Origin of the sequence: Bombilactobacillus bombi (assembly GCF_003522965.1) — a bacterium.
Classification (GTDB): Bacteria; Bacillota; Bacilli; order Lactobacillales; family Lactobacillaceae; genus Bombilactobacillus; species Bombilactobacillus bombi.
The window spans coordinates 57,672-173,014 of sequence record NZ_CP031513.1; the positions used below are offsets into that span (position 1 = coordinate 57,672).

Sequence of the window (115,343 nt, forward strand, 5' to 3'; positions counted from 1 at the left end):
ACAGGCATGTTTTTCTTAACGGCGGGCACTGTGCCATTTTTATTTATTACTAATGAAACTTCAACTCTGTATATTGTTGTTTTGTATGCCTTTCGAATGTTTGGAATTTCGATGGTTAATATGCCAGTTACGACTTCAGGCATGAATTCATTGCCTTTTAATTTGATTAGTCATGGAACAGCAGTTAATAATACGATACGTCAAGTTTTCACTTCGATGGGAACGGCAGTCTTGATTAGTGTTTTAACTAATGTTACTAACACCTTAAAGCCAGCTCATAGTCTATTAGCAGCTACACCTATTGCTTATAAAAATCAAATGTCCAATGCAACAATTATGGGTTATCGCGCAGCTTTTGGTGTCTCAGTGGCCTTATGTTTAATTACATTTACTTTATCCTTTTTCTTAAAGGATAAAAAGCGTTCTGTTGATTTACAACCGGAGGTGAAATAAATGATTATTGTTTTGTTAGTTGTAATTACTTTAATCACTTACTTCGGTGGTGTTTATGTAAGAAATCGCCATACTGCTAATTGGATTAGAGTTATTGGTGATGTTTTGATAGTAGGCGTGTTAGCGTTAATGGTTGCCAATGATACTTATCACTTTGGTATGCAGCCAAAAACGCAAACGTCAACTATGGCAATGACAAGTGTTAATCGCAGTTCTCAAATGCCGATGTTATTGTATCAATCACTGGGTACCAGTGGTAAAAATAAAGTTTATCTTTATAAAACAAGCTCTACTGCTAAAGTTCAGCATACTAACCCTGAACAAACTAGCGATCAAATAATTAGGACGAATGCTCAAGCACGTTTAGTTTCTCAAAAAAAAGTATGGTCTTATAAAAATGGGTTTTATCGAACTTTATTTGGTATTTCTGGAAATGAAGGAGAACATATTCAGACCACAAATAAATTTTTTGTACCCCAAAATTGGGCTATCCTATCTACCAAACAGGCCAAAAAATTAGCTCGCAATTTGCGTAATCCGCAAATGCAAAAGCAACTAACCCAGCAAGTGCAACATAAGTTACTAGTAACTTTACAAAAACAGCCCACAATGACTAAAGCTCAACAACGGGTTTTAGCAGCCAAGTATCAACGCCAGGCTGTTGAAAAATTAGCTCAATAAGAGCATCATTATAAATGATTAAGATATTTTTAATACAAAGGGACTGAGACGGTTATTGTCTTAGTCCCTTATTTTCCAAATAAATTAGGCAAAAGTTAGTAAAGTTACATTTTCAGGGGTCGCATTTTAGAATAATCTTGTGTATTCTTGTTTAAAAAGGGGAGATTAAGCGGATGTCCAAGTTAGCCTTAATTGATATTGGTTCCAATTCTATTCGAATGGTACTGTATCAAATCAATGTTAAACAACAAGTAAAAGAGCTTAAGCGCTACCGTCATTTTGTACAATTGGCTAAAGATATGACCGCAACAGGGGCAATTAATCAGGCCAATTTTACTGCAGGAATTCAAGTTTTAAAAAACTTTCAGCAAATTATTACGGAACAAAAAGTTGATCAAGTTATTGCTACGGCTACAGAAGCTATTCGCCAAGCCAGCAATCAAAAAGATTTTATTCAAGCTGCAAAACAGCAAGCCCAAATTGCCATTATAGTTTTAACTGGACAACAAGAAGCCGAATATGATGCCATTGCCATTAAAACTGATTTACATTTAACTGATTTTTTATTTTTAGATACTGGTGGTGGCAGCTTTGAAATGGGAGTGGTCCAACAGCAAAAGCTGATACAAGCAGATAGCTGGCCTTACGGAGCAGTTAAACTATATGATTATTTGAATAACCCTCAACAACTAACAATAGCGCAAATTAAAAATGTCCAACAATTATTGCAACAGAAGTTGCAAAAAATCAATTCACAAAATATTAAACGGTTGGTTGTGATTGGCGGAGTACATCGAGCGTTATTTACGATTATGGACCAACCAGATTCGCACTGGCTGGCCCATGATAAAGTTGAATCTTGGGTGCAATTGCTCCAACAAAATTCTTTGCAGCAAAATTTGACTTTGGAACGGATAGAAGCCCAACGAGCACCGTTTATACCAGCAGGCTTATTACCATTAAAAACCGTAATGGAATATTTTAATGTCAAGCAAGTTTGCTTTAGTAAAGCAGGTTTGCGTAATGGGATTTTGCAAGAATATTTAGAAAAAATGAATGAGAAAAATTAATTCTCATTCATCCATATAGTTTGCTGAGGCAAAAATTTTTATCCGCGATAAGGTAAAATTAGCTTTTGATGTTCTAAAATATGTCCTTCCATTGCATGCTGCAGTTCATTCATCCAAAAACCAGCCTTAAGATCAAGTTTTTTATCTAAGGCATAAAGACGCAATTCATAATTATGAATTCCACTTGGGGGAGTTGGTCCTACGTAGCGCTGATTAATACTTGCATCAGCTTCATTAATATAAGGACTAGCAGTGGAATTCTTACCTTGAATAAAGGAAAACGGTTGTTGTTGGCTGGCGTTTTCGGGTATTCCTTGGATATTGATAGGTAAATTAGCTGCAGTCCAGTGAATCCACTGAAAACCGGCTACCGGAATAGAGTCAGGATCAACGAAAGTTAAGGCTAAACTAACTGCTTGTTCTGGAAGATTACTGATTTTAATGGGGAAAGAGCGTAAAGGATGTTGATTTTTAAAATCGGCAGCTGCCCCAAATTTACCATATTTGGCAGGTAAGCGACCTTGATCTAATGCCACTTCAATTTTCATTTATAAAAACTCCCTTCAAGATAAATGCTATAATCATACTATAATTGTACAATCAGTGAGGAAAGTTATGCAAATAACACAATTTAGCTCTAAAGTTCAAGAATTATATCATCAGATACAACAACAAGTACAAGCCAAAATAATTTTACAGGATAATGGCCGCCAAGAAGATTGGCTGGCCTTTGATCAATCTGGTCACAAAAGAGATCATACCGGTAATATTTACCTGGAAATGGCCCAATCATCGAATCCTGATTTTACCTTAGCACATGAATTACGTCACATTCAAATGGAAATGAGTAATTTTGCAGAGATTAGTTTTCCCATTACAACTACTAAACCTGAGTTTGATCAACAATTACAAGCTACTGCCGTTTCTTTATTAGGTAGTGTGGAGCATGTCTTAATTATGCAACAACAACGTGCTGCTGGTGAAATCACCAATCAAGTTAAGTCCGATTTTATCGCAGGATTAGCACAAAAAGTTGAACCTGAAACACCAGCTACAGCACAATATTTTGTTTTTCGTATTTTGATGCTGTTGGATGCTTTGACTTTTAGTGAAGGCCAAGACTGGAATCATTGGGAAAAGCTTTATCCTCAATCCTGGTCCGCGGCTAGTTTTTTGTACCAAAGTATGACCAAACGCTTAACTGCCAATGCTTTTGCAGTGCGCCGTCAAGAAGTCAATTTATTAAGTGAGTTTAATCAACTTTTACACAAACAAAATTATCAAGATTTACCATATACTGATTTTGTTGCCATTGCTCCTATTCTCAGTGAACGCCAATTACGTTTGACCTTAGAACAAGTATTCAAAATCAAGCATGCCGAATTTTTAGATCGACAAACTAATCAACGAGCTTTTATCTTAATTGGTAATAATGATCAACAAAGCGTGGGCACTTTAAACTTACAACAATTAGATCCTACACAATATCAACGGCTTTATCAGATTAATGTTCAAGACTTTTTAAAGGCCCAACAAATTCACTATTTAATGCGCACGTAAGGGGGTAGTTATAGTGAAAGATTTGAATCAAGCATTACAGCAAGCACAGTATGTGGTGTTCATGACAGGAGCAGGAGTGTCAACAGCCTCAGGAATTCCTGATTATCGTTCTGAAACGGGCGTTTATGCTGGTAAACATAATGCGGAATATATGTTAAGCCATGATAATTTTATTCAACATCCAGCAGATTACTGGCATTTTGTTCAAGAAAATCTTTATTTTCCAGAAGCTCAACCCAACATTATTCATCAAAAAATGGCCCAAATTGCCAATCAAAAGGGTTGTGTCATCACCCAAAATGTTGATGGCTTAGATCGCAAGGCTGGTTGTCAAAACTTAATTGAATTTCATGGAACTTTATATGATACTTATTGTACTAAATGTGGACAAGCAGTAGATTGGCATGAATATCGTCAAGATTATCGCCATCAAAATTGTGGAGGCATCATTCGCAGTTCTATTGTACTTTACGGTGAGAATATCAATGAAAATCATGTTTCACAATCATTACAGGCAGTAGCGCAGGCCGATTTAATAGTAGTTGTAGGAACTAGCTTTCAAGTTTATCCCTTTGCTGGTTTGATTCAATATCGCCAGCCCCAAGCACAGTTAATTGCTGTTAACAAAACACCATTATCAATGCCTAATAATGGGGAAATGATATTGGGTGATGCGGTTAAAGTTTTTGAGGAGGTACAAGTGTAAATGGCTGAATTAATTGATTATGATGCTCAAATGATGAATTTGGACCAACAAATTCTCCAATTGTTTGTTAAAAAATTAGATTTGGCTCAAAAGTCAGTTCGACAAAAACAAATTCAAGGTGAATTATTATCTACTAGAGGACAAGATATTGAAGCTGATGCCACCCAATTAGACTTAATACAACGTCCAGAATATCGAGAATATTTAAAAGATTTACTACGAGATTTACGAATTGTCACTCGACAATATCAAGCTAATCTTTATCGCCAACAGTCTACATCATCTAAGTAAGGTATACTAGGTAGATAAAGTCTTTTTTGTCTATATCGGTAATGCTATAATTTATAGCAATAATTAAGGAAGTGAGCAGTGAATTATGTCTGAAAAACCAACTTTTTATATTACAACACCAATTTATTATCCTTCAGGTAAATTAACCATCGGCAATTCTTATACAACTGTGGCTGCTGATACATTAGCCCGCTATAAGCGCTCGCGCGGTTTTGATGTTTTCTTTTTGACAGGAACAGATGAACATGGTTTAAAAATTGAACAAAAGGCGGAGTCTCAAAATCTCTCCCCCCAGGCCTATGTGGATAAAATGGCCACTCAAATCAAGGATTTATGGAAATTTTTAGAAATTTCCAACGACAAATTTATTCGAACTACAGATCCTGAACATGTAGCTGCAGTTCAGAAAATTGTTCAAAAATTGATTGATCAAGGTGACGTTTATCTTGGAGAATATACAGGCTGGTATTCTTTAGATGATGAAGAATATTTTACCGAATCACAATTAGCCCAAGTATATCGTGATGAGCAAGGGAAAGTTATTGGAGGTTTAGCTCCTTCTGGTCATGAAGTTAAATTAGTCAAAGAACCATCTTATTTCTTTAAAATGAGCAAATATGCTGATCGATTATTAAAATATTATGAAGATCATCCTGATTTCATTCAACCGCAAACACGGAAAAATGAAATGATTAATAACTTTATTAAACCTGGTTTAGAAGATTTGGCAATGTCACGGACAACCTTTAATTGGGGAGTTCCGATTCCCAGTGACCCTAAACATGTAGTTTATGTTTGGGTGGATGCCTTATTGAACTATATTACAGCTTTGGGATATGGCAGTTCTGATCAAAGTTTATTTGAACGTTTTTGGCCTGCAGATGTGCATTTTGTGGGCAAAGAAATCATGCGCTTTCATACAATTTATTGGCCGATTATCTTAATGGCTTTAGGATTGCCATTGCCCAAACATATTTTTGGTCACGGCTGGCTATTAATGAAAGATGGCAAAATGAGCAAGTCCAAAGGTAATGTTGTCTATCCAGAAATGTTGGTAGAACGTTATGGCTTAGATGCTTTACGCTACTATTTAATGCGTGCAATTCCTTTTGGCAGTGATGGGGTCTTTACACCTGAAGATTTTGTAGAGCGGATTAATTATGATTTGGCTAATGATTTGGGTAATTTGTTAAATCGGACAGTAGCAATGATTAACAAATATTTTGACGGGACAATGCCTACATTACAATTAGGTCAAACTGACGTTGACCAAGACCTAGAAGCTGTAGTTCAACAAACTATAAGTGACTACGATGCTGCTATGAATAAATTTGAATTCTCGACGGCTTTAGATGCCACGTGGAAGTTAATTGCCCGGACCAATAAATATATTGATCAAACCGAGCCTTGGGCATTAGCAAAAGATTCAACGCAGACAACACGCTTGGGTAATGTATTAGCACATTTAGCGGAATCTTTGCGGATAATTGCAATTTTAATTAGTCCTGTTATGACTCATGCACCGGCCAAAATTTTAGAACAATTGGGAATGACAATGGCTGATTTAAAGACGGTGGAATTTGGTCATTTACCAAAGACTCAAGTTGTAGCTAAGCCAACACCGATTTTCCCTCGCTTGGATATGGAAGTGGAAGTAGCTTACATTAAACAAAAGATGGTTGAACAACAGCAAAAGGCGCAGGCTTCTGGCAGTCTCAAAACGTCAAAATCGGCTGCTGCTAAAGCTGCTGTAGCAAAATCCGAAATTACGATTGATGATTTTAATAAAATCAAAGTTCAAGTAGTTGAGATTTTAGATGTACAAAAAGTTGCTGGAGCTGATCGTTTATTGCAGTTTAAATTAGATGATGGTAGTTCGCAGCCACGGCAAATTATTTCTGGCATTGCCGAGTTTTATCCAGAACCGGAAAAGCTAATTAAGCAAAAGGTACTCGCAATTACTAATTTGAAACCACGGAAAATGCGGGGTGTGGTGAGCCAAGGCATGTTATTATCAGCTGAGCATGACGGGCAAGTACAATTAGTAACAGTACCACAAAGTTTAGTAAACGGCTCTAGCGTAGAATAATAAAATTAAGCGAGGTTAACTGTGAAAATATTTGATGCGCATACGCATTTAAATGATGAACCATTTGCGGGTAAAACTGATTATTACTTACAACGGGCTCAAGAATTAGATGTTTTAGAAATGGCAATCATTGGCTCGAATAAGTTGTTTAACCAAACCGCAATTGAATTAGCTCAAAAATATCCCCAATTGCATGCGGTCATTGGCTGGCATCCTGAATTTGCCAATGAATATGATCTTACAACAGAACAAGAACTTATCGCACAATTGCAGTTAGATGAAGTTATAGCGATTGGTGAAATTGGATTAGATTATCATTGGCCGCAAAATCCGCAACCAGCACAGCAAAAAGAGTTATTTGCTCGACAATTAGATTTAGCTGAACAATACCAGCTTCCAGTCAATATTCATACGCGGGATGCTTTTGCTGATACGTATGCAGTCTTAAAAGCTCATCAGCCACACTATGGTGTGATTATGCACAGTTTTAATGGTCCATTAACGTGGTTGTCTAAATTCTTAGATTTGGATTGTTATATATCTTATAGTGGGGTAGTTTCTTTTAAAAATGCTCCAGATGTGCGAGCAGCCGCCCAAAATACTCCAGCCAATCGACTATTAGTAGAAACAGATGCTCCTTATTTAACTCCAGAACCACATCGTGGTGAACAAAATGAGCCCGGATTTACACATTATGTAGCGGCTGCGGTTGCGCAATGTCGACAAGAAACTTTGGAACAAGTAGCTGCTAATACCTGGAAAAATGCACATGAGGTTTATCGTTTGAATGAAAAAAATTAAAGAAGTTATTGTGGTAGAAGGCCGTTCTGATACTGCTCGCTTACGTCAGGTTTTAGGCGATGTGGATACAATTGAAACTAACGGTTCGGCCATTAATGAAGATACTTTAAGGCTAATTAAGCAGGCTCAACAAACGCGGGGGGTTATTGTCATTACTGATCCTGATTTCAATGGTCAAAAAATTCGTCAAAAAATTGTTGCAGCTATCCCCACAGTTAAACAAGCTTTTTTACGGCGTCAAGATAGTGTACCAACTAATCAACATGGCAGCTTAGGTCTAGAACACGCTAGTGCAGCTGTTATTAAACAAGCACTGCAAACAGTCTATACTCCCACTAGTCATATTAAGGCTTTGATTAGTAAAGAAGAATTAGTTGAACTAGGACTTTTAGGAGGAGCTGATGCGCAAAAATTGCGTTCTTTGGTAGGCGATTTGCTGCACATTGGCTATGCGAATGCTAAACAGCTGCCTCGAAAATTGGCCATGTTTGCTATTTCAAAACCGCAGTTAAGCGCTGCTGTAAAACAAGCAAAAGAGGAATTATATGGTAGTTGAAAAGTTTGATATAGCAGATCCTGTGCGGACACAGGCAATTTTAGATCGTTATCAAATACAAGCTCATAAATCTTTGGGCCAAAATTTTCTCCGTGATCCCCACGTGATTGATCAAATTGTTGCTAGTGCTCAGATTCACCCTCAAGATATTATTTTAGAAATCGGTCCTGGCATTGGGGGACTAACACAGCAATTGGCTAAAGAAGCTAAGCATGTTTATGCTTGGGAAATTGATCAGCATTTAATTCCTATTTTGCAAGAGAATTTGGCAGCAATGACCAATATCACTATTATGCAGGCAGATATTTTAAAAGTTGACCTACCAAAATTCTTTGTAGAACATAATTTACAACAAAGTTCAGTTAAAGTCGTTGCCAATTTGCCGTATTATATTACGACGCCAATTTTATTACGCATATTGCAAGCTGATGTCCCTTTAAAACAATTAGTCTTAATGATGCAAAAAGAAGTAGCCGAGCGAATTTGTGCGCGTCCCAGACATAAAGAATACGGTGCTTTAAGCGTGGCAGTACAAACTAAGAGTGCAGTCGAAATCACTCAAATTGTGTCACATGAAGCTTTTGTTCCCCAACCTAAAGTTGATTCTGCAGTGGTTAGTTTTGATTTGTTAGCCGATTTACCGGTTAAAGTAACGGATTATGCTGCTTTGATGAAATTTGTTCAAGCAATTTTTCGCCAAAAACGCAAAACGCTCTGGAATAACTTATTGGTATACGTTGGTAAAACAACTACGCACAAAGAACAATTACAATTAATTTATGATCAATTAGAATATCCAACGAATATCCGAGCGGAAGAACTGAGCTTAGAACAAATTGTACAGTTGCAACAGTTAGTTGCAGAGCAAATTACCCTTTAATAAAAGTTATTTAAATGAGATTTTCTCATTAGATTGAAGTTTATTAATTATTGTGTTATAATATCCCCGCGAAGGGGTTGAGTTTATGCCAGCATCATTTGCTTCAATTAAGCGCGACTTAGATGGCCACATCGGTGATGGTATCACTGTTGTGGCCCAAGCTGGTCGCAAACGTGTTACCCGCCGTCATGGGAAATTAGCCGAAACATTTCATTCTGTTTTTGTCGTGGACTTAGATCCGACGGAAAATTCTTTTGAACGGGTTTCATATAGTTATGTTGATTTATTAACAAAGTCAATTGAGTTGACTTTTGATTAAGATTGCTACGGCAATCTTTTTTTGTGCAAAAATTCCTTCATAATTGATAAAATGTTCGGATTATCGGTTATAATAAAACTAAATCGAAAATTAAGCAGGGACATTTTATGAAAATACGAAGAAGTGAACGGTTAGTCGGAATGACACATTATCTAGAAAACCAACCGTATCGTTTAATTCCATTACCAATTTTTGCCAAAAAATATCATGCAGCCAAGTCTTCTATCAGTGAAGATATTACAATTTTAAAGCATGCTTTTTTGGTTAATAATATTGGTTATATTGAAACTTTGCCAGGTGCTGGGGGCGGAGTCATATTTACACCAGGAATAAATCAAGAAACTGCGACCCATTATTTGACAGAATTACAGCAAAAGCTCTCTGATCCACAACGAATATTACCCGGAGGATATTTATATTCTTCTGATATCATTGGTGATGCCACATTACTTCGCAAAATTGGTTTACTAATTGCTACGCGCTATGCTGGTCAAAAAGCAGATGCAATTATGACGGTAGCAACCAAAGGAATCCCTATTGCTCAAAGTGTGGCTTATTACTTGAATATTCCTTATGTGATTGTGCGTCGAGAATCTAAAGTCACTGAAGGTCCTACATTAAGTGTTAATTATGAATCGGGATCTTCTTCTAGAGTAGAAAAAATGGAACTTTCCAAGCGGAGCTTGCCACAAGGAGCTAAAGTTATTGCAGTGGATGACTTTATGAAGGGTGGCGGAACTGTTAGTGGAATGCGGAATTTGGTGCAAGAATTTGCAGGCGAATTAGTCGGAATTAGTGTTTTAGTAGACTCTAGCACGCAACAATCTAATAAGGATACCAACGTAACTACCTTACTAAATGTTCAACATTTAGATGCCAAAGTACCAGCATTAACTGTGGGCTTAGGTAATTATTTACAAGTGACTGATTTTAGTCATTTTAATGGGTAAGTAAGACACAGTTTTTTCATTTTTAACAAAATATTGAGCCAACTTCCAGATTAAGGTATGATATCTATGGAAAATTATCACGATTGAAGGGAATTTATGATGGCAAATCGTTTTACCGTAATTTTAGCTGCAGGAAAAGGAACACGGATGAAATCCCATCTCTATAAAGTTTTGCATCCAGTCTGTGGCAAAGCAATGGTAGATCATGTTTTAACGCAAGTAGAACAACTGCATCCAGCTCAAATAATCACGGTAATTGCTACTCATGCTCAAGCTGTTCAAGACCTATTAGGCTCGCGGACGCAATACGTTGAGCAGACAGAACAGTTAGGCACAGCGCATGCTGTTTTGCAAACCGAAAAACTCTTAAGTCAACACTCAGGTACGACATTGATTATGAGTGGGGATACGCCGCTTTTTACAGCTGCAACTTTGGAGCAGTTATTTGCCTACCATGAACAGCAGCAAGCGCAGGCAACTATTTTAACCGCCAAAACGCAAAATCCTTTTGGCTATGGCCGGATCATTCGCGATGATCAAGGTCAAGTTAAGAAAATTGTGGAACAAAAAGACGCCAGTGCTCAAGAACAATTAGTTCAGGAGATAAATACTGGAGTTTATTGTTTTGATAATCAAAAGCTGTTCCATTACTTACATCAAGTAAATAATGATAATGCACAAGGAGAATATTATTTACCTGATGTGATTGAATTAATGCAAAAAGATCATGATCGCGTTAGTGCTTACTTAATGGATGATTTTGAAGAATCATTAGGCGTTAATGATCGAGTAGCTTTGGCACAGGCTACTAAAATAATGCAAGCACGTATTAATCGTCAACATATGCAAAATGGAGTCAGCTTAATTGATCCTGAGCATACCTTTATTGATGAAGGTGTGCAAATTGGTTCTGATACAGTAATTGAGTCGGGGGTAGTAATTAAGGCTGGTACTCAAATTGGGCATAACTGCTATATTGGTGCTGGGTCTCGTTTAGATGCTGCCGTCTTAGAAGATAATGTGCACGTAATGAGTTCGACAATTGAGAAGTCTGTGATGCGGCATGATAGTAATATTGGACCGAATTCACATTTACGTCCGCAATCTGACATTGGTCCAGAAGTTCATATCGGCAATTTCTGTGAAGTCAAAAATGCAACTCTTGGTGCACGTACTAAAATGGGACATTTGAGTTATGTAGGTGATGCAACTTTAGGCAGTGATATTAATATTGGTTGTGGTGTAGTCTTTGTTAATTATGATGGTCAAAGAAAATGGCACACTGATATTGGCGACCATGCATTTATAGGAAGTAATGCTAATATCGTGGGACCTGTGAAGATTAGTGACCATTCCTTTGTGGCTGCTGGTTCCACAGTGACGGGTGATGTGCCGCAGCATGCAATGGCAATTGCTCGTGCACGACAAACAAACAAAGATAATTATTGGTCTAAATTACCTTTGTCTGATGATCCTGATTGGCAATAATTCTGTTGTAGTTGAATAATTAAATAAGGAAAGTTGAGAGAGTAATGTCGATAAATAAATCTGAATGTGAAATGAAGCTTTTTGCGTTAAATTCTAACAAACCTTTGGCTCAAAAAATTTCTGAAGCAGTGGGGGTTCCTCTAGGTAAGTCGTCTGTTAAACGTTTTAGCGATGGTGAAATTCAAATTAATATTGAAGAAAGTATTCGTGGCGCTGAAGTTTTTATTATTCAATCTACTTCAGCTCCAGTGAACGACAACTTAATGGAATTGTTAATTATGATTGATGCCTTAAAACGGGCATCAGCTCAAATTGTTAATGTAGTTATGCCTTATTATGGTTATGCTCGTCAAGATCGCAAAGCACGTTCCAGAGAGCCAATTACAGCTAAACTAGTTGCCAATATGTTAGAAAAAGCTGGTGCCGATCGAATTTTAGCTTTAGACTTGCATGCGGCTCAAATTCAAGGTTTCTTCGATATTCCAGTAGACCATCTTTTAGGGGCTCCTTTATTAGCTGATTATTTCCTAGAAAATCATTTAGATGAAGATGCTGTGGTAGTTTCACCAGATCATGGTGGAGTAGTTCGGGCTCGGAGGCTAGCAGAATTTTTAAAGGCTCCAATCGCAATTATCGACAAGCGCCGGCCTAAGCCAAATGTTTCTGAAGTAATGAATATCATTGGTGATGTTAAGAACAAACGTGCTATTATTATTGATGATATGATTGATACAGCTGGAACTATTACTTTAGCAGCACAGGCGTTAATGGATGCTGGAGCCAAAGAAGTTTATGCTAGTTGTACACATGGAGTTCTATCAGGTCCAGCAATGGAACGACTTGAACAATCTCCTATTAAAAAAGTGATTGTAACAGACTCTATTCAATTACCAGCTGCTAAAAAAATTGAAAAAATGGTAGAAATTTCAGTTGGACCTTTAATTGGCGACGCCATTAAGCGAATTTATAAGAATGAACCAGTCAGTCCGTTATTCAATAACAGATATAAAAGACATTAATAAAACAACTTTTACCAACTAAAAATCCAGAGTTACTAGTTATTCTAGCTAGCAACTCTGGATTTTTTAAGATAGAGATTAATTATTGCAGAAAATTTAAAACGGTTGCGATATCGGTTTTAACGCCATTAATTAATGCCTTTTCATCAATTATAAATTGAGGACTATGATTAGCGTATTTGTAACCTTCTGCTGCCAAACCGCCTCCCAAAATAAAGTAACAAAGAGGCGCTAATTTACCATAAGCCGAAAAATCTTCACTAGCTGATGTTTTGCCAGCGGTGGTAACTAGTTGTGGTCCGAGAACTTGTTGGGCACTTTGATAAACTAACTTACTTAAGGAAGAATCGTTAATAACGGCATCATAGTAGAATTGATAGTCTAACTCTGGAGTGGCACCATATGTTTGACAGGTATTTTGGACAATCGCCTTAATTTTTTGAGCTATAATCTGACGAGTGGTTTGATTAACAGAGCGAATCGAGGCACTCAAATAAGCTGTATCAGCTATTACATTCGGAGCACTTCCAGCCTTAAATTCTCCAATGTTAACAACGTTTAATTCATCTGGCGCCGTCAAACGCGAAACTACAGTTTGAATTTGGTTAATAATTTCGTTGCCAACAATAATTGGATCAATGCTATTTTGAGGCATCGATCCATGACCACCTTTGCCTTGAATTGTTAATTTCATAACGTCTGATGCTGTGGAAACTGGTCCACCTAAAACGACATTAATACTGCCGGTTGGTAAAAATGGAATAATGTGCAGTCCAATAATAGCATCGATATTTTTTAAATAACCACTTTGAACAATTTCTTGGGCACCACCTGGCGGTGTTTCTTCGGCGTGCTGAAATAAAACCTGTACCGAACCGGAAAATTGATTTCGTAATTGGACTAAGACTTTTGCAGTTGCTAGTAAGATTGCCATATGAGTATCATGGCCACAAGCATGCATTACTGAAGGTGTTTGGGAAGCAAATTCTAATTTTGTTTCTTCTTGGACTGGAAGTGCATCGATATCAGCCCGGAGTAAAATTCTTTTGCCAGCACTTTTACCAGTAATAGTACCTAAGACACTTGTAGGCGTGGGTTGCTCAATTTTAATATCGCCAAAAGATTTTAATTGGTGAATTAAATAATGGCTAGTTTTTTCTTCGTGAAATGAAAGCTCAGGATTTTGATGTAAATAACGCCGCCACTTAATCATTTCAGATGTGGGTATTAAATCAAACCATGATTTTGTCATAATGTTTCCTTTCTAAAATAATACATAGATTATTTTGTACTTCAGAACTATCTCTTAACTAAGGTTAATTCTATTATACTTATTATTTTATTTTTGTGAGCTATTTTGGTTTTGCTTGAGCAAATCACGGATTTCTTCTAAGTATTGTTCAGACATTTGTTCAGGACTGGGTTGTGCAGGTGCTTCATTTTGGGGATGGTGTAGTTTATTAATAGCTTTAACAATCAGAAAAACGACAAAGGAAATAATTAAAAACTCAATTACTGCATTTAAGAAATCACCAATCTTAAACATACCAATTGTTAAAGATGATAAATTAATATGGCCTAAGAATAAGCCAATAAAAGGATTTAAAATATATTTAGTAAGGGCGCTGACAATTTTATTAAAAGCACCCCCAATAATAACACCAACAGCCAAGTCGATGACATTGCCTCGAGAAATAAATTCTTTGAATTCTTTTAACATGATAAAACTCCTTTTGTAATTATTATTTTAAAGCACCATTAATAATTTGTGCTTGAAATTCTTGTAAATACGGTGCAAAAGTACTGCTTTCGGGATTGGCTAACATTTCTTTTGGAAAATAAAAGCGGTGATCACCACTTTCTCGTCCACTCAAAGCTTTTACTAGTGGACTAATAGTTGATAACTCTTGCAAAGTGCCATCCGGTTGTTGTAATTCAATCTGGGTTTTGGGTTCTTTAGATGATGGTCGATATAAGTCATAGGGCAAATCAAAACTATTATTAATTGCAGTATAAAAGTTTTGATCAAAACCGGAATTTTGTATTAATGCTTGTAGTTGCTTAATTTCAACTTGTTGTGCGGGTGCAAAGGTAATAGATTTGAAGGGCCGGCGATCCAAAAAACGATGAACTAAATCACGTAAGATCGTATCCGGATGATCACGCCAAATATTAAAGTAAGTATTTAAGACATCATCATCTAAGCGTACATAATCACTAACTGTAATTTGGTTCTCAAAAAAAGGAATCAGCAGACTCGGCATTTCAAAGCTATCCATATCTCCGCGTTCGTATAAAAATTTGGCCCGATGCAATAATTGCATTAAAACCACTTCCATTCCGCGTGATACGGGATGAAAATAAACCTGCTGATACATTTGAAATCTAGACACAATATAATCCTCAACCGCATGCATACCATCAATATTAAAGGCAATACCACCGGCGTAGGGGCGAATAACGCGCATGATACGCGTTAAGTCAAACATACCATATTGAGTGCCAGTATAATAAGCATCCCGCAACAGATAATCCATTCGGTCAGCATCAATTTGGCTGGAAATCATTTGCACAACTTGCATATTAGGATAGGTTTTAGCAATAACACTGGCCACTTTATCCGGAAAATCAAGACTAACTTGACGTAAAATTTGATTAACTTGGGTACTAGAATCCGTAATAATTTTACGAGTCCAAGCTTCATGATCTGTCTTAAAAATATGTTCAAAAGTATGTGAATAAGGACCATGACCAATATCATGTAATAAGGCTGCACATAATGCTACCAGACGTTCTTCGTCGTTCCAAAGACCATCTCCTGCATGTTTTGTCGGATAATTATGCTCAAAAGTATCACAAATCCGGCGAGTTACTTCATATACTCCTAAACAATGGCTAAAGCGTGAATGTTCTGCACCATGAAAGGTAAAAGAAGTGGTTCCTAGCTGCTTAATTCTGCGTAAGCGCTGAAACTCTGGTGTATTAATTAAATCTAAAATAACTTGGTGTTGAACGTGAATATAGTTGTGAACCGGGTCGCGAAAAACTTTTTCACGTGCTAAAAGGTCATTTTCCATTAATTATTTTCCTCCAAAATAACCTTATTTAGACGTTGTTGTTTGGCGTGTTCTTTATTTATGATAGCTTGAAAGTCAGGCTGTTGTTTAAGTAGTTGTGGTGTTAATACTTGTAAATCTACTGGTGTAGCTTTATAAGCCGCCAGTAGTCGTTTTTTACAATCATTAACGGTAATTGGTGTTGATAAAAAATCTTGAATATTGGCCATAGTTTCGGGCCAAATTAGAGGGTAGGTATCATTATGAGTTGTATTAGCCGCTTGATAAAATTGTTGTAATAATTGACCACGGGCTGGTTGATTGCCGTTAACGGATAAATAAATCATTACAACGACAGCTTCATGTTGGCGTCTTTGCGCAATCCCGCCAATTTTTTGTCCCTGAACAACAATATCATAATCTCCTGGACAATAAGAATGTTCTACTTGATAATGTTCTAAATTAAGTTCACCAAAAGCTGCTTGTAAATAATCAAACGCTTGTTGGTAAGCTTGATCAATGGTGAGAGATGTTTTTTGGGGAATAAAAAAACTGATATTTAAAATTCCTGGTTCGCTAATAACGGCCAATCCACCTGAATTACGAATAAAGGCATGATAGTGAAAATCATGCAATAAACTAATACCTGCTGGTAAATCAGCTAAGTGTTTGTCTTGCAGTCCTAAAATAACTGTTGGCAATGTCTGCCAAAAATGTAAAATGGGTTGCTGCTTGTTACTGCATAACTGTAATAAATAATTAGTTTCCGGGAAGATGTTTGCTAATTCTATTTGATTTTGATAATTATAATCATAAATCCAAGCTTTTTTTGTCATATCTTATCCTCATTTCACTAATCTATTTTTAGTTTAATTAAAATTGGGCATAATTACAATTAGATACTGGCAGATATCCAAAAAATTCAGTGTTTATTTGGCATTGTTAATTTTTAATAGTTATAATAAAAGAGAATATTTATAATTAATGTAGAAGGTGAAACCATGACGCAGCGGCAAACTCAAAATGTCCAAATACAGTTAGCCATTCAAACAACTCAAGATGGTCATACAGATAATTATGCGATTACAGAGGTTGGGCAAGCAGTTAAGATTGGTTCGCAATTATATTTACGTTATCAAGAATCTAATTCTCATCAAAAAATTAAAGTACTTTTTAAAGTTTCAGAGGATAATTTATTGACAATCAAGCGTTCAGTTGATGCGCAAGTGCCTACCAAATTAGTTTTTAATCGTCAAAAAGATCAGCTTATTGATTATCCTACAGCTTATGGCAATTTATCTTTAGTTACACATACTCATAAAATGCGGCTTTTAATTTCTCAAGCCCCAATTTCTGGTAAAATTGAATTAGATTATTCTTTAAGCAGCCAAAATAATTTAGTGGCAGATTATAAGTTAAGATTGATTTTTAAGTGATAAATCGTTAATATTAAAGACAGACTGTTGAAAGGACGTGGACGTAGTTGGCTTTAGAACTCAAGCAATTCGACGGTGAAAATAAAAGTGATTTATCAATGATTGAGGTAGCACGGGCTATTTTGGAACAAAAAGGCGAAGCAATGACTTTTGCTGATATTGTAAATGATATTCAACAATACCTAGATAAGAGTGATCATGAGATTCGTGAACGCTTGCCGCAATTTTATACAGATCTAAATGGCGATGGTGGTTTTATTTCCTTAGGTGAGAATGTTTGGGGACTACGGACTTGGTATCCTTATGATTCTGTGGATGAAGAGGTTAATCATCCAGAAGATGCAGAAGATGTTAAAACCCCACAAATTAAACGTGTCAATGCCTTTTTAGATGACGATGATGATGACGATGATGTCATCGACTATGATGATGATAGTACAGATGTTTTAGATGATGACAGTGATGACGATGATCAAATACCTGATTTATCCAAGTTTTCTAATGCAGAATTAGATTTTGACGATGAAGAAAATACTTTACCCGATGATGATGATTTAGATGACGGCATTGAAGGAGATTTGAGTGAATTTTCTGATGATGACGACGATGATGATGAAGATATTGATGATAAATAAACTGTTCTTTGATAAAAATGTTTGACGATTTTGCTAAATCTTTATACAATGTTATTTGGGCGCTTTATAGTGCGTTTGTAGGCTCTCTATTCTATGCTTGGTTGAATGGAGGCCTTTTTTAATTTATTCAAACTGACCTACGAGTCCACCCAGTAATCTAATAAAAGGAGATATGCGCATGACCAAATATATTTTTGTTACCGGTGGGGTTGTTTCTTCTTTAGGTAAAGGTATTGTAGCCGCTTGTTTGGGACGTTTATTGAAAAACCGCGGTTTAAAAGTTACTTTACAGAAATTTGATCCTTATATTAATGTTGATCCGGGAACAATGAGCCCATACCAACATGGTGAAGTTTTTGTAACCAATGATGGTACAGAGACCGATTTAGATTTAGGGCATTACGAAAGATTTATTGATATTGACCTTAATAAATATTCTAATGTGACAACTGGAAAAATTTATTCGGAAGTTATTCAAAAAGAACGTAAAGGTGAATACAATGGAGCAACGGTCCAGGTAATTCCGCATATCACTAATATGATTAAAGAAAAAATTATGCGTGCTGCAACAACAACTGACTCTGATGTCATTATTACTGAAGTTGGTGGAACTGTTGGCGATATTGAATCTTTGCCATATTTAGAGGCTTTGCGGCAGATGAAAGCTGAAGTGGGAACGGAAAATGTTATCTATATCCATACAACTTTGATTCCGTATCTTAAAGCTGCAGGCGAAATGAAGACTAAGCCAACCCAACATAGTGTGAAAGAATTACGGGGAGTGGGAATTCAGCCTAATATCTTAGTTGTCCGGACGGAAAAGCCAATCTCTCAAAGTATGCGTAATAAAATTGCTTCATTTTGTGACGTAGATCCTGAAGCAGTAATTGAATCTTTAGATGTACCAACGTTATATTCAATTCCACTAAATCTACAAAAGCAGGGTATGGACCAAATTGTTTGTGACTACCTGCATTTACAGACACCACCAGCTGATATGAAAGAATGGAAGCGGCTGGAACAACGGGTCTTAAATTTGAAACATCAAACGACAATTGCTTTGGTAGGTAAATACATTGAATTAAAAGATGCGTATATATCTGTCAATGAAGCTTTGAAGCATGCCGGTTACGCTTATGATACTGATGTGCAAGTTAAACGCATTAGTGCTGAAGATATTACTGCTGATAATGTATCCGCCAAAATGCAAGGAATTGACGGAATTATCGTTCCTGGTGGCTTTGGCACTCGTGGCTTAGAAGGCATGATTCAAACTATCAAGTATGCTCGTGAAAACGACGTGCCATTTTTAGGTGTTTGCCTAGGAATGCAAATGACTTGCGTGGAATTTGCTCGTGATGTGGCTGGTATTAGTGATGCAATTAGTGGAGAAGTTAATCCAAACGCTGAACATAAGATTATTGATTTGATGGCAGATCAAAAGAATATTGAAAATCGTGGCGGTACATTACGTTTAGGTGCTTATCCATGTAAATTAAAAGCTGGTAGTGTTGCTGGTAATGCTTATGATAATCAAAGTGTAATTCAAGAGCGTCATCGCCATCGTTACGAATTCAATAATGAATTTCGCGATACTTTAGGACAGCATGGATTAGTATTTTCGGGAGTTTCTCCAGATAATCGGTTAGTCGAAGTAGTAGAATTACCTCAGAATAAGTTTTTTGTGGGTGTACAGTATCATCCTGAATTCTTATCACGTCCAGATCGTCCAGAGCCGATTTATAAAAAGTTTGTTGGTGCTGCTTGTGGATTAAGTGCTAGTGATATCTGATTTTAGTGTACTTTTACTAGTTTTTATATTATTATTTTAAGAGTAATAGCAATTAAGAAGGGCTGAGAGAAAATATGGCAAAGATGGTTATTCACGGGGGAAAAAGACTTTCTGGATCCGTTACGATCGGCGGTGCGAAAAACAGTACTGTTGCGATTATCCCCGCGGCCATTTTGTCGGATACTCCCGTCGTGCTTGATTCTGTGCCGCAGATTAAAGATGTATACAATTTAATGGATATGCTGGCAGATATGAATGTGAAGTCCAGCTTTCAAGATCATGTTTTAACAATTGATCCTACTAATATTAAGTTGGTGCCACTTCCACATGGTAAAGTAACCAGTTTACGGGCCTCTTATTATTTTATGGGCTCGTTATTAGGACGTTTTGGCAAGGCAGTAGTCGGTTTTCCTGGTGGGGATGACATTGGACCGCGCCCCATTGATCAACATATTAAAGGGTTTAAAGCTTTAGGTGCACAAGTAAAACAGCATGATAATTCAATCGTTATTGAAGCACCAAATGGTTTGCATGGTGCACGCATCTTTTTAGATATGGTATCCGTAGGAGCAACAATAAATATTATTTTGGCAGCTGTTCGAGCCAAAGGGACTACAATTATTGAAAATGCAGCCAAAGAACCCGAAATCATTGATTTGGCAACCTTTTTGAATAATATGGGGGCCAAAATTCGGGGTGTGGGAACTCAGACTATTAGAATTGTTGGTGTACCACATTTAAAATCAACTAACTCACATATTATTATCCCAGATCGCATCGAAGCAGGAACTTATTTATCTTTAGCGGCTGCAGTAGGTGATGGGATTTTAGTTAAAAATATTATTGCAGAACATTTGGATGCTTTTTTAGCTAAATTACAAGAAATGGGTGTTAATCTAGATATTCGTGAAGATAGTATTTTTGTATATCCCAATAGTCAATTAACTGGCGTTAAAGTGAAAACAAGCCCTTATCCAGGGTTTGCTACGGACTTACAGCAACCCTTAACACCTTTGATGTTGTTGGCAGATCGGCAAAGTTTGATTATTGATACAATTTATCCCAAACGTACTCGTCATATCCCGGAACTAATTAAAATGGGAGCGAAGATTCGAGTAATTGACGGACAGATTGTAATTGATCCGACGGAACAGTTGATGGGCACTCAAGTTACTGCGGAAGAAATTCGCGGCGGTGCATCGTTAATGATTGCTGCTTTAATGGCACAAGGAACAACAGTGATTAATCAAGCAGAAAATATTATGCGTGGTTATGATTGCATTATTGATAAATTACATGATTTGCAAGCAGAAGTCAGTTATTCAGGCACAGAATTATTTTAAAGTTAATTGCAACTCATAGTATTTCGTGGTATCATTTTGTAATGTCAGTAAATTTAATCTCTAGATCAGCAGATGATTTAGGGCAAGGAGTGTATATTAAATGAAAAAAGGAATTCATCCAGATTATCACCAAGTTGTATTTATGGATTCTGCAACTGGTAAAAAGTTTTTGGCTGGATCTACTGCTAATTCAAGTGAAACTACCGATTATGAAGGTCAAGAATATCCTTTAATTCGGGTGGAAATCACTTCTGATTCACATCCATTCTATACAGGTAAGCAAAAGTTTACTCAAGCAGATGGTCGAATCGATCGTTTCAACAAGAAGTATGGTTTAACCAACAAATAACTTTTAAAAAAGAACTCTTTGTTATCGACAAAGAGTTCTTTTTGTTTTGGCGAAATATTTGTTATAATATAGCCTGTTTTAAGCTAATAAGCAAAATTAGTTTTTTAGATTAAGGAAGGTAACTTAATGAAGCCATTAGCTAAGTTATTGCATCAAAAGACCTTATTGATTTGTGGTTTAATCTTTATTATACTACTAACCATTCCGGTCATTTTAGGACGTAATCTTGATTATTTGGAAAGTGCTAAAACTAGCATTGTTAAGAAAAAAGCGCCTAAAACTTTGGCATACCACAATCATCCTAAGCAACCAAATCAGCATACTTCATCTTTGCGTGTTCCCATGAATTATTTAAAATCATCAGAAACTAAACCCTATCCGAATTTACAGCAGCACCCCCAGCTTTGGATAAGAGTCTCTCTTAAAAAGCAACGTGTCTACTTAATAGATCAGAATAAAATCTTATATACCATGTATGCTTCAACAGGGATTGAAGATGGCGAACGCAACACTCCTAAAGGGACATATCAAATTGAGTCCGAAAGAGCACCTTATTTTTATAGCCCTGCGATGCATGAGGGCGCTTTTTATGCTGTTTCGTTTTTAAATCACGGCATTTACTTGTTTCATTCGACACCAACGAATCAACAGCAACAATTTTTGCCTGATGTTGCAGCAGATCTTGGCAAAAGACCTTCGTCACATGGCTGTGTTCATCTAACAGTGGCTGATTCCAAATGGGTCTATGATAATATTCCCTATAATACTAAAGTTGTTATTAAGTAATTATCCTTGTTCTTGTTTGGTAACATGGTGCACCCAAATCAAATTAATAAATTCAAGACAAGCAGTAGATAAAAAGACTGCTCCATAGCCCAAGCTACTTGAAATTGTTGAACCTAATAGGGGTCCAGCACAATTGCCTATATATTGAAAACTTTGGTTATAACCAAAAATACGTCCAGAAACCTCATGAGGACTATCCTTAGCTAACAAGGTTTGGACTTGTGGCAGTAAAGCGGCGTCTGATATGCCTACAAAAAAGCGCAAAATAATTAATTGCCAAACGTGGGTAACAGCAGCCTGAGGAATATAAATTAAAGTAGCCAAAATTAATCCAGCTATTAAAACTTTTTTGGTACCGTAACGATCGCCTAAGTCACCAAATTTGGATGATAATAAGGCGGATGGAATCCCTGGCATTGCGGTAACAATTCCACTGATTAAAGCCACTTGACCTGAGTTATGCATCAGTTGTTTAACATAGAGACTAATAATTGGATTAATAGAATTGTTGGCCGTTTGAATAATTAAGGTAGTAACAAACATACCGATTACGACTTGGGGCTGGGAAAGCTTTTGCATTACTTCCCGCAAGGAAGGCTGTTTTTCTTTTGCTACAGGAGTGAAATTTTCTTTAACAAAAAATAAACAAAGGAAAAAGGCTGATAATAATAAACAACCTGTAATTAAAAACGGAATCCGATATCCCCAAATTTGAGCAATAACGCCACCAACTAAAGGACCTAACAACGATCCAGAAACAGTTCCGGTAGTCAATGTTCCTAATGCTTTACCCACGTGTTTATGAGGTGCAGAAGTGGCAATTAAAGTGTTAGAATTACCGATATATCCTGAAAAAATTCCTTGTAAGGCGCGCAAAAATACTAACTGATAAATATTAGTGACTAATGACATTGTGCCAATAACTAATGCCATTCCTAAAGAAGCACGTAAAATCATCAATTTGCGACCTTTGCGATCAGCCAGCTTACCCCAAAAAGGAGAAATAATGGCTGAAACAATAAAAGTAACTGAAAAAGTAATTCCTGACCAAAGTGATATTTGCTGATTATTAAATTGACCGAGAGTATTAATATAAAGCGATAAGAAGGGGGTTACCATACTGAATCCAATTCCTGCGATAAAGTTACCGAATGTTAAAATGTACATATTGCGACGCCAATAATTATCCGTTTGCATGGAACTATCACCTGCTATTCAAAAGTCTTGAAAATAATTATAGCACTATCCATACTTGAAAAAATTTAGTATGCTGAAATAAAAGTAATTTTAGGAGTAATAATTATGCAGATGAATTTAACAGAAATTGCGCAAGCATTAGGGATAGATACTAAACTAATTGTTACTGATTCAATTATCACTAATGTTGTTTTTGATAGTCGTAAAGCAACAGCAGGTTCTTTATTTGTTCCCTTAATTGCTGCGCGTGATGGTCATGATTTTGTCCAGGCTGCTTTTGATAATGGAGCTAGTGCAACTTTATGGCAACAAGATCATCCTGTCCCTGAAACTGTGACTAACAATTACTTAGTAGTTAAAGATACATTAGCTGCCTTACAAAAATTAAGTTATTACTATTTGCATAAAATTAACCCGCAAGTAGTAGCTATTACTGGCAGCAATGGCAAAACAACAACTAAAGATATGACGGCAGCAGTTTTAGCACAAAAATATCAAGTCGTCAAAACTCAAGCTAATCACAATAATGAAATTGGTGTACCCATCACGATATTATCTATGACTGCTGATACCCAAATTTTGGTAGTGGAAATGGGAATGGACCGCGCGGGGCAACTTGCAGCGTTGTCAGCATTGGTGCAACCAGATGTCGCGGTAATTACTATGATTGGGGAAGCTCATATCGAATTTTTTGGTACTCGTGATAAAATTGCTGACGCGAAAATGGAAATCACCCAATCATTAAAAACAACGGGAACTTTCATTTATAACGGCGATGAGCCACTTTTAAGACAGCGAGCTCGTAATATTACACAAAAGCAATTAACCTTTGGTCAATCAGCTCAAAATGATTTGACTATTGCTTCTATCATGCCAGCTAAAAAGCAAACAACATTTAGTACTAATATTGATCCACAACAACAAATAGTGATACCAATGTTAGGAGATTATAATGTTGACAATGCACTAGCGGCTATCTTGGTGGGGCGTTGCTATCAAGTCGAATTTGCTCAAATTAAGACGGCTTTGGAACATTTTCAACCAACTAAAAATCGGACACAGTGGCTTCAAGCTACCAATGGAGCACAAATTTTAAGTGATGTTTACAATGCTAATCCAACAGCAATGATTGACGTAATTAATAACTTTAGCCAAGTACCGACTACTGGACGACGAATTTTAGTTTTAGGAGATATGTTGGAATTAGGACAACAAGCAGCATATTTACATGCCCAAATTGGACAGGCTATTAGTGAAGAAAAAATTGCGGCCGTCTATTTGTATGGTGAATTAATGCAATCTTTAAAAAAGGCTTTAGCTGAACGCTTGCCAGTGTATTACTTTAAAAGTGGTCAAATGGAAGATTTAATAGAAAAATTACAAGAAGATCTGCAACCAACAGATTTAGTTTTACTCAAAGCCAGCAATGGTCTGCATTTGGATCGTGTTTTACAAGCGTTAGTTAAATAATGCATGTTTTAGGATTTTAAAATCTCTAAAATTTGATGTAAAAATCATATTTGTTTAAAAAAACGTGTTTATTGCTTTATCTTAGGTGCAAAAAATGTTAAAGTTAATAACTAGTGAAAGTTTCTGAAAAATAAAAATTGAATTACAAGACGGTTATATTTGAAAGTATTTACACCGGTTTTGTGACAAACTTTCACAAAATCTAGGAGGATATTTTTGAAATTTAACGAACTTAATTTAGATGATAGTCTGCTTTCAGCAGTAACTGACGCAGGCTTTAGTGAAGCAACACCAATTCAAGCCCAGACAATTCCGTTAGTATTGTCGGGTGTAGATGTGATTGGACAAGCCCAAACAGGTACAGGGAAAACTGCCTCATTTGGTTTACCGATATTACAAGAAATTGATGTCCAAAATCCCAATATTCAAGCCTTAATTATTTCACCCACACGTGAATTAGCTGTACAAACACAAGAAGAATTACAGCGATTAGGTAAATATCGGCATTCAAAAGTTATTGCAGTTTATGGTGGTTCTGATATTCGCCGGCAGATTAAACAGTTGCATGCGCATCCGCAAGTGGTTGTGGGAACTCCCGGACGTTTATTAGATCATATTAAGCGCCATACTTTAAAATTGGAACATGTTCAAAAGGTAGTTTTGGATGAAGCTGATGAAATGTTGGATATGGGATTTGTAGAAGACATTGAAAGCATTCTAGAAAATGTGCCTTCAGAACATCAGACTTTACTTTATTCAGCAACAATGCCTAAGCCAATCATGCGGATTGCAGAGAAATTTATGCATGAACCCAAGATTGTTAAAATAAAATCTAAAGAATTAACAGCTGATAAGATTGAACAGTATATGGTTCGTTCCAAAGAATATGAAAAGTTTAATACCATGACACGGTTATTTGATGTTCAAAAGCCTGAATTAGCCTTGATTTTTGGCCGTACTAAGCGACGAGTTGATGAATTAACACGTGGTTTAAAGGCACGCGGATATAACGCTGAAGGCATTCATGGAGATTTGTCTCAGCAAAAACGGATGAGTGTTTTACATCAATTCAAAACAGGAAAATTAACCTATTTGGTTGCTACTGATGTAGCTGCACGTGGTTTAGACATATCTGGGGTTAGTCATGTTTATAATTATGATATTCCTCAAGATCCTGATAGTTATGTTCATCGGATTGGGAGAACAGGACGTGCAGGCCATTCAGGTGTTTCTGTAACGTTTGTTTCACCTAATGAAATGAGTTATTTGCGGGGAATTGAACAACTAACTAATGTGCGGATGTTGCCACTAAAACCTCCAACTGATGCTGAGGCTTTAACTGGACAATTAGAAGCTGCTAAACAAGAAATTGCACAACAAGCTACTAATAACAAGCTAGATAAATTTGCCCCAGCAGCACAAGAATTATTGGAAGAATATGATCCTTTAGTGTTAGCACAATTGTTGTTAAAGAATTTAAGTAAGGATCCTGAGGCGATTCCAGTAAAAATTACTCCAGAACGTCCGTTGCCAAGTAGACATTCTCGGGGCGATAATCGTTCTAATCGCGGTCATGGTCGCGGTGGACATCACAATTATCGTTCAGATCGTCGTGGTGGCAACAATCGCAATAGCAATCATGGTGCTAGTCGAGATAATTCACATGGACGTGCAAATCATTCTACTCAACGTCGGCGTCGAAATTATACTGTTCGAACCAAAGATTAAGAATTTGTGATATTATAAAACGTAGTTGGAGTTTCTAAACTTCAACGACGTTTTTGTTTGGAGCAAAAATCATGATTCAAGGATTAGGTATAGATATTACAGAAATTGAGCGGGTGTGGCAGGCTTCTTTGCGGACCAAAGGCTTTATTCAGCGAGTTTTAACGCCAGCTGAGATAACAGTTTATAACCAATATACTGGTCAACGTCAAAAAGAATTTTTAGCAGGACGTTTTTCTGCCAAGGAAGCTTTTAGTAAAGCGATAGGAACCGGAATTGGCAAAGTGAAATTCCAGGATTTGACTGTTTTAAATGATGAACAAGGTCAGCCATACATTGAACAACAGCTGTATTCGGGAAAAGTCTTAATTTCGATTTCACATACTGCTGATTACGTGTTGACAGAAGTTATTCTCGAGAAAAGAGCAGATTAGTTATGAAACCAGCAATTCATCGGCCAACGCAGATTATTGTTGACCGGCAAGCCATTAAAAATAATTTTTTGCATGAACGTCAATTGCTCAATGATGAGACAGCTATTTTTGCAGTTGTAAAGGCTAATGCTTATGGTCATGGTGCAGTTGCAGTTGCTCAAACAGTTAGTGAAGTAGGCGTTGATGGGTTTTGTGTTGCCACTTTAGATGAAGCGCTCGAATTAAGACAGGCTGGTTTGCAAGAGACCATTTTGGTTTTGGGAGTTACTCCAGTGCAACAAGCTGAACTAGCTGCACAAATGAATATTTCATTGACAGTTGCGACTTTAGAGTGGTTACAACAAGCAATAGAATTGTTAACCCAGCCCTTAAAAATTCATTTAGCTTTGGATACGGGGATGGGACGGATTGGTTTTACTCAGCATGATGCGGTTGTTAGTGCTTGTGAATTTATCCAACAACAAGAGTTAATAATTCCAGAAGGGATTTTTACACATTTTGCAACTGCTGATGAAGCAGATACAAAGTATTTCCATCAGCAAGTACAAAAATTTAAGCAATTAACTACGAATTTGCCATTAAAATTTAAATATGTGCACTGTGCTAATTCTGCTACTTCCTTATGGCATTTAGATTGCCAGAGCAATATGATTCGTTTCGGTATTGCGCTTTATGGTTTAAATCCGTCAGGGACAGCTTTAACTGCTCCGTATGAACTACAACCAGCCTTAACTTTACAAACCGAAATTGTGCATATTAAAAAAGTTCCAGCTGGTCAAAGTATCAGTTATGGTGCAACTTATACTTCTTCTGAACCGGAAACTATCGCCACTTTACCAATTGGATATGCAGACGGATGGCTGAGGAGAATGAGTGGCAGTTCTGTGATTGTGGCGGGTCAATTATGCCCTATCGTTGGACGTGTTTGTATGGATCAGATGATGATAAAAGTTCCCAAAATGTATCCGCTGGGAACTAAAGTGACTTTGATTGGTACAGACCAACAAACAAATTTAAGTGTGGAAACAGCTGCTGAGTTTTGTGATACTATCAACTATGAAATCATTTGCAATTTATCCGATCGAATTGTGCGAAAGTACGTGAATTAATCCCTCATTGATGTTATATTAATGGTGAAACTACCTGGAGGGGGAATTAACCATGGCCGAAGCACAAAAAATGTTTTCAGTACGTTTAGATGCTGATGTTGTTGATCGGTTGCAAAAGTATAGTGATGAAAATGCTTGTGATGTTAATTGGGTAATTGATGAAGCATTGTTGAACTTTTTTCAACGTGAAGGTAACTTTGCTGCTCAATTAATCCATGGTTATTTGGATATGGCAGATATCAACGAAGAGTTGAGTGATGCTTTTTCAATTTGTGAACAGGAGGCTGACAGACGAAGTAGTGGTTACATTAATTAAACGCGGCGATGTATTTTATGCTGATTTATCACCAGTAGTTGGATCAGAGCAAGGTGGTATGCGTCCCGTGTTAGTCATACAAAATAATATTGGTAACAAATACAGTCCAACAACTATTGTTGCAGCTATTACTGGCCGCATTCAAAAACCTAAAATGCCAACGCATGTGGGAATTACTACTGCTGATGGATTTAGCAAGGATTCTGTTATTTTAACAGAACAAATTCGAACAATTGATAAGCAGCGTTTAAAGGAAAAAGTCACCACTTTGTCGGCAGCTAAAATGCATGATGTTGATAAAGCTTTAAAAGTAAGTATCCATCTTTAATATATAATAAAAGTGACCTAAAACAGTCTTTGTTTAGGTCACTTTTTGGTTTAGAGATATTATTCTGGAATTTGATCTAAGATAGTTTGTTTTTGTAAATCATCAATTTCTGATACGCGATAATTATTTTGTTCTAATTCTTTCACAATTAGCTGTAATTGCTCAGTAGTTACATTGGGCTGTAAAGTAAACAAATTACGACGTACCAAAGCATTTTTACGGGCATCCAGCGTTAGGCAACCAGCAATGCTCACTTCTTTGCTAATAATATTGGACATTTCAGCTAGTTCGCCTTTTTGTCCCGAAGAAATAACCGTTAAAACATAGCTGCCAGTATGCACATTCCAAGCTTCTGAAAGCATATTTAACAATTTTGTATGAGTTAAAATACCATAAAAATGACTATTTTCATCGAGCACAGCAATATAAGGAAGATCTTTAATATTAAAGAACACTTTAAAGAAGGGGGCGTTGATAGGAATAGTTTTAGTAGCATTTTTCAAAAGATAAGTTACCGGTAAATTTAAATCACCACCACGGGATTTATGGCGGTAAATATGCATTTTGTAAATATTTCCCCGAAAAATAGTTCCAGTTTCATCAAGTATTGGTACACAGCGAAAACCAGTTTCTTCAAGAATATCTAGCGCTTGTTGGAGGGTAACTGATTCTTTAACAGTAGTTAAAAAACGTTTTTTCATTACTAAAGATTTAATTAGCATTGGCTTTACCTCATTGTATATTCTTAGAAAATCATATCATAAATACTCTAGCTATGTGAAGTTTTAGTTTAAAATAATTAATTATTTTTAATTATTAGCTGTTTATTTAAAATGAAAAACTCAATTACTGGTAAAATTGCATAAATCTATTTAAAAAAGCTGAGACAAAATCTTGTCCCAGCTTTTTAGATTAAACACAAGTAAAATTATTCAATACCAGTTGCTTTGAAACCATCGCGAGCAACTTTTTCTAATTGAGCAGCTGAATTAGCCATTTTAGCTTTTTCATCATCATTTAATGGAACTTCCAAAATTTGACGAACACCGTTGCGATTGACAATTGTTGGAGAACTAATGTATAAATCGTTAACACCGTATTGGCCATCCATATAAACAGATAATGGCAAGATCGCATTTTCATCTTTTAAGATAGCTTTGCAAATCCGAGCGGCAGCAGTAGCAACACCATAATAAGTAGCACCTTTAGTGTTGATAATTTCATAAGCAGCATTAACTACTGTATCGTTAATTTCTTGTAATTTTTCATCAGTTAGTTCTGGATGGATTTTTTGTAATTCAGCCATTGTTAAACCGCCAACTGTTAAATGTGACCAAGCAGCAAACTCACTGTCACCATGTTCACCTAACATATATCCATGTACAGAACGAGGATCAAGGTCTAATTCTTGACCAACAAATTTTTGTAAACGTGAAGTATCTAGAGAAGTTCCGGAACCGATAACTCTTTCTTTTGGAAAACCAGATAACTTCCAAGTACCATAAGTCAAGATATCAACAGGGTTAGCAACAACTAAGAAAATACCATTAAATCCAGATTCAACAATCGGATTAACAATGGATTTTAAAATGTTAAGATTTTTGTTAACTAAGTCTAAACGTGTTTCACCAGGTTTTTGTGGAGCACCAGCGGTAATAACAACAATATCAGCATCTTTAGCGTCACTGTATTCAGCGGAATAAATATGTGTTGGATAAGTAACAGGGGTAGCATCTGCTAAATCTAGCGCGTCACCACGTGTTTTATCCTTAACAACATCGACAATACCAATTTCATTTGCTACGCCTTGTAAAGTCATTGCATAAGCAAATGATGAGCCAACAGCGCCATCACCAACTAAAATAACTTTAGTATGATTCTTATCAGTAATACTTGACATAAATATTACTCCCTTCAAATTATAAAAATCCTTTGTACAAGTTTATTTTATCATAAATTTCACTAATATAATAATGAAAACGCTGTTATTTTTTGCAAATTTAAATGCTGTTTGCAAAAGTCTTCACATTAAAAACCAGAGTTAGAAAATTTTATAACAATCAATATGTGTTATAATCGGTAAGCATCAATTGGTGTTTTTAATTTGCTAGTTAGCTTTTATATCATAATGTAATGATATAAAAGTTGCTTTTTTGTGTTTTTAGATAGTTTTTTTAAAGTAAGAACAAGTATAATTACTGTATTTGATAAATTAGGATGATGAAAATGAAAGCAATTTTTGGATTAGGTAATCCCGGTCAAAGTTATGATCAAACCAAGCATAATATGGGCTTTATGACAATTGATAAGTTGGCTGAATATTATCAAGTTAGTTTAACTAAAAATGAATTTTCAGCGATTGATGTACGCTTTAAATACCAAGGAGAAACGATTTATTTAGTTAAACCGCTTACTTTTATGAATAATTCAGGTTATGCAGTAAAATTATTAATGGGCTATTATCAAATTTTGCCCGCGGAAATTTTGATTATTCAAGATGATTTGGATTTACCAATTGGCAAAGTACGTTTACGTCAAAAGGGCTCAGCTGGTGGACACAATGGAATTAAAAGTATTATTGCTTCAACTGGTACTAATGAATTTAAACGAGTAAAAATTGGCATTGGTCATCCAGCACGCAAGCAGGTTGTTAACTGGGTGTTGACACCTTTTACTAAAGAAGAGCAGCCCTTGGCTTTAGCAGGCATTGATCAAGCAGCAGCAGCAATTGAAAATTGGGTTGAAAACAATAATTTTGAACAAACTATGAATCAATTCAATTAATGAGGAGGACAAATTGCAATTAATTGATTGTTTAAACCAAAATAAGCAAATACAAGATTTTATTAAGCAGTTAGCTCCCCAAACGCAGCAAATGCTCACTGGATTAACTGGCTCTGCTAAAACTTTATTTTTAGTAAATTTAATAAATGAAAGGCAACAACCGCTTTTAGTTGTCGAACCTGATTCATATCATGCCAGTCAATTAGCAGATGATTTAGGGCAATTATTACCTAGTAATCAAGTGCAGTTATTTTTGTTAGAGGCTTCTATTGCTACACAAATTGCCATTAGTTCACCCGAATCACTAAGTCAAAGATTGAGTGCGCTGGATTTTTTGCGTGAACAAAAGCCAGGAGTTGTCATTACTTCTATTGCAGGTTTGGAGTATGTTTTGCCCCCTATGGAGACTTTCACCAATAGTCACTTACACTTCAAGGTTGGTCAAGAAATGCAATTAGAGCAATTACCTGATCAGTTGATTTCGATGGGTTATCGGCGGGATTCATTAGTTTCTAGTCCAGGAGAATTTGCAATTCGAGGAGATATCTTTGATATTTATCCTTTAACACGGGATCAACCATTGCGGATAGAATTTTTTGGCGATGAAATAGATGCCATTCATGAATTTGATTCAGAAACTCAACGAAGTCAAGCAACTATTGACGAAATAACTTTGAGTCCTGCTAGTGATCAAATTGTTAGCTCCGAGCGATTGCATCTAGTAGGACAACAAGTTCAGCAAGCACTAGCAGAGCACATAAAAAAAGTTAAAGATCAACAAATTATTAAGAATTTGCAAGAAAATTATCAAGCTGATCTTGATAGTTTATTAGCCGGTCAACGAGTAGATAATTTAGGTGCCTATACGGATTTTTTGTATGAAAAACCCGCCAAATTAACTGATTATTTGAGTAAGACAGGGTTTGTAATTTTTGATGACTACGATCGAATTCAAGAACAAGATCGAACTAATGATGAAGAAAATGCGGCCTGGTTTAGTGGCCAATTTGAAGCAGGAAAGCTTTTGCCTAATTTGAGTTTTCGTTGGACATTTACGCAATCACTAGCAGCGATTGTTCAAGGTAAGGTATTCTTATCTTTATTCCAACGTAGTCGCGGACATTTACGTTTGGAACAGTTAGTTAATATCACCAGCCGTTCGGTACAGCAATTTTTTAGTAATTTACCGCTTTTAAAAACTGAAATTGAACGTTGGCAAAAACAACAAACAACAGTCATTCTTTTAATTAGTGCTGCAGCACGCCTACAAAAAATGCAACAAACTTTAGCTGATTTTGGAATTGAAGCCCTGACTACTACACTAGATGATATTAAAATGGGACAGACACAATTAGTTGCGGGTGGCTTGCATACTGGCTTTGAATTAGCTGATGAGCGCGTAGTAGTAATTACGGAAAAAGAGCTATTTAATAAGCAACCTAAACGGCATCATCATCGAGCAAATATGAGTAATGCTGAGCGTCTCAAAAGTTATACCGATTTAAAACCGGGCGATTATGTGGTTCATGTCAATCATGGGATTGGTAAGTTTTTAGGTATTCAAACGTTAGAAGTTGATGGCAAACATCAGGATTATATTACGATTGAATATCGCGACCAAGGGCAGCTTTTTATTCCAGTGACTCAGCTAAATATGGTGCAAAAATATGTCTCAGCGCAAGGCAAAGCTCCCAAATTAAATAAACTAGGTGGTACTGAATGGCATAAAACCAAGCAACGTGTTCAAAAAAATATTGAAGATATTGCTGATGAATTAATTCAATTGTATGCAAAACGTGAATCTGAGGAAGGTTATGCTTTTTCAGCAGATGATGACTTACAAAATCAATTTGATGCTCAATTTCCTTATGTGGAAACACCGGATCAATTACGAAGTATTGCTGAAGTGAAGCGCGATATGGAAAGTCCCCACCCTATGGATAGATTGTTAGTAGGCGATGTTGGCTTTGGCAAGACGGAAGTAGCTTTAAGAGCAGCCTTTAAGGCCATTAATGATGGCAAACAAGTAGCTTTTTTAGTACCTACAACAATTTTGGCACAACAACATTTTCAAACGATGCAAGAACGTTTTGCTGATTTTCCAGTAGAAACAGCTATTTTAACTCGCTTTCAAACGCCAGCTCAGCAGCGAGAAATCAAAAAGAATTTAGCTGAAGGCAAAATCGATATAGTTGTTGGTACCCATCGCTTGTTATCTAAAGATGTTAAATTTTTGGATTTAGGATTGTTAATTGTCGACGAAGAGCAGCGTTTTGGAGTAAAACACAAGGAGCGTTTAAAACAATTAAAATCACAAATTGATGTACTGACACTGACAGCAACACCAATCCCAAGAACTTTAAATATGTCCATGATGGGTGTGCGTGATTTGTCAGTTATTGAAACAGCTCCACCCAATCGTTATCCGATTCAAACATTTGTTATGGAGCAAAATTATGATGTAGTTCGCAGTGCGATTGAACGGGAATTAAATCGCGGTGGCCAAGTATTTTACTTGCATAATCGTGTTGAAGATATTGAACAAACTGCTAATTTATTAGCAACGTTAGCTCCTGATGCACATATTGCAGTAGCACACGGTAAAATGACGCAAGCACAACTAGAAGGTGTAATGACGGACTTCTTAAATGGCGATTATGATGTATTGGTTACTACAACGATTATTGAAACGGGAGTGGATATCTCTAATGCTAATACTTTAATTATCGAGAATGCAGATCGCTACGGTTTATCACAGTTGTATCAATTGCGTGGCCGGGTTGGGCGTTCAAGTAGAGTAGCGTACGCCTATTTTATGTATCAAAAAGACAAAACCTTAAGTGAAGTTGGAGAAAAACGCTTAGAAGCAGTCAAAAACTTTACAGAATTAGGTTCTGGCTTTAAGATTGCTATGCGAGATTTAGCGATTCGTGGTGCTGGTAATCTTTTAGGCAAACAACAACACGGCTTTATCGATTCTGTGGGATATGATTTGTATACGCAGATGCTTTCAGAAGCCGTTGCGAAAAAACGAGGACAAAATCAACAGGCGCAACAAACAGATGCTCAGCTTCAATTAGATTTAGAGGCATATATTCCAACTAATTATATTGCTGATGAACGGCAAAAGATTGAAATGTACAAACGCATGCGACAAGCTAAATCGGTAGCTGAAGTAGCTGATTTAAAACAGGAGTTAATTGATCGCTTTGGTAAATATCCACTAGAAGTAGCTAATTTATTAAAAGTAACCCGCTTAAAATTATTAGCAGATGCTGCATTAATTGATAAAATTAAGCAGCAAGATGAGCAAATTATACTGACCTTTAGTCAAGCGGCCAATCAATATTTAAGTGGTGAGCGTATTTTTAAGGATTTGGCTTTAACTTCGATGAAGGCTAAAGTAGCTAATGAGCATGATTATTTTGTGATTACTTTGGATATTGCCAAACATCCCGATTATTGGAAACAATTGGAACTATTATTACAACACTGGAATCAGACACTTGAGCCTGTAACTGAAAAATAAAATTATGAAAAATAATAATGCACAAGTCTTGATTAAAGGAACCTGGATTTTATCAGTTTCGTCTTTGATTACCAAAATTTTGAGTGCTTTTTATCGAGTGCCTTTGCAAAATTTAGTAGGGGATCGAGGATTTTACGTTTATCAACAGGTCTATCCATTGTATGGGCTATGTACTGCAGTTGCTTTAACGGGCATTCCAATGTTTGTTTCACAAGTATTAGCAGAAAGCTCAGAGCAAAGCAGCAACAACCGTCGTTATTTATTAATAGGGGCAATAATTTTAGGAATATTAGGTGCTGTAGTCTTAAAAATCTTGGCATTTCCACTTGCCAGTTGGATGGGAGATAGCCGCTTAGCACCCTTGATCAAGGCCTTATCTTGGTTTTATTTGTTAGCTCCTTTAGAAGCAGTTTATCGCGGTATTTATCAAGCAGATTTTCAAATGTTACCCACAGCTTTATCACAGGTAAGTGAACAAATAGTTCGAGTTATTATTATTATTGCTGCTGCTGTCACTTTACCTACAGAGTATTACCAAATGAGTACTTGGGCCCATGCAGGATCCGGAGTAGGAGCTTTAACGGCTTTAATTATTTTGGTTAGTTTTAAGTTGCCACAGACAAATGCTGCTCCTACAGTGAAGCCTAATTTAATTAACCTGGGTAAACGATTTATTACAGAAGGTTTAATGTTTAGTTTATTTGGAAGTTTGTTAGTTTTATTTCAGACAATTGACTCGTTTACAATGTATAAATTATTATCGTCAAATAATTGGACAAATCCGCAAGTTCTGAAAGGCATTTATGATCGCGGACAGCCGTTAGCTCAATTAGGCGTTGTAGTAGCGATATCATTTGCGACTGCGATTTTACCGCAATTAAGCCGACGACCAGCAGCTAAGCAACAAACTATTATATCTAGTACTATACATGTGACCTTAACTTTAGCAGCTAGTAGTGCCGTAGGTATGGCAGTACTTATGCCTCAGATTAATACCTTGTTATTCCAAAATAGTCGCCAAAGTCTAACATTAGCGATTTATGTGTTGTCAGTAGTGTTTGTGGCTTATGCTATGGTGCTTAACACTATCATGCAAGCGCAGCATTACCACCAACAAAATTTTAGGGAATTGTTTTTAGTTTTAGTATTGAAATGGGCTGCTAATCTGTGGTTAATTCCGCATTTAGGCCCATTGGGCGCTAGTATAGCTACATTATTAGCGAGTTTTTTATTGGCTGTCTTGTTATATTATAAAGCCAGCCGTAATTTACAAAAGATTTTAATCCAAAGAGGTTTTTTGAAAAAATTAGTCTTAATAATGCTTTTTTTGGCTGGTTTTGTAGCAGTATTGTCCATGTTTTGGCGTTTGATTGAGCCATTGACCCGTCTAACAGCTCTTTGGGAAGTCAGTTTAACTATTGTCTTAGCCGTGTTAATTGTGGTAATTTTAAGTTATCACTGGCAGCTATTGACTCTAGATGAGTGGGATTTAGTTCCGGGTGGCTCATGGATTTTAAAAATGTTAGGAGGAAAGCATGCGCTTAGATAAGTATTTAAAAATATCGCGTTTAGTTAAAAGACGAACATTAGCTAAAGAAATAGCTGATAAAGGCCGAATAGATATTAATGGCAGAACAGCAAAATCTTCAACTGATGTGCAAGTTGGTGATCAAATAACTATTCACTATGGTGATAAAACAGTAGCTGTGGAGGTTTTACAAGTTTTGGAAAATGTCAAAAAAGATGCAGCAGCTGATTTATATAAAAATCTTGATTAACCCTCAAGAAACCCTAGACAGCCCATATTGTTGTTGTTATACTCAAACTAAGAACTTTTTGAGGGGGATTAATTTTGCCGCAGATACAACGTTCAAATAATATTCGCCCGATAAATTTGAGTAATGACGATTTATCTGCCGAAAAAAAATTTAAACTGCGGGTACGTCAAGTACATCGACGACGTACGAGTATTCTTATGCTTATATTTGGTGGAATTAGCTTAGCTTTTGGCGGACAATTATATCAAGCTCATCAAATTAAAGCTCAAACTCAAACTCAATTAGTTCAGCAACAGCAAAAATTACACAATGCACGTTCTCGGAGCAATGATTTACATGCTCAAGTGCGCCAGCTTCATGATCCGGAATATTTAGATAATTTAATTCGTTACCGCTTTAATTATTCTCGTGATGGTGAGATTATATATAATATTCCCAGTGAAGCTAACAAAAATCTTAATTTTTAAGGAGTAAGGTAAATAATATGACCGTATCAGTAGGAACAAAAGTAACAGGTAAAGTTACCGGAATAAAAGATTTCGGAGCTTTTGTTGATATTGGTAATGGTCAAAGTGGTCTGGTGCATATTAGCCAGATTTCTAATGACTATGTTAAAGATATCCACGATAAGCTGAGTGTGGGCGATATTGTGACTGCAGTTGTTGTTGGCGATAACCACGGAAAGATTGCACTTTCGATTAAACAGGCACAAGAACCGAGTGCTAGTCATCATAATAAAAGTCAAAATCATTATCATAAACCAGTACCTAAAAAAGCCCCCAGCGAAGGTTTTGATGATTTATTAGCTGATTTTATGAAGGAAAGTCAAGATCGCTTATCCAGCTTGAAAAAAAATACTGAAGGAAAACGTGGCGGCCGTGGTGGCCGTCGCGGTTAGGTTCGAGATTCTCCTCGAACTTTTTTTGTTAATTAATATGGATCAAACAGAAACAAAATTTATTCAACAAGTTAAAAATAATAATTTTTTTAATTCCCAAGATTGCTTATTAGTAGCTGTTTCTGGCGGTAGTGACTCGATGGCTTTATTAAACTTGCTTTTATGCCTTCCACATTCTTTACGAGGAACAATCGAAGTGGCGACAGTAGATTTCGCTTTGCGTCCTCAAAGCAGTGACGAAGTGAATTTAGTGCGGCAATTTTGCCAGCAACACCAAATACCCTTCCATACTACACAGTGGCGGCATGATGATGATTTGGAAGCAATGGAAGTCAAAGCGCGTCATTTTAGATATAATTTTTTTGCTCACATTATGCAACAACGACATTTGAATAAGTTAGTAACTGCTCATCAAAGTGATGATCAGGTCGAAACAATTTTAATGAAATTGATTCGCAGTGGTAATATTTGGGAAAGTAAAGGCATTTTGCCGCAGCGATCTTTCACACAGGGAGAACTTATTCGTCCCTTGTTAATTTTTTCGAAAGTAGAATTAACAAATTATTTAAAGCGCCAGCATATTAAATTTGCAGTCGATGAGAGTAATTTTCAAAATATTACGATGCGCAATCGTTTGCGCAATCAGGTATTGCCATTATTACGTCATGAAAATCCGCAATTAAATCAGCATTTAGCTGTTTTTGCTGCACAAAATCAAACTTTACAACAAATAGTTTTAAATTATTTTCAACAATTAGCCACAATGGCAGTGCAGGCTAAAAGTAATGGCTGGCAAATAGATTTAGTGACTTTAAAACAATTACAACCACCCGAAGTGGCACTTTTTGTTCAATTTGTTGTACACCAAAAACTTTCCTTTGATTTAAATAACCGCCAACTTCAGCAAGTGCAGTTTTTATTGCAACGTTCCCAAGCACATTTAGACTTAAAGGCTGGTTGGACAATTGATAAATCATATCAAAAATTGATTATTCAACCAGTCAAAATTAATAATTCTGCTCCTGATTTGATAAATTTGCCCTTAGATAAACCGGTCTTTGCAAATGGGCAACAAAAGATTACAATAAAACAAGTTACCAAAAAAAATTCGCGTACTTTTTATTTCGATAAAATTCCTCAGAATATTATCTTGCGCAGACGCCAAGCTGGTGACAATTTAAGACTGCTAAATGGACAGCATCAAAAATTAAAAAAGCGTTTGATTGATTTAAAAATTCCTCAAATCCAGCGGGATCAATTAAAGATACTCGTATTTGATGATCAGATTGTTTGGATTCCGGGAATTTATCGCTATCAATGCAAACCAACACCATATTTATTCGAGGTTATAATAGGAGATTAAAATGAGCATGGATCAAGATATTCAAGAAATACTATTTACACCTGCAGAAATTGCAGCTGCTAATCAAAAACTCGGCCAGCAATTGGCTCGTGATTATCATGGTAAAAATCCGCTGTTTGTCTGTGTATTGAAGGGGGCAATTTTGTTTTTGACAGATTTAGTACGTCAAATTCCCGAAAGCGTTGAAATTGACTTTATGGATGTTTCTAGTTATCATGGCAAAACTACTTCTTCTGGTGAAGTGAAAATTCTGAAAGACTTAGATGTTTCCGTAGCTGGTCGTGATGTAGTTTTTGTTGAAGATATTATTGATACAGGTAAAACTCTCAAAGCCTTAATGGATTTGTTTGCCTCACGTAAGGCTAAGTCAGTAAAAATTGTGTCTCTAGTCGATAAGCCAGCTCATCGAGAACAAGTTGTGCAAGCTGATTATATTGGCTTAACATGTCCAGATAAGTTTATAGTTGGTTATGGAATGGATTATCAAGAAAATTATCGTAATCTTCCTTACATTGGTGTTTTAAAATCAGAAGTTTATTTATAGAAGCCAATGAATTATTGTGGTAATGTGTTAACATAGAAATAAGTCATGTTCGTGGAGGAAAAATAGATTGAAAAATAATCGAAATGGGCTACGAAATAACAGTCTATTTTATATAATTATTTTTGTATTATTAATTTTAGCAACCAGTTGGTTTGTTGGTGGACAAGGATCTTCTCCAGTTGAGAACTTTACGTCGAGTGAGTTCATTACTCATTTACGTGATAATAAAGTTAAGAATTTCTCAGTTCAACCATCAAACGGTGTTTACAAAATTAATGGTACTTTGAAAAATGCTGAAAAATCACAGGGTGCTAACGGTAATATGAACTTATTTGGTCGAGGAGTTAATCAAGCTAATAACTCCAAGCAGTTCACAGCAACTGTATTGCCTAATGATGCTTCCCTGCAACAAATTAGTAAAGCGGCACAAAAGACCAAGACGCAAATGAATACTCATGAAGAGTCACAAAATGGAATGTGGTTGAATTTAGCAATTACGATTGTGCCATTCTTGCTGTTTTTCTTCTTCCTGTATTCAATGATGAGCCAAGCTGGTCAAGGTGGCGGTGGTGGTGCCGGAAAAATTATGAGTTTTGGCAAAACCCAGACTAAACCAGTTGACCCTAAAAAGAACAAAGTACGTTTTTCCGACGTAGCTGGTGCTGAAGAAGAAAAACAAGAACTAGTTGAAGTGGTTGATTTCTTAAAAGATCCCCGTAAGTATTTGGCTTTAGGTGCAAGAATACCTTCGGGTGTGCTTTTAGAAGGACCTCCAGGAACTGGGAAGACTTTATTAGCACGTGCTGTGGCTGGTGAAGCTAAAGTTCCATTTTACTCCATTTCTGGTTCTGACTTTGTAGAAATGTTTGTTGGTGTTGGTGCTTCACGGGTTCGGGACTTATTTACGAATGCTAAGAAAAATGCCCCTGCCATTATCTTTATTGATGAAATTGATGCCATTGGCCGCCAACGTGGTAACGGTAAAACTGGTGGCGGTAACGATGAACGTGAACAAACTTTGAATCAATTGTTAGTTGAAATGGATGGTTTTACTGGTAAAGAAGGTATTATTGTTATTGCAGCAACTAACCGCTCTGATGTCTTAGACCCTGCTTTGTTGCGGCCAGGACGTTTTGATCGAAAGATTCTAGTAGGACAGCCAGATGTTAAAGGACGTGAGGCTATTTTACGTGTTCATGCTAAAAACAAACCTTTAGCTGATGATGTCGATTTAAAAGTTATTGCTCAACAAACCCCAGGATTTGTTGGTGCAGACTTGGAAAATGTGCTCAACGAAGGAGCTTTAGTAGCTGCTGAACGTAATAAAAAGCAAATCGATGCTGCGGATATTGATGAGGCCGAAGATCGTGTGATTGCTGGACCTGCTAAAAAAGATCGAATTATTTCCCCAGAAGAAAAGAAAATGGTTGCTTATCATGAGGCAGGACATGCCATTATTGGGGTAGTTTTAAGTGATTCTCGAGTTGTTCGTAAAGTTACTATTATTCCACGTGGTCGTGCTGGCGGATACGCAATTATGCTGCCTAAAGAAGACCAGAATTTGTTAACTAAGAAAGATTTGATGGAACAAGTAGCTGGATTGATGGGTGGCCGAACCGCTGAAGAAATTATCTTTAATAGTCAATCCTCAGGTGCATCTAATGACTTTGAACAAGCAACACAAATTGCCCGCGCAATGGTTACTGAATATGGAATGTCAGATCGCTTAGGCATGGTCCAATTAGAAAAGGGCGGCGCTCCTGTCGGTGCATATGGACAGGCTAACTATTCTCAAGAAACTGCAACTGTAATTGATGATGAAATTCGGAAGATTTTAGATGAAGCTCACAAAACAGCTGTTGACATTATTCAAGGTCATCGTGAGCAACATAAGGCTATTGCTGAGGCATTATTAAAGTATGAAACTCTTGATGAAAAGCAAATTTTGAGTTTGTATAATACTGGAAAAATGCCAGCTACAAATCAAGAAGAGTTTCCTTCAGAAAAAGCTTCAACTTTTGAAGAAGCAAAGAAAATTGCTCAGCTACGTGATGAAAAGAAACAAGCTAAAGAAGGTCACAGTGCTGAGACAGCAACAACATCTGCGCAACCACTAGAAGAAAATCCAGATGGTCAACCAGATGATGTGAGTGATGATAATCATGTACAAGATGATGATTAAAATAATTGTTAGTGAACTTGGTTATTTTTACCACTGCAATATTTTATAATTGATGGGGGTTGAGACTGAAAGTCTCAACCTTTTATTTTATTGAAAGTAGGTAAAGTTTTGAAAGATTATTTGATTAAAGCTTTAGTTAATCAAAGTAAATTCCGCGTGTATGTAATAAAAGCTACCCGGCTAGTGAACGAGGCTCAAAAAAGCCATCAACTTACACCTTCAGCAACACAAATATTGGGTGAAAGTCTCATTGCAACTTTATTATTGAGTACTTCAATGTTAAAAAATGATGAAATGCTGACTACCCGCTTAATTGGTAACGGACCTATTGGAGCTGTCATTGCTGACGCAAATGCACAAGGGCAAGTGAAGGGGTATTTACAAAATCTTCCTACTGATTTAACAAATTATAATAAGCAGTCAGAGCTAATTGGTAATCAAGGCAGACTCAGCGTCACCAAAGATCAAAAATTAGCTCAACCCTTTACCGGAGAAGTGCCCTTAATAAGTGGCGATATAGCTCAAAATTATGCTTATTATTTAGCCAAATCAGAACAAATTCCTGCAGCTATCGGCTTAGTAGTAAATATAAATGCTAAACAAAAAGTTATTAGTGCTGGTGGATTTATGATTCAGGCTTTACCTAATACGCCAACTAGTGATAGTGAACAGATAATCCAACAAATCCGCCAATTGCCGTCATTAAAACGGATTTTTACGATTAAATCTACACCAGAAATGATTTTAACTAAATTATTTAAGCAGACTGATACTAAAATTTTACAAAAAGCACCCGTAGAATTTCATTGTGATTGCTCTAAAGCCCGTTTCGCACGTTCATTAGCGGGATTAGACAGTAAAGAATTGCAAGCTTTAATCACTGAACAACATGGTGCAGAAACAGTTTGCAGGTTCTGTGGTCAAGCATATCAATTTACATCAACTGATTTACAAAAAATTATTGCTGAGAAGTAATTGCAACCAGGGCTATGACTTTGCTATTATGTAAGTAATTAGCTCCGTGAGAAAGGAAGAAGTTAATGGAGTGGAAAATTGGTAATGTTACGATTCCTAATCAAGTAGTTGTTGCACCAATGGCAGGTATCTCCAATTATTCTTTTCGTATGACTGCGAAAGAATTTGGTGCTGGTCTTGTGATTTGTGAAATGGTCAGTGATCGGGGTATTTTATATAATAATAAAAAAACTCTATCAATGTTGTACGTTAATGAAAATGAACATCCTATTAGTATCCAAGTTTTTGGAGGTTCTAAAGAAACTTTAGTTCCGGCAATTAAATATGTAGCAGAGCATACTGCCGCAGATATTATTGATATTAATATGGGATGTCCGGTTAAAAAGGTTGTTAAAACTGGTGCTGGCTCACAATGGTTATTAGATCCTGATAGCATTTATGACTTAGTAAAAGCAATTAAGTCTGTAATTGATAAGCCATTAACATTAAAGATGCGGACAGGCTGGGATCAAGATCATATTTTAGCAGTGGAAAATGCGCTGGCCGCTCAAGAAGGTGGGGCTGATGCGGTAGCAATGCATGGTCGAACTCGAGCGCAAATGTATACTGGTCACGCTGATTGGGAACTTTTGCATGAAGTAGCTCAACATTTGACAATTCCTTTTATCGGTAATGGTGATATCCGGACTCCCCAGGATGCTAAAAGAATGATTGATGAAGTGGGGGCCGATGCAGTGATGGTAGCCAGAGGAGCTATTGGTAATCCTTGGGCACTCAAAGCAATGGCTCATTATTTAGACACTGGAGAATTATTGCCAGAGCCTACGCCGTTCCAAAAAATTCAGACGGCCAAAGAGCAATTAGATAAGTTAGTTCAACTAAAAGGAGAACGGATTGGTGTGCCTGAATTTAGACAACAATTAGCTTATTATCTCAAAGGAATCCCTCGTTCTGCTCGGACTAAAGCAGCAGTAAATGAAGTTATGACTCAACAAGAAGTCAATCATTTGTTAGATAATTTTGCGGAAAAATTAAGTACCAAAACATTAAATAGATAAGGAGAACTTTAAATGCCAAAAAATGAAGAAGAAATGAACGATCAACTACGCGTTAGACGGCAAAAAATGGAAGATTTACAAACTGCGGGTATTGATCCTTTTGGTCATCGCTATGACCGTACTGCCACTGCAGACGAATTGCATCAAAAATATGGTGAATTAGATAAAGATGATATTTCTGCGCAAAATATTACTGTTAAAATTGCTGGTAGAATGATGTCTAAGCGAGGTAAAGGTAAAGTTGGCTTCGCGGATATTAAAGACCGCTCAGGCAAAATTCAAATTTATGTTCGTAAAGATACCGTTGGTGAAGAAAATTATCAAATTTTCAAAAAGGCTGATTTAGGTGATATTTACGGTATTGAAGGCGAAGTTATGAAAACTGACATGGGTGAATTAACTGTAAAAGCAAACCACGTCACCTTGTTAACTAAAGCTTTGCGGCCTTTGCCGGATAAATATCATGGCTTAACTAATGTTGAACAACGCTATCGGCAGCGTTATCTTGATTTAATAGCTAATCAAGATAGTTTTGATCGTTTTGTAAAACGTACTAAAATTGTTTCAGCGATTAGAAAATATTTAGATCAAAATGGATTTTTGGAAGTAGAAACACCAGTTTTACACAGTCAAGCTGGTGGCGCTGCGGCTCGTCCATTTATTACGCATCATAACGCCTTAAATATTGATTTGTATCTACGGATTGCTTTGGAACTACATTTAAAACGATTGATTGTTGGTGGTATGGAACGTGTTTATGAATTGGGGCGAGTTTTTCGTAATGAAGGAATTGATACCAAGCATAATCCAGAATTTACCGAGTTAGAAACTTATGCTGCTTACTTTAATTTTGAAGATGTTATGGACGAAACAGAAGGTATTTTTCGTTATGCAGCACAAGAGGCTTTAGGAACTTTAAAATTTACCTACCAAGGTGAAAATGTTGATTTAGCACAGCCATTCCAGCGAGTACATATGGTTGATGCTATTAAGGATGCTACTGGAGTTGATTTTTGGCCAGAAATGTCATTAGTCCAAGCACGGCAATTGGCTGATGAACACCATGTGCATTATGAAGATTACTGGCAAGTTGGGCATATCATTAATGCTTTCTTTGAAGAATTTGTTGAAGATACAATCAAAGTACCAACATTTATTTATGGACATCCAATTGAAATTTCACCCTTAGCTAAAAAAAGTGAAAAAGATCCTCGCTTTGTTGATCGTTTTGAATTATTTATTTTGGGCAATGAATATGCTAATGCCTTTACTGAATTAAATGATCCTATTGATCAACGCCAACGCTTTGAAGCTCAAGCTGCTGAAAGAACTGCTGGTAATGATGAAGCCGAGAGTGTTGATGATGACTTTGTAGAAGCTTTAGAGTATGGCATGCCTCCAACTGGTGGATTAGGCATCGGAGTTGATCGCTTGGTAATGTTGTTAACTGATGCGCCATCTATTCGAGATGTGGTACTATTTCCAACCTTACGTCCAGAAGACAAATAATGAGAATCTAACCAGTTTATTGAGAAACTTAAAATTTAGAGTTGAATTTTTATTTTTTAGTTGTTATAATAATACAGTCGTTGGTTAGCCAATGATTGTTGAGTCGCTAGCTCAGTTGGTAGAGCAACGGCCTTTTAAGCCGTGGGTCGTGGGTCCGAGCCCCACGCGACTCATTAACTGCTAATAAGTGCAGTTACTTTAATATTGCGGAAGTAGTTCAGTGGTAGAACATCACCTTGCCATGGTGGGGGTCGCGGGTTCGAATCCCGTCTTCCGCTTTTGTTACCTTGCCGGGGTGGCGGAACTGGCAGACGCACAGGACTTAAAATCCTGCGGTAAGTGATTACCGTACCGGTTCGATTCCGGTCCTCGGCATATGCACCCATAGCGCAATTGGATAGAGTGTCTGACTACGAATCAGAAGGTTGTAGGTTCGACTCCTACTGGGTGCATTATTACAATTTAATAGTTATCTTTTTTGCGGAAGTAGTTCAGTGGTAGAACATCACCTTGCCATGGTGGGGGTCGCGGGTTCGAATCCCGTCTTCCGCTTTTTTATTTCGGGAAATAGCTCAGCTTGGTAGAGCGCTGCGTTCGGGACGCAGAGGTCGCAAGTTCGAATCTTGTTTTCCCGATTTTTTAACGATAATAATCGGGAAATAAAGACTAGGCTCAACACATTAGAATTTTGATGTGTTGAGTTTTTTAGTTGGAAGATTAACTACTATAAGATCAATATAATAGCGTTTCTTATTAAATTTTTATTGCCATATTCCAGTTATTACCACTGTAATAGGCCTTCCTACAAAATAAGAATTGATATCAGCTATTACCAATTCTTTTGATATAATTAAAGTATACGGTATCATATATTAGATTTTGGGGGATGAGATTTGTGGATATTGAAAAATTTATTGCACGCAGAAAACAATTAGGATATTCACAATTTTCTTTGAGTCAAGGTATTTGTACGCAATCAACTTTAAGTAAATTTGAAAATCGGAAACAGACACCGGCTTTGCCGATTTTAGAGCGATTGTGTGATCGTTTAGATTTGACTATTGCAGAATTAAATGAAGATGATCCGACATCGATCAATTTTGCCAGCCACAAACTTGATCAAATTGAAGAGAATCTAATGGTAGAAAATTATAATGACGCAATTATTAATTTACAACAAATTGATTATCAAAAGTTAAGATCAAACCAGGGGCGTCTGCAATACTGTTATCTTAAAGGGATGTTTTTAGCTGTGAGTGATACAAACGATGCTGAGGCAGAATTATATTTTCGACGAATTTTAAACGAGTTAGATCCTAAACAAAGTACAATGTTTACGCAATTATCATATTTAGGACTTGGCATTGTTGCAGATCACCAGCATGATGACGAAACAGCAACATTAATGTTCAACAAAGTTCAACTATATGTAGCAACTAGTTTAACCGAAGGAATAGCAGATTTTCGAACCAAACAAATTTTTCGGTTATTAACTTTGATGTTTTATTTAGCTACATATTTAGCTGAACATGACCGGCTGGATCAGAGTAATAAATTATTAGATGAAGAACTTGATGTCTCTTCGCAAAGACATGTTACTTACTATGTAACCCGTGCGAAATTTCTTCAAGCGCAAAACTCTTGGAAATTGAATCATGATATTGTGAAATTGAAATCTTTATTGAGTGAAACACTTATTTTTGCTAAATTTAATCGCAACCAAGTAGTTCCTAAACAGGTAGCTAAATTGCTACGGAAACTTGAAAAAAAGAATAAAGTTAAGCAAAAATCTTAATTAAAAAAGGCATCATTTATCATAATTGTAACAATTGTGGTATACTTTCAAAACAGTATGAGAAAGAAGGGCTGTTAATGAATGAAATATTTACTGCAAGTGCCAAAGAGTCACTGCGTTTGGCCCAGCAGGCAGCTAAAAAATTTCACCACCACGCCGTGGGTAGTGAACATATATTATATGGTTTGGTTAAAGAAGGTTCTGGCGTAGCTGCTAAAACCATTATTGATTTATCAATATCTGCAGAAGATATCAAAGATGAAATTGAAGCTATGACTGGATATGGAACTGAAGATACTAAAGCAAATAACGTTATGTATTTACCTTATTCACCACGTGCTGGTCAAATTCTAGAAGCAGCTGGTCAACAAGCTAAGCTATTAGAAGCGCCTCAGATTGGTACCAGCCACATTTTATTAGTTTTATTACGAGATCAAACAATATTAGCTTCTCGTATTCTGGCCAATTTGGGAATTAGTGTGGTCAAAACTCGTAAATTATTATTACAAAAGATGGGGATTTCAACTAAGGGTGATAGTAAAAAGCGCGCTACACAGCAGCAAACACTCAGTGGTAAAAGCAGTACTCCTACCTTAGATTCGTTAGCAAGAGATTTAACACAATATGCACAGGAAAAACAATTAGACCCAGTAATTGGGCGTGATTCAGAAATTGAACGTACAATTCAAATTTTAAGTCGCCGCACTAAGAATAATCCAGTTTTATTAGGTGAGCCAGGTGTGGGCAAAACTGCGATTGTTGAAGGTTTAGCACAAAAAATTATTGCTGGTGAAGTCCCTGTGGAAATGACCAACAAGCGTTTAATGCTTTTAGATATGGGTTCATTAGTAGCTGGTACTAAATATCGGGGTGAATTTGAAGATCGCTTAAAAAAGATTATTAATGAGATTTATCATGATGGCAATGTTATATTGTTTGTGGATGAATTACACACGATGATTGGTGCTGGTGGAGCTGAAGGGGCAATCGATGCTTCTAATATCTTAAAGCCTGCGCTCTCGCGCGGTGAGTTGCAAATGATTGGGGCAACAACTTTAGATGAATATCAAAAATATATTGAAAAAGATGCAGCCTTTGCGCGAAGATTTGCTAAAGTGCAAGTTGAAGAACCTTCAGTTGCTGATAGCTTTTTGATTTTACAAGGTTTGCGACCAGAATATGAAGAACATCATCAATTAAAGATTACTGACGAAGCCTTAAAAGCAGCCGTAAAGTTATCTCAACGATATTTGCCTAATCGCTTTTTGCCAGATAAGGCGATTGATTTAATTGATGAAGCTAGTGCTAGTGTTCATATCAAAGCCAGTTCTACACGAGCAATTGATAAAATAGAACAGCTTGAACACCGACTTAATACTGCTTCACAAGCTAAGGAGCAGGCTATTACTGACCAAAATTTTGAAGAAGCTGCTCGTTATCGGCAAGAAGAGATGACTTTTAAACATAAGTTGGAGAAACAAGAACAAAAATCTGATAAACGTAATCGAAAGTCATTACCACATGTGCAAGAACAAGATATTGCTCAAGTAGTTTCACAATGGACAGGAATTCCCGTTTCCAAAATGACTAACCACCAATCACGGCAATTATTGAATCTTGAAAAAGAGTTGCACCAACGAGTGGTTGGACAAGAAGAAGCTATTAGTGCGGTAGCACGTGCTATTAGACGTGCTCGTAGTGGCTTAAAAGATCCACAGCATCCAATTGGTTCATTTTTGTTTATGGGGCCAACCGGAGTTGGGAAGACGGAATTAGCTAAGGCACTAGCAGCTAGTATGTTTGGCAAGGAAACAGATATTATTAGAATTGATATGTCGGAATACATGGAAAAATTCAGTACTTCACGACTAGTTGGTTCTGCACCAGGCTATGTTGGCTATGAAGAAGGTGGCCAATTAACCGAGCAGGTGCGAAATCATCCTTATTCAGTTATTTTGTTGGATGAAGTGGAAAAGGCTCATCGGGATGTCTTTAACTTATTGTTACAAGTATTAGATGATGGCTTTTTAACTGACTCTAAAGGCCGCAAAGTTGATTTTCGAAATACGGTTATTATTATGACTTCCAACTTAGGAGCAACAACTTTACGGGATACACACACTGTTGGCTTTAACGAAACCACAATAACGAACCATTATGAAAGTATGAAACAACAAATTCTTGCAGAAACAAAACAATTTTTCCGACCAGAGTTTTTGAATCGGATTGATGATATTTTAGTTTTCCATGAATTGACAAAAACTGACTTGCATCAGATTATTAAAATTATGTCTCAAGGTTTAATTAAACGTTTGAATGAACAACAAATTAAACTAAAATTAACCCCGAAAGCAATGGATTATTTAGTTGAAAAGGGTTATAACTCTGAACTAGGGGCCCGCCCACTACGGCGCACAATTCAAGTCGAAGTCGAAGATCAGATTAGTGACTTATTATTATCCAATCAATTGCGTGCTGGTGATCAATTATCAGTAGGAGCTGCCAAGCAGCAATTAAAATTTAATATACGACATCCAGAAACTATTCAAGCATAATGAGTTGACTAATGAAGTGATTTGTTATAATATTTAAATTGACTAATTAGCGTGGTATGAGATGCGTATTTCTTGCCGAAATATTGTCCGGTAAGGAATTATAAAAAGGCAAAAATAGTGAATTACTATTTTTGGTTTTTTTTTGCTCAAAAAGTACCATTTGCTAAGTTGTAATCAAATTGTAACATTTGACGTTTAGATTTTATTGAAAGGGTGAACAGCTTGACGGAAGAAAAAGTTCGTTTCCACAATGTCAATTACGGAAAACATCGGACACGGCGTAGTTATGCGCGGATTAAGGAAGTTTTACCGTTACCTAATTTAATTGACATTCAGACCAATTCTTATAATTGGTTCTTAGATGAAGGCTTAAAGGAAATGTTCCAAGATATTATGCCAATTGATGATTTTGCTGGCACTTTATCATTAGACTATGTTGACTATAAGCTTTTAAAACCAAAGTATACTGTCAATGAAGCACGGAATCACGATGCCAATTATTCAGCACCGTTACATGTAACTTTAAGATTAACTAATCATGAAACTGGTGAAATTAAGACACAGGATGTCTTTTTCGGTGATTTTCCATTAATGACTGAGCAAGGTACCTTTATTATTAATGGTGCAGAGCGAGTTATAGTTTCACAATTGGTTCGTTCTCCAGGCGTTTATTATACTGCAGAAGCTGATAAAAACGGCCGAATGATTTATGGTACTACTGTTATTCCTAATCGTGGTGCGTGGCTGGAATTTGATAACGATGCGAAAAATATTGTTTATGTTCGAATTGATCGGACTCGTAAGTTACCAATTACCGAATTAGTTCGGGCCTTAGGTTTTGGAACTGACAGTGAAATTCTTGATATTTTTGGTAATAATAGCGACTTTTTAAATCTAACTTTAGAAAAAGACGTTCACAAGGATCCTTCAGATTCACGTGTAGCGGAATCTTTAAAAGATATCTATGAACGTTTACGTCCGGGTGAACCTAAAACGGCTGAAAGTTCCCGTTCATTACTGTATGCCCGTTTCTTTGATCCTAAACGTTATGATACTGCCTCTGTAGGGCGTTACAAAGTAAATAAAAAGCTTAATCTGAAAACTCGTTTGCAAGGATTGACCTTAGCTGAAACCTTGGCTGATCCAGATACGGGTGAGATTATTTTGAAGAAAGATACTAAGCTTGATCGTGAAGCTTTAAATAAGCTCTCTCCTTATTTAAAGAATCCTGATTTTAAGGCTGTTACTTTCCAACCTTCAGATGAAGGAATCTTAGGCGACCCTGTTAAGTTGCAAATTATTAAAGTTTATTCTCTTGCAGATGAAGATAAGATAGTTAACGTTATCGGCAATGATAATATTGACGAAAAAGTAAAGCATATTACGCCGGCTGATATCTTGGCTGAAATTAATTATTTCTTTAATTTACAAGAAGGCATTGGTAGTGTTGATGACATCGACCATTTAGGTAATCGTCGGATTCGTTCTGTTGGTGAATTATTACAAAACCAATTCCGTTTAGGCTTATCAAGAATGGAACGGGTAGTCCGTGAACGGATGTCAATTCAAGATACTGCGACAGTTACACCACAACAATTAATTAATATTCGTCCCGTAGTAGCTGCCATTAAAGAATTTTTTGGTTCATCACAGCTATCACAATTTATGGATCAGAATAATCCGTTAGGTGAATTAACTCATAAGCGTCGTTTATCAGCCTTGGGACCTGGTGGTTTGACACGGGATCGGGCCGGTTATGCTGTCCGGGATGTGCATTATACGCATTATGGCCGGATGTGCCCGATTGAAACTCCTGAAGGACCTAACATTGGTTTGATTAATAACTTAGCTACTTATGGAGTAGTTAATAAGTATGGTTTCATTGAAACTCCTTATCGTCGTGTTTCTTGGGATACTCATAAAGTTACTGATAAAATTGATTATTTAACAGCAGATGAAGAAGATAACTACGTTGTAGCTCAGGCTAACACACCTTTGAATGATGATGGATCTTTTGCAGTAGAACGAATCTTGGCTCGTCATCAAGATGATAATATTGAAACTACTGCTGACAAGATTGACTACATGGACGTTTCACCTAAGCAAGTAGTTTCAGTAGCTACTGCCTGTATTCCTTTCTTGGAAAATGATGATTCTAACCGTGCTTTGATGGGTGCTAACATGCAACGTCAGGCTGTACCATTAGTAAAACCTCATTCTCCATTAGTTGGTACTAGCATGGAATATGTTGCCGCCCACGATTCTGGAACTGCTTTATTAGCTCATGATGCAGGTATTGTTAATTACGTTGATGCGCGCACTATTAAAATTCAACGTGATGATGGCACAATGGATATTTATGACTTAATGAAATTCCGGCGTTCTAATGCGGGTAAATGTTATAACCAACGCCCAATCGTCGAAAAGGGTAATCATGTTGATAAAGGCGAAATTATCGCTGATGGCCCAGCTATGCAAGAAGGGGAACTGGCTTTAGGTCAAAACCCACTAATTGCTTTCATGACTTGGAATATGTATAACTATGAAGATGCCATTGTTTTATCTGAGCGTTTAGTACGTGATGATGTCTATACTTCCATCCACATTGAAGAATATGAATCTGAAGCACGTGATACCAAGTTAGGACCTGAGGAAATAACACGTGAAATTCCTAACGTTGGTGAAGATGCGTTGAAAGATTTAGATGAAAGCGGAATTGTTCGGATTGGTGCGGAAGTACGCGATGGTGATATTTTAGTAGGTAAAGTTACTCCAAAAGGTGTAACTGAATTAAGTGCTGAAGAAAGATTATTGCATGCTATCTTTGGTGAAAAAGCTCGTGAAGTCCGTGATACTTCCCTACGTGTACCTCATGGTGGCGGTGGAATCATTCAAGATGTAAAGATTTTCACTCGGGAAGCTGGCGATGAACTTAGCCCAGGTGTAAATACTATGGTTCGAGTTTACATTGCACAAAAGCGGAAGATTCAAGTTGGGGATAAAATGGCTGGTCGCCACGGTAATAAAGGTACTGTTTCTATTGTTGTTCCAGAAGAAGATATGCCTTATATGCCTGATGGTACTCCAATTGACATTTTGTTAAATCCAATGGGTGTGCCTTCACGTATGAATATTGGGCAAGTTTTGGAATTACACTTGGGAATGGCTGCTAGAACCTTAGGTATTCACATTGCTTCACCTGTTTTTGATGGTGCAACTGATGATGACTTATGGGCTGCCGTTAAAGAAGCCAACATGGCTTCTGATGCAAAGACCATCCTATATGATGGCCGTACTGGTGAACCCTTCCATAATCGTGTAGCTGTTGGTGTTATGTATTATATGAAATTAGCTCATATGGTGGATGACAAAATCCATGCTCGTTCTATTGGACCTTACTCTTTAGTTACTCAACAACCACTTGGTGGTAAAGCTCAATTCGGTGGTCAGCGTTTTGGTGAAATGGAAGTTTGGGCTTTGGAAGCTTACGGGGCAGCTTATACCTTACAAGAAATTTTAACGTATAAGTCAGATGATGTTACTGGGCGTGTTAATACCTATGAAGCAATTGTCAAAGGTCAAACCATCCCTAAACCAGGTGTTCCAGAATCATTTAGAGTTTTGATCAAGGAATTAGAATCATTAGGTTTAGATATGAAGATTCTAGATCATGAACATCATGAATTAGAATTACGCGATATGGATGAAGATGCTACTAGTAACAGCGTTGATGCCTTATCACGTTTAGCTGAACAACAAGAACAAAAACGTGCACAAGAACAAGCTCAAGTAGAAGAAAAGAAGAAGCAAGAACAGCAACCTAATTTAGACAGTTTAATGGATAAAATTAATAGTCTGAGTTCAGATAATAATGATGATAGCAACAATTAAGAGGAGGTTGCCAATTGATAGACGTCAATAAGTTTGAAAGTATGCAAATTGGACTGGCATCGCCAGATAAAATTCGCAGCTGGTCTTATGGTGAAGTCAAAAAGCCCGAAACGATTAACTATCGAACCTTAAAACCAGAACGGGATGGACTTTTCGATGAGCGTATCTTTGGTCCGACTAAGGATTGGGAATGCGCTTGTGGTAAATACAAACGAATTCGCTATAAAGGTATTGTTTGTGATCGTTGTGGAGTTGAAGTTACCAAGTCCAAAGTACGCCGTGAGCGTATGGGACATATCGAATTAGCTGCACCTGTAACTCATATCTGGTACTTTAAGGGAATCCCTAGTCGTATGGGCTTAGTCTTAGACATGAGTCCAAGAGCTTTAGAAGAAATTATTTATTTTGCAGCCTATGTAGTTATTAAAGCTGGAAATACTGACTTAGAAAATAAGCAGTTATTAACAGAAACAGAATATCGGCAAAAACGTCAAGAATATGGTAATGCTTTTATTGCTAAAATGGGTGCTGAAGGTATCAAAGAATTACTCCAAGCTGTTGATTTAAATAAAGAAGTTGAACATTTAAAAGAAGTTTTAAAATCAGCAACTGGTCAAAAGCGGACGCGAGCAATTAGACGATTAGATATTTTAAATGCTTTTAAAAAGTCAGGTAACCGCCCTGAATGGATGGTTATGGACTGTATCCCAATTATTCCACCAGACTTACGGCCAATGGTTCAGTTGGAAGGTGGACGTTTTGCCACTTCTGACTTAAATGACTTATATCGCCGTGTTATTAATCGTAATAACCGGTTGAAACGATTATTAGATTTGAATGCACCTAATATCATTGTGCAAAATGAAAAACGGATGTTACAAGAAGCAGTTGATGCTTTGATTGATAACGGTCGTCGTGGACGTCCGGTAACGGGTCCTGGTAATCGTCCTTTGAAATCTCTGTCACATATGCTGAAAGGTAAACAAGGACGTTTCCGTCAGAATTTGTTGGGTAAACGTGTTGATTATTCTGGCCGTTCTGTTATTGATGTGGGACCAACGTTGAAGTTTTATCAATGTGGTTTGCCCCGGGAAATGGCACTGGAATTATTTAAGCCATTTGTTATGCATGAATTAGTGAAACGGGAATTAGCTTCTAATATTAAAAATGCTAAGCGAAAAATTGAGCGTCAAGATGATGCTGTTTGGGATGTATTAGAGGATGTCATTAAAGAGCGCCCAGTTCTTTTAAACCGGGCACCAACGTTGCACCGTTTGGGTATTCAAGCTTTTGAACCTGTATTAGTTGATGGGAAATCTATTCGATTACATCCTTTAGCTTGTGAAGCTTACAATGCTGACTTTGATGGTGATCAGATGGCTGTCCATGTACCGTTATCTGATGAGGCACAAGCAGAAGCAAGAATGTTAATGTTAGCTGCGCATCATATCTTAGCTCCTAAAGATGGTAAACCAATTGTTACACCATCGCAGGACGTTGTTTTAGGTAATTATTATTTAACCTTAGAAGAACGTGGTCGTGAAGGCGAAGGTATGATTTTTAAAGATATGAACGAAGTTGAAATGGCCTTTCAAAATGGTGATGTCCATTGGCATACTAGAATTGGTTTGGCTACTGACTCCTTAAAGGATTTTGACTTTAAAGATACTGATCGCCATCGCATTATGTTGACTAGTGTTGGTAAAGTGATTTTTAATCGGATTTTACCGCAAGGGATGCCGTTTTTAAATGAACCAACACAAGAGAATTTAATTAATGGTGTGCCAGAAAAGTATTTCTTAAATGAAGGTGAAGATATTCATCAACGTTTACAAGATATGCCTTTAAATGATCCTTTTAAAAAGGGTTATCTTAGTGATATCATTGCCCAAGTCTTTAAGGTTTATAAAGTTCAACGTACATCTGAATTGTTAGATGACATGAAGGAATTAGGCTATACTGCATGTACCTTGTCTGGATTGACTGTTGGTGTTGCTGATGTTCCACAATTAGATGATAAACAATCAATTGTTGATGCTGCCCACAAACAAGTAGCTACTGTTTCTAAACAGTTCCGTCGTGGTTTAATCACTGATGAAGAGCGACATAATCGTGTTGTCAGCATTTGGAATGATGCTAAAGATGAAATTCAGCAACAGTTGGTTGACAGTTTTGATCCTAAAAATCCTATTTCAATGATGTCTGATTCTGGAGCTCGTGGTAATATTTCTAACTTTACTCAGTTAGCTGGGATGCGGGGCTTAATGGCTGCTCCTAACGGCGGAATGATGGAAGTTCCAGTTACATCTAACTTCCGTGAAGGTCTCTCGGTTTTGGAAATGTTCATGTCAACTCACGGTGCCCGTAAAGGTATGACAGATACGGCTTTGAAGACAGCGAACTCAGGTTATTTGACAAGACGTTTAGTTGATGTTGCCCAAGACGTGATTGTTCGTGAAGAAGATTGTGGTACTGATCGGGGAATCGAAGTTTCAGCTATTAGTGATGGTAACGAAATTATTGAACCACTATATGATCGTTTAGTTGGCCGTTATACACAAAAAGCGGTATTTGATCCTCAAACTCATGCAGTTATGATTGATAAAAATGCCATGATTGATGAAGATATGGCACAAAAAATTATTGATGCTGGTGTCACTACAGTGACAATTAGAAGTGCTTTTACCTGCAATACGCGCCACGGCGTTTGTCAAAAATGTTACGGTCGTAATTTGGCAACAGGTGAAGAAGTTGAAGTTGGAGAAGCAGTCGGTGTTGTAGCTGCACAATCGATTGGTGAACCGGGTACCCAGTTAACTATGCGTAACTTCCATACTGGTGGTGTTGCTGGTGGCGAAGATATTACTCAAGGACTTCCTCGTGTCGAAGAAATTTTTGAAGCTCGTAATCCAAAAGGTTTAGCTACAATTTCTGAAGTTGATGGTACTATAACAGCAATTGATGAAAACCCTGCTGAGCATTCTCGTGAAATTACTGTTGAAGGTAAAACTGATACTAGAACCTATAGTGTGCCTTATACTGCTAGTGTGGCAGTTTCTGAAGGTGACGAAATTGCTCGTGGTGGTAAATTAACTGCTGGGTCTGTTGATCCCAAGCAATTAATTAAAGTTACTAATGTACAAACAACGGAAAACTATCTTCTATCTGAAGTTCAAAAAGTATATCGCATGCAAGGTGTTGATATCAGCGATAAGCATATTGAAGTAATGGTTCGCAAGATGTTGCGTAAGATTAGAATTTTAGATCCTGGCGATACTGAAATTTTACCGGGTTCATTGGTTGATATTGGACAATTTACAGATGATAATAAAGAAGCCTTAGTAAGTGGAAAGTTACCCGCTACTGGTTCTCCAGTATTGTTAGGTATTACCAAAGCTTCATTGGAAACTAACAGTTTCTTATCAGCTGCTTCCTTCCAAGAAACCACCCGTGTCTTAACTGATGCTTCAATTCGTGGAAAGAGCGATCCATTAGTTGGACTTAAAGAAAATGTGATGATTGGAAAGATTATTCCTGCTGGAACAGGGATGGCAAAATATCGTCATATGGAACCTGAAAAAGTTGGTCCTAGTGTTCAAAAAGAAACAGATAATCAAATAAGCATTGCTGATGTTGAAGAAAAGCTAAAAGCTTACCAAGAAAAGCAACGTTAATGAGTCTAAAAAGCCTATCTACCTCAAAAGGTGGATAGGCTTTTTTTATTCATTAACTTTAAAAGTATGACTAATAGGTTGAGTGATTTTCTCGGTTATATTTTCTGATAAAGAAAATTTAGTCATTGTGGGACAATCTTCTGGTTGTATATAAATAGTTCGCTGGTCCACATCATAACCAGACCAATATCCTGTGTAATCACAAGTTTCACTATGATCATTGACATGTTCAATTCCTTGTGGAATCATAACAGATTTAAAAACATTATATAATTGTGTAATTCCTTGTTGACGCTCAAAAGGAGCCAAAAATTTAGAAAGAAAAGTACTCCGAATGAATCTGGAAGGAGCAGTATAATCACCAGGTAAGCCTAATAAACCGGAACCACTTTCAATTTGTTTAATATCTAAATTAGCAGTTAATTGATGATGGCCGCGATTATGATTAGTTAAATATAAATAGTTACGCAAATTATCTAAATGCCAAGAATATTGAGGACTATTGGTCATTACACCAATACTATCATAGATTTTGAAAGCACCTTTATCTACGGGCTCTAAAACAATGCTATTGCCAAAATTATCACTAAAAGTATAATGCATGGGAATTGGAGTGGGAATACCAGTATCGGCATGATCCCAATCGGGATAATTAGTTTTAATTTGACCAAAATTAGAAAAAGCTTTTTTTATTTCGGCAATGCTGCCAAAGTTACTTAAAACGTAGGCAATCACTTCTTCACCAATAATAGGTTTTAAAGAACGCTTTTTTAAATCTTCTAATGTTGTCCAAGACGCTTCTTCTAAATACTGCGCATCACCAACAATCCCAGCACTATTAATGCCATCATTAAAAAATAAAGAATTATTAACGTTAATTCCCGCAAAAGCAAACTTGGTTTGCCAAGACTGATGTAGTCCTTTTAACTTATAACCCTTGGGATAAGCGGTAATCTTACTATCGACACTAGCTTTGAACGGATCGAAAGTAAAATCCATAGTACGTCCCCAAAAGACATCTTGATTAGTAGCTTGAATTGAAATACTTGTGCACATAATGTAACCTCCTATTGCTAATTATCTGCATTGTATCATAAAATAATTTTCAATTTTAAGCGTGTAATTTTATTTTTGTTAAAATGAGCTTATAATATAAGACAATTAGGAGGAATGACAATGAGTAATCAAGAAGAAACGGCAATTTTTGCAGGTGGTTGTTTTTGGTGTATGGTAAAGCCATTTGATACACTTGCAGGCATTAAAAAAGTTATTTCCGGTTATACTGGCGGCTTTGTTCCTAATCCCACTTATGAACAGGTATCACGTCATGAAACTGGACATACAGAAGCGGTTAAAATAATTTTTGATCCAGAAATTATTTCTTATAAACAATTAGTAGAAATTTATTGGCAGCAAACAGATCCTACTGATGCTATGGGACAATTTCAAGATCGTGGTGATAATTATCGACCAGTTATTTTTGTTAAAGATGATACTCAACGTCAAATTGCTGAAGCTTCTAAACAAGAATTAGAAAATAGTGGTCGCTTTTCAGATCCAATCGTGACACAAATTGAAGCTGCCCAACCATTTTATCCTGCAGAAGAAGAACATCAACAATTTTATCGTAAAGATCCACATCGGATGCAACTAGAAGAAGCTGGCGGCCGGCAAGACTTTATTGCAACTCATTGGCAAAATCCTAAGCAATAAGCTCCCAAACGGATTAACAATGCTAGCAATAAAAAGGGGACAAATGCAACTGCAGTTAATTTATGATTGTTGAACTGATAGATAGCGTAATAAATCATAATAAAAATAGTTGCCAGTAACACTATTTCTAATGTCGGATTAATTCCTAATACTAAGGCAAGCAAGAGCATAACTTCAATATCACCAAAGCCGATTTTGCCGTGCAAAACTATAAATAACAGTATTAAGATAATCGCCCATACTAGCCAATATTTCCAAGCAATAAGAGTTAGAGGCTGCCAAATTACAGTGCTAATAATTGTAGGTAATAATATAATTGGCCAAATGTGTAAGAATAAAACATCAGTCATTGCAGCAACAGCAACTGTTATTATTAAGAATATTAGAATGTAAGGATTATAAAGATGTTGGAAACTAGCTTCCAAACCCGCGATTAATCCAATAATTTCAATAATAAAAATGGTAGGCTGGATTCTGTGCTGACAATAGGCACATTTTCCTTGTAGATATAGATAACTAATAATTGGAATTATCTGATACCAAGTTAATTGGTGGTAGCAATAATCGCAATGAGAACGCCCCTTCACAAAGGACTCATTAGCAGGTAATCTGAGAGCTATTACGCCACCAAAAGACGCTAAGCAAATACTTAGTAGAATATTAAATATTAACAAATTATCATCCCTGCTATATAAATACCCGCAAATCAAAAATTATTTTTTATTTGTAATAGATAATATTGACAAGCTAGCTTGTTGATGTTAGTCTATTAGTTGTGCTTTTTAGAGGTATTTTGCTGCCGTAATGAGCGAAGAACCACATCAGTGGTATTTTTATTTCCCAAAAAATGAACCACCTGGATGTGTGTACTTAAAATTTAAGGAGGAACTTTGAATGCCAACAATTAATCAATTGGTACGTAAAGGTCGTAAAACAAGAACCACAAAGTCGGATTCACCAGCTTTGAACTTTGGCTATAACAGTATGAAAAAAATTACTACTGATAATCCTGCACCACAAAAACGGGGTGTTGCTACTCGTGTCGGAACTATGACACCAAAAAAGCCAAACTCTGCTTTGCGTAAATACGCTCGTGTTCGTTTATCTAACTTAATCGAAGTTACTGCATATATTCCTGGTATTGGACACAACCTTCAGGAACATAGTGTTGTTTTAATTCGTGGTGGTCGTGTAAAAGATTTACCTGGTGTTCGTTATCATATTATTCGTGGCGCTTTAGATACTGCCGGTGTTGATGGTCGGATGCAAGGTCGCTCGAAGTATGGCGCTAAGAAACCTAAAAAATAATCTAAAATAATTAAAACAACTCTAGAGGAGGATATCCATGCCAAGAAAAGGTAGTGTCACAAAACGTGATGTTTTGCCAGATCCAATTTATAATTCCAAACTTGTTACTCGTTTAATCAATCATTTGATGGTTGATGGAAAGCGGGGCAAAGCTTCAACAATTTTATATAATGCTTTTGATATTATTAAAGAAAAAACCGGTAACGATCCAGTAGACGTTTTTGATGAAGCAATGAAAAACGTTATGCCTGTCTTAGAGGTTAAAGCTCGTCGGATTGGTGGCTCCAACTATCAAGTGCCAATCGAAGTTCGCCCAGAACGTCGGACAACTTTAGGTTTACGTTGGATTGTTAGTTATGCTCGTTTACGGGGTGAACATACAATGGATCAACGTCTAGCTGCTGAAATTATGGATGCTGCTAATAATACCGGTGCTGCCGTTAAAAAGCGTGAAGACACTCATAAGATGGCTGATGCTAACCGTGCTTTTGCACATTATCGGTGGTAATTTAGGGTTGATTATTGAGAGGAGTACTATTATCTAATGGCTAATAAACGTGAATTTCCCTTAGAAAAAACACGTAATATCGGAATCATGGCCCATATTGATGCCGGTAAAACAACAACAACTGAACGTATTCTTTACTATACTGGTAAAATTCATAAAATTGGTGAAACTCATGATGGAGCTTCCCAAATGGATTGGATGGCTCAAGAACAAGAGCGTGGTATTACCATTACATCAGCTGCAACAACAGCTCAATGGAAAGATCATCGAATCAACATTATCGATACTCCAGGACACGTGGACTTTACTATTGAAGTTGAACGTTCATTACGTGTTTTAGATGGTGCAATTACTGTCTTAGACGGTCAATCTGGTGTTGAACCTCAAACTGAAAATGTTTGGCGTCAAGCTACAACATATAATGTTCCTCGTATTGTTTTCGTTAATAAAATGGATAAAATTGGTGCTGACTTTGATTATTCTGTACAGACCATTAAAGATCGTCTAGATGCATTACCATTACCAATTCAAATGCCAATTGGTGCTGAAGATGCATTTGAAGGTGTTATTGATTTAATTGAAATGAAAGCCGATTTGTACGACGAAGATGAATTGGGTTCTAAATGGGATACTGTTGAAGTACCTGAAGAATATAAAGAAGAAGCTGAAAAGCGTCGTGCACAAATGGTTGAAACCTTAGCAGATGTCGATGATAATATCATGGATAAATATCTCGAAGGCGAAGAAATTTCTAATGATGAAATTCGGGATGCAATCCGGAAAGCAACAATTGAATTAAAATTATTCCCTGTTTTGGCTGGTTCTGCCTTTAAGAATAAGGGTGTTCAAATGTTGATGGATGCTGTTGTTTACTATTTACCTTCACCTTTAGATGTTCGTCCATATAATGCTACTGATCCAGAATCTGGTGAGGAAGTTGAATTAAAAGCTGACGACAATAAGCCATTTGCTGGTTTAGCATTTAAGATTGCTACTGATCCATTTGTTGGTCGTTTAACTTATTTGCGGGTTTATACCGGAACATTGGAATCAGGTTCTTATGTTTTGAATGCAACTAAAGACAAGCGTGAACGTGTTGGTCGTTTGCTACAAATGCATTCTAACCACCGAAAAGAAATTCCAGAAGTATTCTCTGGTGATATTGCAGCTGCAATTGGTCTCAAGAATACAACTACTGGTGACTCTTTAACCGATCCTGATCATCCTTTGATTTTGGAATCTATGGAAATACCTGATCCAGTTATCCAAGTATCTATTGAACCTAAGTCCAAAGAAGATCGTGATAAGTTAGATGTTGCTTTGCAAAAGTTAGCTGAAGAAGATCCTACTTTCCAAGCTGAAACTAATCCAGAAACTGGGGAAACTTTGATTGCTGGTATGGGTGAATTGCATTTGGATATCATGGTTGATCGGATGCGGCGTGAATTCAAGGTTGACGCTCGTGTAGGTGAACCTCAAGTTGCTTATCGGGAAACCTTTACTAAGAAAGCTTCTGCTGAAGGTAAATTTGTTCGTCAGTCAGGTGGTAAAGGTCAATACGGTGATGTTTGGATTGAATTTGAACCTAATGAAGAAGGTAAAGGGTTTGAATTCGAAGATGCCATTGTTGGTGGTGTTGTTCCGCGTGAATATATTCCATCAGTTGAAGCTGGATTAAAAGATGCAATGGCTAATGGTGTTTTAGCAGGTTATCCTTTAATTGATATTAAAGCTAAACTTTATGATGGTTCTTATCATGAAGTCGATTCTTCAGAAGCTGCCTTCAAAGTTGCTGCTTCTATGGCTTTGCATAATGCAGTTAAAGATGCTGGTGCGGTTATCTTGGAACCAATCATGAAGGTTGAAGTTGTTACTCCGGAAGATTACTTAGGTGATGTTATGGGTCAAGTAACAGCTCGTCGTGGTCGAATTGAAGGTATGGAAGAACGTGGTAATGCACAGTTAATTAATTCCTTCGTACCGCTTGCTGAAATGTTTGGTTATGCTACTACTTTGCGTTCTGCAACGCAAGGACGTGGTACTTTCACAATGACTTTTGATCATTATGAAAAGACACCTAAGAGCGTCCAAGAAGAAATTATTAAGAAAAATGGCGGTAACGCTAAATAAGAAAAGCTGGATGTCTTTTGACATCCAGTTTTTTAGTTGAATGATAGTTTACATACAAAATTTACGGTTCATTTTTAAATGCTAAATAAGATAATTTTTCATTAGCAAGTAATAATAAGTTTCACATCAGTTAATGGGTTCAAAGCATAAATTATTTAACAAAAATATTGCCAAAAGCCTTGAAATTAAGAGCTTGGCCGTGTATTATTGTAAGAGTGCTGAATTTCTAAGGGATAACTTTACCCTCAGAATGAAAGTTATTAACGGCGTTGAAGCGAGAGGTTGCGACACGCCCGGGCGCTTTGCCACGACAGGACGGTCGGTAATTTTCGCAGAGCCCGTATCTTAAAAAGATGCAAGAAGGAGGGAATTCCATGGCAAGTCAAAAGATTCGTATTCGGCTTAAAGCTTACGAACACCGGATTATTGATCAATCAGCTGACAAGATTGTTGAAACCGCAAAGAGAACTGGGGCAGAAATTTCTGGACCAATTCCTTTACCAACAGAACGTGCATTATATACAGTGATTAGTTCACCACATAAACATAAAGACGCACGTGAACAATTTGAGATTCGTACGCATAAGCGCTTGATTGATATCGTTAATCCATCACCAAAGACAGTTGATTCTTTGATGAAGCTTGATCTTCCAAGTGGTGTTGATATCGAAATCAAATTATAATTTAACTTTTAATATTTAAAATCAATTAATGGAGGTGTACTCATGACCAGAAAAGGAATTCTTGGTAAAAAAGTTGGAATGACTCAGCTGTTCACAGATAAAGGTGAATTAATTCCCGTAACTGTTATTCAAGCAACACCTAACGTTGTTATGCAACTTAAAACCAAAGAAAACGATGGTTATGAAGCTGTACAATTAGGCTTTGAAGATCGTCGCGAAATCTTAACAAACAAGCCTCAACAAGGTCATGCAAAAAAAGCCGACACAACTCCCAAACATTATCTTCGCGAATTTCGTGATGTTAATTTGGAAGATTATAAGGTCGGCAGTGAAGTGAAAGTTGATACATTTACAAGTGGCGATGTTGTTGATGTCACAGGTATCACTAAGGGACATGGTTTCCAAGGTAATATTAAACGCTTTGGTCAATCTCGTGGTCCTGAAACTCACGGTTCCCGTTATCACCGAATTCCTGGTTCAATGGGTTCAATTATTAACCGGGTATTTAAAGGAAAAATGTTACCAGGACGTATGGGTGGCGACCAAGTTACTACTCAAAATCTTGTAATTGTTAAAGTTGATACCGAAAACAACTTATTAATGATTCGTGGTAATGTTCCAGGTGCTAACAAGACTTTAGTAAAGATTCAAACAACCGTTAAGGGTATCAAAGGTAAGAAGAATATCGGTACTTTAATTTCAGATAACAAAGCTTCTGAAGAAGCTGAATCTGCAGAAAAATAAGAAAGGAGGTAATAATCAATGGCACAATTAGATGTATATCAACAATCAGGTACAAAAAATGGTTCAACAGAAGTTAAAGACGAAATTTTTGGCATTGAACCAAATAATTATGTGATTACTGATGCTGTAATTATGCAACAAGCATCTTTACGTCGTGGAACTCACGCTGTTAAAAATCGTTCTGCTGTTCGTGGTGGTGGTCGTAAACCATGGCGTCAAAAAGGAACTGGACGTGCTCGTCAAGGTTCTATTCGTTCTCCACAATGGCGTGGTGGTGGTATTGTTTTTGGACCAACGCCAAGATCATATGCTTATAAGTTGCCACGCAAAGTTGCACGCTTAGCATTGAAGTCAGTTTTATCACAAAAAGTGGCTGACAAAGAAATGATCGTTATTGATGATTTGAACTTTGATAAGCCAAGTACAAAGACATTTAAACAATTATTGGAAAAATTAGAAGCTCATGGTCGTACTTTAGTAGTTGTAGAAGCTGGCAATGACAATGCAATTTTATCAGCTCGCAATATTGACAAAGTTAAGGCTATCACAGCTGAAAATGTTAATGTTTTGGATGTAATTAATAATCAACAAATGATTATCACCCAAAAGGCATTGGCAAAAATTGAGGAGGCGCTTGGATAATGGCAGCACAAGATATCATTTTACGTCCTGTAATTACTGAAGCTTCCATGGCTGACATGGATGACAAAAAGTACGTTTTTGATGTTGCAGTTAATGCTAATAAGATTCAAGTTCGCCAAGCCATCGAAGAATTATTTGATGTTAAGGTTGCTAAAGTCAACATCATGAACGTTAAACCAAAGAAAAAACGTGTTGGACGCTACATTGGTAAAACTAATAAAAGACGCAAAGCAATTATTAAATTAACCGAAGATTCTAACGAAATTAAGATTTTCGATAAAGAATAAAATAGGAGGTAAAAGAGCGTGGGTATTATTAAATACAAACCGACTACTAACGGACGCCGGAATATGACCGCTTCGGATTTTGCCGAGATTACAAAGACAAAACCTGAAAAAACGTTACTTGAATCCCAAAATAGAATTGCGGGTCGTAATTCTTACGGACATATTACTGTACGTCATCGTGGTGGCGGTCATAAGCAAAAATATCGTGTTATTGACTTTAAACGTAATAAAGACGATGTTGTTGCTACTGTTAAATCAATCGAATATGATCCTAATCGTTCTGCTAATATTGCATTATTGCATTACGATGATGGGGTTAAAGCATACATTTTAGCTCCTAAAGGCTTAGAAGTTGGACAAAAGGTTCAATCAGGTGTACATGCAGATATTAAGGTTGGAAATGCTTTACCATTAGAAAACATTCCTGTTGGTACAGTTATTCATAATATTGAAATGAAACCTGGTAAAGGTGGTCAGTTAGTTCGTTCTGCTGGAACTTCTGCACAAGTTTTGGGTCGTGATGGCAAGTATACTTTGATTCGTTTGGCTTCTGGTGAAGTACGGATGATCTTATCTGCTGCAAGAGCAACTATTGGTGCAGTTGGTAATGAACAACATGAACTTATCAACATTGGTAAAGCCGGTCGCAAGCGCTGGATGGGCATTCGTCCTACTGTTCGTGGTTCCGTAATGAACCCTAACGATCACCCACACGGTGGTGGTGAAGGTAAAGCACCAGTCGGACATCCATCTCCACTTTCACCTTGGGGTAAGAAAACTCTTGGTAAGAAGACACGTTCAAAACGTGCTCAATCTGAGAAGTTTATCGTACGTCATCGTAAGAATAAGAGAAAATAATTTTTGTAAGAGATAACAAAAAAGGGAGGTTGTCTGATGAGTCGTAGTTTGAAAAAGGGACCATTTGCTGATGCTCATTTGATGAAAAAGATTGAAGCACAAGCAGATCGGGAAAAAAAGTCAGTTATTAAAACTTGGTCACGTCGTTCTACTATTTTTCCAAGCTTTGTAGGTTACACGATTGCTGTTTATAACGGAAGAAAGCACGTCCCTGTTTATATTCAAGAAGACATGGTCGGCCATAAATTGGGTGAATTCGTTCCTACAAGAACATTTCATGGCCATGGAAAAGATGATAAGAAGACTGGAGCATAGAAAGGAGAGGTTAAACGATGGCAGAACAAATCACCAGTGCAACAGCTACTGCTAAGACAGTTCGTATTGCGCCTCGTAAGGCTCGCCTTGTGCTAGAGCTTATTAAAGGCAAGAGTGCTGCTGAAGCTATGGCAATTTTACAATTTACACCACGAGCTGGCTCACCAATCGTTGCTAAAGTATTAAAGTCAGCAATTGCTAATGCTGAGCATAATTATGATTTAGATGCTCAAAGTTTAGTAGTTAGTGAAGCATACGTCAATGAAGGACCAACTTTGAAACGTTTTCGTCCACGGGCTAAAGGTTCAGCATCACCAATCAATAAGCGGACCAGCCATATTACGGTTGTCGTATCAGAAGAAGAATAAACTTAATAAGGAGGGAAAAACGTGGGTCAAAAAATTAATCCTATCGGATTTCGTCTTGGAATCGTCCGTGATTGGGATTCTAAATGGTATGCTGACAAGAAAGATTTTTCTAAATTTTTACTTGAAGATATCAAAATCCGTCGTTTTATTGAAAAAAGATTAGATAACGCCTCAGTTTCTCGCATTGAAATTGAACGTGCTGCTAAAAAAATCAACGTTTCGATTCATACTGCTAAGCCAGGAATGGTTATTGGTAAAGGTGGATCTGAAGTTGAAAAATTACGTAAAGAAATTAATGCCTTAACTGGTAAAAACATTCATATTAATATTGTTGAAATTAAAAAGCCTGATTTAGATGCTAAATTAGTTGGTGAAAGCATGGCTCGGCAATTGGAAGCTCGTATTGCCTTTCGTCGTGTTCAACGTCAAGCAACACAGCGTTCAATGCGTGCAGGTGCTAAAGGAATTAAAACTCAAATTTCTGGTCGTTTAAATGGTGCAGATATGGCCCGTGTTGAATGGCATACTGAAGGTACAGTTCCTTTGCATACATTGCGTGCTGATATTGACTATGCTTGGGTAGAAGCAGCTACAACTTATGGTAATTTAGGTGTAAAAACTTGGATTTATCGAGGCGAAGTATTACCTGACAAGCCAAAGACAAATAATCATCACAACAATAATGGAGCGAAAGGAGGAAACTAATCGATGTTAGTACCTAAGCGTGTAAAACACCGTCGTGAATTTCGTGGTAAAATGCGTGGTGCAGCTAAGGGTGGACGTGAAGTTACATTTGGAGAATATGGTTTGCAAGCCGTAGAGTCCCATTGGATTTCTAACCGTCAAATTGAAGCTGCCCGTGTTGCTATGACACGTTATATGAAACGTGGCGGTAAAGTTTGGATCAAGATTTTTCCTCACAAATCCTATACTGCTAAAGGTGTTGGGGTCCGGATGGGTTCTGGTAAAGGTGCACCTGCTGGATGGGTTGCTGCTGTTAAACGTGAAAAAGTTATGTTTGAAGTCGGTGGCGTTTCCGAAGAAGTTGCTCGTGAGGCATTAAGACTTGCATCCAACAAACTACCAATTAAAACTAAGTTTGTTAAGCGTGAGGAAGTAGGTGGCGAATCTGATGAAAACTAGTGAAATTAGACAATTAACCACTGCTCAAATGCATGATAAAGAAAAGCAATACAAAGAAGAACTCTTTAATCTTCATTTTCAACAAGCTACTGGCCAATTGGAAAATACAGCAAGAATTAAAAAAGTTCGGAAAAATATTGCCCGCATTAAGACAGTATTGCATCAGCAGGAATTAGAGAGTAAATAACGAAAGGAGCGAAATTAATTGAGCGAAACAGGTAGTACTCGTAACCATCGTAAGGTATATCAAGGACGTGTTGTTTCCGACAAAATGGATAAGACTATCACTGTTGTAGTTGAAACTTATAAGACACATCCTGTTTATGGCAAACGCTTCAGATACTCGAAGAAATTTTATGCTCAAGATGATCAAAATGAAGCTAATGTTGGCGATATTGTTCGGATCATGGAAACTCGTCCGTTGTCCCGTTTGAAACGATTCCGTCTACTAGAAATTGTCAAAAAGGGTGTTAGAGTTTAATCTCAATACCATATTAAACTGTGAGAGGAGGATCCGATTTTGATTCAACAAGAAAGTCGTCTCCGAGTAGCTGATAATTCAGGTGCTCGTGAAATCTTAACAATTAAAGTATTAGGCGGTTCAGGCCGGAAAGTTGCTAGTGTCGGTGACGTAATTGTTGCAACTGTCAAACAAGCAACACCAGGTGGCGTTGTCAAAAAAGGTGACGTTGTTAAAGCTGTTATTGTTCGTACAGTAGCTCGTTCTCATCGTCCTGATGGTTCTTATATTAGATTTGATGATAATGCTGCGGTGATTATTAATGCAGACAAGACTCCTAAAGGTACACGTATTTTTGGACCAGTTGCCCGTGAATTACGTGATAATGACTTTATGAAGATTGTGTCATTAGCACCAGAAGTATTGTAGAATTTGAAATTTTAAAAGGAGGTGCTCGAACAGTGTTTGTCAAAACCGGCGATAATGTTCAAGTCATTGCAGGAAAAGATAAAGGTAAAACTGGTACTGTTATCCAAGCTTTTCCTAGAGCCAATAAGGTAACTGTTAAGGGCGTTAATATGATCAAGAAACACCAAAAGCCTTCACAAACAGAGCCTAATGGTGGAATTAAGGATGTTGAAGCTCCGCTCGATGCATCAAATGTCAAAGTTGTTAAAGCAGCCACAGAAGCTGCAACTAAGAAATCTGCGGAAAAATCCGATAAATAATTAGGAGAGGAGGTTCTTAACGAATATGGAAAATGCTTTACACACAAAATATGTTGAAGAAATCGTTCCGAGCTTAGTTAAAAAGTTTAATTACTCATCAGTAATGCAAGTTCCTCATATTGAAAAAGTTGTTTTGAACATGGGTGTTGGTGATGCAGTTTCAAATTCTAAAAATTTGGATAATGCAGTCGAAGAATTAACACTTATTTCTGGACAAAAACCTTTAATTACTAAAGCTAAAAAGTCAATTGCTGGTTTTCGTTTGCGTGAAGGTATGGCTATTGGTGCTAAAGTTACCTTACGTGGTGAAAGAATGTATGACTTCTTAGATAAATTAATCAATGTTTCTTTACCTCGTGTGCGTGATTTTCATGGTGTTAGTGCACGTGCTTTTGATGGTCGTGGAAATTACACTTTAGGTATCAAAGAACAGTTAATTTTCCCAGAAATTGATTATGATAAAGTCAGCAAGGTTCGCGGTTTAGATGTTGTCATTGTTACAACTGCTGCAACCGATGAGGAATCAAAGGAACTATTAACTCAAATCGGAATGCCATTTGCTAAATAAAATAGGAGGTCAAGCTATTGGCTAAGAAATCACAAATTGTTCGGAATCATCGTCCAGCAAAGTTTTCATCACAAGCTTATACACGCTGCGAACGCTGCGGTCGTCCACGTTCTGTTTATCGCGAATTTAAACTTTGCCGTATTTGCCTTCGTGAATTAGCACATAAGGGTCAAATTCCTGGTATGAGAAAAGCTAGCTGGTAAAAATTTAAAAATAGGAGGTCAGCAAATGTCTATGACAGATCCAATTGCGGATTACTTAACCCGTATTCGCAACGCGAACATGGTACGTCATGCTTCAGTAGAAGTTCCTGCTTCTAACATGAAGAAGAGTATCTCAGAAATTCTCAAACGTGAAGGCTTTATTCGCGATTATGAAGTTACTGAAGATCATAAGCAAGGTATAATTAAGATCTACTTGAAATATAGTAAAGATAACGAACGGGTAATTTCAGGTTTAAAGAAGATTTCTAAGCCTGGTTTACGTAATTATGTAAAAGCTGATGCTGTTCCTAAAGTCTTAAATGGCTTAGGTATTGCTATTCTTTCTACTTCTGAAGGTGTTATCACTGATAAAGAAGCACGGGCAAAGGATATCGGCGGCGAAGTTATTGCGTACGTTTGGTAATCAAAATTATAATAAGGAGGTGCGCCAAGCGTGAGTCGTATTGGAAATAAACTCATTGATTTGCCTGAAAATGTTACCGTTAAGTTAGACGATAGTAAACATACAGTGACTGTTAAAGGACCTAAAGGTGAATTAACCAGACAAGTAAGCCCTAAAATTAAGATTACTCAAGAAGGTAATCAACTTAAGTTTGAACGTAGTAATGAAAATGACAAAGCAATTCACGGAACTACTCGTGCTAATGTCAATAATATGGTTATTGGTGTTAATGAAGGATTCCAAAAGAGCTTAGAATTAGTTGGTGTTGGTTATCGTGCTCAAAAGCAAGGTACAAAGTTAGTTTTAAACGTCGGCTATTCTAATCCAGTAGAAATGGTTACACCAGAAGGTTTGACTGTTGATGTTCCATCTAATACACAAATCAACATCAGCGGCATTAGTAAGCAAGAAGTTGGTCAATTTGCTGCTGAAATTCGTGATGTTCGTCCACCAGAACCTTATAAAGGTAAAGGTATTAAGTATGTTGATGAACATATTCGTCGCAAAGAAGGTAAGACTGGTAAATAAAACCAGTTAACTGATTAATTTTATGAGGTGAAAATTGTGATTACAAAACCAGATAAAAATAAGACACGTACTAAGCGTCATGCTCGTGTCCGTTCCAAAATCTCTGGTACTGCTGAGCGCCCACGCTTAAATGTATTTCGTTCTAATAAAAACATCTACGCTCAAGTTATTGATGACGTAGCGGGTGTCACGCTTGCAAGTGCCTCAACATTAGATAGTGAAGTTAAAGCTGGCAGCAAAACTGAACAAGCTAGTGAAGTTGGAAAGTTAATTGCTCAAAGAGCAGTAGCTGCAGGCAAGGAAAATGTCGTTTTTGATCGTGGCGGTTACATCTATCATGGTCGGGTTCAAGCTTTAGCAGAAGCAGCCCGTGAAAATGGACTTAAATTTTAGAAAGGAGGAATAAGACTTATGGCTTTTGTTGATCCATCTCAATTAGAATTAGAAGACCGTTTGGTTTCAATCAACCGTATTACTAAGGTTGTTAAAGGTGGTCGTCGTATGCGTTTTGCTGCGATTGTTGTTGTTGGTGACAAAAACGGACACGTAGGTTTAGGTACAGGTAAAGCACAAGAAGTGCCTGAAGCTATTCGTAAAGGCGTTGACAATGCTCAAAAGAATTTAATTGAAGTTCCTCGAGTTGGTACAACTATTCCTCACGAAATTATCGGTAACTTTGGTGCTGGTAGTGTACTATTGAAACCCGCTGTAGCCGGTTCTGGTATTGCTGCTGGGGATTCAGTTCGTGCAGTAATGGAATTAGCAGGTATTGATGATATTACTACTAAGTCATTGGGACGTAACACTCCTATTAATATGATAAGAGCAACAATTGATGGCTTATCAAGATTGAAAACATCTCAAGAAATTGCTAATTTACGTGGCATTTCAGTTGAAGAATTACAAGGTTAGGAGAGCACACAATGGCTAATAAAATTAAAATTACTTTAAAGCGTAGTGTTGCACACCGAATTCCCGCTCAACGTAAGGTTGCTAAAGAATTAGGTCTTGGCCGAGTAAATAGTTCAGTTGTTAAACCTGACAATGCGGCAATTCGTGGTGCAGTTTTAAAAATTGCTCATTTAGTTGATGTAGAAGAAGTTAAATAATTAAAGAGGAGGTGCCTTTAAAGTGAAATTGCATGAATTACAAACAAGTCCTGGATCTCGTCACTCACGCAAACGTGTGGGCCGTGGTACTTCATCTGGCTTTGGTAAGACTGCTGGTCGTGGTCAAAAGGGTCAATTAGCACGTAGTGGTGGTAAAACTCGTATTGGTTTTGAAGGTGGGCAAATGCCTTTATTCCGTCGGATGCCTAAACGTGGTTTTAATAACATTAACCGCAAAGAATATGCAATTGTTAATTTAGATGACTTGAACCAATTTCGAGCTGGTACTGAAGTTAATGCGCGCGTCTTACTTGAGGCTGGAGTTATTAAGAAAGAACTTTCTGGTATTAAACTTTTAGCTAATGGTGAATTAAAGAAGAAATTAACTATTAAAGTAAATAAAGTATCAAAAGCTGCAAAAGAGGCAGTTGAAGCTGCAGGTGGAACAATCGAGGTGATTTAATGCTAGGAACACTAAAAAATGCTCTCAAAGTCAAAGAAATACGAAAAAAAATCTTTTTTACGTTGTTTATTTTAGCGATTTATCGTTTGGGAGCACAAATTGCCGTTCCGGGTATTAATATTTCTGCGATGGAAAAGCTTAGTTCAACCGGATTAATTCCATTATTAGACACTGTTAGTGGTGGTGGTTTATCTAACTATTCCATATTCTCCATGGGAGTTTCGCCCTACATTACTGCACAGATTGTTATCCAACTTTTACAGACTGACATTGTTCCTAAATTTGTTGAGTGGAGCAAACAAGGTGAAGTCGGGCGGCGTAAGTTAAATCAAGTGACACGTTATTTAACAATTGTTTTGGCTTTTATTCAATCAATTGGTATTACGGCTGGATTTAATGCCCTTAGTGGTATGGGATTAGTTTCAAAACCGAGTGTACAAACATTCATTACTTTGGGAATTATTATGACCGGTGGATCAATGTTGCTTACTTGGATGGGTGAACAAATTACTGATAAGGGTATCGGTAATGGTGTATCAATGATTATTTTTGCCGGAATTGTAGCCCGATTGCCTCATGGGTTATACCAGTTAGTTCATGAGCAAATTATAAGTGCTAAAGGCAGCGAACTTTTGATTAATATTTTATTCATTGTTATTATTCTAGTGCTTATTTTATTAGTTACTCAGTTTACTACCTATGTACAGCAAGCTAATCGAAAGGTGCCTATCCAATATACTAGACGGGCAACTAGCGGTGGTTCTGAAAGTTATCTTCCACTAAAGGTTAATGTTGCTGGTGTTATTCCTGTTATTTTTGCGAGTTCACTAATTGTCACACCTTCTACGATTTTAATGGCCTTTCAAAAATCTCATGGTGGAGATACTTGGTTCCAAGTTTTGCAAAATATTTTTAGTTTGCAAACAACTACGGGCGCAATTGTATACACGGTTTTAATTGTTCTATTTACCTTCTTTTATGCATTTGTTCAAGTTAATCCAGAGAAATTATCTGAAAACTTGCAAAAACAAGGTGCCTATATTCCTGGGATTTGGCCAGGAAATGAAACAGTTAAATATGTTTCAGGGTTATTATTGCGTTTGTCTACTGTCGGATCAGTATTTTTAGGTTTGATTGCCTTACTGCCACAGTTAGCAACTAATATATTTGGTTTACCACAGTCAATTGGCTTAGGTGGTACTAGTTTATTAATTGTTGTTGGGGTTGCAATTGAAGCAAATAGACAATTAGAAGGATTATTAATGAAGCGTGAATATGTTGGCTTTATTCGTTAGTAATAAGGAGATAGCATAATGAATTTAATGCTTATGGGATTACCTGGTGCTGGTAAAGGCACTCAAGCAGAAAAAATTGTTGATAAATACCATGTCATTCATATATCTACGGGAGATATGTTTCGGGAAGCTATGGCTAACAAAACTGCAGTCGGGTTAAAAGCTAAGTCATTTATTGATCAAGGAGAATTGGTACCTGATGAAGTTACTAATCAAATTGTTCAAGAACGCTTGGCACAATCAGATGTTAATGAAGCAGGATATATGTTAGATGGTTTCCCACGGAATTTAGCTCAAGCTGAGGCTTTGGACCAGATTAACGCTAGTTTGAATAAAAAGCTTGATGCTGTGATTGATATTGATGTAGATCCCAAATTATTGGTTGAACGTTTGTCTGGTCGTTTCATTTGTCGAAAATGTGGAGCTACTTATCATAAGCTTTATAATCCACCCAAAGTTAAAGATACTTGTGATCGTTGTGGTAGCCACGATTTTTATCAACGTGAAGATGATCAACCAAAAACTGTTAAAAATCGCTTAGATGTAAATATTAAAATGAATACTCCATTAATTGATTATTATCAAAAGGCTGGAGTTTTAAAACGAGTCGATGGTGCGCAAGAAATTGACCAAGTATTCGCTCAAATTGATGCTTTTTTAAGTGAAATTAATTAATGCTTGGCAATACTTGTATTTGTATGGTATACTCAGCTGGTGAATTTACTAGTGAGTGCCACGCTCTCACTATTTTTGTGTTCAGAGGGAAACGAGGAGGAGGATACTTTTTTGGCTAAAGATGATGTAATCGAAGTTGAGGGAACTGTTTCTGATACTTTGCCAAATGCAATGTTCAAAGTTAAATTAGAAAATGGTGCGACAATATTGGCACATGTTTCGGGAAAGATTAGAATGCATTATATTCGTATTTTGCCTGGTGATAAAGTTACTGTTGAATTGTCACCATATGATTTGACTAAGGGACGTATCACTTACCGTTTCAGATAATAGTGTTAGTACAAAAAAGAGATCCGTCATTTATAGATGGGAGGATTTAATATGAAAGTAAGACCATCAGTTAAACCAATGTGTGAACATTGCAAAGTTATTAAACGCAAGGGTCGCGTAATGATTATATGTTCAGCTGATCCAAAACATAAACAAAGACAAGGTTAATAAAAGGAGGTTAATAACATATGGCACGTATTGCAGGTGTAGACTTACCTCGTGATAAACGAATTGTTATTGCGCTTACCTACATTTATGGCATTGGCAACACAACTGCACAGAAAATTTTGCAAAATGCCGGTGTATCCGAAGATGTTCGTACACGTGATTTGACACCAGATCAAGAAGAAAAAATTCGTGCAGAAGTTGACAGCGTCAAAGTTGAAGGTGACTTACGCCGTGAAATTAGCATGAATATTAAACGTCTACAAGAAATTGGTTCTTATCGAGGCATGCGTCATCGTCGTGGTTTACCAGTTCGTGGACAAAATACCAAAAACAACGCTCGTACACGTAAGGGCAAAAAAACTAGCATCGCTGGTAAAAAGAAATAGTTAGAGATAGGAGGTAAGCACATGGCAAACAAGAAGACAACGCGTAAGCGTCGTGTTAAGAAACATGTTGAAGCTGGAATTGCTCATATTCATTCTACTTTCAACAATACAATTGTAATGATCACTGATGTTCATGGAAATGCAATTTCCTGGTCTTCGGCTGGAGCATTAGGTTTTAAAGGAAGCCGTAAGTCAACACCATTTGCAGCACAAATGGCTGGTGAAGCAGCTGCAAAGGAATCAATGGAACAAGGTATGAAAACAGTTGAAGTTGCTGTTAAAGGGCCTGGTTCTGGTCGTGAAGCTGCTATTCGTTCCTTACAAACAACTGGTTTAGAAGTTACCGCTATTAGAGATGTTACTCCAGTGCCACATAATGGATCACGTCCTCCAAAGCGTCGTAGAGTATAGTTTTGACCTTGAGCAGAGAAATTTTTTTTGTTGCTAAAAATCGTTGTTGAAAGGGGCAAAACATAAATAATGATTGAATTCGAAAAACCGGTTATCACAAAAATTGATGAATCAGATAATTATGGCAAGTATGTCATCGAACCACTCGAACGTGGTTATGGCACCACTTTAGGCAATTCATTACGCCGCGTTTTGTTATCATCTCTTCCAGGAACAGCAGTTTCTGATATTCAGATTGATGGTGTTTTACATGAATTTTCAACTATTGACGGTGTCTTAGAAGATGTAACTGAAATTGTTTTAAATGTTAAGAAACTTTCATTAAAGTTACACACAGATAAAAAAATAGTTGAAATTAATGTTGATGGTCCTAAGCAAGTTACTGCCGCAGATATTGAAACAGATGCTGATTTAGAAATTCTAGATCCTGATCAGTATATTTGTTCTGTTGCAGATGGTGGTCATTTTCATATGCAAATGACTGTTAAAACTGGTCGTGGCTATACACCTGCAGAACAAAACAAAAATGATGATACCCCAATTGGTGTTTTACCTGTAGATTCAATTTTTACCCCCGTTTCTCGTGTCAACTATCAAGTTGAACATACTCGAGTAGGGAAACGTAACGATTTCGATAAATTAACTCTGGACGTTTGGACCAATGGCTCAATTGACCCACGTGAAGCAATTAGTTTAGCGGCAAAAGTTTTGACTGAGCATTTAACTATTTTTGTTGAGTTAACTGATGAAGCTAAAAATGCGGATATGATGATCGAAAAAGAAGAAACTCGCAAAGAGAAGAAGCTTGAGATGACCATCGAGGAACTAGATTTATCTGTACGTTCATATAATTGTTTGAAGCGGGCTGGTATTAATACAGTTCAAGAATTAACTGATAAAACTGAATCAGATATGATGAAAGTGAGAAACCTCGGACGTAAGTCGTTAGAAGAAGTCAAAGAAAAATTAGACAAACTAGGTCTTTCACTACGTCAAGATGATTAAGTGTAATAAGGAGGCAAAACAATGAGTTATCGTAAGCTAGGACGCGCTTCTGATATCCGTAAAGCAATGTTACGTGACTTAACAACCGATCTTTTTATTCATGAACGGATTGTTACCACTGAAACACGGGCTAAGGAAGTAAGAAGAACTGCTGAAAAAATGATCACTTTAGCTAAGCGTGGGGACTTGCATTCACGTCGTTTAGCTGCTCGCTATGTTCGTAATGAAGTTGCTAATATTAGCGAAGAAGATGATGCAGTAGTTATTCAATCAGCTTTACAAAAGCTGTTTAGTGATATTGCACCTCGTTATAAAGAACGCGAAGGTGGATATACACGTATTCTTAAGACAGCTCCAAGACGTGGAGATGCTGCTCCAATGGCAATAATTGAATTAGTATAATTTTTGATTATTTTAAATAGCTATTTAAATATCATTCTTTCGATTTGTAGTGAGCGTAACGATGTTGGTTAACAGCTAAGTCTAGCTCTAATGCTTTTGCGCTACTTTTCGGGAATGATTTTTTTGTATTTAGAATTGAGGAATTTTTGAGGATGTTTACCATACTCATCAATTGCTGCATGCCAGTGTTGTGCCAATAAATAATCCGAAGTCATATCGGGCTGGCCTTCAAAAAAATTTTGCGCGGTTCGGTAAGTGATTTTAGATGGTAATATTTTTAATTGTTGATATAGTCTCAAACAATAAGTATCAGGAATAAAAACGGGTTGTTCAAAGGCGTATAAAATCATGACATCAGCAGTTTCAGGACCGATACCATTAATTGCATTTAATTCTTGACGTAGTTGTGATAAGGGTAATTTTTTGATTTGATTAAAATCACAATCATATTTTATTATCCAATCTGCAAAATTTTGTATTCGCTTGGCCTTAATGCGATAAAATCCACTAGAATAAATTGCTTGTTCGAGTTCACTTGTATTCAATTGTCTAATGCGCCACCAAGTTTGATTATAAGGTGCTTTAAAGATTCCTAATGCTTGAAGCTGAGCGCTAGCTTTCATAACATTTTTGCTGGTAGTTTGTTGAATGAGAATCGATTCTACGAGCATGCGGTTGGGATTGGGATATATCCACCAATTATTAATTTCTGATTGATATATTTGAGTTAAGATGGTGATTGGATCAAATATAGACATTTAAATACTCCTTAACTTGAGACTATGATATTATACTCTAGAAAACTATTATAATTGTGGTGGGATTAATGAAGCAAATAGTATCTTTAAAAAATGTTACTTTTACATATGAAAATGCCAATAAACCAGCTTTAGACAATATTAATTTAGATATACCTGAACGAGAATGGGTAGCAATTGTGGGTTTAAATGGGAGTGGCAAAAGTACTTTAGCAAAACTTTTAAATGGAATTTTAGCTGCTGATTCTGGTGTAATTGAAATTGATGGCGAAGTGTTGTCCGAAGCAACAATTTGGCATATTCGTAAAAAAATTGGAATTATCTTTCAAAATCCTGATCATCAATTTGTTGGTGCAACTGTCGAAGATGATGTGGCTTTTGGCTTAGAAAATATCGGAATGAAACGTAGCCAGATGCTCAAAAGAGTGGCTTGGGCTTTGGCTCAGGTACATATGCAAAAATTCGCTCACAAATCTCCACAAACTTTGTCAGGTGGGCAAAAACAACGCGTTGCAATTGCAGGAATTATCGCTTTGCAACCTAAAATTATTATTATGGATGAATCGACAAGTATGCTAGATCCTAATGGCCGCCACGATATTTTAAAGATTATACAAGATTTGCAAGCGCAATTAGGTGTGACAGTTTTATCAATCACACATGATATGGCTGAAATTGTACAAGCAGATTCTGTAGTAGTTTTAAATCATGGCAAAATTCAAAAAAAAGCAACAGTAGCAGCATTATTTGATGAATTGGATGATCTCCAGCAGATGGGACTTCAATTACCTTTTACGCAACGATTACAACGCTCTCTGCAACTTGCAGGTATTCCAATAGTTTCAAGATATCAAACTAAACAGGGATTGGCAGATGAATTATGGCAATTACATTCGAACATGTAACACATATCTATCAACCAGATGGACCTTTAGCATATCAAGGGTTAACTGATGTAAGTTTTACTATTGATAAAGGTAGTTTTACAGCAATTATTGGACAAACGGGAAGTGGAAAATCAACGCTGGTTCAACATATGAATGCTTTATTGAAGCCGACTAAAGGGATAATCAAAATTGGCAATCGAACTATTACACCAGAAACTAAAAATAAACATCTAAAACCATTACGACAAAAAGTAGGGATGGTTTTTCAATTTCCAGAACAACAGTTATTTGCAGAAACTATTTTAGATGATATTAGTTTTGGACCTCAAAATTTTGGTATGGATGAGACAACAGCACATAAAATTGCGTTACAAATGTTAGAATTAGTACATCTTCCTACTAGCATAGCAGAAAAATCGCCCTTTGATTTATCAGGTGGACAGATGCGGCGCGTCGCTATTGCAGGAGTATTGGCTTCACAACCAGAAGTACTAATTTTAGATGAACCTACTGCTGGTTTAGATCCGCGAGGACACAAAGAATTAATGGATTTATTTGCGCAATTAAATCAAGAAGGTACAACTATTATTTTGATTTCTCACCAGATGGAAGATGTGGCCCAATACGCTCAACAAGTATTGGTTATGGATCAAGCTCGTCTAGTCCGTGATGATACACCACAAGTGATTTTCAATGATGCTGAATTTTTGAATAAGCATAATTTATTACAACCTGAAAGCACGCAATTTGCGCGAGAATTAGAGCGTAAGGGGTTTGAATTTAATAGCTTGCCAATTACTGAAGAACAATTAGTAAAACAGTTGTTGCCGCAATTAGGAGGCTCTCATGGGTAAAATGATTATTGGGCGTTATTTACCAGGAAATTCGTGGATTCATCGTTTAGATCCAAGATGTAAATTTATTGCAACCTTTATTTTTGTAGCAATTGTTTTTTTAGCCAATAATTGGTTAACTTATTTATTATTAGGCATTTTTGTTTTAGGTGCAGTAACTTTATCACAAGTATCTTTACGCTTTTTTATTAAGGGCGTACGGCCTATGATTTTTTTGATTTTATTTACGGTCGCCTTACAAATCTTTTTAACTCCCGGGGGGCAACCATTTTGGCAATGGGGAATTTTTTCGCTATCGGCTCTAAGTATTAAAAACGGAGTTTTTATTTTTGTGCGGTTTTTGTTAATTATATTTATTTCTACTTTATTGACAATTACAACGACTCCCTTGCAAATGGCGGATGCAATTGGCTCTATTTTAAAGCCACTCAAAGTGGTTCATTTTCCTGTAGAAGAAGTTGCTTTGATGTTGTCGATTGCTTTGCAGTTTATCCCACTTTTATCAGATGAAACTACTAAAATCATGAATGCTCAACGAGCTCGGGGAGTCGATTTTGGTGATGGCAATATTTTACGGCAAATTAAGGCGATTGTCCCAATTTTAATTCCTTTATTTGTTAGTAGTTTTAATATTGCTTATGATTTATCTATTGCGATGGAATCTCGCGGATATCAAGGCAGTGAACGCCGCAGCAAATATCGGCAGTTAAATTGGAATTCTGCGGATTCACTTGTGATGATGATATTTGTTTTATTAACGATTTTATTAATTATTTTACGGAGTTAAGTGTAATGACAGTCTACAAAATGACCCTTCAATATGATGGCACGCGCTATCATGGATTTCAACGTCAGCCAAAATTGCTGACTATTCAAGGAACAATTGAAAAAGCTTTAACTACTATGACCAAGGGCAAAGTAGTTGATGTTATTGGTTCAGGACGTACAGATGCGGGAGTCCATGCGTTAGGTCAAGTAATATCTTTTGATTATCCAGGAGATATTCCAGCAGATAAAATGGTCAAAGCGCTTAATAGTTTAATGCCACGTGATATTTTATTTGTCGATGGCAATTGGGCTGCCCATGATTTTAATGCGCGATTTGATACTGTTAGTAAAATTTATGAATACCGGGTGGCTTTAGGTCGCTATACGGATCCATTTTTACGGTTATACACCGGTCATTATCCGTTTAAAGTTGACTTGAATAGATTACAGCTAGCCTTAGAAGATGTAGTTGGCACTCATGATTTTACGAGTTTTGAAGCTAGTGGCAGTGTCATTCGAAATAAAGTAAGAACCATTTATACTGCCGATTTAGATACTAGTAACTATCCTCATGAAATTAGATTAATCTTTCATGGGGATGGTTTTTTGTACAACATGGTGCGGATAATGGTTGCGACACTTTTAGAAATTAGTAATGGCCGGCGAGATGTTCATGATTTTTTACGCTTATATGACGTTCAAGATCGTCAACAAGCGCGACTAACAGCACCAGCTAGTGGTTTATATTTAAAAAAAGTTTTTTATCCTGCTAATACCGTTGACTAACGGCGATAATGGGAGTATATTGAGAAATGGTATTGTTTACCCCACGATAGGCCCCGGAAAACTTATTGAGTGTGTAAACAGACACAGATATTGGAGGAAATTAAATGCGTACAACACCATTAGCTAAACCAAGTGAAGTTGAACGTAAATGGTATCTTATTGACGCAACTGATGTCGTTTTAGGACGTCTATCAACCGCTGTAGCTACAATCTTACGTGGCAAAAATAAACCAACATTTACCCCGAACGTTGATACAGGTGACCATGTTATCGTTATTAACGCTGACAAAATTAAATTGACTGGTAAAAAGGCTTCTAAGAAGCTTTATTATCATCACAGTAATCATCCCGGTGGTTTAAAAGTTAAATCTGCTGGACAGATTCTGGCTGATAATCCAGAAAGATTAATTGAAATGTCAATTCGGGGAATGCTGCCAAAGAATTCCCTTGGTCGTCAACAATTTAAAAAGCTCCACGTTTATGCTGGCTCAGAGCACAATAATGCTGCTCAGCAACCTGAAGTTTTAGATATTAATAAGTTGATTTAAGGAGGATATTAATTTGGCACAAGTATCTTATGCTGGAACTGGCCGTCGTAAAGATTCCGTGGCTCGTGTCCGTTTAGTACCTGGAAAAGGTAACGTTACTATTAATAAGCGGGATGCAAAAGACTACATCCCATCTGCAAGTTTAATCCAAGATTTGAAACAACCTCTAGATATTACTGAAACAACAGATAGTTATGATGTTTTAGCTAATGTTCAAGGTGGCGGTTTTGCCGGTCAAGCTGGCGCTATTCGTCATGGTATTGCACGGGCATTACTAGAAGTTGATCCTGATTTTCGTGGACCTTTAAAGCGCGCAGGCATGTTAACTCGTGACCCACGGATGAAAGAACGTAAAAAGCCAGGCTTGAAAAAGGCTCGTAAAGCTTCACAATTTTCCAAGCGTTAATTTATATCAGATTTATTTGAAACACTCTCTATTTTTGGAGAGTGTTTTTTTGTTGAAATTAATTTCAAAATTTATTTTTATTTAAAAAATTAATCAATTAAAACTAATTTTTACTTACATATTATTAGTAAATTCTTAACTACTATTTAACACTAACGTACTAGAAAAAAATAGTTTGAAGCTCTATCAAATTTCTATTTATTGATCTTATATCTAAAAGCGATAATTCCTATTGGAATATTATTAAATTAATTCCCTAAAAAAATAATTATTATTTATCATTAATAGACAATCATCTAAAAAATTGAAATTGTTATATTTAAATCGTATTTATGCAAGCGTTATAGAGTGTTATATAATGCGAAAAAGAGATTAATTTAAGAGTAATAAAATTACAATATTTTTAATATCAAAGTATTTTTTTGAAATCAAGTTAATGCTGTTTTAGCTACTAAAAGATGATTAAGTTGGGAATTATAAATAAAAAAATTGTTGACATTAAATTCTAGTTGCAATAGTATACTTCTTATAAATACTTTGAATATTAAACTAATTGTAAAGAGAAGGTGATACTTATAAGCATGCTTTTGGTTTTTATTATATTTGATGATAATAATATCAATTTTTATACGTCGCCTATTAATATTTCAACCATATCAAAGACATTTGTAAAGAAATTGATTTAAAACCATTTAAATAAGATATATTTTTAAAAGTGCATCTATTTTGATTATTAAAATATTTGTCTACCAAAATATATTTTTGAATTAATAAATAAAATTCTAATAAACTGTACATTATTTATTTGATAACCAAATGCATTACAAATAATTTAACAAGGAATTTTTTGAAGTATATAAGTTAATTAAATAGGAATTTTAAATAAATAATTATTGACAAATGTTAATTATTTATAATATCAAAGCTTTTATAAAGGTTGATAATTAAACTATTTGAAGGAGTTATATAGAAGATTAAAATGCTAGCAATTATAGCTGACTACTAATTATTGATTAACATAATAATTAATTGTCTTATCATTATTTCAAATAGTTATGAGTATTTTAAATTGTGTTAAATCTTGTTTTTTGATTCATGATTTTTCTTTTTGATTATTAATTATTCTTTATTTAAATATTTTTATAGTTTACAACATTGACGAATGTAGAAACTATTGTTAATATTTTGATAGTTGAAATATTTGATAATTAAAATAGGCGGTAAATATAATGGATCAAGCAAAATTAAAGCATATAAATAAACTCTTGAGTACTGTATTTGCAAATGTAATGCATGCTGAGGAGCAAGCTTTAAAAAATAGTCAGTTTAATGATATTACTATTCATGAAATACATGCGATTAATGCAATTACTATGTATCAACATAAGACGAGTTCGCAGATTGCTGCTGAATTGCAAATTACACCAGGAACTGTGACTACAATGGTTAATAAATTAGTACGAAAAGGTTATGTTGTGCGCATTCATAGTGACGATGATCGGCGCTTTGTACGTTTAGGATTAACCCGAAAGGGACGCTTATTCTATCGAATTCATGATGCTTATCATCGTAAAATGATTGGCAAAATTATGGATGGTTTTACTGATGAACAGGTTTATTTATTTGAAAAAGCCTTAATAAATGCTGAAGCTTTCTTTGAAAATCCATCGTTAGATGATAGTAGTATTGATGATAATAATTAATTTAGCGTTTATCATTTATTAGTATTTCTGCATGGATGTCTTATATTTATGTTTTAGCCTGATATTATTAATGCTGGCAATAATAATTGCACTATACTTCTTGGGGGAGAGGCGGAGTGTCTTTAACATTTAAAAGCGATGAGCTCAATAAATATATAATCGAAAATTTACTAATTGTCAGTTATTTGGCTTTAAAATTACTGTATTAAAATGCTAAGAGAGTTAAAAAACTATTATATGAATCTTGCATGCTTATTTAAGGAGCAGATAATGTGACCAATGATGAAATTTTTGAAAAAGTAAAAGCAATTATTGCTCAACAAACAGGCAATAATGAAAAAAAAAATTTTTTAAATTCAAATATCAAAAATGATTTAAATATGGATAGTTTAGATATTTTTGAAGTTATTAATGAATTAGAAGATCAGTTTAAAATCAGGATTGAAGATGAAACAGAAATTAATACAATAAAAGATTTGGTTAATTTCATTTGTCATCAGTTAATGATTAACTGACATATTATTTAAAATGGAAGCATAGTTTAATCAATCTATAAAATTTAGAATAGAGACCGCAAGATATTAATATATGAATTTTTCTTGCTATTAGCAAAATTTTTAATTTTAAATTTAGTTAAACTAAACCAGTATATATTATAATATTTAATTTGTTAATTATCAATTGTTAGTTTTATTTGGGGGGAACAAGTGAGGTACAAAGGACATGCGTTTAAATAAAACTTTAAAGAGATTAATAGGAATAATTATAGTATTGTCTTTATATATGTTGCTTTTACCACATAAAGTTCAAGCAGCTGAATCATTTGATGATTTAATAAGCAATAAGAATACGTTATTGCGCATTGGTGAGCAACAAATATTTGATGGTGATAACTATGTTGGGGCATCTCCATGGCCCCAATGGAATTATTTAGATGGCAATCGTGGGTTGCCATCGATTACAGATCCATATGACTTTCAAAATTATGCTAAAGTTAAAGAAACTGCTGGTGATCCAGCTACTAATTTTATTCCGCGAAAATATAATGACTTAACTTTTTTAACTCCAGATAAATTTTGGTATTATGATCCAACCAATCCAGATAATACTGATAAAACTAAGGAACCTAATCGTTATACTAACTTGCGTAATTTTATTTTTACGAGAGCGTCACCATCTTATCGTTCGGGTACTGGTAATGGTTTTATGATTGCTGACCATAGCAAACCGGCTTCACTTATTTTTAAAAAAATTGCTTTTGCCGATGGTAAATGGATTGATATGGTTTATACAGTAAAACTATTAGGACCAACTGGCCCGGGGCTTACAGGAATTGTTCGAGACTTTGCTTCTTATAAAAGTACAGGTACATCAGTTCCTGGTCGAGATGTTTATTTGAATATTGGAAATCCCGCTTATGGAACTTCAACAGCTGCAACTACAATTGCAAATAACAAATCCAGTTGGATGAATATGACTGCGTACGGAACTGCTTTTCCACGAAATTATTTAAGAGCTTCAGAAGCAGCACGTTGGCAAATAAACATTAAATTTGTAGAAGATAGAAGTACAGAAGATGATCCAACACCAGATGAAACTGATGATCCAGCTGTAGATTTATCAGGAAACTATCAAATTTTTAATTTAAATACTAGAAAGATTATTGCTTTTGATAGAGATGATTTGGATCTTACTGGCAATGGATCTGGTAATCAAATTTGGGCCATTAATAAAAATGATGGTGGTCCTGGTTCACCACCATTAGCAGATTCATTACCACATGTTAAAGGACATACAGACTCTTTAGGTCAATATTTTGAACTTTGGGGTGATTCTACTGACAATAGTGGTACAGATACTCGCTGGGGAATTGATTATTTATTCGATCATGGAAAGCTAAACTTTACTGCTATTCGTTCAGGTTCAACTGATGCTGTAACTGCAATGTATACTAATACCAGTAATAACCCATTAATTAGAGCCGAAGTACCTTATGCCAGTTTAAATACAACCCATAATCGTTTAGGAACGTTATATGATAGTACAGGAAATAAAATTACTACAACTAGTGATAAAATAAAATATACGCCACGAACAGTTCAATTTAACATTATGCAAAAATTCCCACCACAGCCAGATGGGGTATCGCCAACTAATTTTGATGTTAAAGATTTAGTAGCACCGAAGTATGTTAATATCGATCTTAGTAAGATTGATATACAGTCTTTGACAAGTAATCCGGTTGATGCAATGGTTAATGATCAAACGCAAACTTTAACAGGGCCAATAAGTGAAAGTGATACGACTAATAAGTATAGTTATAATTTGGATACATCCAAATTTTTGAGTACTCAATTCGATGGGTTCAAAGATAACTTTATTCGAGCTGATTTGAACTTTGATATGGATTGGGATACGAAAGATTCAAATGGTAATTATCCATGGAGAGCAGATTTGAAAAAAGAATCTGATGGAGATTATGTAGGCGTAAAACTTAGTGGTACTAATATGGCTCTTTATCGTAATGATAAGATTGGAACAAATCGTTACCCTACGTATACTAAAGTTAAAGATAGTACTGGTAATGGACAATTAAATCAAACTTATACTTCTTACGTTAAAGTCCCTAAACAAACTTATAACTTTGAATATATCAATAGTGCTAATAATACACCAATTAACCGTTTTAATACTTCAACACCTTCTATAACTTCGGAAAGTCGAGAAATTGGACAGACTTACGACGAATCAGATAAGGCACCACGTTATCTCACTGATACTGCTAATAAAGATTATGAGTTTAAAAAAGCTGTTTTGATTGATGAAAAGGGGACAGAAACTCCTATTTCACCATCAGATTTGAAAAATTTGGCATATCATTATGATGATGGTAAAGATAAAACAATTAGATTATATTATGATGGTGCAGTGAGTCGAACTACTTTTCATTATTGGGGAATTAATGATGCCACTGGTAATTCACAAAAGATTGATCCAGTAAATTATTATAGAAATCCCAATATTGTAGGTACTTTGCCAACGGATTTATATCAATTAAAGACAATTACAACTAATTCTAATTATACTATTGGTTCTTATGTTAATCCGACCACAATTAGAGAAGAAATTCCAACTTTAGATTTTGATAAAAAAATTATAAATGGACTTGTTTCACCTACTAATCAAGTTAATCAGGATGATTATGATCCTACAGGCCGTTATTATACAAAAGCACCGGCACCGAGTCTACCAGGACAACGATATTTAGGATATTATCAATATTACGTTGGTGATACTACAGCGACTTTTCATCCATATGATCAAAATGACAAAAACAATGATACTAACAATGCTTGGGCTAATGAAAAATACACTAATAAGAATCAAGTAATTGTTTATGCATATGTTTCTACCAGTACAGATGGACGAAGTACTTTAAATGTAGATCCTAATATTGATTTTGGTAAGGGGCTGACTTTGGATACTAAGAGATTGAATCAAGATAGTTTTAGCTTAAAACTAGGTAATAAATTTACCTATCTTGATCCTAGTTTTAAATGGCCTGATCGTAATTGGCAAGTGAATGTAGCAGCTGATAATTTGCAAAATGATAATGGAACAAGTGCTCCACCAGGCTCGAAAATCACATTTGATAAACCTCAAAGTATCTATGATCACGTTGCTGTCAGTGATAATACGACTAAGGTTAATACTGCTTTGAGTCAAACTTTTGATTCTGGCTTTACTTTAAATTTAGATGGTAATGAAACTAGTTTATTAAATGTTTTAGGATTATCCGATACGACTAATCTTGGAGTCGGCCCATATTTGAAATCGGAAAGTTTAACATTGAACTGGAACAAATCAATGATTCACCTAGAAGTACCGCAAAATATTAGCGGTGGTCATTATAAAGCCAAGGTGACTTGGACAGTGAAAAATAGCTTATAATATAATAATTTTTTAGTAGTTTGATCAAGTTGGTCAAACTATTTTTTTGTTGGCAAGCAGGGGACTTTAAGGTAAAGCCAGCTAATGTGATAAGATATTATATAGAAATAATCATTAGGAGATGCACACTCATGAAAAAGCATACATATTTAATGACAACTTTGAGAGATATTCATCAAGGCTTAGGGCGGTTTTTTGCAATTGTTGTGATTATTTTTTTGGGTGTCTTATTATTTGTCGGGATTAAATCGATTGGTCCCAATTTAGAAACAACGATTCATTCTTATATTGATACTCAAAAAGTTTCTGACTTACAAGTTGTAACAACTGCTGGCTTCACCAAGAAAGATCAACAACTCGTCCAGCAAATCAAATCTGCCCAAGTGCAGTTAGGTTATAGTTGGCCTTATCATGAACGCCAACATAATCAAAATTTGCAAGTTTATTCTTATAAAGCAAATTCTCCTCAAAATAAATTAACTTTAATTTAAAGGCACTTTTCCCAAAACGAAGAAGGAAGTAGTAATTGATGAAACTCTATGCAAAAATTACCCCTTGAATAGTACATTAATAATTAATAGTCAGCGTTTAAAACAGCATTCTTATCGCGTGGTTGGTTATGTGCAATCTCCTATTTACATAGATCAAAAAGAGCGTGGCAGAACGAATTTAGGAGATGGTAATTTATCTGGCTATATCTATTTGCCACAAAAGAATTTTACTGATACTGCTTATTCAATAATGTATATTCGTTTTGCTGATTTAGCTTCTATGAACATTAAGCCAACTTCTGCACAATATCAACATTTACTCCATCACAAAGAACATCAATTAAAAACTATTTTGCAAAAACGTAAGCGTTCTCGCCTGCAGGAAATTAAAAATCAAATTCAGCGCCAATTGCTACAGCAACAAAAACAATTAGATCTGTTAAGACAACAAAGACCTAATAGTTCACAGCTATTAACAGCTCAACACCAATTACAAGAAAGCAACCAACAATTAATAACGCCGAATTATTTTATCAACGAGCGTCAAGATAATCCTGGGTTTAGTAGTTTTACCAGTTTATCTCACCGAATTGATACTATTGGAAATATTTTTCCAGTCTTTTTCTTTTTAATTGGTATTTTAATTACTTTTACTACTATTACTCGCATGGTAGAAGAAAATCGACAAGAAATTGGTATTTTAAAAGCGATAGGTTATCGTAATTATGAAATTGCACAAAAGTATCTATTATATGCGTTTTTGACAGTTTTTATAGCTACTGTGGTAGGAATATTAGCCGGTACTAAATTATTACCCCCAATTGTTTATCAAATTTTAAGCTCAACTTATATTTTCCCTAGTTATCCGACTCATTTTTGGATAACACCAATTTTAGAGGCAATTGGTGAAGCACTAATTGCGACATTAGGTGCGACAACTTATATTTTAATAATTGATTTGCAGCAAAAACCAGTGACACTTTTATTACCCCCCACACCACCAACCGGCAAAAGAATTTTTTTGGAACGAATGACCAAAGTATGGCATCAATTCAGCTTTAATCAAAAAAGAATTTACCGCAATCTGTTCCGTTACAAAGCACGAATGATTTTAACTATTGTGGGAGTGGCTGGATGTACAGGATTAATGGTGGCTGGATTTGGCTTGCGTGATTCAGTTGGCAAAGTTGCATCAACGCAATTCAGGCAAGTAGAACATTATCAGGCAATTGTTACTTTAAAACCACAAACAAAACTCACTTTAACTAGTCCTATTAGAGATGCGATGAGCACTGAAACGCATATCAAAGATCAAATGCCAGTTTATTTGCAATCCATTCAAGTTCGACATCAGCCAGTAACCTTATATGCAGTTGGGCAGCGGCAACAATTAGATAAATATTTTACGTTGCTCAAAATTGGTTCTCAATCTCGAATGCAAATACCTACTCAAGGGGCGCTCATTACGCAAGGATTAGCTCGTAATCAAAAAATAAAAAGCGGACAAATAATAACTTTTCGAAATAATAATGGCCAAAAGGTATCTTTAAAAATTGCTGGAATAGTCAAAAATTATTTAGGCAATAATATTTTTGTGAAACAAAAGTATTTAAATAAACAAACACACCAAAAATGTCAGCCAAATGCTTTTTTGTTAAAAACGGCTTCTTTAACATCTAAACAACGAAAGCAATTCATTCAACATTTGCAAGCAAGCGGGCAAGTCATGACAACTACTTTTTTCCAAGCACAAATAAAACAACAAACGGCAGGCAATACTAATTTACAACCAATAGTTTTGATTTTTATTGTACTTTCTGGAATTTTAGCTTTTGTAGTGTTGTTTAATTTAACTAATATTAATATTTCAGAAAGACAACGAGAATTAGCCACGATGAAAGTGTTAGGCTTTTATAATCGCGAAGTGACAATGACGATTGCCGAAGAAAATATCATTTTTACAATTGTAGGAATTATTTTAGGTATAGGTGTGGGGCATATTTTAACGCAATTTATTGTAACAATGGCTTCTTCCAGTGAGGTGACTTTTCCACTGCTGATTCCTCTATCAGGCTATCTTTTTGCGATAATAATGACATTAATCTTTTTGATGATTGTATTAGTGATAACACATAAAAAATTACAAGCACTGAGCATGATTACAGCTTTAAAAGCAAACGAATAATACTAATTACTGACAAATATAAATTAAAAGATTGATAATGAATAAAGATTTACTTCAAGTTATAGATGAAATGCCGTCTAACAGCAAGAAACACTACAAAGGAGAATAAAAGTTATGACTAAGTTGACAGATACTTATACATTAAGTAATGACCTACAAATTCCCAAGATTGGTTTTGGAACTTGGCAAATACCGGCTAATTTGGCGCAAAAGGCCGTTTTAATGCCTTGGATTTAGGTTATCGCCATATTGATACAGCCTTAGTTTATCAAAATGAACAAGAAGTAGGTGCTGGTATTCAAGAGTCCAATATAAAACGAGAAGAAATATTCATCACTTCAAAACTACCCGCGAAAACGAAATCTTATGATCAAGCATTACAAGATTTTGAAACTACAATGGCTAATTTACAATTAGATTATTTAGATCTTTATTTGATTCATGCACCTTGGCCTTGGGCCCAAAAAGGGGCTAATTATGATCAGCAAAATCGTGAAGTTTGGCAAGCAATGGAAGAAATTTACGCTTCAAGACGCGTGAAAGCAATTGGAGTTTCCAATTTTAATGTTCATGATTTACAAAATATTTTGGATGTGGCTCAAATTAAACCAATGGTTAACCAAATTCGTTATTTTATTGGCAATACGGAAAATGAAATAACAGAATTTTCCCAGGCATACGGGATGTTAGTTGAAGCTTATTCACCTCTAGCCACAGGTGAATTGCTAAATAATCAGCAATTACAACATTTGGCCAAGAAGTATGGTGTCAGTTTGGCTCAATTAGCTATTCAATTTTGTGTGCAAAATGGTGTTTTGCCATTGCCTAAAGCTGTTCAACGTGCACATGCTGCTAATAATGCTCAATTAGATTTTGTGATTGAAACAACAGATATGGAACAGTTAAATAATTTCCAAAAAACAATTTAATAAAATTAGTGACTAGTCAATGAAAACCTGGTAAATTAATAATGCCTGTTTAGGTTTCCAAAATCCTATCACAAAGTGTAATTATTTACTTTGTGATAGGATTTTTTAGATAAGGAATAATTGTTATTTAACCAATATTAAATCGCATTGCGTTATAATAAATGAAAGGGTATCCAAATAAACAGAAAAGAAGGTTAATAATAGTTAGAGCTTACATCAAGTGGACTCTTTTTAGTTTTATTGGCAATCATTTATCTAATTGTTATTAGACAAGACCAACAATTAATTGGCTGAATGATATTTGTATATTAGGAGAATTTTATGACAAAAATATTTACAAGTCCCAGTACTTATATTCAAGGAGAGGGCGAATTATTTAATAGCGCTCAGTATTTGGAAAAGCATGGAAAAAGTATTTTGTTACTTGCCGATGAAAGCGTTTTGAAAATTGTTGGTAATAAATTAAATGATTATTTGTTAGATAATAATTTTACTGTTAAAATTGTTGTTTTTAATGGTGAAGCTTCAGAGTTAGAGATTAAGCGAATTTCTGAGATAGTCCAAAAAGAACAAAGTGAGATTATTATTGGCCTTGGTGGTGGCAAAACAATCGATACTGCAAAAGCAGTTGGGGATAATTTTAAGATTACCGTTGTGAGCGCTCCTACTATTGCTTCTACTGATGCTCCCTGTTCGCGGCTCTCAGTAATTTATACTGATGATGGCCAATTTGATCATTATCGTTTTTACAATGAAAATCCGCAAATTGTCTTGTTAGATACCAAAGTTATTGCAGGCGCTCCCGTAGCATTATTGATTTCTGGAATCGCTGATGCCTTGGCCACTAATGTTGAAGCAACTGATGTTCGTCAAGCACAAACTGATAATATGGTTGCGGGCAAACAAACACTTGCAGCCAAAGCAATTGGTCAAGCCTGTGAAGATACTTTATTCCAATATGCACAGTTAGCTATTGCTGCTAATAAGGCGCATGTAACGACAGAAGCATTGAATCGAGTTATTGAAGCTAATACACTCTTGAGCGGTTTAGGTTTTGAAAGTGGTGGGTTAGCAGCAGCACATGCTATCCATGATGGCTTTACGGCTCTTAAGGGCGATATTCACAAATTGTCTCATGGCCAAAAGGTTGCTTATGGTACATTGGTAGAATTAATTCTTAACGGTAGTGATTATCAACGTTTTGAAAAATTCTTGAAATTTGATTTAGAGTTAGGATTACCAACTACTTTAGCCGAGATGAATCTAGATCAAGTTAGTGACGAAGATTTAATGAAAGTTGCACAACAAGCGTGTTCTAAAGACGACACTATGAATCGGATGCCGGGGACAATTACTCCTAATGATGTCTTTGCGGCCATTAAAGCTGTGGATGATTATAGTCGCGATTATCAAGCCAAAAAGCGTTAATTTAAGTTTAATCAAAATACCAATCAAGAAAATATATTCTTGGTTGGTATTTTTTATATATGTAAAAAGTTACTAATAAATTTATACTTATTAATTCGAAGGGTTATCGTAATCTAAAAGTAATTCAACGATTTTACCATAATTAATGATACACTAAATAAAGCAAAACTATTATGGAGGAAAGTTAATGATTGAAGCAGTTTTATTCGATATTGATGGCACTTTGTTGGACACAGAAAAACAAGTCTTGGCTGGCTTGCAGCACGCCTTAAAAGAGCAAAAAAATTTAACTGTGGCTAGTGAAGATTTATTCTATACTTTAGGAATTCCTGGAGAAAAAGCTGTGGCTGATTTTGCAGATTCTCCTCAAGAAATTGCAGCCATTTTAACTAGTTGGGAAGAGCAAATGAAAATTAATTTTCAGTCGGTGAAAATTTTCCCAGGTATTATCGATTTATTGAGGGGCTTGCAAAAAAAGGGTATAAAAATGGGCATCGTAACTTCTAAAACGCAATCTGAATTTGATGATGAAGTCAAACCTTTTGGGTTGAATCAGTATTTTCAAACGATTGTAACTGCTTCTGATACAACTAAACATAAGCCTAATCCTGAACCAGTTTTAAAGGGTCTAGAAAATTTACAAGTTAATCCTAAGACTGCAATTTATGTGGGAGATGCTGTTTATGATTTACTTAGTGGACAACAAGCAGGAGCTAGATTTGCTTTAGCAACTTGGGGTGCCAAAATCCATTCTGAATTTACTCAGGCAAACTATCAATTACAAAATCCACACGATTTATTAGATATTGTGCAACAAGAAAATAACTAAAAAGTGCTAATCAACAAGTAATTGCTGATTAGCACTTTTTATCGTAAATTTTTATAGCTTGAAAGGTTGATTAGTATTCAATAATTGATGTGTTTTTAAATCCATGAAATACATGGAAATAGTACTCTTAGTATCACCAATTGCATACATCATCGCGGTATCAATTTTTTGTCCAGGAGCTACTTCTTGTTGGGCTGCGTTTAACTTATCCTGAGCGTCATGATTATCACTTGCGGGAGTAGCTGCCGATAAGAGCTGGTCATTTTGTTTTAGTTGTAAATCCTGACTAACTATATCAGATGGTTTTAGCGGTTGTTTACTTTTATTGGTAAAAGTATATTCAATAAATAAAGCAGGTTTATTACTACTATCAGGTATTAATTTAACACCATCGGAAGAATTATTTAGTTGAATAGTAAAATCATCAGAATCATATTTCATATCATCATAAGAACCAGAATTTTTCCAATCGCGAGCTTTCGGCTGCACAGCTTTTTGAGTTGCCTGTAAGCTTTTTTGCTGTTTCTCAACATCTTTAGCAGGATGCTGGCGTTTTTTTGATTTTAAAGCTTTATCGGGTGAATCTGTTATTTTTTCAGTCTTAAGGGGACTATGAGAAGCAGTAGCTTTTTTAGCAGGCTGCAACCATAAGTAAAGACTCAGACCGATAGCTGCAACTGCAATGATTGCAATTATAATCCAAACAACAGGTCGTTTCCAAAATTTTATTGGCTTGTTTTTAACATTTCGTTCAAGGTCATTTTGTTGCTGATCTGAAGGGGATGTAAATTGGGGCTGCTTATTAGTTGGATAAGCTGGCTTTTGGTTGGATTTAAAATTTGATTGTTTTGGATTGATTTGGGGGACGGCAATAGTCGTTTGAGTTTGTGCTGGCCGTGGTTGTGTACTAAAATTCCCTCTATAATTAGAATTGGAATTAGTTTTCTGGGGGTTAGTTGTTTGGGAAAATTGCTGTTTTGGTACAGGTTGAGTTCTATTATTTGTACGTGGTTGTTGATTACGCTGCTGATAATCTGGCTGAAAATTAGGAGCAACTGGAGCTTGATTGAACTGATTATTGTTAGTTCTTTCTCCATTTTGAGGTGGAACTTGTGGTTGTTGCACTGGATTTTGAACTGACTGATTGTTGATATTTTCCTTCCGTGTCTTAAAACGATGATGCCCACGGTTATTTTGCTTTGGCATGTCGTGACCTCCTCACCTTATATTAATATTATACAATTTTGCTGCTTAATTAAAGACCAAGAGGCAAATCAACACTAAATTTTAACAAATGTTTTAGAAGAGTAGTTGAATTTATTTAATAAAAGTGATATAACAGTCTGGTTGCAGAAATTGAATTGTTGAATTGATGGAGGAATAAAATCATGTTATTTGCTAATCGTCGTTTGTGTGATTACGAAGTAGTTGGAATATTTAATATGGTTAGTGGTGAGCAGGTTGTCACTAAAAGAATTTGCCATAATGTTTCTAAGCGTGAAGCTGCTGCTCATATGAAGCAATTTGTTCAAACTAATTATCATGATACTTTGGATCTACATCGACCTATCAAAGTAGCAGTAAAATCAATTCATTAAACTTTTAATAATAGAAAAATAAAAATTAAATTTAAAGCAGGATTGAACTTAACTTCAATCTTTTTTTGTATTTTCATATTTATATTGCATTAAATGTTAGGTTATCCTAAAATCATCTTTATTAGGAGGCTAAAACATGGCTGAACATCATCAAGCAGGTAACTTGTCTGATACTAAGTTTGCAGGCGTGACAATTTTAAATGCGACAATTACAATTGTTGAATTTATTGGTGGCATTCTATCGGGAAGTTTAGGATTAATTTCAGATGCATTTCATAACATGGAAGATACTTTGTCAGTAGTTTTATCTTTTGTTGCACATCTCATTAGTAAAAAGGATAGTAATGAGCGCCAGACATTTGGTTATCAACGTGCAGAAATTCTAGCAGCGTTTGTTAACTCGGCAATTTTAATTGCTATTACTATCATTTTGATATTTGAAGGAATTCGACGTTTGGGTCATCCCCAAAAAATTAATAGTGGTATTATGCTGCTTGTTTCTATTGTTGGGTTAATTGCTAATTTGCTTTCTATGTTATTAATGGAAGCTGATTCTCATCACAATTTGAATATTAAGGCTACTTTTTTACATATGGCTGCAGATACGTTATCTTCTTTAGGAGTCATTGTAGCAGCGTTATTGATTAAATATTTTAATTGGTTTTGGGCAGATCCAGTATTAACATTATTAACAGCTGCTTGGATTATGAAAGAATCATACAGTGTCATCAAGCAGACTGTTTCTATCTTAATGGAAGCCAGTCCTAATATTGATTTGCAACAATTACAACAAACCATGCTTCAAATTCCAGAAATTGTTAATGTTCATCACGTTCATCTTTGGCGCCTTGATGAACATTTAATTGCCTTTGATGCTCATATTAATGTCCAATCAACCGAAACAATGGCACAATTAGAAGCTATCTATCAAAAAGTTGAGCAATTATTAAAAGAACAATATGGCATCAACCATGTTACATTGCAAGCTGAGTGTCAACGTGGATTGAATGAAAATTTAGTCTATCATCATAAAAATTAATAAAAAGTGATTCGATTTAATGGCCAGAAGCGCATTTTAACGACGCCGATAACACGATCATGAGACACAAAGCCAAAAACACGACTATCAACAGATTGATGGCGATTATCCCCTAACACGAAATAAGAATGGCGGGGGACTTTTTTGGTACCAAAAGACTTTTGTAAACTAAAATCCGGTGTCAATAATTGCCCAGACTTTAATTTGGCCTTGTAAGGATCTAAATAAGGTTCATTAATAGCATGGCCGTTAATATAGGTAACATCATTTTTAGAGGTAATAGTGTCTCCTGGCAAACCAATCACACGTTTAATAAAGGGCTTATTTTCAACGGACCCAGGAGGATCGATAATAATAATATCACCACGATGAATATCAGCGTTCGGCGCAGCGAAAACTCGATCACCATTATAAAAATTGGGCTGCATGGAACGTCCCCGGACTTCACCATTAATCCATACAACATTCACAATTACATATGTTAAAACAATGACTGTGGTAAACAAACCTATGAGAATCGATAATAAATAGGCGTTGTTATGAATTTTAGCTTTTAAAGTAATCCAAAGTTTTTTCATTAGATGCATAATAGTTCTCCAAATTGTATTTTTACTTAATATAGAATAATTTTTCTGAAAAAAGGTTCAATTAATGTTAACATAAAGAAAAGACTGAATAATCGAGGTTTTGTAGTGTGTTATTTCATAGTATTAGTGGCGTTTTAATTATTTTAGTAATGATTCTGATTGGCTATGCGCTCACACAAATCGGTTGGTTTGATGAACGTTATAGTCGAGTAACTTCTAAGTTGGTTACACAAATTGCCCTTCCTTGCTACATGATTAATACTATCACTTCTAAATTTTCGCGAAATGAACTTTTTCAGATTTTTCCTGATTTGAAATTTCCGATTTTATCGATGACTATTTTATTTATTGCGTCTTATGGTTTTCAGTATTTATTGCGGATTAATCCGGAACATTATGGCTTATTTAAGTCTATGTTTTCTAATTCTAATACTGTTTTTGTAGGATTGCCAGTTAATATGGCTCTCTTTGGAAAAGCCAGTATACCTTACGTTTTAATTTATTACATGGCTAATACTACCTTTTTTTGGACATTAGGTGTCTATTTGATTAGACGTGATGGTGATTCCAAAGAACGTATGAGTTTACTAGCTATTTTTAAGAAAATTTTTTCACCGCCTTTATTAGGATTTATGTTCGGAGTTGTATTAGTATTATTAAATATTAAGTTACCAAACTTCATTTTAACAGATACTAAATATATCGGTAGTCTAACTATTCCATTATCAATGTTTTTTATTGGGATGAAATTAGCCCAAGTAGGGATTCGTAATATTCATTTTTCCAGAGATATGTTTGGTATCTGTTTTGGACGCTTTATTTTGGCGCCGTTATTAACATTCGTCTTAGTCTATGCGGCACATGTTCCTGATATTATGAAGGAAGTATTTGTAATTCAATCAGCTATGCCAGTAATGACCAATGCGCCAGTTGTGGCCAAACTCTATAATGCAGACTCGGATTATGCAGCAGTAATGGTTACAACGACCACGGTATTAAGTTTAATCGTGGTACCGATTTTAATGAATCTAGTTACGCGGATATTTTAAGTAGGTAAGAAAATGGTAAAATTAATTTTAGTACGACATGGACAAAGTGTGGCAAACGCTAAAAATGAATATACTGGTTGGTCTGATGTTGCCTTAACTAAAAAGGGACGCCAACAAGCTGTCCAAGCAGGACAATTGCTGGCGCAAGCCCAGATTGACTTTTTGGCTGTACATACGTCAGTTTTACAACGAGCTATTATTACAGCTTATATCATTCAAGAGCAGTGTGGAGTTTTGGATATCCCTATTTATAAATCATGGCGCTTAAATGAACGTCATTATGGGGCTTTACGGGGATTAAATAAAGATTTTACCCGTCAAAAATATGGCGTAGAGCAGGTGGCTTTGTGGCGGCGTAGTTATGACAGTGTTCCTCCCAAGTTAAAACAAGTTGATACACATTTGCGCGCATATCATAATTATCCTCAAAGTATTTTGCCAGCATCTGAAAGTCTAGCAATGGCATTAAAGCGAACCGTACCATACTTTCAAGATCAGGTAGCACCACAACTGTTGGCTGGTAAGAATCAGCTAATCGTCGCTCACGGCAGTACTTTGCGGGCTTTGATTAAGTATCTGGAAGATATTAGTGATCAAGATATTGATGGAGTGGAAGTGGGGAATGCACAACCAATTATTTATCAATTTGATAAACGTTTAAACATTCTTAATAAAACCATTCTTCAATAATAACATTGGCATCCAAAAAAGAGAGCTTTGACAAATTGTCAAAGCTCTCTTTAAATTTAATTAATTATTCTTCGTCTTCATCTGTATTTTCAACGTCATCATATTTAATTAGCGGATCACGTTGGACTAATCGCAGTTTATCAGATCTTAATTGTCCCAAGGTTAGTGGAACACGTTCAACGACAACATCACTATAAGATAGTCCAAACCAAGTAGCTGGTGCAACTGTATAGCGTTGCATCCATAAACGCGCTTGAATAATATTTTTCTTAAGGTTATCTAATTGCGTATCTGGAGATAGGACTTCCTGGATTAAAACAAAGGAAAAGTCTCCAACACTGCGATCAGGAATCGTAGTATAAGTTTGTGGTTGTCGTGGTAATTCGCCTTTAATCATCATTTCATTAACAATTTGGCGTAAAAAGAAATTAACTTTTTGTTCCATCCGAAAACCAAGATAAAGTTGGACATTCACCATGTAATCAGTACCAAAGGTATCAACACTATATGCCGTGGTATAAGGTTTGTCAGTAACATTCACCGTAACAAACCAGTAAACTTTGGCTCGTTTAGGTCGCTTATCTAAAATGGAATAAAGAATATCTTTTTTAACTTTATAACCATCATGAATTTTAGTTAGATAAACTAAATTAGTAGTATAAAGAGGCATAGAATCATCTTCACTAAGTTCTTTAAGTTGTTTTTTGTATGCCAGCAAAGATACATATTCACGATGAAAAGTGTTGTCGTTTTTCAGTAATTCACCGTATTGCCAAATAATCATAATCATAATTAAAATGCAGGCAATCGTAAAGGTAACATATCCACCTTCAAAGAATTTAACACTATTGGAAATTAAGAAGATAGATTCAATAGCAAGGAAAAAGGCAATAATAATTTTGGAGAAAAATGGATTATGTTTAGTTGTTGATAACCAAGCATTTAAAAGAACGGTTGTCATTAACATTGTGATTGTAATAACCAGTCCGTAAGCTCCAGCCATCCGCTCTGAAGTTTCAAAATATAAGACAATAGAAATACATAATACCCAAATAATGTTATTAACCGCAGGAATGTATAATTGTCCTTTAAAATTCGTTGGATAAATCATTCGTAAACGAGGTAATAATTTTAATTTAGTAGCTTCAGATACCAAGGTATAAGAACCAGAGATAAGAGCTTGAGAAGCAATTATCGCTGCCAAGGTAGCAATGATAGTCATCGCTAAACGAAATTGAGCAGGAACCATTTCAAAAAAAGGATTCAGAGACTGAATATTTTGATAAGCAGGTAAGCCTTTAACTTGGTTCAGCCAAACAGCTTGCCCCAAATAGTTAATCAGAAGACAAATCTTTACATATGGCCAACTACCATAAATATTATTGCGTCCAACATGACCCATATCAGAATATAAGGCTTCTGCCCCTGTAGTAGCCAGAAAAATACTACCCAAAATAAAAATACCGTTTTTATTTTCAGTACTGAAGAGAGTTTTGATAGCATAATACGGATTTAATGCACGTAAAAAACTCCAATCTCCAGCAAGCCGATATAATCCAGCAACAGCCAAACTAGTAAACCAAACCATCATAACAGGACCAAATGCACGTCCTAAAGCCTCAGTTCCAAAGCGCTGAATGAAAAAAAGCACTGACAAAATGACAATAGTAACGATTACAACAGTGTGTTGACTATTAATCAAAATGTGGTGATTAATTTCTAATCCCTTAAGTCCTTCCACAGCAGTAGTTACCGTGACAGCAGGGGTCATCATCCCATCAGAAAGAAAAGTGGCTCCACCAATCATTGCAGGAACGATTAACCATTTGGCTTTTTTGCGGACTAATGTGTACAACGCAAAAATGCCACCTTCACCGTTATTATCAGCTCTCAAAGCAATTAAGACATACTTAGTAGTTGTAATAATAGTCAAAGTCCAAAAAATCAAAGAAACACTACCTAAAATAAAATCCGTCGAAATATGAGCTAAACCACCGTTGCCTGCTACCAAAGATGACATGGTATACATCGGGGAAGTCCCAATATCACCGTAAACAACTCCTAAGGCAACTAAAATGCCAGCAAAAGACATTTTATTGTGAAGATTCTTTTTAGAATCTAAAGAATTTTGCATTTTCATTTTACTCTTACTCTCTTTGTTATCAATGTTGATATATTTAACACATTCACACATTAAATGCAATATAATGCTTAGTTTCATATTGCATTATAGCAGAAAAAACTAAGTTCGGGTGCTGTTCTTTGAGTAAAATAATGCTATTATAAAGTTCAGATAAAATTGAGGATTTGATTATGTGTAAAAAACGTAAACTACTAGCTTCTTTATTAGTTATTTGGAGTGTTTTGTTTTTAGGTTCGCCTCATGTAACAGCCCAAGCAGCTAATAAGACACCAAGTGCTATCAAAAACTTATTAAAAACTAATGAATTTAGTGGCAGTTTATTAATAGTTAAAAAAGGGCTTCCCTGGGTACAACAATATTTAGGATATGCTGATTATGAACAAGGTCGTTTGAATGGTCCCAAGTCTGTGTATCAATTAGCCTCGCTAGAAAAATCTTTAACAGCAACTTTACTTATTAAGGCGCAAGCGCAACATAAATTAAAAATGACTGATTCATTGCAAAAATATTTTCCTGATATTCCCTATAGTGCTAATTTGACTTTAAATCATTTAATGCAAATGCAATCAGGACTAGTTTTGCCCAATAAAGTGCCAACTAAGCTTGCAGGACGCCGATTGGATAATTATCTCAATCGTCATACTCATTTTGACAAAAGTTATGTTAATCGTTGGCATTATAGTGATGTTAATTACATTTTGTTAGCACGCATTTTAGTGAAAGTGAATCACTGTTCCTATCAAGAACTATTTAATCATTATTTTAAAAAACCATTACATTTAAAGAATACTAATGTCGATGATAATTATGAATTTAATTCTCAACATACAACAGCCTATGATGTCCAAAAACGACCTGCCAACTATACATTACCTTTAACCTTGAATACGCAATTATTAAATTTTGAAGTGGGCGCTGGGCAGTTGTACTCTAACGTAAAAGAATTTTATCGGTTACAGGCTGCTATTGTTCAAGGAAAAATTGTTAATCGTGCGGCTATTAGACGTTATCGCCAAGTACCAACAACCAATCATTATAATGGCTATAATGGTGGTGTATATAACGATGATCAGCATCAGTATTTTTACGCTCATGGAGTAGAACAAGGATTTGATACAGTTTTTGTAATGTCAAATAATGGCCAAAATGCAATAATTTTATTTAGCAACCGCCATAATCCTTATACAGATAATACGATTAACATTGCAAAAACGTTGTATCAACAAGTTTTTGAATAAACAAAAATAGTGTTCCTCAAAATGATGATTTCATTGAGAAACACTATTTTTAAATCTTAAAATTCAATTTTAAGCTAAAGCTCCCATGGGATCCCATGGAGCTAAAACTTTTGGTGAATCTTTTTCTTGATCGTAAGCTTGTTGTAAATTTTCTGGTAAATATTTTTTGTTAATGACTAATTGATAAACAAATTGGTCAAACCAAGCATCACTCATAACAAAGTAGCCTTTAGTTCCGACTTTTTCACCCCAAGAATTTTCAACTTTCCATTTGGTAGGATGTCCCTCGTTATCCAAATCAACTCCAGTTAAAACCATCGCATGATCCATCATACTTTCACCATAATCTAGGCGTTGAGCTTTGGTCATACTAAAATCAATATTAAAGAGTCCATCTAAATCGTAAATAGCAGTATCCATAATTCCAGCTTTACGATCAGACATTTGTACGACATCACTACCGAACCAGATTGCTTCGCCAGCTTGAAGTTGTTTAACTGCAGCCTGTTTAAAATATGCCAAGTCCAAATTTAAATGACGTACTTGCCGGCCACCAACAACATTACCAAGTAATTCTACTGTATAAACATGATTGTAAGGTTTATCTTGAGTAGGAGCGTTGATTGTAGAAATATATTCAGGTAAATTAAGATCAATATATTTTTGATAAAATGCTTGTGGAGTAATGTTGTTTTCACGATGGAAGTTATGGTCATCATCACGGTATGACCAGTCAAAGTGAGTTGGAGGTTCACCAATGGCGTACACTAGCATCCGATAGACTTCGCTGAGCATTTGTTCTTTTTGAGCTTCAACATCATGTTCAGGGACACCATCGTTAACTAATTGACGTAATTTGACGGCATCTTTGCGTAATTTTAGATTGAGAACTTGATTTAATTCGGATGAGTTAGTGCGACTAGCGGTATCCGGCATCACACTTTTAGGGACTACACCATATTTTTCAAATAAACCGCAAACCATGTCCCATTGACCACCATCTTGTTGAGGCGTTGCCATTAAAAAATCAACCTTACGGTCACCAATTGGCAAATCAGCGGTTTTAATGACATTTTCATAGAAGTAATTAGACTTTTCTAACTTATCCCAAAAGAAGACATAACCTTGAGAAAGTTCAAAATCTTTAATTTTGAATTTGGTTTGCATGGGATGACGTAATGTATTCAAGGCTGCAAAAACCCAACAAAGTCCAGATTGCTTTTGGTCAGCGACTTTTCCAGTGTCTAATTCAATCGAAAATGTTGGATCCATAGAAACTTTAGATTTTAAAGTGGTACTAGATTTATAAATACCATTATTGGCAACACTATTTTTAATGACATTAGCTGCCGGAGTTTTGTCAAACTCGGCTGCAAATTTTTGTAAACTTGTTGCATCAATTGCTTTTACCATTAATGAAGTTCCTCCTTTAATTAAGGAAATTTAATAATAACTTTATCTTAAATTTGGTTAATAGTCTAGTATTTAACGAATATTTTCAATAATTTTTGGACCATCATCACAACCAACAACAACAGTATTCACTAAATCTAAAAAGAGACCATGCTCAATAATTCCAGTTTGATGATCAAGCCAATCAGCTAAGAGATGTGGATGTTTAATCTGACCTAAATGTAAATCAATGATATAGTTTTTCATGTCAGTTAATAAATTATTGCCTTGTTTATCTATCCGAAATGCTGGTTTTAGTCCTTCTTTTTCTAATCGTTGAAATAGTTGCTGGCAACCAAAAGGATTAACTTCTAATGGTAGAGGGAATTGGCCTAAAGTTGTGACCATTTTGGATTGGTCAACAATCCACAGATTGCGTTGAGAATTTAATGCAACCGTCTTTTCATAGGTGTGAGCACCACCTCCACCTTTAATGCCTTGAAAATTATGGTCAATCTCATCGGCCCCATCAATGGTTAAGTCTATGTGATCAACATCATTTAATTTTTTTAAGGGAATTCCTAATTTCTCGGCTTGATCCCAAGTTCTAGTTGAGGTTGTAACACATTGGATTTTTAACCCTGCTTGAACGCGGCGTCCTAGTTCTTCTACCATATAATAAACTGTGGAACCTGTACCTAATCCAACAGTCATTTGCGGCTTGATAAAATCGACGGATTTAATACCTACAGCTTTTTTTAATTCGTTTTGGTCCATCATAATTAATTCTCCTGATTTTGAATAGGATTTTTGAGTAGATATTGGATATCTTCTTCCTGTTGAAAAACTTTTTTAGCATAGGGACAGACAGGAACAATTTTCCAATGATTTTGAATAGCTAAATCTAAGACTGCCTGCAATAACTGTCGAGCTAGTCCATGATGCCGATAATTTGGTGCGACAAAGGTATGATCAATACTAATTGTTTGATCATCAATTTGGGTATAAGTGATTTCCCCTAATAAATTGTCTGCAGCATCATTATGATAAAATCGACCAGGTTCAAAATTTAGTTGCAACGCAATCGCCTCCTATAATTATTTGCTATAATAATCATACCTCAATATAATTTTAATGTCGTAGTTAAGGAGTTAATTAGTTGAAAAAACGTGGATTTGAAATTGTTACCCGTTATCAAGAGCAAAATTTATCTTTACCACAGCGTCAAACCCAAGCTGCTGCTGGTTATGATATTGCCGCTGCTGCAGATTTTACAGTACCGTCAATTTGGAATTCTGGGGCACAGCCTACTGCTCAAAATCTTAAACCAGTTTTAGTCCCAACGGGTTTAAAAGCTTATATGCCTGAAGATGAAGTCTTGTTATTAGTCAGTCGCTCTAGCAGTCCTTTAAAAAGGGGATTAATACTACCGAATTCAGTAGGTGTAATTGATGCTGATTATTATAATAATACTAATAATGAAGGTGAAATTTTTGTGCAAATGTTGAACTTTTTTTCAGAAGATTATCAGATTAAAAAGGGAGACCGTATTTGCCAGGGAATTTTTGTAAATTATTTGACAACTGCTGATGATCACCAACAAGGTGCAAAACGCTTAGGTGGTTTTGGATCGTCAGGAGACTAAGGAGGAAACGTGGCCAAAGTTAAGTCAAGATATGTATGTCAAAATTGTGGTTATATTTCACCACGAATGTTGGGACGTTGTCCTAATTGTGGAGCCTGGAATCAACTCGTCGAAGAATTAGAACCAACGAAAAGTACGAAGCAAAACAGTACTAGCATTTTACATCATAGTATCGCCAAGCCTCAAAAATTAACAGAAATCACTTTTAATGAAGAAAAAAGAGTCCATACAGGGTTGAAAGAACTTGATCGTGTACTGGGCGGCGGGGTCGTACCGGGTTCTTTGGTTTTAATTGGTGGTGATCCTGGAATTGGAAAATCAACACTCTTGCTGCAAGTTTCAGGTAGATTAGAACAAACTGGTGGGCAAGTTTTGTATGTTTCAGGTGAAGAAAGTGCTTCCCAAATTAAATTGCGGGCTAATCGACTGCATGTTGGCGGCGATAATCTTTATATTTATCCCGAAACTGATATGAGCGCGATTGAACAGGTCATTGACGAGCAAAAGCCGGATTATTTGGTTATTGATTCGGTGCAAACAATGAACGTTCCTGATTTATCATCAGCAATTGGTAGTGTGGCTCAAATTAGAGCAGTTACAGCATTATTGATGACCATTGCGAAACAGCAAGGCATCAGTGTTTTTGTAGTCGGACATGTGACTAAAGGTGGGGCTATTGCGGGTCCGAAAATTTTAGAACATATGGTCGATACTGTGCTCTATTTTGAAGGAGATTTGCATCATAATTATCGGATTTTACGTTCTGTTAAAAACCGTTTTGGCTCGACTAATGAAATTGGGATGTTTGCAATGCACAATGAAGGTTTAACTGAGGTCGATAACCCTTCAGAAGTTTTTTTGGAAGAAAGATTAGCCAACGCAACTGGATCAGCGGTAGTGGTTTCGATGGAAGGCACCCGTCCTATCTTAGTAGAATTACAATCATTAATTACACCAACACTTTATGGAACAGCCAAACGAACAACAACTGGCTTGGACCATAATCGTGTGTCTGTAATTATGGCTGTTTTGGAAAAGCGGGCTAATATCTTATTACAAAATCAAGATGCCTATTTAAAGGCCACTGGTGGGGTCCGTTTGGATGAGCCGGCGATTGATTTGGCAATGGCAATGGCGATTGTTTCCAGTTATAAGAATCTTGGTTTAGCAGCCGATGAATGTTTTGTGGGAGAAATTGGTTTGACAGGTGAGATTAGGCGAGTTAATTTGATTGATCAACGCATTAAAGAAGCTGCCAAATTAGGCTTTGAAAGGATTTATATTCCTGCCAATAACGAAGTTAGTAATGATGAACATTACACAATTGAAATTGTGGGTGTCCGAACGATTAATGATGCAATTAAAAAAGTTTTTAAAAACCAGCATTAACGCGTTGATTTTTTATCAGAAGCGGGTAAGCTAGTATAGTAGACAGTTTTTGAAGAAAGAGGAAATAATTGTGACTGATAATCAAATTCGAGTACGTTATGCACCTAGTCCAACAGGACATTTGCATATTGGTAATGCACGGACAGCATTATTTAATTATCTATTTGCGCGCCATAATCATGGCACCTTTGTTATTAGAATTGAAGATACTGACACTAAGCGTAATGTAGCTGGTGGTGAACAAAGCCAATTAGAAAATTTGAAATGGTTGGGGATTGATTGGGATGAAGGACCAGATGTAGGTGGCGACTTTGGACCTTACCGACAATCAGAACGACGTGAAATCTATCAAAAATATATCCAACAGCTACTGGATGATGGTGTAGCTTATGAATCTTATAAAACTGAAGAGCAATTACAAGAAGACCGCGAAGCCCAAAAAGCTCGAGGCGAGATGCCACACTACGAATATGAATATGCAGGAATGACTGAACAACAAAAGCAAGAAGCAATACAAGCTGCTCAAGAGCAAGGTTTAAAACCAGTCATTAGAATTAAGGTTCCAGAAAACAAAGTCTTTGAGTGGGATGATATTGTTAAAGGCCAAGTTAAATTTGAATCCCAAACCATTGGTGGCGATTGGGTTATCCAAAAACGTGATGGGATGCCAACTTACAACTTTGCAGTCGTAGTCGATGATCATTTAATGCAAATTACGCACGTTTTACGTGGTGATGATCATGTCGCTAATACCCCTAAGCAGTTAATGATTTATGATTATTTAGGTTGGGAAGCTCCCAAGTTTGGTCATATGACGCTAATCATTAATAGTGAAACTGGTAAAAAGTTAAGCAAACGTGACGAATCAGTGCTTCAATTTATTGAACAATATCGTGAGCGTGGCTATTTGCCTGAAGCAATGTTTAACTTCATTACCTTACTAGGGTGGTCACCAGTAGGCGAAGATGAAATTTTCACGCAAAAGCAGTTTATCAAACAATTTGATCCAAAACGTTTGAGCAAATCACCCGCAGCTTTTGACCAGAAAAAGTTAGAATGGGTCAATAATCAGTATGTGAAAGCAGCTGATTTAAGTCGCATTACAGATTTATCCTTAGCTAATTTGATTCAAGCTCAATTGATTTCAGAAAATCCTGATTTAAAGACAATTGAGTGGGTTCGCTCGTTGGTAGCTTTATTTAAAGACCAAATGAGTTATACTAATCAAATTGTCGAATTATCACAAATATTCTTTAGTGATCCAGATAAATTAGATGATGCAGCAATGGCCGAACTTCAAAAAGATGAAGCTGAGCCAACTTTAAAGGCCTTCCAAGCTTTAATTGAAAAGTTGCCACGTTTTACAGCAACTCAAATTATGCAAGCTATTCAACAAACGCGCCAAGAAGTGGGAGCTAAGGGCCGTAAACTCTATATGCCAATTCGTATTGCTACAACTCGTTCTATGCATGGACCTGGAATTGGTGAAGCTATTGAGCTTCTTGGTTATGAAAAAACACAACAGCATATTGCAGAAACTCTTAAACAATTAGAAAATTAATTTCAGAAACACAGCGTGTGAAGAATTAGTTCGACATAGCTGTGTTTTTTCAGCACAAAGGAGGTATTTCATGCTCAAAATTTTTAATACTTTAACTCGTAAAAAAGAAGAATTTGTGCCTTTAAAAGCACCACAAGTGACGATGTATGTTTGTGGGCCCACTGTATATAATTATATTCATATTGGCAATGCACGTTCGGCGGTTGTTTTTGATACCATTCGCCGTTATTTACAGTATCGAGGATATCAAGTACAATTTGTTTCTAATTTCACGGATGTTGATGATAAGATTATTAAAGCTGCCCGAGAACAAGAGTTAACTCCTCAGCAAATTGTGAATAAATATATTGCAGCTTATCAAGAAGATATGGCCGCTTTAAATGTGCTGCCAGCAACGTTGAATCCACGAGCAACGGAGAATATGACTGACATTATTAGTTTTATTGAGGATTTAATTTCTAAAGGTTATGCGTATGAAAGTGCGGGGGATGTTTATTATCGGGCCCGCAAATTTGCTTATTACGGACAATTATCAGGGCAAGATATCGATGATTTAGAATTGGGTGCTAGTCAGCGCACCAATGATATGGACACTCTCAAAAAAGAAGACCCCATTGATTTTGCTTTGTGGAAAAAAGCACCGACCCATGAAATTTCTTGGGATTCACCCTGGAGTAAAGGAAGACCAGGGTGGCATATTGAATGTTCGGTCATGGCTACTAAATATCTGGGAAAAACAATTGATATTCATGGCGGTGGTGAAGATTTGGTTTTCCCACATCATGAAAATGAAATTGCCCAAAGTGAAACACATACTGGACAACAATTTGTCCGGTATTGGATGCATAATGGCTTTGTCACTATTGGCAGCGATAATGAAAAAATGAGTAAATCTTTAGGTAATTTTGTTACAGTTCATGAATTATTGCAGCAAGTGGACGCCCAAGTGTTGCGGTTGTTTATGGCCTCGACACAGTATCGGCGTCCAATACAATATTCAGATGCTAATTTGCAAGAAGCTCAAAGTAACTTACAGCATTTACAAACTGCAGCCCAAAATTTAAGCTTTCGTTTGCAAGATGATGACTTTAACGAATTTAATGCGCAAATTCAATCACAGTTAGAAGCTATCGAACAACATTTTATAGCACATATGGATGATGACTTTAATGTTCAAAATGGCCTTAGTGATATTTATGAATTAATGCGTTTGATGAATCAATATGCAACTGCAGAACAGGTTAATCAAAAAAATATTAATAATTTATTAGATAAATTTTCTGAATTATTACAGATTTTTGGAATTGAATTTGTAACTAATCCACAGTTGAATCACCAAATTGAGACCTTAATTCAAAAACGGGATGCTGCTCGTGATCAGAAAAATTTTGCCGAAAGTGATGCTTTAAGAGATCAACTTTTAAAAATGGGTATTATTCTCGAAGATACTCCTCAAGGAACGCGGTGGCGCAAAAAATGATTGACTATCAACAACTTAATGGCTTAACCCTTGCTTATATTGGTGACGCAGTTTGGGAGGTATATGTGCGTGATTATTTGGTGAATAGTGGTTTGACTAAAGTTAATAGATTACAAAAACGAGCAACACATTTTGTTTCAGCAAAAGCACAAGCGGCCTTGATTGCCTTAATGCAAAAAGATAACTTTTGGACAGTAACAGAAAATGAAATTTTTCGTCGCGGGCGTAATGCCAAAGCAAACACCCATGCTAAAAACACATCTGTTCAAACTTACAATATATCGACAGGTTTTGAAGCCATATTTGGCTATTTAAAAATCAGCGGTCAAGCTGAACGGATTCAAGAAATGGCTGACTGGTGTATTCAACAAGTAGAGGCAGGACGAACTAATGAATTCAATTTCCAATAATACTAACCAAGCAGAAATTATCTTTGGTTATCATGCGACAATAGCAATTTTACAGGCAGAAAATGCACCACAAAAAGTCAATAAAATTTTTTTACAAAAGGGACTGCACAGTGAAAAAATCGCTGCCATTGTTAAAATAGCCCGTGCAAAGCATTTAGTGATTCAAGATACTCCTAAAACTCGACTTGATGAATTAACTAATCATGGTAATCATCAAGGCATTGTTTTAACAGTTACCCCTTTTGAATATGTAGATTTAGCTCAATTACTACAAGATTTACGTGGACGAAATGAAGAGCCCTTTTTCTTGATATTAGATAATATTAATGATCCGCACAATTTTGGCTCAATTTTACGTACAGCTGATGCAGTAGGAGTCAATGGAATTATAATTCCTAAACGTCGTGCTGTAGGTGTAACTTCAGTGGTAGCTAAGGCTTCCACGGGGGCAATTGAACGGTTACCAATTGCGCGAGTTACTAATCTGGTTCAAACAATCAAGCAATTAAAAGAACAAAATATTTGGATTTTCGGGACCGATATGAATGGAACAGACTATCGTCAATGGAATGCACGTGGAGCGATTGCTTTAGTGATTGGTAATGAAGGCAAAGGTCTATCACCATTAGTAAAACAACAAGTTGATCAAGTGTTAACCATTCCAATGATTGGAAAAGTGCAAAGCTTAAATGCTAGTGTGGCAACAGGGGTCTTGTTATATCAAGCTTTTACTAGTCGAGAAAGTTAATTACCATGAAAAATCAGATTTTAATTGTTGACGGATATAATGTCATTGGTACTTGGCCGCAACTGGCAAAATTAAAAAAACAAGATCACTTAGAAGAAGCTCGGGATCAGTTGTTAGATACCTTAGCAAATTATCGTAATTTTTTTGAAGGTCAAATAATTGTTGTTTTTGATGCAATGTATGTTCCTGGAATCAAGGAGCAATTTACTAAATGGGATTTAGATGTTATTTTTACTCCTGAGGATGTTACGGCTGACACTTATATTCAAAATTTGAGTGAAAAATTAAATATTATTTCTAATCAAGTTACAGTTGTAACTTCAGATCAGGCAGTTCAATGGACAATATTTTCTCGAGGGGCAATTCGCTTGCCTTCCTATGAACTTTATAAGCGGATTCAAGATATGCATCGGCAATTAACTCAAGAAAGTCGGCAGCATCATGATCGAAGTATACAACGCAATAATCCTTGGAGGGAAGATCAATTAGAACGTTTAGCAAATTTACGCGACCAATTATCATCCGAATCTTAATGAGTGTTTTCGTGATTTTTTGTTTGACTGGCTGTCAAAAGCTTTCTACTAAAAACTCTGCTTTTCAAAAGGGTGAATATTGGGTGCGCCAAGGCCAACTTGCTCGTGCTCAAGAGTATTTTAAACACGCTCCACAAGCGCAAGCACACACTTATTATCAGCAGATTGCATCTTTAAAAAGAGCCCAACAGCATTTTAATCAAGGACAATTTAAGTTGAGTCAACAACAAGCTCAACAAGTAAGCCATCAAGGGCCAACACTTTTTAATATTCATAAAACGGCACGCCAGCTCATCAAAATTAGCCGTCAAGCCCAACGGCAAAAATTTTTGGGCCCCACGGTGCCAACTTCTTTAGCACAAATAGATTCCACAAACATTGGTCAAAAGATTAATGCTGGCATTTTGCTTGATCAAGATAGCGGCCAAGTTATTTGGCAAAAGCAAGCTCAACAAACTTTACCAGTAGCCTCCTTGTCAAAATTATTAGCAGTCTATACAATTTATCAAACATTAACAGCACGCCATATTACTTTGAATACCAAAATTGAGGCTACGTCAGTAATTACAGGAATTGAAAATCACTCTAATTTATCCACTGCAAAGTTAATTGTGGGACAAAAGTATTCAATTGAAGAATTGTTGCGTGCAACCATTGTTGCCAGTGCCAATGATGCTGTTATGGTTTTAGGGCAGTATTTATATGGCAATCAAGAACAGTTTGTTCAGCAAATGGTTCAAAATGCAAAAGTATTACATTTAAAGAGTACGCAATTAGTTAATGCTAACGGGTTACCAATTGATATTGATCCTAGCATTGCTAATAATCCGCAAGCCAAAGTATTGGAGAATCAGTTATCTGCTCAAGACTTGGCGCGGGTAACGCAGGCTTTATTACAACGTTTTCCCCAAGTTGTAAAAATTTCGCAACAAAAGCAAATTAGAATTGGCAACGAAGATTTTGTAAATACTAATGAAATGCTAACTCAATCACGATACATGACAGATAAGTATCAAGTGGATGGCTTGAAAACTGGAACCGGTGAGGCAGCAGGATATGGCGTGATTGTGACGGCGAAGATCCAAAATCGACGAGTGATTTTAGTTATTCTCAAGGCATCTTCTAATACTGCCCGTTTTGAACAAGCACAAGAATTATTAGACTATTTAGCTGCTAATTGGACAGTTCGTCGAGAAAAATTGCCAACATTTCCTCGAAGTACATGGATGGAGATTTGGCGTAATCAAAATGTCCATACTCCTTTACAGTTACAATATCAAATAAATTTACTAGATAAACCGCAACAATTAGATTATTCAATTTGGAATCAGAAACAGCAAATTCCTGTTTTGCCCTCCAATAATTAAACAAATGTTCTCTTTATGAGAACTATTTTTTGTGCTATTTTTAAACTATCGTTTGTTGATCCGTCAGGAGTAAAATTCATGGGGAACCAACAATTGTTAGAGCAGGATTTGACTTGGATAGCACAAGTGAAAAATGATAATTCATCACAGGCTTTAAAAAATATTTTTTTAAAATATCAGCCTTTAGTAGAAAAGTATGGCCAACTCTATCACATTCCCTTGTTTGAGCGTGATGATTGGTATCAAGAAGCTTGGTTAGTGTGTTATCAAACTTGTTTGATTTTTAACGGTCACCAAGGTTCCAAATTTGGCAGTTTTTTTAAATTGCGGTTGCAACATCGAGCGGCTAATCTTTTACGTGAACAATTGGCAGTTAAACGCCAATCAAACTTTAAAGCCGTTTCGATGGAATTTTTAGCAGAAAATGATCCAGAAATGAAATGTTTATTGAATTTAAGTAATAGTTATGCTAATGATAGTGAAATCAATCTTTTTGATTATCAGAAATACGTTGCGAACTTATCGCCATTAGAGTTATATTCTTTAAAAGCTTGGTTGGGTATTGCTTCGAAAACAACTAATAAATATTCTGAGCGGGCTGTCATGCGAGCTGCTCAACGAGCACGGATTAAATTGCGGCAGGTCGCCAGCAGTTAGTCTTGACAGGACATTGGCAGTCAGGTATAGTGACTAATGATTAGGTGAAAATATGGCAACTAAAAAAGTTATTTTAGAGTGTAGCATTTGTGGAGCACACAATTATAAAACAAATGTGTCTCCTCAGCACACTAAACGATTAATTTTGAAAAAGTATTGTTCCAAATGCCAACAACATACATGGCACCAGGAAACTAGATAAAGGGATGAAAAAATGAAATTTTTAAAAAGTGTTGTACAAGAAATGAAATTAGTCGAATGGCCGACGGCTAAAGAAAATCGTCATGATACTGGAACAGTTATTTTAACTTCAATTGGTTATGCATTATTTTTGGGCGCTTGTGACTGGGTTTTCCAAAAGCTAATTACATTATTTGTAACACATAAATAATTTGTAGTTGGTTATAAAATTTGATATATTATAAGTGTTGGTAAGACTTCGTGCAAACGAGGTTTTTTTATTTGCAAAAATAAGGAGAACATAATGGCGGAACAAGGACAGAAAATGTGGTATGTCTTGCATACTTATTCAGGTTATGAAAATCGTGTAAAAGAAAATTTACAATCTAGGGCTCATTCGATGGGCATGGAAGATTATATTTTTGATGCGGTTGTTCCTCAAGAAGAAGAAACTGAAACCAAAAATGGTAAAACTAAAACAGAAATGAAAAAAACATTTCCAGGCTATGTCTTAGTTGAAATGATTATGAGTGATGAATCATGGTTTGTAGTCCGTAATACTCCAGGTGTGACTGGTTTTGTTGGCAGCCACGGTGCTGGTAGTAAACCAGCTCCGCTATTGCCAGAAGAAGTTGAACATATTCTTCATAATATGGGAGATCAAAACACTAATTATGATATTGATTTAACTATTGGTGAGACAGTTAAGATTGTTGATGGTGCTTTTGCGGGATTAGAAGGCAAAGTCACCTCAACTGATGATGAACACGGTAAAGTCAAAGTGGAAGTTGATATGTTTGGTCGTTTAACAGAAACAGAATTAGACTATAATTTAGTTCAAAAAATTTAGTAAGAGTTGAGTATTTATCGTGGTAGTGGTAAACTGTCATAGTATGCCATTTGGCATGTCTGTGGGAGGGAAAATCATGATTCCCATCTTGACCACATCACGGACTTAAGGAGGTATGTACCGTGGCTAAAAAAGTTGCAAATGTCGTTAAATTGCAAATTCCTGCTGGAGCAGCAACTCCAGCTCCTCCAGTTGGTCCTGCTTTAGGACAAGCTGGTATTAATATTGTGGAATTTACCAAAGATTTTAATGCTCGTACTGCTGAGCAAAAGGGTACTGTTATTCCAGTAGTGATCACAGTTTATGAAGATCGCTCCTTTGATTTCGTAACTAAAACACCACCTGCAGCAATGATGTTAATGCAAGCAGCTGGCGTAAAAAAGGGTTCTGGTAATCCACGCGATGAAAAAGTCGGTAAGGTTACTCAAGATCAAGTACGTGAAATCGCTGAAACTAAGTTGAAAGATTTAAATGCCAATGATGTCGAAGCAGCTATGAAGATGGTTGCTGGAACAGCACGGAGTATGGGTATTACTGTTGAAGATTAGTCTATTTCAACTTACGTTCTAAACAAGTGGGAGGGGCAAAGCCCCATTATGACCACAATCGCAAGGAGGAACTTAAACGTGGCTAAACATGGAAAAAAATATTTAGAAGCTGCTAAGCAAGTAGATGCAAGCAAAGTATACGAAGCACAAGAAGCAATTGATTTACTAAAAAAGATTAATTATGCAAATTTTGATGCTACTATCGAAGTTGCTTACAATTTGAATATCGATACTAAACAAGCAGATCAACAAATTCGGGGCGCAATGGTGTTGCCTAATGGTACTGGTAAAACTCAACGAGTGGTAGTTTTTGCTGATGGTGAACAAGCTAAACAAGCAGAAGCAGCTGGTGCTGATTTTGTTGGTGCTGATGACTTAGTTGACAAGGTTACTGATGGCTGGTTAGATTTTGATGTTGTAGTTGCCACACCAAAAATGATGGCTAAAGT

General features: G+C 36.1%; 124 protein-coding genes, 6 tRNA genes and 1 pseudogene (2 of these 131 cut by a window edge). 114 read left to right on the forward strand and 17 right to left on the reverse strand.

Annotation, left to right across the window (positions count from 1 at the left end):
- The 3 genes from DS830_RS00220 to DS830_RS00230 all read left to right on the forward strand — a co-directional run.
- Positions 1 to 453, forward strand: the final stretch of a protein-coding gene (locus tag DS830_RS00220) for an MDR family MFS transporter (protein WP_118899590.1). Its footprint begins 1,014 nt before the window's first position; only the last 453 of its 1,467 coding nucleotides appear in the window; its start codon lies beyond the left edge, outside the window; its stop codon occupies positions 451 to 453.
- Positions 454 to 1,134, forward strand: a complete 681-nt coding sequence (locus DS830_RS00225; RefSeq protein ID WP_118907871.1) for a DUF4811 domain-containing protein — start codon at positions 454 to 456, stop codon at positions 1,132 to 1,134.
- A 173-nt stretch (positions 1,135 to 1,307) separates the two neighbouring features.
- Positions 1,308 to 2,204 carry a Ppx/GppA phosphatase family protein gene (locus DS830_RS00230; RefSeq protein WP_118907872.1) on the forward strand — a complete coding sequence of 299 codons (897 nt, stop codon included), beginning with the start codon at positions 1,308 to 1,310 and terminating at the stop codon, positions 2,202 to 2,204.
- Between the two features lie 38 nt (positions 2,205 to 2,242).
- Here the strand turns inward: DS830_RS00230 and DS830_RS00235 are convergent, their stop codons facing one another.
- A complete protein-coding gene (locus DS830_RS00235; RefSeq protein ID WP_118907873.1) occupies positions 2,243 to 2,752 on the reverse strand; it encodes a YbhB/YbcL family Raf kinase inhibitor-like protein in 510 nt (169 codons plus the stop codon).
- A gap of 67 nt (positions 2,753 to 2,819) precedes the next feature.
- Here DS830_RS00235 and DS830_RS00240 point away from each other — a divergent pair, with 67 nt between their 5' ends.
- The 11 genes from DS830_RS00240 (at position 2,820) to DS830_RS00290 (ending at position 12,863) form a co-directional block, all read left to right on the forward strand.
- Positions 2,820 to 3,764, forward strand: coding sequence for a hypothetical protein (locus tag DS830_RS00240; protein WP_118907874.1), 945 nt, complete (start codon positions 2,820 to 2,822; stop codon positions 3,762 to 3,764).
- Positions 3,765 to 3,777: 13 nt separating this feature from the next.
- On the forward strand, positions 3,778 to 4,470 hold the full coding sequence (locus DS830_RS00245; protein WP_118907875.1) for an NAD-dependent protein deacylase: 693 nt from the start codon (positions 3,778 to 3,780) through the stop codon (positions 4,468 to 4,470).
- The gene (locus DS830_RS00250) at positions 4,471 to 4,761 is read left to right on the forward strand and encodes a hypothetical protein (protein ID WP_118899579.1); all 291 of its coding nucleotides are present in this window, start codon (positions 4,471 to 4,473) and stop codon (positions 4,759 to 4,761) included.
- A gap of 85 nt (positions 4,762 to 4,846) precedes the next feature.
- Positions 4,847 to 6,850 carry a methionine--tRNA ligase gene (gene metG, locus DS830_RS00255; RefSeq protein ID WP_118907876.1) on the forward strand — a complete coding sequence of 668 codons (2,004 nt, stop codon included), beginning with the start codon at positions 4,847 to 4,849 and terminating at the stop codon, positions 6,848 to 6,850.
- A 21-nt stretch (positions 6,851 to 6,871) separates the two neighbouring features.
- On the forward strand, positions 6,872 to 7,651 hold the full coding sequence (locus DS830_RS00260; RefSeq protein WP_118907877.1) for a TatD family hydrolase: 780 nt from the start codon (positions 6,872 to 6,874) through the stop codon (positions 7,649 to 7,651).
- Positions 7,638 to 8,207 carry a ribonuclease M5 gene (gene rnmV / locus DS830_RS00265; protein WP_118899574.1) on the forward strand — a complete coding sequence of 190 codons (570 nt, stop codon included), beginning with the start codon at positions 7,638 to 7,640 and terminating at the stop codon, positions 8,205 to 8,207. Before DS830_RS00260 ends, rnmV begins: the two co-directional genes overlap by 14 nt.
- Positions 8,197 to 9,087: a 16S rRNA (adenine(1518)-N(6)/adenine(1519)-N(6))-dimethyltransferase RsmA gene (gene rsmA / locus DS830_RS00270; protein ID WP_118907878.1), complete on the forward strand. Its 891-nt coding sequence runs from the start codon at positions 8,197 to 8,199 to the stop codon at positions 9,085 to 9,087. The genes rnmV and rsmA overlap by 11 nt, the downstream gene beginning before the upstream one ends.
- Before the next feature lie 85 nt (positions 9,088 to 9,172).
- A complete protein-coding gene (locus tag DS830_RS00275) occupies positions 9,173 to 9,406 on the forward strand; it encodes a Veg family protein (RefSeq protein ID WP_118899570.1) in 234 nt (77 codons plus the stop codon).
- A 107-nt stretch (positions 9,407 to 9,513) separates the two neighbouring features.
- Positions 9,514 to 10,356, forward strand: coding sequence for a pur operon repressor (purR, locus tag DS830_RS00280; protein ID WP_118907879.1), 843 nt, complete (start codon positions 9,514 to 9,516; stop codon positions 10,354 to 10,356).
- Between the two features lie 99 nt (positions 10,357 to 10,455).
- On the forward strand, positions 10,456 to 11,844 hold the full coding sequence (gene glmU, locus DS830_RS00285) for a bifunctional UDP-N-acetylglucosamine diphosphorylase/glucosamine-1-phosphate N-acetyltransferase GlmU (protein ID WP_118909067.1): 1,389 nt from the start codon (positions 10,456 to 10,458) through the stop codon (positions 11,842 to 11,844).
- 44 nt (positions 11,845 to 11,888) lie between these two features.
- Positions 11,889 to 12,863 (forward strand): ribose-phosphate diphosphokinase, encoded by a 975-nt coding sequence (locus DS830_RS00290; protein WP_118899566.1) that lies wholly within the window; start codon positions 11,889 to 11,891, stop codon positions 12,861 to 12,863.
- Between the two features lie 82 nt (positions 12,864 to 12,945).
- Here the strand turns inward: DS830_RS00290 and DS830_RS00295 are convergent, their stop codons facing one another.
- From DS830_RS00295 to DS830_RS00310, 4 genes are all read right to left on the reverse strand, one after another.
- Positions 12,946 to 14,115, reverse strand: coding sequence for a M20 metallopeptidase family protein (locus DS830_RS00295; protein ID WP_205526788.1), 1,170 nt, complete (start codon positions 14,113 to 14,115; stop codon positions 12,946 to 12,948).
- 87 nt (positions 14,116 to 14,202) lie between these two features.
- Entirely contained in the window at positions 14,203 to 14,583 is a 381-nt protein-coding gene (gene mscL, locus DS830_RS00300; RefSeq protein ID WP_118907881.1) for a large conductance mechanosensitive channel protein MscL, read from the reverse strand.
- A 22-nt stretch (positions 14,584 to 14,605) separates the two neighbouring features.
- Complete coding sequence (locus DS830_RS00305) at positions 14,606 to 15,940, reverse strand: HD domain-containing protein (RefSeq protein WP_118907882.1); 1,335 nt, start codon at positions 15,938 to 15,940, stop codon at positions 14,606 to 14,608.
- Positions 15,940 to 16,755 (reverse strand): lipoate--protein ligase family protein, encoded by an 816-nt coding sequence (locus DS830_RS00310; RefSeq protein ID WP_118907883.1) that lies wholly within the window; start codon positions 16,753 to 16,755, stop codon positions 15,940 to 15,942. Before DS830_RS00310 ends, DS830_RS00305 begins: the two co-directional genes overlap by 1 nt.
- Before the next feature lie 165 nt (positions 16,756 to 16,920).
- Here DS830_RS00310 and DS830_RS00315 point away from each other — a divergent pair, with 165 nt between their 5' ends.
- The 6 genes from DS830_RS00315 (at position 16,921) to DS830_RS00340 (ending at position 22,260) form a co-directional block, all read left to right on the forward strand.
- Positions 16,921 to 17,355: a YwiB family protein gene (locus DS830_RS00315; protein ID WP_118899556.1), complete on the forward strand. Its 435-nt coding sequence runs from the start codon at positions 16,921 to 16,923 to the stop codon at positions 17,353 to 17,355.
- 98 nt (positions 17,356 to 17,453) lie between these two features.
- Positions 17,454 to 17,990 carry a DNA-directed RNA polymerase subunit delta gene (gene rpoE / locus DS830_RS00320; RefSeq protein WP_118909068.1) on the forward strand — a complete coding sequence of 179 codons (537 nt, stop codon included), beginning with the start codon at positions 17,454 to 17,456 and terminating at the stop codon, positions 17,988 to 17,990.
- A gap of 178 nt (positions 17,991 to 18,168) precedes the next feature.
- On the forward strand, positions 18,169 to 19,782 hold the full coding sequence (locus tag DS830_RS00325; RefSeq protein ID WP_118907884.1) for a CTP synthase: 1,614 nt from the start codon (positions 18,169 to 18,171) through the stop codon (positions 19,780 to 19,782).
- Positions 19,783 to 19,856: 74 nt separating this feature from the next.
- Positions 19,857 to 21,125 carry a UDP-N-acetylglucosamine 1-carboxyvinyltransferase gene (locus DS830_RS00330; RefSeq protein ID WP_118899552.1) on the forward strand — a complete coding sequence of 423 codons (1,269 nt, stop codon included), beginning with the start codon at positions 19,857 to 19,859 and terminating at the stop codon, positions 21,123 to 21,125.
- 100 nt (positions 21,126 to 21,225) lie between these two features.
- A complete protein-coding gene (locus DS830_RS00335; RefSeq protein ID WP_118899550.1) occupies positions 21,226 to 21,474 on the forward strand; it encodes a type B 50S ribosomal protein L31 in 249 nt (82 codons plus the stop codon).
- A gap of 126 nt (positions 21,475 to 21,600) precedes the next feature.
- Complete coding sequence (locus tag DS830_RS00340) at positions 21,601 to 22,260, forward strand: L,D-transpeptidase (protein WP_118907885.1); 660 nt, start codon at positions 21,601 to 21,603, stop codon at positions 22,258 to 22,260.
- On the opposite strand, the gene DS830_RS00345 is transcribed toward DS830_RS00340, so the two are convergent.
- Complete coding sequence (locus DS830_RS00345; RefSeq protein ID WP_118907886.1) at positions 22,261 to 23,457, reverse strand: multidrug efflux MFS transporter; 1,197 nt, start codon at positions 23,455 to 23,457, stop codon at positions 22,261 to 22,263.
- 105 nt (positions 23,458 to 23,562) lie between these two features.
- Here DS830_RS00345 and DS830_RS00350 point away from each other — a divergent pair, with 105 nt between their 5' ends.
- The 6 genes from DS830_RS00350 to DS830_RS00375 all read left to right on the forward strand — a co-directional run bounded on the left by DS830_RS00350 (position 23,563) and on the right by DS830_RS00375 (position 28,839).
- The gene (locus DS830_RS00350; RefSeq protein ID WP_118907887.1) at positions 23,563 to 24,927 is read left to right on the forward strand and encodes a UDP-N-acetylmuramoyl-tripeptide--D-alanyl-D-alanine ligase; all 1,365 of its coding nucleotides are present in this window, start codon (positions 23,563 to 23,565) and stop codon (positions 24,925 to 24,927) included.
- Positions 24,928 to 25,143: 216 nt separating this feature from the next.
- Positions 25,144 to 26,655: a degradosome RNA helicase CshA gene (gene cshA / locus DS830_RS00355; RefSeq protein ID WP_118907888.1), complete on the forward strand. Its 1,512-nt coding sequence runs from the start codon at positions 25,144 to 25,146 to the stop codon at positions 26,653 to 26,655.
- 71 nt (positions 26,656 to 26,726) lie between these two features.
- Positions 26,727 to 27,086, forward strand: a complete 360-nt coding sequence (gene acpS / locus DS830_RS00360; protein WP_118899542.1) for a holo-ACP synthase — start codon at positions 26,727 to 26,729, stop codon at positions 27,084 to 27,086.
- 2 nt (positions 27,087 to 27,088) lie between these two features.
- Positions 27,089 to 28,195 (forward strand): alanine racemase, encoded by a 1,107-nt coding sequence (gene alr / locus DS830_RS00365; protein ID WP_118907889.1) that lies wholly within the window; start codon positions 27,089 to 27,091, stop codon positions 28,193 to 28,195.
- A gap of 52 nt (positions 28,196 to 28,247) precedes the next feature.
- Complete coding sequence (locus tag DS830_RS00370; RefSeq protein WP_118899538.1) at positions 28,248 to 28,511, forward strand: ribbon-helix-helix domain-containing protein; 264 nt, start codon at positions 28,248 to 28,250, stop codon at positions 28,509 to 28,511.
- A complete protein-coding gene (locus DS830_RS00375; protein ID WP_118907890.1) occupies positions 28,453 to 28,839 on the forward strand; it encodes a type II toxin-antitoxin system PemK/MazF family toxin in 387 nt (128 codons plus the stop codon). Before DS830_RS00370 ends, DS830_RS00375 begins: the two co-directional genes overlap by 59 nt.
- A gap of 59 nt (positions 28,840 to 28,898) precedes the next feature.
- On the opposite strand, the gene cbpA is transcribed toward DS830_RS00375, so the two are convergent.
- Positions 28,899 to 29,561 carry a cyclic di-AMP binding protein CbpA gene (cbpA, locus tag DS830_RS00380; RefSeq protein WP_118899535.1) on the reverse strand — a complete coding sequence of 221 codons (663 nt, stop codon included), beginning with the start codon at positions 29,559 to 29,561 and terminating at the stop codon, positions 28,899 to 28,901.
- 206 nt (positions 29,562 to 29,767) lie between these two features.
- Positions 29,768 to 30,739 (reverse strand): L-lactate dehydrogenase, encoded by a 972-nt coding sequence (locus DS830_RS00385; RefSeq protein ID WP_118907891.1) that lies wholly within the window; start codon positions 30,737 to 30,739, stop codon positions 29,768 to 29,770.
- 326 nt (positions 30,740 to 31,065) lie between these two features.
- On the opposite strand from DS830_RS00385, the gene pth reads away from it, so the two are divergent.
- The 22 genes from pth (at position 31,066) to rpoC (ending at position 57,374) form a co-directional block, all read left to right on the forward strand.
- Complete coding sequence (pth, locus tag DS830_RS00390) at positions 31,066 to 31,623, forward strand: aminoacyl-tRNA hydrolase (RefSeq protein ID WP_118907892.1); 558 nt, start codon at positions 31,066 to 31,068, stop codon at positions 31,621 to 31,623.
- Positions 31,624 to 31,636: 13 nt separating this feature from the next.
- Positions 31,637 to 35,152: a transcription-repair coupling factor gene (gene mfd, locus DS830_RS00395; RefSeq protein ID WP_162887459.1), complete on the forward strand. Its 3,516-nt coding sequence runs from the start codon at positions 31,637 to 31,639 to the stop codon at positions 35,150 to 35,152.
- 4 nt (positions 35,153 to 35,156) lie between these two features.
- Positions 35,157 to 36,701, forward strand: coding sequence for a polysaccharide biosynthesis protein (locus DS830_RS00400; RefSeq protein WP_118907893.1), 1,545 nt, complete (start codon positions 35,157 to 35,159; stop codon positions 36,699 to 36,701).
- Entirely contained in the window at positions 36,688 to 36,930 is a 243-nt protein-coding gene (locus tag DS830_RS00405; RefSeq protein ID WP_118899528.1) for an RNA-binding S4 domain-containing protein, read from the forward strand. The genes DS830_RS00400 and DS830_RS00405 overlap by 14 nt, the downstream gene beginning before the upstream one ends.
- Positions 36,931 to 37,004: 74 nt before the next feature.
- Positions 37,005 to 37,397 carry an FtsB family cell division protein gene (locus DS830_RS00410; RefSeq protein ID WP_118899526.1) on the forward strand — a complete coding sequence of 131 codons (393 nt, stop codon included), beginning with the start codon at positions 37,005 to 37,007 and terminating at the stop codon, positions 37,395 to 37,397.
- A 17-nt stretch (positions 37,398 to 37,414) separates the two neighbouring features.
- Positions 37,415 to 37,828 carry a S1 domain-containing RNA-binding protein gene (locus tag DS830_RS00415; RefSeq protein ID WP_118907894.1) on the forward strand — a complete coding sequence of 138 codons (414 nt, stop codon included), beginning with the start codon at positions 37,415 to 37,417 and terminating at the stop codon, positions 37,826 to 37,828.
- Between the two features lie 37 nt (positions 37,829 to 37,865).
- The gene (gene tilS / locus DS830_RS00420; protein WP_118907895.1) at positions 37,866 to 39,191 is read left to right on the forward strand and encodes a tRNA lysidine(34) synthetase TilS; all 1,326 of its coding nucleotides are present in this window, start codon (positions 37,866 to 37,868) and stop codon (positions 39,189 to 39,191) included.
- Between the two features lie 7 nt (positions 39,192 to 39,198).
- Positions 39,199 to 39,735, forward strand: a complete 537-nt coding sequence (gene hpt, locus DS830_RS00425; protein WP_118900394.1) for a hypoxanthine phosphoribosyltransferase — start codon at positions 39,199 to 39,201, stop codon at positions 39,733 to 39,735.
- A 67-nt stretch (positions 39,736 to 39,802) separates the two neighbouring features.
- Positions 39,803 to 41,917 (forward strand): ATP-dependent zinc metalloprotease FtsH, encoded by a 2,115-nt coding sequence (ftsH, locus tag DS830_RS00430; protein WP_118907896.1) that lies wholly within the window; start codon positions 39,803 to 39,805, stop codon positions 41,915 to 41,917.
- 90 nt (positions 41,918 to 42,007) lie between these two features.
- Positions 42,008 to 42,892 carry an Hsp33 family molecular chaperone HslO gene (hslO, locus tag DS830_RS00435; protein WP_205526789.1) on the forward strand — a complete coding sequence of 295 codons (885 nt, stop codon included), beginning with the start codon at positions 42,008 to 42,010 and terminating at the stop codon, positions 42,890 to 42,892.
- Between the two features lie 65 nt (positions 42,893 to 42,957).
- Positions 42,958 to 43,950 carry a tRNA dihydrouridine synthase DusB gene (gene dusB / locus DS830_RS00440; protein WP_118899517.1) on the forward strand — a complete coding sequence of 331 codons (993 nt, stop codon included), beginning with the start codon at positions 42,958 to 42,960 and terminating at the stop codon, positions 43,948 to 43,950.
- Positions 43,951 to 43,962: 12 nt separating this feature from the next.
- Positions 43,963 to 45,459: a lysine--tRNA ligase gene (gene lysS, locus DS830_RS00445; protein WP_118907898.1), complete on the forward strand. Its 1,497-nt coding sequence runs from the start codon at positions 43,963 to 43,965 to the stop codon at positions 45,457 to 45,459.
- Positions 45,460 to 45,559: 100 nt separating this feature from the next.
- A tRNA-Lys gene (locus DS830_RS00450) sits at positions 45,560 to 45,632 on the forward strand.
- Positions 45,633 to 45,665: 33 nt separating this feature from the next.
- Positions 45,666 to 45,737 (forward strand) — tRNA-Gly (locus DS830_RS00455).
- Between the two features lie 11 nt (positions 45,738 to 45,748).
- Positions 45,749 to 45,834: transfer RNA gene (locus DS830_RS00460), tRNA-Leu, on the forward strand.
- A 3-nt stretch (positions 45,835 to 45,837) separates the two neighbouring features.
- Positions 45,838 to 45,911: transfer RNA gene (locus DS830_RS00465), tRNA-Arg, on the forward strand.
- A 28-nt stretch (positions 45,912 to 45,939) separates the two neighbouring features.
- Positions 45,940 to 46,011 (forward strand) — tRNA-Gly (locus DS830_RS00470).
- A gap of 9 nt (positions 46,012 to 46,020) precedes the next feature.
- Positions 46,021 to 46,094, forward strand: a tRNA-Pro gene (locus tag DS830_RS00475).
- Between the two features lie 260 nt (positions 46,095 to 46,354).
- Positions 46,355 to 47,254: a helix-turn-helix domain-containing protein gene (locus tag DS830_RS00480; protein WP_162887461.1), complete on the forward strand. Its 900-nt coding sequence runs from the start codon at positions 46,355 to 46,357 to the stop codon at positions 47,252 to 47,254.
- Between the two features lie 77 nt (positions 47,255 to 47,331).
- On the forward strand, positions 47,332 to 49,809 hold the full coding sequence (locus DS830_RS00485) for an ATP-dependent Clp protease ATP-binding subunit (RefSeq protein ID WP_118907900.1): 2,478 nt from the start codon (positions 47,332 to 47,334) through the stop codon (positions 49,807 to 49,809).
- 222 nt (positions 49,810 to 50,031) lie between these two features.
- Positions 50,032 to 53,700 carry a DNA-directed RNA polymerase subunit beta gene (gene rpoB / locus DS830_RS00490; protein WP_118899510.1) on the forward strand — a complete coding sequence of 1,223 codons (3,669 nt, stop codon included), beginning with the start codon at positions 50,032 to 50,034 and terminating at the stop codon, positions 53,698 to 53,700.
- A 14-nt stretch (positions 53,701 to 53,714) separates the two neighbouring features.
- Positions 53,715 to 57,374: a DNA-directed RNA polymerase subunit beta' gene (gene rpoC, locus DS830_RS00495; RefSeq protein ID WP_118907901.1), complete on the forward strand. Its 3,660-nt coding sequence runs from the start codon at positions 53,715 to 53,717 to the stop codon at positions 57,372 to 57,374.
- 45 nt (positions 57,375 to 57,419) lie between these two features.
- Here the strand turns inward: rpoC and DS830_RS00500 are convergent, their stop codons facing one another.
- On the reverse strand, positions 57,420 to 58,430 hold the full coding sequence (locus DS830_RS00500) for a linear amide C-N hydrolase (RefSeq protein WP_118907902.1): 1,011 nt from the start codon (positions 58,428 to 58,430) through the stop codon (positions 57,420 to 57,422).
- A gap of 120 nt (positions 58,431 to 58,550) precedes the next feature.
- Between DS830_RS00500 and msrA the strand changes: the two genes are divergently transcribed.
- Positions 58,551 to 59,087, forward strand: coding sequence for a peptide-methionine (S)-S-oxide reductase MsrA (gene msrA / locus DS830_RS00505; RefSeq protein WP_118899504.1), 537 nt, complete (start codon positions 58,551 to 58,553; stop codon positions 59,085 to 59,087).
- Here msrA and DS830_RS00510 read toward each other — a convergent pair.
- Positions 59,063 to 59,761 (reverse strand): prepilin peptidase, encoded by a 699-nt coding sequence (locus DS830_RS00510; protein ID WP_162887462.1) that lies wholly within the window; start codon positions 59,759 to 59,761, stop codon positions 59,063 to 59,065. The two genes, msrA and DS830_RS00510, sit on opposite strands and share 25 nt — an antisense overlap.
- A gap of 220 nt (positions 59,762 to 59,981) precedes the next feature.
- On the opposite strand from DS830_RS00510, the gene rpsL reads away from it, so the two are divergent.
- The 32 genes from rpsL to rplQ all read left to right on the forward strand — a co-directional run bounded on the left by rpsL (position 59,982) and on the right by rplQ (position 77,267).
- Positions 59,982 to 60,395, forward strand: coding sequence for a 30S ribosomal protein S12 (gene rpsL, locus DS830_RS00515; protein WP_118899500.1), 414 nt, complete (start codon positions 59,982 to 59,984; stop codon positions 60,393 to 60,395).
- Positions 60,396 to 60,432: 37 nt separating this feature from the next.
- Entirely contained in the window at positions 60,433 to 60,903 is a 471-nt protein-coding gene (gene rpsG, locus DS830_RS00520; RefSeq protein WP_118899499.1) for a 30S ribosomal protein S7, read from the forward strand.
- A 36-nt stretch (positions 60,904 to 60,939) separates the two neighbouring features.
- Positions 60,940 to 63,033 (forward strand): elongation factor G, encoded by a 2,094-nt coding sequence (gene fusA, locus DS830_RS00525; RefSeq protein WP_118899497.1) that lies wholly within the window; start codon positions 60,940 to 60,942, stop codon positions 63,031 to 63,033.
- Between the two features lie 374 nt (positions 63,034 to 63,407).
- Positions 63,408 to 63,716 carry a 30S ribosomal protein S10 gene (gene rpsJ, locus DS830_RS00530; protein WP_147369726.1) on the forward strand — a complete coding sequence of 103 codons (309 nt, stop codon included), beginning with the start codon at positions 63,408 to 63,410 and terminating at the stop codon, positions 63,714 to 63,716.
- Between the two features lie 42 nt (positions 63,717 to 63,758).
- Entirely contained in the window at positions 63,759 to 64,460 is a 702-nt protein-coding gene (rplC, locus tag DS830_RS00535) for a 50S ribosomal protein L3 (RefSeq protein ID WP_118899493.1), read from the forward strand.
- Positions 64,461 to 64,478: 18 nt separating this feature from the next.
- Positions 64,479 to 65,102 (forward strand): 50S ribosomal protein L4, encoded by a 624-nt coding sequence (gene rplD, locus DS830_RS00540; protein ID WP_118907904.1) that lies wholly within the window; start codon positions 64,479 to 64,481, stop codon positions 65,100 to 65,102.
- On the forward strand, positions 65,102 to 65,389 hold the full coding sequence (gene rplW / locus DS830_RS00545) for a 50S ribosomal protein L23 (protein ID WP_118899490.1): 288 nt from the start codon (positions 65,102 to 65,104) through the stop codon (positions 65,387 to 65,389). The genes rplD and rplW overlap by 1 nt, the downstream gene beginning before the upstream one ends.
- 18 nt (positions 65,390 to 65,407) lie before the next feature.
- Positions 65,408 to 66,247: a 50S ribosomal protein L2 gene (rplB, locus tag DS830_RS00550; RefSeq protein ID WP_118899488.1), complete on the forward strand. Its 840-nt coding sequence runs from the start codon at positions 65,408 to 65,410 to the stop codon at positions 66,245 to 66,247.
- Positions 66,248 to 66,283: 36 nt separating this feature from the next.
- Positions 66,284 to 66,562, forward strand: coding sequence for a 30S ribosomal protein S19 (gene rpsS / locus DS830_RS00555; RefSeq protein WP_118899486.1), 279 nt, complete (start codon positions 66,284 to 66,286; stop codon positions 66,560 to 66,562).
- Between the two features lie 17 nt (positions 66,563 to 66,579).
- Positions 66,580 to 66,930, forward strand: coding sequence for a 50S ribosomal protein L22 (gene rplV, locus DS830_RS00560; RefSeq protein WP_118899485.1), 351 nt, complete (start codon positions 66,580 to 66,582; stop codon positions 66,928 to 66,930).
- A 21-nt stretch (positions 66,931 to 66,951) separates the two neighbouring features.
- Positions 66,952 to 67,635 carry a 30S ribosomal protein S3 gene (gene rpsC, locus DS830_RS00565; RefSeq protein ID WP_118907905.1) on the forward strand — a complete coding sequence of 228 codons (684 nt, stop codon included), beginning with the start codon at positions 66,952 to 66,954 and terminating at the stop codon, positions 67,633 to 67,635.
- A 3-nt stretch (positions 67,636 to 67,638) separates the two neighbouring features.
- Positions 67,639 to 68,073 carry a 50S ribosomal protein L16 gene (gene rplP, locus DS830_RS00570; RefSeq protein WP_118899481.1) on the forward strand — a complete coding sequence of 145 codons (435 nt, stop codon included), beginning with the start codon at positions 67,639 to 67,641 and terminating at the stop codon, positions 68,071 to 68,073.
- The gene (gene rpmC / locus DS830_RS00575; protein ID WP_045922236.1) at positions 68,063 to 68,260 is read left to right on the forward strand and encodes a 50S ribosomal protein L29; all 198 of its coding nucleotides are present in this window, start codon (positions 68,063 to 68,065) and stop codon (positions 68,258 to 68,260) included. Before rplP ends, rpmC begins: the two co-directional genes overlap by 11 nt.
- A gap of 18 nt (positions 68,261 to 68,278) precedes the next feature.
- Positions 68,279 to 68,554, forward strand: a complete 276-nt coding sequence (gene rpsQ / locus DS830_RS00580; protein WP_118899480.1) for a 30S ribosomal protein S17 — start codon at positions 68,279 to 68,281, stop codon at positions 68,552 to 68,554.
- Between the two features lie 39 nt (positions 68,555 to 68,593).
- Positions 68,594 to 68,962, forward strand: a complete 369-nt coding sequence (rplN, locus tag DS830_RS00585) for a 50S ribosomal protein L14 (protein ID WP_118899478.1) — start codon at positions 68,594 to 68,596, stop codon at positions 68,960 to 68,962.
- A gap of 32 nt (positions 68,963 to 68,994) precedes the next feature.
- Positions 68,995 to 69,261 (forward strand): 50S ribosomal protein L24, encoded by a 267-nt coding sequence (gene rplX / locus DS830_RS00590; protein WP_118899477.1) that lies wholly within the window; start codon positions 68,995 to 68,997, stop codon positions 69,259 to 69,261.
- 25 nt (positions 69,262 to 69,286) lie between these two features.
- Complete coding sequence (gene rplE, locus DS830_RS00595) at positions 69,287 to 69,829, forward strand: 50S ribosomal protein L5 (RefSeq protein WP_118899475.1); 543 nt, start codon at positions 69,287 to 69,289, stop codon at positions 69,827 to 69,829.
- Positions 69,830 to 69,846: 17 nt separating this feature from the next.
- Positions 69,847 to 70,032 (forward strand): type Z 30S ribosomal protein S14, encoded by a 186-nt coding sequence (locus DS830_RS00600; RefSeq protein WP_118907906.1) that lies wholly within the window; start codon positions 69,847 to 69,849, stop codon positions 70,030 to 70,032.
- A gap of 25 nt (positions 70,033 to 70,057) precedes the next feature.
- Positions 70,058 to 70,456: a 30S ribosomal protein S8 gene (gene rpsH / locus DS830_RS00605; RefSeq protein ID WP_118899471.1), complete on the forward strand. Its 399-nt coding sequence runs from the start codon at positions 70,058 to 70,060 to the stop codon at positions 70,454 to 70,456.
- Positions 70,457 to 70,486: 30 nt separating this feature from the next.
- Positions 70,487 to 71,023, forward strand: a complete 537-nt coding sequence (rplF, locus tag DS830_RS00610; protein ID WP_118899470.1) for a 50S ribosomal protein L6 — start codon at positions 70,487 to 70,489, stop codon at positions 71,021 to 71,023.
- A 27-nt stretch (positions 71,024 to 71,050) separates the two neighbouring features.
- On the forward strand, positions 71,051 to 71,416 hold the full coding sequence (gene rplR / locus DS830_RS00615) for a 50S ribosomal protein L18 (RefSeq protein ID WP_118899468.1): 366 nt from the start codon (positions 71,051 to 71,053) through the stop codon (positions 71,414 to 71,416).
- 18 nt (positions 71,417 to 71,434) lie between these two features.
- On the forward strand, positions 71,435 to 71,935 hold the full coding sequence (rpsE, locus tag DS830_RS00620; protein ID WP_118899466.1) for a 30S ribosomal protein S5: 501 nt from the start codon (positions 71,435 to 71,437) through the stop codon (positions 71,933 to 71,935).
- A gap of 11 nt (positions 71,936 to 71,946) precedes the next feature.
- Positions 71,947 to 72,132, forward strand: coding sequence for a 50S ribosomal protein L30 (rpmD, locus tag DS830_RS00625; RefSeq protein WP_118899464.1), 186 nt, complete (start codon positions 71,947 to 71,949; stop codon positions 72,130 to 72,132).
- A 22-nt stretch (positions 72,133 to 72,154) separates the two neighbouring features.
- Positions 72,155 to 72,595, forward strand: coding sequence for a 50S ribosomal protein L15 (gene rplO / locus DS830_RS00630; protein ID WP_118899462.1), 441 nt, complete (start codon positions 72,155 to 72,157; stop codon positions 72,593 to 72,595).
- Complete coding sequence (secY, locus tag DS830_RS00635) at positions 72,595 to 73,890, forward strand: preprotein translocase subunit SecY (protein WP_118907907.1); 1,296 nt, start codon at positions 72,595 to 72,597, stop codon at positions 73,888 to 73,890. Before rplO ends, secY begins: the two co-directional genes overlap by 1 nt.
- Before the next feature lie 18 nt (positions 73,891 to 73,908).
- Positions 73,909 to 74,565: an adenylate kinase gene (locus tag DS830_RS00640; RefSeq protein WP_118899458.1), complete on the forward strand. Its 657-nt coding sequence runs from the start codon at positions 73,909 to 73,911 to the stop codon at positions 74,563 to 74,565.
- Between the two features lie 111 nt (positions 74,566 to 74,676).
- Positions 74,677 to 74,895 (forward strand): translation initiation factor IF-1, encoded by a 219-nt coding sequence (gene infA, locus DS830_RS00645; RefSeq protein ID WP_045922248.1) that lies wholly within the window; start codon positions 74,677 to 74,679, stop codon positions 74,893 to 74,895.
- 51 nt (positions 74,896 to 74,946) lie between these two features.
- Complete coding sequence (rpmJ, locus tag DS830_RS00650) at positions 74,947 to 75,063, forward strand: 50S ribosomal protein L36 (RefSeq protein ID WP_045922249.1); 117 nt, start codon at positions 74,947 to 74,949, stop codon at positions 75,061 to 75,063.
- A 20-nt stretch (positions 75,064 to 75,083) separates the two neighbouring features.
- Entirely contained in the window at positions 75,084 to 75,449 is a 366-nt protein-coding gene (rpsM, locus tag DS830_RS00655) for a 30S ribosomal protein S13 (protein WP_118899456.1), read from the forward strand.
- A 21-nt stretch (positions 75,450 to 75,470) separates the two neighbouring features.
- Positions 75,471 to 75,860 (forward strand): 30S ribosomal protein S11, encoded by a 390-nt coding sequence (rpsK, locus tag DS830_RS00660; protein WP_118899454.1) that lies wholly within the window; start codon positions 75,471 to 75,473, stop codon positions 75,858 to 75,860.
- Positions 75,861 to 75,929: 69 nt separating this feature from the next.
- Entirely contained in the window at positions 75,930 to 76,865 is a 936-nt protein-coding gene (locus DS830_RS00665; RefSeq protein WP_118907908.1) for a DNA-directed RNA polymerase subunit alpha, read from the forward strand.
- A gap of 21 nt (positions 76,866 to 76,886) precedes the next feature.
- Positions 76,887 to 77,267, forward strand: coding sequence for a 50S ribosomal protein L17 (gene rplQ / locus DS830_RS00670; protein WP_118899450.1), 381 nt, complete (start codon positions 76,887 to 76,889; stop codon positions 77,265 to 77,267).
- 101 nt (positions 77,268 to 77,368) lie between these two features.
- On the opposite strand, the gene DS830_RS00675 is transcribed toward rplQ, so the two are convergent.
- Positions 77,369 to 78,025: an endonuclease III domain-containing protein gene (locus tag DS830_RS00675; protein WP_118907909.1), complete on the reverse strand. Its 657-nt coding sequence runs from the start codon at positions 78,023 to 78,025 to the stop codon at positions 77,369 to 77,371.
- 68 nt (positions 78,026 to 78,093) lie between these two features.
- On the opposite strand from DS830_RS00675, the gene DS830_RS00680 reads away from it, so the two are divergent.
- The 14 genes and pseudogenes from DS830_RS00680 (at position 78,094) to DS830_RS00745 (ending at position 93,790) form a co-directional block, all read left to right on the forward strand.
- The gene (locus DS830_RS00680; protein WP_118907910.1) at positions 78,094 to 78,930 is read left to right on the forward strand and encodes an energy-coupling factor ABC transporter ATP-binding protein; all 837 of its coding nucleotides are present in this window, start codon (positions 78,094 to 78,096) and stop codon (positions 78,928 to 78,930) included.
- On the forward strand, positions 78,906 to 79,766 hold the full coding sequence (locus DS830_RS00685; RefSeq protein WP_118907911.1) for an energy-coupling factor transporter ATPase: 861 nt from the start codon (positions 78,906 to 78,908) through the stop codon (positions 79,764 to 79,766). Before DS830_RS00680 ends, DS830_RS00685 begins: the two co-directional genes overlap by 25 nt.
- A complete protein-coding gene (locus tag DS830_RS00690; RefSeq protein ID WP_118907912.1) occupies positions 79,759 to 80,553 on the forward strand; it encodes an energy-coupling factor transporter transmembrane component T family protein in 795 nt (264 codons plus the stop codon). The genes DS830_RS00685 and DS830_RS00690 overlap by 8 nt, the downstream gene beginning before the upstream one ends.
- A 5-nt stretch (positions 80,554 to 80,558) precedes the next feature.
- Positions 80,559 to 81,320 carry a tRNA pseudouridine(38-40) synthase TruA gene (gene truA / locus DS830_RS00695; protein WP_118907913.1) on the forward strand — a complete coding sequence of 254 codons (762 nt, stop codon included), beginning with the start codon at positions 80,559 to 80,561 and terminating at the stop codon, positions 81,318 to 81,320.
- A gap of 104 nt (positions 81,321 to 81,424) precedes the next feature.
- Positions 81,425 to 81,868 (forward strand): 50S ribosomal protein L13, encoded by a 444-nt coding sequence (rplM, locus tag DS830_RS00700; protein ID WP_118899438.1) that lies wholly within the window; start codon positions 81,425 to 81,427, stop codon positions 81,866 to 81,868.
- A 13-nt stretch (positions 81,869 to 81,881) separates the two neighbouring features.
- Positions 81,882 to 82,274: a 30S ribosomal protein S9 gene (rpsI, locus tag DS830_RS00705; protein ID WP_118899437.1), complete on the forward strand. Its 393-nt coding sequence runs from the start codon at positions 81,882 to 81,884 to the stop codon at positions 82,272 to 82,274.
- A 1,229-nt stretch (positions 82,275 to 83,503) separates the two neighbouring features.
- Entirely contained in the window at positions 83,504 to 83,977 is a 474-nt protein-coding gene (locus DS830_RS00710; protein ID WP_118907914.1) for a MarR family winged helix-turn-helix transcriptional regulator, read from the forward strand.
- A gap of 272 nt (positions 83,978 to 84,249) precedes the next feature.
- Complete coding sequence (locus tag DS830_RS00715) at positions 84,250 to 84,492, forward strand: acyl carrier protein (RefSeq protein ID WP_118907915.1); 243 nt, start codon at positions 84,250 to 84,252, stop codon at positions 84,490 to 84,492.
- Between the two features lie 208 nt (positions 84,493 to 84,700).
- On the forward strand, positions 84,701 to 87,928 hold the full coding sequence (locus tag DS830_RS00720; protein ID WP_118907916.1) for an RHS repeat domain-containing protein: 3,228 nt from the start codon (positions 84,701 to 84,703) through the stop codon (positions 87,926 to 87,928).
- A gap of 131 nt (positions 87,929 to 88,059) precedes the next feature.
- A complete protein-coding gene (locus DS830_RS00725; protein ID WP_118907917.1) occupies positions 88,060 to 88,419 on the forward strand; it encodes a hypothetical protein in 360 nt (119 codons plus the stop codon).
- A 64-nt stretch (positions 88,420 to 88,483) separates the two neighbouring features.
- Positions 88,484 to 90,604 (forward strand): ABC transporter permease, encoded by a 2,121-nt coding sequence (locus DS830_RS00730; protein WP_118907918.1) that lies wholly within the window; start codon positions 88,484 to 88,486, stop codon positions 90,602 to 90,604.
- A 114-nt stretch (positions 90,605 to 90,718) separates the two neighbouring features.
- Positions 90,719 to 91,533 (forward strand): annotated as a pseudogene (locus tag DS830_RS00735) (aldo/keto reductase family protein).
- Positions 91,534 to 91,854: 321 nt separating this feature from the next.
- The gene (locus tag DS830_RS00740) at positions 91,855 to 92,961 is read left to right on the forward strand and encodes a glycerol dehydrogenase (RefSeq protein ID WP_118907919.1); all 1,107 of its coding nucleotides are present in this window, start codon (positions 91,855 to 91,857) and stop codon (positions 92,959 to 92,961) included.
- Positions 92,962 to 93,148: 187 nt separating this feature from the next.
- Positions 93,149 to 93,790 (forward strand): HAD family hydrolase, encoded by a 642-nt coding sequence (locus DS830_RS00745; RefSeq protein WP_118907920.1) that lies wholly within the window; start codon positions 93,149 to 93,151, stop codon positions 93,788 to 93,790.
- A 51-nt stretch (positions 93,791 to 93,841) separates the two neighbouring features.
- On the opposite strand, the gene DS830_RS00750 is transcribed toward DS830_RS00745, so the two are convergent.
- A complete protein-coding gene (locus DS830_RS00750) occupies positions 93,842 to 94,996 on the reverse strand; it encodes a DUF5067 domain-containing protein (RefSeq protein ID WP_118907921.1) in 1,155 nt (384 codons plus the stop codon).
- A gap of 182 nt (positions 94,997 to 95,178) precedes the next feature.
- Here DS830_RS00750 and DS830_RS00755 point away from each other — a divergent pair, with 182 nt between their 5' ends.
- Together DS830_RS00755 and DS830_RS00760 are read left to right on the forward strand one after the other, a co-directional pair.
- Positions 95,179 to 95,388 carry a hypothetical protein gene (locus DS830_RS00755; RefSeq protein ID WP_118899419.1) on the forward strand — a complete coding sequence of 70 codons (210 nt, stop codon included), beginning with the start codon at positions 95,179 to 95,181 and terminating at the stop codon, positions 95,386 to 95,388.
- A gap of 136 nt (positions 95,389 to 95,524) precedes the next feature.
- Positions 95,525 to 96,427 (forward strand): cation diffusion facilitator family transporter, encoded by a 903-nt coding sequence (locus tag DS830_RS00760; protein WP_118907922.1) that lies wholly within the window; start codon positions 95,525 to 95,527, stop codon positions 96,425 to 96,427.
- On the opposite strand, the gene lepB is transcribed toward DS830_RS00760, so the two are convergent.
- Complete coding sequence (lepB, locus tag DS830_RS00765; protein ID WP_118899415.1) at positions 96,424 to 97,014, reverse strand: signal peptidase I; 591 nt, start codon at positions 97,012 to 97,014, stop codon at positions 96,424 to 96,426. The two genes, DS830_RS00760 and lepB, sit on opposite strands and share 4 nt — an antisense overlap.
- 107 nt (positions 97,015 to 97,121) lie before the next feature.
- Between lepB and DS830_RS00770 the strand changes: the two genes are divergently transcribed.
- Both DS830_RS00770 and DS830_RS00775 read left to right on the forward strand, forming a co-directional pair.
- A complete protein-coding gene (locus DS830_RS00770; RefSeq protein ID WP_259335367.1) occupies positions 97,122 to 98,063 on the forward strand; it encodes an AEC family transporter in 942 nt (313 codons plus the stop codon).
- Between the two features lie 12 nt (positions 98,064 to 98,075).
- Complete coding sequence (locus DS830_RS00775) at positions 98,076 to 98,753, forward strand: 2,3-bisphosphoglycerate-dependent phosphoglycerate mutase (RefSeq protein ID WP_118899413.1); 678 nt, start codon at positions 98,076 to 98,078, stop codon at positions 98,751 to 98,753.
- A 64-nt stretch (positions 98,754 to 98,817) separates the two neighbouring features.
- On the opposite strand, the gene DS830_RS00780 is transcribed toward DS830_RS00775, so the two are convergent.
- Complete coding sequence (locus DS830_RS00780) at positions 98,818 to 100,887, reverse strand: KUP/HAK/KT family potassium transporter (protein ID WP_118900390.1); 2,070 nt, start codon at positions 100,885 to 100,887, stop codon at positions 98,818 to 98,820.
- A gap of 179 nt (positions 100,888 to 101,066) precedes the next feature.
- On the opposite strand from DS830_RS00780, the gene DS830_RS00785 reads away from it, so the two are divergent.
- Positions 101,067 to 102,134, forward strand: a complete 1,068-nt coding sequence (locus DS830_RS00785; protein ID WP_118907923.1) for a serine hydrolase domain-containing protein — start codon at positions 101,067 to 101,069, stop codon at positions 102,132 to 102,134.
- Positions 102,135 to 102,203: 69 nt separating this feature from the next.
- Here DS830_RS00785 and DS830_RS00790 read toward each other — a convergent pair whose 3' ends face one another.
- From DS830_RS00790 to DS830_RS00800, 3 genes are all read right to left on the reverse strand, one after another.
- Complete coding sequence (locus DS830_RS00790; protein ID WP_118907924.1) at positions 102,204 to 103,547, reverse strand: C1 family peptidase; 1,344 nt, start codon at positions 103,545 to 103,547, stop codon at positions 102,204 to 102,206.
- 72 nt (positions 103,548 to 103,619) lie between these two features.
- Positions 103,620 to 104,303 (reverse strand): ribose-5-phosphate isomerase RpiA, encoded by a 684-nt coding sequence (rpiA, locus tag DS830_RS00795; RefSeq protein WP_118909070.1) that lies wholly within the window; start codon positions 104,301 to 104,303, stop codon positions 103,620 to 103,622.
- A gap of 5 nt (positions 104,304 to 104,308) precedes the next feature.
- Entirely contained in the window at positions 104,309 to 104,605 is a 297-nt protein-coding gene (locus tag DS830_RS00800) for a GNAT family N-acetyltransferase (RefSeq protein ID WP_118907925.1), read from the reverse strand.
- An 80-nt stretch (positions 104,606 to 104,685) separates the two neighbouring features.
- Here DS830_RS00800 and DS830_RS00805 point away from each other — a divergent pair, with 80 nt between their 5' ends.
- The 14 genes from DS830_RS00805 to rplA all read left to right on the forward strand — a co-directional run.
- A complete protein-coding gene (locus DS830_RS00805; RefSeq protein WP_118907926.1) occupies positions 104,686 to 105,171 on the forward strand; it encodes a dCTP deaminase/dUTPase family protein in 486 nt (161 codons plus the stop codon).
- A gap of 9 nt (positions 105,172 to 105,180) precedes the next feature.
- Positions 105,181 to 106,560 (forward strand): DNA repair protein RadA, encoded by a 1,380-nt coding sequence (gene radA, locus DS830_RS00810; RefSeq protein ID WP_118899404.1) that lies wholly within the window; start codon positions 105,181 to 105,183, stop codon positions 106,558 to 106,560.
- Between the two features lie 70 nt (positions 106,561 to 106,630).
- Positions 106,631 to 108,121, forward strand: a complete 1,491-nt coding sequence (gene gltX, locus DS830_RS00815) for a glutamate--tRNA ligase (protein WP_118899402.1) — start codon at positions 106,631 to 106,633, stop codon at positions 108,119 to 108,121.
- A 70-nt stretch (positions 108,122 to 108,191) separates the two neighbouring features.
- The gene (gene cysS, locus DS830_RS00820) at positions 108,192 to 109,601 is read left to right on the forward strand and encodes a cysteine--tRNA ligase (protein ID WP_118907927.1); all 1,410 of its coding nucleotides are present in this window, start codon (positions 108,192 to 108,194) and stop codon (positions 109,599 to 109,601) included.
- Positions 109,598 to 110,011, forward strand: a complete 414-nt coding sequence (locus DS830_RS00825; RefSeq protein ID WP_118899399.1) for a Mini-ribonuclease 3 — start codon at positions 109,598 to 109,600, stop codon at positions 110,009 to 110,011. Before cysS ends, DS830_RS00825 begins: the two co-directional genes overlap by 4 nt.
- Entirely contained in the window at positions 109,992 to 110,759 is a 768-nt protein-coding gene (rlmB, locus tag DS830_RS00830) for a 23S rRNA (guanosine(2251)-2'-O)-methyltransferase RlmB (protein ID WP_118899397.1), read from the forward strand. Before DS830_RS00825 ends, rlmB begins: the two co-directional genes overlap by 20 nt.
- 5 nt (positions 110,760 to 110,764) lie before the next feature.
- On the forward strand, positions 110,765 to 111,292 hold the full coding sequence (locus DS830_RS00835; RefSeq protein ID WP_118907928.1) for a YacP-like NYN domain-containing protein: 528 nt from the start codon (positions 110,765 to 110,767) through the stop codon (positions 111,290 to 111,292).
- Positions 111,292 to 112,659, forward strand: a complete 1,368-nt coding sequence (locus DS830_RS00840; protein ID WP_118907929.1) for a D-alanyl-D-alanine carboxypeptidase family protein — start codon at positions 111,292 to 111,294, stop codon at positions 112,657 to 112,659. Before DS830_RS00835 ends, DS830_RS00840 begins: the two co-directional genes overlap by 1 nt.
- A 78-nt stretch (positions 112,660 to 112,737) precedes the next feature.
- Positions 112,738 to 113,316, forward strand: a complete 579-nt coding sequence (locus tag DS830_RS00845) for a sigma-70 RNA polymerase sigma factor region 4 domain-containing protein (RefSeq protein ID WP_118907930.1) — start codon at positions 112,738 to 112,740, stop codon at positions 113,314 to 113,316.
- Between the two features lie 52 nt (positions 113,317 to 113,368).
- Positions 113,369 to 113,518, forward strand: coding sequence for a 50S ribosomal protein L33 (rpmG, locus tag DS830_RS00850; protein ID WP_118899390.1), 150 nt, complete (start codon positions 113,369 to 113,371; stop codon positions 113,516 to 113,518).
- Between the two features lie 12 nt (positions 113,519 to 113,530).
- Complete coding sequence (gene secE / locus DS830_RS00855) at positions 113,531 to 113,707, forward strand: preprotein translocase subunit SecE (RefSeq protein WP_118899388.1); 177 nt, start codon at positions 113,531 to 113,533, stop codon at positions 113,705 to 113,707.
- A gap of 93 nt (positions 113,708 to 113,800) precedes the next feature.
- Positions 113,801 to 114,346 (forward strand): transcription termination/antitermination protein NusG, encoded by a 546-nt coding sequence (gene nusG / locus DS830_RS00860; protein ID WP_118899386.1) that lies wholly within the window; start codon positions 113,801 to 113,803, stop codon positions 114,344 to 114,346.
- 122 nt (positions 114,347 to 114,468) lie between these two features.
- Entirely contained in the window at positions 114,469 to 114,894 is a 426-nt protein-coding gene (gene rplK, locus DS830_RS00865; protein WP_118899384.1) for a 50S ribosomal protein L11, read from the forward strand.
- 78 nt (positions 114,895 to 114,972) lie between these two features.
- Positions 114,973 to 115,343 carry the 5' portion of a 50S ribosomal protein L1 gene (rplA, locus tag DS830_RS00870; RefSeq protein ID WP_118899382.1) on the forward strand. 313 nt of this gene lie beyond the right edge of the window, so the window shows 371 of its 684 coding nt (coding positions 1–371); its start codon is at positions 114,973 to 114,975; its stop codon lies beyond the right edge, outside the window.

Excerpts from the sequence above, each read along its gene's own strand:
- DS830_RS00225 (WP_118907871.1), top strand. The coding sequence starts at position 454 with ATGATTATTGTTTTGTTAGTTGTAATTACTTTAATCACTTACTTCGGT.
- DS830_RS00230 (WP_118907872.1), top strand. The coding sequence starts at position 1,308 with ATGTCCAAGTTAGCCTTAATTGATATTGGTTCCAATTCTATTCGAATG.
- DS830_RS00235 (WP_118907873.1), bottom strand. The coding sequence starts at position 2,752 with ATGAAAATTGAAGTGGCATTAGATCAAGGTCGCTTACCTGCCAAATAT.
- DS830_RS00240 (WP_118907874.1), top strand. The coding sequence starts at position 2,820 with ATGCAAATAACACAATTTAGCTCTAAAGTTCAAGAATTATATCATCAG.
- DS830_RS00250 (WP_118899579.1), top strand. The coding sequence starts at position 4,471 with ATGGCTGAATTAATTGATTATGATGCTCAAATGATGAATTTGGACCAA.
- metG (WP_118907876.1), top strand. The coding sequence starts at position 4,847 with ATGTCTGAAAAACCAACTTTTTATATTACAACACCAATTTATTATCCT.
- rnmV (WP_118899574.1), top strand. The coding sequence starts at position 7,638 with ATGAAAAAAATTAAAGAAGTTATTGTGGTAGAAGGCCGTTCTGATACT.
- rsmA (WP_118907878.1), top strand. The coding sequence starts at position 8,197 with ATGGTAGTTGAAAAGTTTGATATAGCAGATCCTGTGCGGACACAGGCA.
- DS830_RS00275 (WP_118899570.1), top strand. The coding sequence starts at position 9,173 with ATGCCAGCATCATTTGCTTCAATTAAGCGCGACTTAGATGGCCACATC.
- purR (WP_118907879.1), top strand. The coding sequence starts at position 9,514 with ATGAAAATACGAAGAAGTGAACGGTTAGTCGGAATGACACATTATCTA.
- glmU (WP_118909067.1), top strand. The coding sequence starts at position 10,456 with ATGGCAAATCGTTTTACCGTAATTTTAGCTGCAGGAAAAGGAACACGG.
- DS830_RS00290 (WP_118899566.1), top strand. The coding sequence starts at position 11,889 with ATGTCGATAAATAAATCTGAATGTGAAATGAAGCTTTTTGCGTTAAAT.
- DS830_RS00295 (WP_205526788.1), bottom strand. The coding sequence starts at position 14,115 with ATGACAAAATCATGGTTTGATTTAATACCCACATCTGAAATGATTAAG.
- mscL (WP_118907881.1), bottom strand. The coding sequence starts at position 14,583 with ATGTTAAAAGAATTCAAAGAATTTATTTCTCGAGGCAATGTCATCGAC.
- DS830_RS00305 (WP_118907882.1), bottom strand. The coding sequence starts at position 15,940 with ATGGAAAATGACCTTTTAGCACGTGAAAAAGTTTTTCGCGACCCGGTT.
- DS830_RS00310 (WP_118907883.1), bottom strand. The coding sequence starts at position 16,755 with ATGACAAAAAAAGCTTGGATTTATGATTATAATTATCAAAATCAAATA.
- DS830_RS00315 (WP_118899556.1), top strand. The coding sequence starts at position 16,921 with ATGACGCAGCGGCAAACTCAAAATGTCCAAATACAGTTAGCCATTCAA.
- rpoE (WP_118909068.1), top strand. The coding sequence starts at position 17,454 with ATGATTGAGGTAGCACGGGCTATTTTGGAACAAAAAGGCGAAGCAATG.
- DS830_RS00325 (WP_118907884.1), top strand. The coding sequence starts at position 18,169 with ATGACCAAATATATTTTTGTTACCGGTGGGGTTGTTTCTTCTTTAGGT.
- DS830_RS00330 (WP_118899552.1), top strand. The coding sequence starts at position 19,857 with ATGGCAAAGATGGTTATTCACGGGGGAAAAAGACTTTCTGGATCCGTT.
- DS830_RS00335 (WP_118899550.1), top strand. The coding sequence starts at position 21,226 with ATGAAAAAAGGAATTCATCCAGATTATCACCAAGTTGTATTTATGGAT.
- DS830_RS00340 (WP_118907885.1), top strand. The coding sequence starts at position 21,601 with ATGAAGCCATTAGCTAAGTTATTGCATCAAAAGACCTTATTGATTTGT.
- DS830_RS00345 (WP_118907886.1), bottom strand. The coding sequence starts at position 23,457 with ATGCAAACGGATAATTATTGGCGTCGCAATATGTACATTTTAACATTC.
- DS830_RS00350 (WP_118907887.1), top strand. The coding sequence starts at position 23,563 with ATGCAGATGAATTTAACAGAAATTGCGCAAGCATTAGGGATAGATACT.
- acpS (WP_118899542.1), top strand. The coding sequence starts at position 26,727 with ATGATTCAAGGATTAGGTATAGATATTACAGAAATTGAGCGGGTGTGG.
- alr (WP_118907889.1), top strand. The coding sequence starts at position 27,089 with ATGAAACCAGCAATTCATCGGCCAACGCAGATTATTGTTGACCGGCAA.
- DS830_RS00370 (WP_118899538.1), top strand. The coding sequence starts at position 28,248 with ATGGCCGAAGCACAAAAAATGTTTTCAGTACGTTTAGATGCTGATGTT.
- DS830_RS00375 (WP_118907890.1), top strand. The coding sequence starts at position 28,453 with ATGCTTTTTCAATTTGTGAACAGGAGGCTGACAGACGAAGTAGTGGTT.
- cbpA (WP_118899535.1), bottom strand. The coding sequence starts at position 29,561 with ATGCTAATTAAATCTTTAGTAATGAAAAAACGTTTTTTAACTACTGTT.
- DS830_RS00385 (WP_118907891.1), bottom strand. The coding sequence starts at position 30,739 with ATGTCAAGTATTACTGATAAGAATCATACTAAAGTTATTTTAGTTGGT.
- pth (WP_118907892.1), top strand. The coding sequence starts at position 31,066 with ATGAAAGCAATTTTTGGATTAGGTAATCCCGGTCAAAGTTATGATCAA.
- DS830_RS00400 (WP_118907893.1), top strand. The coding sequence starts at position 35,157 with ATGAAAAATAATAATGCACAAGTCTTGATTAAAGGAACCTGGATTTTA.
- DS830_RS00405 (WP_118899528.1), top strand. The coding sequence starts at position 36,688 with ATGCGCTTAGATAAGTATTTAAAAATATCGCGTTTAGTTAAAAGACGA.
- DS830_RS00415 (WP_118907894.1), top strand. The coding sequence starts at position 37,415 with ATGACCGTATCAGTAGGAACAAAAGTAACAGGTAAAGTTACCGGAATA.
- tilS (WP_118907895.1), top strand. The coding sequence starts at position 37,866 with ATGGATCAAACAGAAACAAAATTTATTCAACAAGTTAAAAATAATAAT.
- hpt (WP_118900394.1), top strand. The coding sequence starts at position 39,199 with ATGGATCAAGATATTCAAGAAATACTATTTACACCTGCAGAAATTGCA.
- dusB (WP_118899517.1), top strand. The coding sequence starts at position 42,958 with ATGGAGTGGAAAATTGGTAATGTTACGATTCCTAATCAAGTAGTTGTT.
- lysS (WP_118907898.1), top strand. The coding sequence starts at position 43,963 with ATGCCAAAAAATGAAGAAGAAATGAACGATCAACTACGCGTTAGACGG.
- DS830_RS00485 (WP_118907900.1), top strand. The coding sequence starts at position 47,332 with ATGAATGAAATATTTACTGCAAGTGCCAAAGAGTCACTGCGTTTGGCC.
- DS830_RS00500 (WP_118907902.1), bottom strand. The coding sequence starts at position 58,430 with ATGTGCACAAGTATTTCAATTCAAGCTACTAATCAAGATGTCTTTTGG.
- msrA (WP_118899504.1), top strand. The coding sequence starts at position 58,551 with ATGAGTAATCAAGAAGAAACGGCAATTTTTGCAGGTGGTTGTTTTTGG.
- rpsL (WP_118899500.1), top strand. The coding sequence starts at position 59,982 with ATGCCAACAATTAATCAATTGGTACGTAAAGGTCGTAAAACAAGAACC.
- rpsG (WP_118899499.1), top strand. The coding sequence starts at position 60,433 with ATGCCAAGAAAAGGTAGTGTCACAAAACGTGATGTTTTGCCAGATCCA.
- fusA (WP_118899497.1), top strand. The coding sequence starts at position 60,940 with ATGGCTAATAAACGTGAATTTCCCTTAGAAAAAACACGTAATATCGGA.
- rpsJ (WP_147369726.1), top strand. The coding sequence starts at position 63,408 with ATGGCAAGTCAAAAGATTCGTATTCGGCTTAAAGCTTACGAACACCGG.
- rplC (WP_118899493.1), top strand. The coding sequence starts at position 63,759 with ATGACCAGAAAAGGAATTCTTGGTAAAAAAGTTGGAATGACTCAGCTG.
- rplD (WP_118907904.1), top strand. The coding sequence starts at position 64,479 with ATGGCACAATTAGATGTATATCAACAATCAGGTACAAAAAATGGTTCA.
- rplW (WP_118899490.1), top strand. The coding sequence starts at position 65,102 with ATGGCAGCACAAGATATCATTTTACGTCCTGTAATTACTGAAGCTTCC.
- rpsS (WP_118899486.1), top strand. The coding sequence starts at position 66,284 with ATGAGTCGTAGTTTGAAAAAGGGACCATTTGCTGATGCTCATTTGATG.
- rplV (WP_118899485.1), top strand. The coding sequence starts at position 66,580 with ATGGCAGAACAAATCACCAGTGCAACAGCTACTGCTAAGACAGTTCGT.
- rplP (WP_118899481.1), top strand. The coding sequence starts at position 67,639 with ATGTTAGTACCTAAGCGTGTAAAACACCGTCGTGAATTTCGTGGTAAA.
- rpmC (WP_045922236.1), top strand. The coding sequence starts at position 68,063 with ATGAAAACTAGTGAAATTAGACAATTAACCACTGCTCAAATGCATGAT.
- rplE (WP_118899475.1), top strand. The coding sequence starts at position 69,287 with ATGGAAAATGCTTTACACACAAAATATGTTGAAGAAATCGTTCCGAGC.
- rpsH (WP_118899471.1), top strand. The coding sequence starts at position 70,058 with ATGTCTATGACAGATCCAATTGCGGATTACTTAACCCGTATTCGCAAC.
- rpsE (WP_118899466.1), top strand. The coding sequence starts at position 71,435 with ATGGCTTTTGTTGATCCATCTCAATTAGAATTAGAAGACCGTTTGGTT.
- rpmD (WP_118899464.1), top strand. The coding sequence starts at position 71,947 with ATGGCTAATAAAATTAAAATTACTTTAAAGCGTAGTGTTGCACACCGA.
- secY (WP_118907907.1), top strand. The coding sequence starts at position 72,595 with ATGCTAGGAACACTAAAAAATGCTCTCAAAGTCAAAGAAATACGAAAA.
- DS830_RS00640 (WP_118899458.1), top strand. The coding sequence starts at position 73,909 with ATGAATTTAATGCTTATGGGATTACCTGGTGCTGGTAAAGGCACTCAA.
- rpmJ (WP_045922249.1), top strand. The coding sequence starts at position 74,947 with ATGAAAGTAAGACCATCAGTTAAACCAATGTGTGAACATTGCAAAGTT.
- rpsM (WP_118899456.1), top strand. The coding sequence starts at position 75,084 with ATGGCACGTATTGCAGGTGTAGACTTACCTCGTGATAAACGAATTGTT.
- rpsK (WP_118899454.1), top strand. The coding sequence starts at position 75,471 with ATGGCAAACAAGAAGACAACGCGTAAGCGTCGTGTTAAGAAACATGTT.
- DS830_RS00665 (WP_118907908.1), top strand. The coding sequence starts at position 75,930 with ATGATTGAATTCGAAAAACCGGTTATCACAAAAATTGATGAATCAGAT.
- rplQ (WP_118899450.1), top strand. The coding sequence starts at position 76,887 with ATGAGTTATCGTAAGCTAGGACGCGCTTCTGATATCCGTAAAGCAATG.
- DS830_RS00675 (WP_118907909.1), bottom strand. The coding sequence starts at position 78,025 with ATGTCTATATTTGATCCAATCACCATCTTAACTCAAATATATCAATCA.
- DS830_RS00680 (WP_118907910.1), top strand. The coding sequence starts at position 78,094 with ATGAAGCAAATAGTATCTTTAAAAAATGTTACTTTTACATATGAAAAT.
- DS830_RS00685 (WP_118907911.1), top strand. The coding sequence starts at position 78,906 with ATGGCAATTACATTCGAACATGTAACACATATCTATCAACCAGATGGA.
- DS830_RS00690 (WP_118907912.1), top strand. The coding sequence starts at position 79,759 with ATGGGTAAAATGATTATTGGGCGTTATTTACCAGGAAATTCGTGGATT.
- truA (WP_118907913.1), top strand. The coding sequence starts at position 80,559 with ATGACAGTCTACAAAATGACCCTTCAATATGATGGCACGCGCTATCAT.
- rplM (WP_118899438.1), top strand. The coding sequence starts at position 81,425 with ATGCGTACAACACCATTAGCTAAACCAAGTGAAGTTGAACGTAAATGG.
- DS830_RS00710 (WP_118907914.1), top strand. The coding sequence starts at position 83,504 with ATGGATCAAGCAAAATTAAAGCATATAAATAAACTCTTGAGTACTGTA.
- DS830_RS00720 (WP_118907916.1), top strand. The coding sequence starts at position 84,701 with ATGCGTTTAAATAAAACTTTAAAGAGATTAATAGGAATAATTATAGTA.
- DS830_RS00725 (WP_118907917.1), top strand. The coding sequence starts at position 88,060 with ATGAAAAAGCATACATATTTAATGACAACTTTGAGAGATATTCATCAA.
- DS830_RS00740 (WP_118907919.1), top strand. The coding sequence starts at position 91,855 with ATGACAAAAATATTTACAAGTCCCAGTACTTATATTCAAGGAGAGGGC.
- DS830_RS00745 (WP_118907920.1), top strand. The coding sequence starts at position 93,149 with ATGATTGAAGCAGTTTTATTCGATATTGATGGCACTTTGTTGGACACA.
- DS830_RS00750 (WP_118907921.1), bottom strand. The coding sequence starts at position 94,996 with ATGCCAAAGCAAAATAACCGTGGGCATCATCGTTTTAAGACACGGAAG.
- DS830_RS00755 (WP_118899419.1), top strand. The coding sequence starts at position 95,179 with ATGTTATTTGCTAATCGTCGTTTGTGTGATTACGAAGTAGTTGGAATA.
- DS830_RS00760 (WP_118907922.1), top strand. The coding sequence starts at position 95,525 with ATGGCTGAACATCATCAAGCAGGTAACTTGTCTGATACTAAGTTTGCA.
- lepB (WP_118899415.1), bottom strand. The coding sequence starts at position 97,014 with ATGCATCTAATGAAAAAACTTTGGATTACTTTAAAAGCTAAAATTCAT.
- DS830_RS00775 (WP_118899413.1), top strand. The coding sequence starts at position 98,076 with ATGGTAAAATTAATTTTAGTACGACATGGACAAAGTGTGGCAAACGCT.
- DS830_RS00780 (WP_118900390.1), bottom strand. The coding sequence starts at position 100,887 with ATGCAAAATTCTTTAGATTCTAAAAAGAATCTTCACAATAAAATGTCT.
- DS830_RS00785 (WP_118907923.1), top strand. The coding sequence starts at position 101,067 with ATGTGTAAAAAACGTAAACTACTAGCTTCTTTATTAGTTATTTGGAGT.
- DS830_RS00790 (WP_118907924.1), bottom strand. The coding sequence starts at position 103,547 with ATGGTAAAAGCAATTGATGCAACAAGTTTACAAAAATTTGCAGCCGAG.
- rpiA (WP_118909070.1), bottom strand. The coding sequence starts at position 104,303 with ATGGACCAAAACGAATTAAAAAAAGCTGTAGGTATTAAATCCGTCGAT.
- cysS (WP_118907927.1), top strand. The coding sequence starts at position 108,192 with ATGCTCAAAATTTTTAATACTTTAACTCGTAAAAAAGAAGAATTTGTG.
- DS830_RS00825 (WP_118899399.1), top strand. The coding sequence starts at position 109,598 with ATGATTGACTATCAACAACTTAATGGCTTAACCCTTGCTTATATTGGT.
- rlmB (WP_118899397.1), top strand. The coding sequence starts at position 109,992 with ATGAATTCAATTTCCAATAATACTAACCAAGCAGAAATTATCTTTGGT.
- DS830_RS00835 (WP_118907928.1), top strand. The coding sequence starts at position 110,765 with ATGAAAAATCAGATTTTAATTGTTGACGGATATAATGTCATTGGTACT.
- DS830_RS00840 (WP_118907929.1), top strand. The coding sequence starts at position 111,292 with ATGAGTGTTTTCGTGATTTTTTGTTTGACTGGCTGTCAAAAGCTTTCT.
- DS830_RS00845 (WP_118907930.1), top strand. The coding sequence starts at position 112,738 with ATGGGGAACCAACAATTGTTAGAGCAGGATTTGACTTGGATAGCACAA.
- rpmG (WP_118899390.1), top strand. The coding sequence starts at position 113,369 with ATGGCAACTAAAAAAGTTATTTTAGAGTGTAGCATTTGTGGAGCACAC.
- secE (WP_118899388.1), top strand. The coding sequence starts at position 113,531 with ATGAAATTTTTAAAAAGTGTTGTACAAGAAATGAAATTAGTCGAATGG.
- nusG (WP_118899386.1), top strand. The coding sequence starts at position 113,801 with ATGGCGGAACAAGGACAGAAAATGTGGTATGTCTTGCATACTTATTCA.